At 34.7% G+C, this 115,343-nt stretch carries 109 protein-coding genes, 2 pseudogenes, 1 riboswitch and 1 other annotated feature (1 of these 113 running past the window's edge); of the genes and pseudogenes, 37 read left to right on the forward strand and 74 right to left on the reverse strand.

Features of this window, described 5'->3' with window-relative positions:
* Positions 1 to 236 precede the first annotated feature (236 nt).
* Complete coding sequence (locus QA612_RS06040; RefSeq protein ID WP_278282881.1) at positions 237 to 1,178, reverse strand: D-2-hydroxyacid dehydrogenase; 942 nt, start codon at positions 1,176 to 1,178, stop codon at positions 237 to 239.
* A gap of 289 nt (positions 1,179 to 1,467) precedes the next feature.
* Between QA612_RS06040 and QA612_RS06045 the strand changes: the two genes are divergently transcribed.
* The gene (locus QA612_RS06045; protein ID WP_278282882.1) at positions 1,468 to 1,770 is read left to right on the forward strand and encodes a hypothetical protein; all 303 of its coding nucleotides are present in this window, start codon (positions 1,468 to 1,470) and stop codon (positions 1,768 to 1,770) included.
* 226 nt (positions 1,771 to 1,996) lie between these two features.
* Here the strand turns inward: QA612_RS06045 and QA612_RS06050 are convergent, their stop codons facing one another.
* The 5 genes from QA612_RS06050 to QA612_RS06070 all read right to left on the reverse strand — a co-directional run bounded on the left by QA612_RS06050 (position 1,997) and on the right by QA612_RS06070 (position 5,224).
* On the reverse strand, positions 1,997 to 2,248 hold the full coding sequence (locus QA612_RS06050) for a hypothetical protein (RefSeq protein ID WP_278282883.1): 252 nt from the start codon (positions 2,246 to 2,248) through the stop codon (positions 1,997 to 1,999).
* A 100-nt stretch (positions 2,249 to 2,348) separates the two neighbouring features.
* A complete protein-coding gene (locus QA612_RS06055; protein WP_278282884.1) occupies positions 2,349 to 2,825 on the reverse strand; it encodes a DinB family protein in 477 nt (158 codons plus the stop codon).
* 506 nt (positions 2,826 to 3,331) lie between these two features.
* Positions 3,332 to 4,144: a hypothetical protein gene (locus QA612_RS06060; RefSeq protein WP_278282885.1), complete on the reverse strand. Its 813-nt coding sequence runs from the start codon at positions 4,142 to 4,144 to the stop codon at positions 3,332 to 3,334.
* Positions 4,141 to 4,842: an ABC transporter ATP-binding protein gene (locus QA612_RS06065; protein ID WP_278282886.1), complete on the reverse strand. Its 702-nt coding sequence runs from the start codon at positions 4,840 to 4,842 to the stop codon at positions 4,141 to 4,143. Before QA612_RS06065 ends, QA612_RS06060 begins: the two co-directional genes overlap by 4 nt.
* Positions 4,835 to 5,224 (reverse strand): GntR family transcriptional regulator, encoded by a 390-nt coding sequence (locus QA612_RS06070; RefSeq protein WP_278282887.1) that lies wholly within the window; start codon positions 5,222 to 5,224, stop codon positions 4,835 to 4,837. The genes QA612_RS06065 and QA612_RS06070 overlap by 8 nt, the downstream gene beginning before the upstream one ends.
* A gap of 703 nt (positions 5,225 to 5,927) precedes the next feature.
* Here QA612_RS06070 and QA612_RS06075 point away from each other — a divergent pair.
* Positions 5,928 to 6,656 carry a toast rack family protein gene (locus QA612_RS06075; RefSeq protein WP_278282888.1) on the forward strand — a complete coding sequence of 243 codons (729 nt, stop codon included), beginning with the start codon at positions 5,928 to 5,930 and terminating at the stop codon, positions 6,654 to 6,656.
* A gap of 189 nt (positions 6,657 to 6,845) precedes the next feature.
* Positions 6,846 to 7,415: a cupin domain-containing protein gene (locus QA612_RS06080; protein WP_278282889.1), complete on the forward strand. Its 570-nt coding sequence runs from the start codon at positions 6,846 to 6,848 to the stop codon at positions 7,413 to 7,415.
* Positions 7,416 to 7,489: 74 nt separating this feature from the next.
* Here QA612_RS06080 and QA612_RS06085 read toward each other — a convergent pair whose 3' ends face one another.
* The 4 genes from QA612_RS06085 to QA612_RS06100 form a co-directional block, all read right to left on the reverse strand.
* A complete protein-coding gene (locus QA612_RS06085) occupies positions 7,490 to 9,619 on the reverse strand; it encodes a heavy metal translocating P-type ATPase (protein WP_278282890.1) in 2,130 nt (709 codons plus the stop codon).
* The gene (locus QA612_RS06090) at positions 9,612 to 9,980 is read right to left on the reverse strand and encodes an ArsR/SmtB family transcription factor (RefSeq protein ID WP_278282891.1); all 369 of its coding nucleotides are present in this window, start codon (positions 9,978 to 9,980) and stop codon (positions 9,612 to 9,614) included. The genes QA612_RS06085 and QA612_RS06090 overlap by 8 nt, the downstream gene beginning before the upstream one ends.
* 284 nt (positions 9,981 to 10,264) lie before the next feature.
* The gene (locus tag QA612_RS06095) at positions 10,265 to 11,155 is read right to left on the reverse strand and encodes an acyl-ACP desaturase (RefSeq protein WP_278282892.1); all 891 of its coding nucleotides are present in this window, start codon (positions 11,153 to 11,155) and stop codon (positions 10,265 to 10,267) included.
* Between the two features lie 550 nt (positions 11,156 to 11,705).
* Entirely contained in the window at positions 11,706 to 11,843 is a 138-nt protein-coding gene (locus QA612_RS06100) for a hypothetical protein (protein WP_278282893.1), read from the reverse strand.
* Positions 11,844 to 12,110: 267 nt separating this feature from the next.
* On the opposite strand from QA612_RS06100, the gene QA612_RS06105 reads away from it, so the two are divergent.
* The gene (locus tag QA612_RS06105) at positions 12,111 to 15,122 is read left to right on the forward strand and encodes a fibronectin type III domain-containing protein (RefSeq protein ID WP_278282894.1); all 3,012 of its coding nucleotides are present in this window, start codon (positions 12,111 to 12,113) and stop codon (positions 15,120 to 15,122) included.
* Between the two features lie 214 nt (positions 15,123 to 15,336).
* Complete coding sequence (locus QA612_RS06110; protein WP_278282895.1) at positions 15,337 to 16,059, forward strand: polysaccharide deacetylase family protein; 723 nt, start codon at positions 15,337 to 15,339, stop codon at positions 16,057 to 16,059.
* Positions 16,060 to 16,186: 127 nt separating this feature from the next.
* Here QA612_RS06110 and QA612_RS06115 read toward each other — a convergent pair whose 3' ends face one another.
* The 6 genes from QA612_RS06115 to QA612_RS06140 form a co-directional block, all read right to left on the reverse strand.
* Positions 16,187 to 18,274 carry a transglycosylase domain-containing protein gene (locus tag QA612_RS06115; protein WP_278283097.1) on the reverse strand — a complete coding sequence of 696 codons (2,088 nt, stop codon included), beginning with the start codon at positions 18,272 to 18,274 and terminating at the stop codon, positions 16,187 to 16,189.
* A 272-nt stretch (positions 18,275 to 18,546) separates the two neighbouring features.
* Positions 18,547 to 19,554 (reverse strand): glucosaminidase domain-containing protein, encoded by a 1,008-nt coding sequence (locus QA612_RS06120; RefSeq protein WP_278282896.1) that lies wholly within the window; start codon positions 19,552 to 19,554, stop codon positions 18,547 to 18,549.
* 199 nt (positions 19,555 to 19,753) lie between these two features.
* Positions 19,754 to 20,323, reverse strand: a complete 570-nt coding sequence (locus QA612_RS06125; RefSeq protein WP_347568859.1) for a hypothetical protein — start codon at positions 20,321 to 20,323, stop codon at positions 19,754 to 19,756.
* Between the two features lie 159 nt (positions 20,324 to 20,482).
* On the reverse strand, positions 20,483 to 21,835 hold the full coding sequence (locus QA612_RS06130) for a bifunctional folylpolyglutamate synthase/dihydrofolate synthase (RefSeq protein WP_278282897.1): 1,353 nt from the start codon (positions 21,833 to 21,835) through the stop codon (positions 20,483 to 20,485).
* A gap of 328 nt (positions 21,836 to 22,163) precedes the next feature.
* On the reverse strand, positions 22,164 to 22,718 hold the full coding sequence (locus tag QA612_RS06135) for a 3-dehydroquinate synthase II domain-containing protein (RefSeq protein WP_278282898.1): 555 nt from the start codon (positions 22,716 to 22,718) through the stop codon (positions 22,164 to 22,166).
* A gap of 157 nt (positions 22,719 to 22,875) precedes the next feature.
* Positions 22,876 to 23,739, reverse strand: coding sequence for a GNAT family N-acetyltransferase (locus QA612_RS06140; protein WP_278282899.1), 864 nt, complete (start codon positions 23,737 to 23,739; stop codon positions 22,876 to 22,878).
* Between the two features lie 190 nt (positions 23,740 to 23,929).
* On the opposite strand from QA612_RS06140, the gene QA612_RS06145 reads away from it, so the two are divergent.
* The gene (locus QA612_RS06145) at positions 23,930 to 24,202 is read left to right on the forward strand and encodes a DUF1292 domain-containing protein (RefSeq protein ID WP_278283099.1); all 273 of its coding nucleotides are present in this window, start codon (positions 23,930 to 23,932) and stop codon (positions 24,200 to 24,202) included.
* Between the two features lie 228 nt (positions 24,203 to 24,430).
* Here the strand turns inward: QA612_RS06145 and ilvD are convergent, their stop codons facing one another.
* The 5 genes from ilvD to QA612_RS06170 all read right to left on the reverse strand — a co-directional run bounded on the left by ilvD (position 24,431) and on the right by QA612_RS06170 (position 31,508).
* On the reverse strand, positions 24,431 to 26,098 hold the full coding sequence (gene ilvD, locus QA612_RS06150) for a dihydroxy-acid dehydratase (RefSeq protein WP_278282900.1): 1,668 nt from the start codon (positions 26,096 to 26,098) through the stop codon (positions 24,431 to 24,433).
* 137 nt (positions 26,099 to 26,235) lie between these two features.
* Entirely contained in the window at positions 26,236 to 27,717 is a 1,482-nt protein-coding gene (locus QA612_RS06155) for a protein adenylyltransferase SelO (RefSeq protein WP_278282901.1), read from the reverse strand.
* 161 nt (positions 27,718 to 27,878) lie between these two features.
* Positions 27,879 to 28,205, reverse strand: a complete 327-nt coding sequence (gene nirD / locus QA612_RS06160; protein ID WP_278282902.1) for a nitrite reductase small subunit NirD — start codon at positions 28,203 to 28,205, stop codon at positions 27,879 to 27,881.
* A gap of 17 nt (positions 28,206 to 28,222) precedes the next feature.
* On the reverse strand, positions 28,223 to 30,646 hold the full coding sequence (nirB, locus tag QA612_RS06165) for a nitrite reductase large subunit NirB (RefSeq protein WP_278282903.1): 2,424 nt from the start codon (positions 30,644 to 30,646) through the stop codon (positions 28,223 to 28,225).
* A 28-nt stretch (positions 30,647 to 30,674) separates the two neighbouring features.
* Complete coding sequence (locus QA612_RS06170; protein ID WP_278282904.1) at positions 30,675 to 31,508, reverse strand: formate/nitrite transporter family protein; 834 nt, start codon at positions 31,506 to 31,508, stop codon at positions 30,675 to 30,677.
* Positions 31,509 to 32,137: 629 nt separating this feature from the next.
* Between QA612_RS06170 and QA612_RS06175 the strand changes: the two genes are divergently transcribed.
* Together QA612_RS06175 and QA612_RS06180 are read left to right on the forward strand one after the other, a co-directional pair.
* On the forward strand, positions 32,138 to 32,722 hold the full coding sequence (locus tag QA612_RS06175; RefSeq protein WP_278282905.1) for a hypothetical protein: 585 nt from the start codon (positions 32,138 to 32,140) through the stop codon (positions 32,720 to 32,722).
* Positions 32,723 to 32,749: 27 nt separating this feature from the next.
* Complete coding sequence (locus QA612_RS06180) at positions 32,750 to 36,280, forward strand: ankyrin repeat domain-containing protein (protein ID WP_278282906.1); 3,531 nt, start codon at positions 32,750 to 32,752, stop codon at positions 36,278 to 36,280.
* 125 nt (positions 36,281 to 36,405) lie between these two features.
* Here QA612_RS06180 and QA612_RS06185 read toward each other — a convergent pair whose 3' ends face one another.
* Positions 36,406 to 38,028, reverse strand: coding sequence for a Na/Pi cotransporter family protein (locus QA612_RS06185; protein ID WP_278282907.1), 1,623 nt, complete (start codon positions 38,026 to 38,028; stop codon positions 36,406 to 36,408).
* A 351-nt stretch (positions 38,029 to 38,379) separates the two neighbouring features.
* On the opposite strand from QA612_RS06185, the gene hprK reads away from it, so the two are divergent.
* From hprK to QA612_RS06200, 3 genes are all read left to right on the forward strand, one after another.
* Complete coding sequence (gene hprK, locus QA612_RS06190; RefSeq protein ID WP_278282908.1) at positions 38,380 to 39,315, forward strand: HPr(Ser) kinase/phosphatase; 936 nt, start codon at positions 38,380 to 38,382, stop codon at positions 39,313 to 39,315.
* Between the two features lie 257 nt (positions 39,316 to 39,572).
* The gene (locus QA612_RS06195) at positions 39,573 to 40,121 is read left to right on the forward strand and encodes a GNAT family N-acetyltransferase (protein ID WP_278282909.1); all 549 of its coding nucleotides are present in this window, start codon (positions 39,573 to 39,575) and stop codon (positions 40,119 to 40,121) included.
* Positions 40,122 to 40,349: 228 nt separating this feature from the next.
* Positions 40,350 to 41,531: an MGH1-like glycoside hydrolase domain-containing protein gene (locus tag QA612_RS06200; protein ID WP_278282910.1), complete on the forward strand. Its 1,182-nt coding sequence runs from the start codon at positions 40,350 to 40,352 to the stop codon at positions 41,529 to 41,531.
* Positions 41,532 to 41,584: 53 nt separating this feature from the next.
* Here QA612_RS06200 and QA612_RS06205 read toward each other — a convergent pair whose 3' ends face one another.
* Both QA612_RS06205 and msrA read right to left on the reverse strand, forming a co-directional pair.
* A complete protein-coding gene (locus QA612_RS06205; RefSeq protein WP_278282911.1) occupies positions 41,585 to 41,905 on the reverse strand; it encodes a hypothetical protein in 321 nt (106 codons plus the stop codon).
* A 284-nt stretch (positions 41,906 to 42,189) separates the two neighbouring features.
* Positions 42,190 to 42,654, reverse strand: a complete 465-nt coding sequence (gene msrA, locus QA612_RS06210; protein WP_278282912.1) for a peptide-methionine (S)-S-oxide reductase MsrA — start codon at positions 42,652 to 42,654, stop codon at positions 42,190 to 42,192.
* 89 nt (positions 42,655 to 42,743) lie between these two features.
* A riboswitch (SAM riboswitch) is annotated at positions 42,744 to 42,858 on the reverse strand.
* A 192-nt stretch (positions 42,859 to 43,050) separates the two neighbouring features.
* Between msrA and QA612_RS06215 the strand changes: the two genes are divergently transcribed.
* A complete protein-coding gene (locus QA612_RS06215; protein ID WP_278282913.1) occupies positions 43,051 to 44,265 on the forward strand; it encodes an EAL domain-containing protein in 1,215 nt (404 codons plus the stop codon).
* A 109-nt stretch (positions 44,266 to 44,374) separates the two neighbouring features.
* Here QA612_RS06215 and QA612_RS06220 read toward each other — a convergent pair whose 3' ends face one another.
* From QA612_RS06220 to QA612_RS06240, 5 genes are all read right to left on the reverse strand, one after another.
* Complete coding sequence (locus QA612_RS06220) at positions 44,375 to 45,283, reverse strand: ABC transporter permease (protein WP_278282914.1); 909 nt, start codon at positions 45,281 to 45,283, stop codon at positions 44,375 to 44,377.
* A 17-nt stretch (positions 45,284 to 45,300) separates the two neighbouring features.
* Positions 45,301 to 46,302, reverse strand: coding sequence for an ABC transporter permease (locus QA612_RS06225; protein ID WP_278282915.1), 1,002 nt, complete (start codon positions 46,300 to 46,302; stop codon positions 45,301 to 45,303).
* Between the two features lie 460 nt (positions 46,303 to 46,762).
* Positions 46,763 to 48,436, reverse strand: a complete 1,674-nt coding sequence (locus tag QA612_RS06230) for an ABC transporter substrate-binding protein (RefSeq protein ID WP_278282916.1) — start codon at positions 48,434 to 48,436, stop codon at positions 46,763 to 46,765.
* A 55-nt stretch (positions 48,437 to 48,491) separates the two neighbouring features.
* Positions 48,492 to 49,487: an ABC transporter ATP-binding protein gene (locus tag QA612_RS06235; RefSeq protein ID WP_278282917.1), complete on the reverse strand. Its 996-nt coding sequence runs from the start codon at positions 49,485 to 49,487 to the stop codon at positions 48,492 to 48,494.
* Entirely contained in the window at positions 49,480 to 50,493 is a 1,014-nt protein-coding gene (locus tag QA612_RS06240) for an ABC transporter ATP-binding protein (protein ID WP_278282918.1), read from the reverse strand. Before QA612_RS06240 ends, QA612_RS06235 begins: the two co-directional genes overlap by 8 nt.
* Positions 50,494 to 51,009: 516 nt before the next feature.
* On the opposite strand from QA612_RS06240, the gene QA612_RS06245 reads away from it, so the two are divergent.
* Complete coding sequence (locus tag QA612_RS06245; protein ID WP_278282919.1) at positions 51,010 to 52,857, forward strand: SLC13 family permease; 1,848 nt, start codon at positions 51,010 to 51,012, stop codon at positions 52,855 to 52,857.
* 96 nt (positions 52,858 to 52,953) lie between these two features.
* On the opposite strand, the gene QA612_RS06250 is transcribed toward QA612_RS06245, so the two are convergent.
* Complete coding sequence (locus QA612_RS06250) at positions 52,954 to 53,829, reverse strand: ion transporter (protein ID WP_278282920.1); 876 nt, start codon at positions 53,827 to 53,829, stop codon at positions 52,954 to 52,956.
* Positions 53,830 to 54,410: 581 nt separating this feature from the next.
* Here QA612_RS06250 and QA612_RS06255 point away from each other — a divergent pair.
* Positions 54,411 to 55,976: a glycoside hydrolase family 43 protein gene (locus QA612_RS06255; protein ID WP_278282921.1), complete on the forward strand. Its 1,566-nt coding sequence runs from the start codon at positions 54,411 to 54,413 to the stop codon at positions 55,974 to 55,976.
* A 166-nt stretch (positions 55,977 to 56,142) separates the two neighbouring features.
* On the opposite strand, the gene QA612_RS06260 is transcribed toward QA612_RS06255, so the two are convergent.
* The 6 genes from QA612_RS06260 to QA612_RS06285 form a co-directional block, all read right to left on the reverse strand.
* A complete protein-coding gene (locus tag QA612_RS06260) occupies positions 56,143 to 56,445 on the reverse strand; it encodes a hypothetical protein (protein ID WP_278282922.1) in 303 nt (100 codons plus the stop codon).
* Between the two features lie 221 nt (positions 56,446 to 56,666).
* Positions 56,667 to 57,512 (reverse strand): SDR family oxidoreductase, encoded by an 846-nt coding sequence (locus QA612_RS06265; protein WP_278282923.1) that lies wholly within the window; start codon positions 57,510 to 57,512, stop codon positions 56,667 to 56,669.
* A 36-nt stretch (positions 57,513 to 57,548) separates the two neighbouring features.
* Positions 57,549 to 58,625 (reverse strand): Gfo/Idh/MocA family protein, encoded by a 1,077-nt coding sequence (locus QA612_RS06270; RefSeq protein WP_278282924.1) that lies wholly within the window; start codon positions 58,623 to 58,625, stop codon positions 57,549 to 57,551.
* Positions 58,626 to 58,705: 80 nt separating this feature from the next.
* The gene (locus QA612_RS06275; protein ID WP_278282925.1) at positions 58,706 to 59,863 is read right to left on the reverse strand and encodes a Gfo/Idh/MocA family protein; all 1,158 of its coding nucleotides are present in this window, start codon (positions 59,861 to 59,863) and stop codon (positions 58,706 to 58,708) included.
* Positions 59,864 to 59,965: 102 nt separating this feature from the next.
* Positions 59,966 to 61,030: a mannonate dehydratase gene (uxuA, locus tag QA612_RS06280; RefSeq protein ID WP_278282926.1), complete on the reverse strand. Its 1,065-nt coding sequence runs from the start codon at positions 61,028 to 61,030 to the stop codon at positions 59,966 to 59,968.
* An 86-nt stretch (positions 61,031 to 61,116) separates the two neighbouring features.
* Positions 61,117 to 61,791 (reverse strand): GntR family transcriptional regulator, encoded by a 675-nt coding sequence (locus tag QA612_RS06285; RefSeq protein ID WP_278282927.1) that lies wholly within the window; start codon positions 61,789 to 61,791, stop codon positions 61,117 to 61,119.
* A 428-nt stretch (positions 61,792 to 62,219) separates the two neighbouring features.
* Here QA612_RS06285 and QA612_RS06290 point away from each other — a divergent pair, with 428 nt between their 5' ends.
* The 3 genes from QA612_RS06290 (at position 62,220) to QA612_RS06300 (ending at position 65,353) form a co-directional block, all read left to right on the forward strand.
* Positions 62,220 to 63,572 carry an ABC transporter substrate-binding protein gene (locus QA612_RS06290; protein ID WP_278282928.1) on the forward strand — a complete coding sequence of 451 codons (1,353 nt, stop codon included), beginning with the start codon at positions 62,220 to 62,222 and terminating at the stop codon, positions 63,570 to 63,572.
* Positions 63,573 to 63,765: 193 nt separating this feature from the next.
* Entirely contained in the window at positions 63,766 to 64,548 is a 783-nt protein-coding gene (locus tag QA612_RS06295; RefSeq protein ID WP_278282930.1) for a YihY/virulence factor BrkB family protein, read from the forward strand.
* Positions 64,549 to 64,864: 316 nt separating this feature from the next.
* Positions 64,865 to 65,353, forward strand: coding sequence for a CBO0543 family protein (locus QA612_RS06300; RefSeq protein ID WP_278282931.1), 489 nt, complete (start codon positions 64,865 to 64,867; stop codon positions 65,351 to 65,353).
* Between the two features lie 94 nt (positions 65,354 to 65,447).
* Here the strand turns inward: QA612_RS06300 and purU are convergent, their stop codons facing one another.
* Positions 65,448 to 66,347, reverse strand: a complete 900-nt coding sequence (purU, locus tag QA612_RS06305; RefSeq protein ID WP_278282932.1) for a formyltetrahydrofolate deformylase — start codon at positions 66,345 to 66,347, stop codon at positions 65,448 to 65,450.
* Positions 66,348 to 66,502: 155 nt separating this feature from the next.
* Here purU and QA612_RS06310 point away from each other — a divergent pair, with 155 nt between their 5' ends.
* Complete coding sequence (locus QA612_RS06310) at positions 66,503 to 67,279, forward strand: ABC transporter ATP-binding protein (protein ID WP_278282933.1); 777 nt, start codon at positions 66,503 to 66,505, stop codon at positions 67,277 to 67,279.
* A 203-nt stretch (positions 67,280 to 67,482) separates the two neighbouring features.
* Positions 67,483 to 67,782 carry a BC1872 family protein gene (locus QA612_RS06315; protein WP_278282934.1) on the forward strand — a complete coding sequence of 100 codons (300 nt, stop codon included), beginning with the start codon at positions 67,483 to 67,485 and terminating at the stop codon, positions 67,780 to 67,782.
* Positions 67,783 to 67,987: 205 nt separating this feature from the next.
* On the opposite strand, the gene QA612_RS06320 is transcribed toward QA612_RS06315, so the two are convergent.
* The 3 genes from QA612_RS06320 to QA612_RS06330 all read right to left on the reverse strand — a co-directional run bounded on the left by QA612_RS06320 (position 67,988) and on the right by QA612_RS06330 (position 69,781).
* Entirely contained in the window at positions 67,988 to 68,587 is a 600-nt protein-coding gene (locus QA612_RS06320) for a DsbA family oxidoreductase (RefSeq protein ID WP_278283100.1), read from the reverse strand.
* A 68-nt stretch (positions 68,588 to 68,655) separates the two neighbouring features.
* A complete protein-coding gene (locus QA612_RS06325; protein ID WP_278282935.1) occupies positions 68,656 to 68,985 on the reverse strand; it encodes a LexA family transcriptional regulator in 330 nt (109 codons plus the stop codon).
* Between the two features lie 130 nt (positions 68,986 to 69,115).
* A complete protein-coding gene (locus QA612_RS06330; RefSeq protein WP_278282936.1) occupies positions 69,116 to 69,781 on the reverse strand; it encodes a hypothetical protein in 666 nt (221 codons plus the stop codon).
* Between the two features lie 332 nt (positions 69,782 to 70,113).
* Here QA612_RS06330 and QA612_RS06335 point away from each other — a divergent pair, with 332 nt between their 5' ends.
* The 3 genes from QA612_RS06335 to QA612_RS06345 all read left to right on the forward strand — a co-directional run bounded on the left by QA612_RS06335 (position 70,114) and on the right by QA612_RS06345 (position 72,397).
* Complete coding sequence (locus tag QA612_RS06335) at positions 70,114 to 70,938, forward strand: uroporphyrinogen-III synthase (protein ID WP_278282937.1); 825 nt, start codon at positions 70,114 to 70,116, stop codon at positions 70,936 to 70,938.
* A gap of 443 nt (positions 70,939 to 71,381) precedes the next feature.
* Positions 71,382 to 71,825 carry a hypothetical protein gene (locus QA612_RS06340; RefSeq protein WP_278282938.1) on the forward strand — a complete coding sequence of 148 codons (444 nt, stop codon included), beginning with the start codon at positions 71,382 to 71,384 and terminating at the stop codon, positions 71,823 to 71,825.
* Positions 71,826 to 71,875: 50 nt separating this feature from the next.
* Positions 71,876 to 72,397: a DUF3189 family protein gene (locus tag QA612_RS06345; protein ID WP_278282939.1), complete on the forward strand. Its 522-nt coding sequence runs from the start codon at positions 71,876 to 71,878 to the stop codon at positions 72,395 to 72,397.
* Positions 72,398 to 72,461: 64 nt separating this feature from the next.
* Here the strand turns inward: QA612_RS06345 and QA612_RS06350 are convergent, their stop codons facing one another.
* On the reverse strand, positions 72,462 to 72,719 hold the full coding sequence (locus QA612_RS06350) for a DUF2524 family protein (RefSeq protein WP_278282940.1): 258 nt from the start codon (positions 72,717 to 72,719) through the stop codon (positions 72,462 to 72,464).
* A gap of 121 nt (positions 72,720 to 72,840) precedes the next feature.
* The gene (locus tag QA612_RS06355; protein WP_278282941.1) at positions 72,841 to 73,398 is read right to left on the reverse strand and encodes a hemerythrin domain-containing protein; all 558 of its coding nucleotides are present in this window, start codon (positions 73,396 to 73,398) and stop codon (positions 72,841 to 72,843) included.
* Between the two features lie 176 nt (positions 73,399 to 73,574).
* Between QA612_RS06355 and QA612_RS06360 the strand changes: the two genes are divergently transcribed.
* The 3 genes from QA612_RS06360 (at position 73,575) to QA612_RS06370 (ending at position 75,502) form a co-directional block, all read left to right on the forward strand.
* A complete protein-coding gene (locus QA612_RS06360; RefSeq protein ID WP_278282942.1) occupies positions 73,575 to 73,772 on the forward strand; it encodes a hypothetical protein in 198 nt (65 codons plus the stop codon).
* Between the two features lie 55 nt (positions 73,773 to 73,827).
* The gene (guaC, locus tag QA612_RS06365) at positions 73,828 to 74,811 is read left to right on the forward strand and encodes a GMP reductase (RefSeq protein ID WP_278282943.1); all 984 of its coding nucleotides are present in this window, start codon (positions 73,828 to 73,830) and stop codon (positions 74,809 to 74,811) included.
* Positions 74,812 to 75,079: 268 nt separating this feature from the next.
* A complete protein-coding gene (locus tag QA612_RS06370) occupies positions 75,080 to 75,502 on the forward strand; it encodes a hypothetical protein (RefSeq protein WP_278282944.1) in 423 nt (140 codons plus the stop codon).
* Between the two features lie 67 nt (positions 75,503 to 75,569).
* Here QA612_RS06370 and QA612_RS06375 read toward each other — a convergent pair whose 3' ends face one another.
* Together QA612_RS06375 and QA612_RS06380 are read right to left on the reverse strand one after the other, a co-directional pair.
* Positions 75,570 to 76,232, reverse strand: coding sequence for a ribonuclease H family protein (locus tag QA612_RS06375; RefSeq protein ID WP_278282945.1), 663 nt, complete (start codon positions 76,230 to 76,232; stop codon positions 75,570 to 75,572).
* A gap of 98 nt (positions 76,233 to 76,330) precedes the next feature.
* Positions 76,331 to 77,440 (reverse strand): M14 family zinc carboxypeptidase, encoded by a 1,110-nt coding sequence (locus QA612_RS06380; RefSeq protein ID WP_278282946.1) that lies wholly within the window; start codon positions 77,438 to 77,440, stop codon positions 76,331 to 76,333.
* A 215-nt stretch (positions 77,441 to 77,655) separates the two neighbouring features.
* Between QA612_RS06380 and QA612_RS06385 the strand changes: the two genes are divergently transcribed.
* A complete protein-coding gene (locus QA612_RS06385) occupies positions 77,656 to 79,854 on the forward strand; it encodes a DNA topoisomerase III (RefSeq protein WP_278282947.1) in 2,199 nt (732 codons plus the stop codon).
* Between the two features lie 100 nt (positions 79,855 to 79,954).
* On the opposite strand, the gene QA612_RS06390 is transcribed toward QA612_RS06385, so the two are convergent.
* Entirely contained in the window at positions 79,955 to 80,089 is a 135-nt protein-coding gene (locus QA612_RS06390; RefSeq protein WP_278282948.1) for a hypothetical protein, read from the reverse strand.
* Between the two features lie 765 nt (positions 80,090 to 80,854).
* Between QA612_RS06390 and thiM the strand changes: the two genes are divergently transcribed.
* A complete protein-coding gene (thiM, locus tag QA612_RS06395) occupies positions 80,855 to 81,655 on the forward strand; it encodes a hydroxyethylthiazole kinase (protein ID WP_278282949.1) in 801 nt (266 codons plus the stop codon).
* 206 nt (positions 81,656 to 81,861) lie between these two features.
* On the forward strand, positions 81,862 to 81,972 hold the full coding sequence (gene yjcZ / locus QA612_RS06400) for a sporulation protein YjcZ (protein WP_278282950.1): 111 nt from the start codon (positions 81,862 to 81,864) through the stop codon (positions 81,970 to 81,972).
* 90 nt (positions 81,973 to 82,062) lie between these two features.
* Here yjcZ and QA612_RS06405 read toward each other — a convergent pair whose 3' ends face one another.
* The 4 genes and pseudogenes from QA612_RS06405 to QA612_RS06420 all read right to left on the reverse strand — a co-directional run bounded on the left by QA612_RS06405 (position 82,063) and on the right by QA612_RS06420 (position 85,513).
* Positions 82,063 to 83,775, reverse strand: coding sequence for a 2-isopropylmalate synthase (locus QA612_RS06405; RefSeq protein WP_278282951.1), 1,713 nt, complete (start codon positions 83,773 to 83,775; stop codon positions 82,063 to 82,065).
* Positions 83,776 to 83,838: 63 nt separating this feature from the next.
* Positions 83,839 to 84,095, reverse strand: a binding site (T-box leader).
* A 150-nt stretch (positions 84,096 to 84,245) separates the two neighbouring features.
* On the reverse strand, positions 84,246 to 84,575 hold the full coding sequence (locus QA612_RS06410; RefSeq protein WP_278282952.1) for a ribonuclease M5: 330 nt from the start codon (positions 84,573 to 84,575) through the stop codon (positions 84,246 to 84,248).
* Positions 84,576 to 84,723: 148 nt separating this feature from the next.
* Positions 84,724 to 85,281: pseudogene (locus QA612_RS06415) on the reverse strand (zinc ribbon domain-containing protein); the annotation flags it as partial.
* Positions 85,282 to 85,300: 19 nt separating this feature from the next.
* A complete protein-coding gene (locus QA612_RS06420; protein WP_278282953.1) occupies positions 85,301 to 85,513 on the reverse strand; it encodes a DUF5316 domain-containing protein in 213 nt (70 codons plus the stop codon).
* A gap of 255 nt (positions 85,514 to 85,768) precedes the next feature.
* Between QA612_RS06420 and QA612_RS06425 the strand changes: the two genes are divergently transcribed.
* Positions 85,769 to 85,996 (forward strand): hypothetical protein, encoded by a 228-nt coding sequence (locus QA612_RS06425; RefSeq protein WP_278282954.1) that lies wholly within the window; start codon positions 85,769 to 85,771, stop codon positions 85,994 to 85,996.
* 25 nt (positions 85,997 to 86,021) lie between these two features.
* Here the strand turns inward: QA612_RS06425 and QA612_RS06430 are convergent, their stop codons facing one another.
* Positions 86,022 to 86,717 carry a uracil-DNA glycosylase gene (locus tag QA612_RS06430; protein ID WP_278282955.1) on the reverse strand — a complete coding sequence of 232 codons (696 nt, stop codon included), beginning with the start codon at positions 86,715 to 86,717 and terminating at the stop codon, positions 86,022 to 86,024.
* 208 nt (positions 86,718 to 86,925) lie between these two features.
* Here QA612_RS06430 and pepV point away from each other — a divergent pair, with 208 nt between their 5' ends.
* Complete coding sequence (gene pepV, locus QA612_RS06435) at positions 86,926 to 88,341, forward strand: dipeptidase PepV (protein WP_278282956.1); 1,416 nt, start codon at positions 86,926 to 86,928, stop codon at positions 88,339 to 88,341.
* Between the two features lie 181 nt (positions 88,342 to 88,522).
* Positions 88,523 to 89,014, forward strand: a complete 492-nt coding sequence (locus tag QA612_RS06440) for a hypothetical protein (RefSeq protein ID WP_278282957.1) — start codon at positions 88,523 to 88,525, stop codon at positions 89,012 to 89,014.
* 70 nt (positions 89,015 to 89,084) lie between these two features.
* On the opposite strand, the gene QA612_RS06445 is transcribed toward QA612_RS06440, so the two are convergent.
* From QA612_RS06445 to QA612_RS06460, 4 genes are all read right to left on the reverse strand, one after another.
* Positions 89,085 to 89,798 (reverse strand): gamma-glutamyl-gamma-aminobutyrate hydrolase family protein, encoded by a 714-nt coding sequence (locus tag QA612_RS06445; RefSeq protein ID WP_278282958.1) that lies wholly within the window; start codon positions 89,796 to 89,798, stop codon positions 89,085 to 89,087.
* A 181-nt stretch (positions 89,799 to 89,979) separates the two neighbouring features.
* Positions 89,980 to 91,263, reverse strand: a complete 1,284-nt coding sequence (locus QA612_RS06450; protein WP_278282959.1) for an MFS transporter — start codon at positions 91,261 to 91,263, stop codon at positions 89,980 to 89,982.
* Positions 91,264 to 91,288: 25 nt separating this feature from the next.
* The gene (locus QA612_RS06455) at positions 91,289 to 92,032 is read right to left on the reverse strand and encodes a glycerophosphodiester phosphodiesterase (protein WP_278282960.1); all 744 of its coding nucleotides are present in this window, start codon (positions 92,030 to 92,032) and stop codon (positions 91,289 to 91,291) included.
* A gap of 252 nt (positions 92,033 to 92,284) precedes the next feature.
* Positions 92,285 to 93,172, reverse strand: a complete 888-nt coding sequence (locus tag QA612_RS06460) for a fumarylacetoacetate hydrolase family protein (protein ID WP_278282961.1) — start codon at positions 93,170 to 93,172, stop codon at positions 92,285 to 92,287.
* 231 nt (positions 93,173 to 93,403) lie between these two features.
* Between QA612_RS06460 and QA612_RS06465 the strand changes: the two genes are divergently transcribed.
* Together QA612_RS06465 and QA612_RS06470 are read left to right on the forward strand one after the other, a co-directional pair.
* Positions 93,404 to 93,709, forward strand: coding sequence for a hypothetical protein (locus tag QA612_RS06465; protein WP_278282962.1), 306 nt, complete (start codon positions 93,404 to 93,406; stop codon positions 93,707 to 93,709).
* A complete protein-coding gene (locus QA612_RS06470; RefSeq protein ID WP_278282963.1) occupies positions 93,699 to 94,100 on the forward strand; it encodes a hypothetical protein in 402 nt (133 codons plus the stop codon). The genes QA612_RS06465 and QA612_RS06470 overlap by 11 nt, the downstream gene beginning before the upstream one ends.
* Before the next feature lie 176 nt (positions 94,101 to 94,276).
* Here QA612_RS06470 and QA612_RS06475 read toward each other — a convergent pair whose 3' ends face one another.
* The 8 genes from QA612_RS06475 to QA612_RS06510 all read right to left on the reverse strand — a co-directional run bounded on the left by QA612_RS06475 (position 94,277) and on the right by QA612_RS06510 (position 101,572).
* Positions 94,277 to 95,542, reverse strand: a complete 1,266-nt coding sequence (locus QA612_RS06475) for a TRAP transporter large permease (RefSeq protein ID WP_278282964.1) — start codon at positions 95,540 to 95,542, stop codon at positions 94,277 to 94,279.
* 2 nt (positions 95,543 to 95,544) lie between these two features.
* A complete protein-coding gene (locus tag QA612_RS06480; protein WP_278282965.1) occupies positions 95,545 to 96,048 on the reverse strand; it encodes a TRAP transporter small permease in 504 nt (167 codons plus the stop codon).
* Positions 96,049 to 96,116: 68 nt separating this feature from the next.
* A complete protein-coding gene (locus tag QA612_RS06485) occupies positions 96,117 to 97,190 on the reverse strand; it encodes a TRAP transporter substrate-binding protein (protein WP_278282966.1) in 1,074 nt (357 codons plus the stop codon).
* 398 nt (positions 97,191 to 97,588) lie between these two features.
* Positions 97,589 to 98,407: an AraC family transcriptional regulator gene (locus tag QA612_RS06490; RefSeq protein WP_278282967.1), complete on the reverse strand. Its 819-nt coding sequence runs from the start codon at positions 98,405 to 98,407 to the stop codon at positions 97,589 to 97,591.
* Between the two features lie 109 nt (positions 98,408 to 98,516).
* Positions 98,517 to 99,416 carry a DMT family transporter gene (locus QA612_RS06495; protein WP_278282968.1) on the reverse strand — a complete coding sequence of 300 codons (900 nt, stop codon included), beginning with the start codon at positions 99,414 to 99,416 and terminating at the stop codon, positions 98,517 to 98,519.
* A complete protein-coding gene (locus QA612_RS06500; protein ID WP_278282969.1) occupies positions 99,413 to 99,547 on the reverse strand; it encodes a hypothetical protein in 135 nt (44 codons plus the stop codon). Before QA612_RS06500 ends, QA612_RS06495 begins: the two co-directional genes overlap by 4 nt.
* 141 nt (positions 99,548 to 99,688) lie before the next feature.
* Positions 99,689 to 100,837 carry a galactonate dehydratase gene (gene dgoD, locus QA612_RS06505; protein WP_278282970.1) on the reverse strand — a complete coding sequence of 383 codons (1,149 nt, stop codon included), beginning with the start codon at positions 100,835 to 100,837 and terminating at the stop codon, positions 99,689 to 99,691.
* Between the two features lie 87 nt (positions 100,838 to 100,924).
* Positions 100,925 to 101,572: a bifunctional 4-hydroxy-2-oxoglutarate aldolase/2-dehydro-3-deoxy-phosphogluconate aldolase gene (locus QA612_RS06510; protein ID WP_347568860.1), complete on the reverse strand. Its 648-nt coding sequence runs from the start codon at positions 101,570 to 101,572 to the stop codon at positions 100,925 to 100,927.
* Between the two features lie 476 nt (positions 101,573 to 102,048).
* Between QA612_RS06510 and QA612_RS06515 the strand changes: the two genes are divergently transcribed.
* Positions 102,049 to 102,504, forward strand: a complete 456-nt coding sequence (locus tag QA612_RS06515; protein ID WP_278282971.1) for a hypothetical protein — start codon at positions 102,049 to 102,051, stop codon at positions 102,502 to 102,504.
* 75 nt (positions 102,505 to 102,579) lie between these two features.
* Here the strand turns inward: QA612_RS06515 and QA612_RS06520 are convergent, their stop codons facing one another.
* From QA612_RS06520 to QA612_RS06555, 8 genes and pseudogenes are all read right to left on the reverse strand, one after another.
* Complete coding sequence (locus tag QA612_RS06520; RefSeq protein ID WP_278282972.1) at positions 102,580 to 103,935, reverse strand: DUF4179 domain-containing protein; 1,356 nt, start codon at positions 103,933 to 103,935, stop codon at positions 102,580 to 102,582.
* The gene (locus QA612_RS06525; protein ID WP_278282973.1) at positions 103,910 to 104,452 is read right to left on the reverse strand and encodes a sigma-70 family RNA polymerase sigma factor; all 543 of its coding nucleotides are present in this window, start codon (positions 104,450 to 104,452) and stop codon (positions 103,910 to 103,912) included. The genes QA612_RS06520 and QA612_RS06525 overlap by 26 nt, the downstream gene beginning before the upstream one ends.
* A 245-nt stretch (positions 104,453 to 104,697) precedes the next feature.
* A pseudogene (locus tag QA612_RS06530) lies at positions 104,698 to 105,559 on the reverse strand (AraC family transcriptional regulator).
* Positions 105,560 to 105,702: 143 nt separating this feature from the next.
* The gene (locus tag QA612_RS06535; protein WP_278282974.1) at positions 105,703 to 105,939 is read right to left on the reverse strand and encodes a hypothetical protein; all 237 of its coding nucleotides are present in this window, start codon (positions 105,937 to 105,939) and stop codon (positions 105,703 to 105,705) included.
* 82 nt (positions 105,940 to 106,021) lie between these two features.
* Positions 106,022 to 106,282, reverse strand: coding sequence for a DUF3006 domain-containing protein (locus tag QA612_RS06540; protein WP_278282975.1), 261 nt, complete (start codon positions 106,280 to 106,282; stop codon positions 106,022 to 106,024).
* Positions 106,283 to 106,293: 11 nt separating this feature from the next.
* Positions 106,294 to 107,550 carry an MBL fold metallo-hydrolase gene (locus tag QA612_RS06545; protein ID WP_278282976.1) on the reverse strand — a complete coding sequence of 419 codons (1,257 nt, stop codon included), beginning with the start codon at positions 107,548 to 107,550 and terminating at the stop codon, positions 106,294 to 106,296.
* Between the two features lie 87 nt (positions 107,551 to 107,637).
* Positions 107,638 to 108,639, reverse strand: coding sequence for a D-cysteate sulfo-lyase (cuyA, locus tag QA612_RS06550; protein WP_278282977.1), 1,002 nt, complete (start codon positions 108,637 to 108,639; stop codon positions 107,638 to 107,640).
* 87 nt (positions 108,640 to 108,726) lie between these two features.
* Positions 108,727 to 110,145 (reverse strand): MDR family MFS transporter, encoded by a 1,419-nt coding sequence (locus QA612_RS06555; protein ID WP_278282978.1) that lies wholly within the window; start codon positions 110,143 to 110,145, stop codon positions 108,727 to 108,729.
* Positions 110,146 to 110,446: 301 nt separating this feature from the next.
* On the opposite strand from QA612_RS06555, the gene QA612_RS06560 reads away from it, so the two are divergent.
* On the forward strand, positions 110,447 to 111,142 hold the full coding sequence (locus tag QA612_RS06560; RefSeq protein WP_278282979.1) for a DUF421 domain-containing protein: 696 nt from the start codon (positions 110,447 to 110,449) through the stop codon (positions 111,140 to 111,142).
* Between the two features lie 16 nt (positions 111,143 to 111,158).
* Here the strand turns inward: QA612_RS06560 and QA612_RS06565 are convergent, their stop codons facing one another.
* Positions 111,159 to 111,623 (reverse strand): NUDIX hydrolase, encoded by a 465-nt coding sequence (locus QA612_RS06565; RefSeq protein WP_278282980.1) that lies wholly within the window; start codon positions 111,621 to 111,623, stop codon positions 111,159 to 111,161.
* Positions 111,624 to 111,891: 268 nt separating this feature from the next.
* Here QA612_RS06565 and QA612_RS06570 point away from each other — a divergent pair, with 268 nt between their 5' ends.
* Positions 111,892 to 112,206, forward strand: coding sequence for a hypothetical protein (locus tag QA612_RS06570; protein ID WP_278282981.1), 315 nt, complete (start codon positions 111,892 to 111,894; stop codon positions 112,204 to 112,206).
* Positions 112,207 to 112,511: 305 nt separating this feature from the next.
* Positions 112,512 to 112,778 carry a DUF1871 family protein gene (locus tag QA612_RS06575; RefSeq protein WP_278282982.1) on the forward strand — a complete coding sequence of 89 codons (267 nt, stop codon included), beginning with the start codon at positions 112,512 to 112,514 and terminating at the stop codon, positions 112,776 to 112,778.
* A 164-nt stretch (positions 112,779 to 112,942) separates the two neighbouring features.
* On the opposite strand, the gene QA612_RS06580 is transcribed toward QA612_RS06575, so the two are convergent.
* The 3 genes from QA612_RS06580 to QA612_RS06590 all read right to left on the reverse strand — a co-directional run.
* A complete protein-coding gene (locus tag QA612_RS06580; protein ID WP_278282983.1) occupies positions 112,943 to 114,232 on the reverse strand; it encodes an ABC transporter substrate-binding protein in 1,290 nt (429 codons plus the stop codon).
* Between the two features lie 176 nt (positions 114,233 to 114,408).
* Positions 114,409 to 115,242: a carbohydrate ABC transporter permease gene (locus tag QA612_RS06585; RefSeq protein ID WP_278282984.1), complete on the reverse strand. Its 834-nt coding sequence runs from the start codon at positions 115,240 to 115,242 to the stop codon at positions 114,409 to 114,411.
* Positions 115,242 to 115,343: the end of a carbohydrate ABC transporter permease gene (locus QA612_RS06590; protein WP_278283102.1), read on the reverse strand. 735 nt of this gene lie beyond the right edge of the window; only the last 102 of its 837 coding nucleotides appear in the window; its start codon lies beyond the right edge, outside the window; it ends in the stop codon at positions 115,242 to 115,244. The genes QA612_RS06585 and QA612_RS06590 overlap by 1 nt, the downstream gene beginning before the upstream one ends.

Genomic DNA, 115,343 nt, shown 5'->3' on the forward strand with positions numbered 1-115,343 from the left:
GCAAAAAAGCAGTCAACAAATGGATTAACCTTTGTAACTGCTTCACTAGAATTGAATGTATTCGCCACTTCACTAGCATCGTTTTTTTCATTTTGTATATCGCCTCTTCTTTGGTTCCTTTACTAAATAAAATGCACCCACAATTGTTCGTTATGTAATGTATGACTAACAATTGGGGTGCATTTTAAATATGCTCCTTGCTCTTCCACTACCAAAAAAACTCAGAAGAACCGTCCCTAAAACCCTTTTTTAAAGTCAACTACATTGGTTAGTTTTTTATTTTCTTCTATATTATTTAATGTTTGCAAAAAGCACTCTACTGCTTCTTCCGGCGTTGTTACTGCAGAAATATGCGGTGTTATCGTAACATTTGGGTGATCCCATAGAGGAGAATCCTTTGGAAGTGGCTCTTCCTCAAATACATCTAAAACTGCTGATCTAATATTCCCATTTTCTAATGCGGCTATTAAATCTTTATTATTCACGGATGCACCACGTCCTACATTAATAAAACCATCAGCTGATAATTGATCAAAAAATTCATGATTAAACATATCTACCGTATTATCCGTCAAAGGTAGTGTGTTAATAACATAATTTATTCCTTGAAAAAATTCTCCATCTAACTCTTCACGGAAAACTACTTTTTCAAAATGGTCCTTTTTTCTCCCACTTAGTGAAACCCCATACACTTTTACACCAAAGGAAGAAAAAACACGTGCCACTTCTTGCCCTATTTCCCCAGTGCCAAAAATAACGATACTGATTTCCTTTAAAAGTAGTGGTGTAATAGGGTTCCATTCTTTGTTATGTTGAAATTGATTAAATTTATTGTGATATTGTAAATCCTTTAATATATAACTTAATGAGTATTCACTTATTCTTTTACCAAAAGAGCAAATTGTCCTCGTTAAAGGTATTCCTTCCTTCCAAAAAGGTAATTGAAGAAACCTATCCACTCCAGCCCCAAGAGAATGAACCCATTTAATATTACCAAAATTAAAATTTTCCGTTGGACGAAAGGAGACATAGGCATCTGCCCATTGATAATCCTGTTCGGATACTTCCTCCTCAGCAAGAAAACGAAGCTGCTTGTTTTGTAAGTAACCCTCTCTTTTCATTATTTCTTCCACATCTTTATAAATATTCCCTGTGAACAATATTTTTGTTATCTTCAATTTGGTAACACCTCTTTGATTAATTAATAAAAAGTAAAACAAAATTAATTTCGCTTTACTCCTTCTTATAAATTCCACTTGAATTGTACCAAAATATTATATGAATAGACACTAGTTTGTTCATAACGTCCATTTCCGGAACAAAAATCATTTACCTTTTCATAAGCCAACTAAATAAAGAGATCACTCTAATCTTCTAATTTTTTTTAATCGTGACAATACACCTTATCGTGTTTTATATCATTAAATCGTTTATAATAGAAATAGATTTATGAAAGGAAAGATGATTATGATTAGTAAAGCTGATGTATTAGAAAGATTAAACACTTTAGTTGGTAAAGAACTAACTGCTACAAACTTACATAAAGCATTATTTTCTGAAGAGAAAGATCTAAAGAAGTTACGTCGTTTTGAATTAGGAAAGCAATCGTATGTTCAGTTCAAAATACATAAAGAAAGCAATGGCACTACGGGAACATTTGCTAAAATAACCGTTTTAGGAAATCCGAATACCTTTCGATTGGAACTAGAAGAGAAAGATGGGCAAATGATTATCCATTCAAAACCTAAAATAAACTTTTCTTACTTATGAAACTTGTTTTATCAAACATTAAAAAATAGTCAATCGTTTTATTGCGAGATGCAAAATTAGATAACTATTGGTGCATGCACAAGCTAGATCAAACACCTTTCACAACAAAAGTCACCGAATAATTTACATATTAGAATGGCACAAAGAACAGTTCTTCGTGCCATTATTTGATAGTTACTTATTGAACTATTGTTTACTCATTACATTATGTATCACTACAATGATATTATGGTCCCGTCCAATATAAAATTCTTACTATGAAAGGAAAAATAGCAAAAATTAATAAAATTCCATTTCCAATTAATCCTCTTTTTTTATCTCTGTCTTTTTCAGCAAATAATGCTAAGACAAATCCCATTCCAGAGGCAATAGCTCCAATTATTAACAAATGACTGATTACTAATAGATAAGCTATCATAAAAGCTATTAAACCGACAAAAAATAAAATGATAGAAACTAATCCTAATTTACTTTTCATAATTATTTCACCTCAATACTTAGAGAATTGTTGAACTTTACTTACCGATTTTGAAACATATGTCATCGACAGGCTATGCCACTATGGAACAATCGCTAGCCTAGAGTAAATTTGCAGGTAAAAACGTTCTTCCAATGAAATTAGCAGATACAGGTTTAAGCTTCAGTTCTCTTGCCCAAACAGAAAGTTGACCAATGTGGTGAATCTCATGAATGATTATATGATGCAAAATTTCATCAACAGTATATTTATCTTCGTCCCAAGTTACACTCACTACTTTTTCTTTTCGTTCATCAACGTTTTCTTTAATAAATTCAGCTATTTCAATTCGAAAAGTATTTGAAAGAGATTTGACCTTTTCAATCGTGTTATAATTTGTAAATTCTAATACTACATCTTCTTTATCTTGTATTCCACGAATCCAACTATACTCAACATCAATAATGTGAAAAAGTGTATATAATATACTTCCTGCTCCCCCAGTTCGGTTTTTTAATAACTCAGCATTGGGTAGTTGTTTGCACCATTCAAACCATTCGTCTCTTACTTGCCAGTTATATTCAAAGAAATGTATCAATTTAATCCCCCCAGATATATTGTACAAAAAATCATATGATATCTAATAACTTCTTTTCATTTAACAAAATTCCCTGTTTTCTATAAAAAATAAAACTAAGTAACACTCTTTTGAACGAACACTTACCCGTTTAAGATTTTCATCTCGTAGTTATAAAGTATTTCATCATCTAGATTAAACAATGATTTCCCTTCTTTCAGTTGTTTAAGACTTAATTATACACACATTATCCATCAAGTTTTGTATATTATTTCCATTAACTTTAACATACTTTTCCAAATAAATCTCATTTTCTATTAAATAAGCATGTGCTCATGTGCTGACAACAACAACAAAAAAACACATGTGATTCCTGCTGTGAAATCGCATGTGTTTTTGAATGTGAATGGTTTGTTTGCACCTCTGTAGTAAACCCATTCATGTGTACCACCCGTTTTTTCCTACTGATTTTTAATTTATTCTGTGTATCTAAAGTAAATCAGTTAGATAAGATGATCGACTGTTTTTTACCCTACTTGAACTTTTCGATCTAATAGCCAGGATAGAAGTACAAACATCCCAAAAAGAACCACGACACCAAAAAATATTTGCCCTATATACAGAGGATGGAGAATTTCTTGACCAACATCTATAGCTGTCTCACTTCCTCCTTGAAACATAATTTGTTCTGGAAAAGCAAAATTCCTAATGAATCCCCAGTGTGTCATTGTTGCAAAGAGATTCGTATGGATGAGCAAAATATACCCGTAGAAAAAACCACCTATTAATACTGCACCAATTACTCCACCAAATGGTCTAGTAACTTTCGACATAAGAAAAATAAAGGCAACACCTAATGCTAGTAGTACAGAAATAAATGGAATGACAAGGAGAAAATAAGGGACCATTTCAATAAAAGTAGATCTCACCGTTTCCATAGCAATAGCATGCTCTTGTCCGTTAACCCTTTGCTGAAATAGGTCAATTGCCCGATTAATAAAGATATACGTAAAGACTAATGTTATCAGTAATGAAACAACAAATTGTATAAACGTAATCAATAGTTTTGACAAAAGTAGCTGCCAACCTGGCAAAGGTAAATTCATCCAAATATAGACTGTATTCTCCTTCCACTCCTTCCTTAATGAACCTAGTAGATCGAGTCCAACTGCTAAAAGGTGAGCAAAAATTGCTGCAAACGCTAATAATAGGAGAAAGGGGGAATAATGTCCCATACCAAAATATATTAGAAGGTAAATGGTAAGTAAAGCTAGTAAGCCTATTCCAAACATTGTAGAACTAGCTTTCCATTCTTTTTTTAATAACGAAGTCCAGCTCATGCTAAAACCTCCTTCATAGATTCTACGAGACTAGTATTGCGCTTTTCTCTCAAGGAATCTACATTATCCTTTAATAATATCTTCCCATCCTTCAAAAAAATTACATAATCCAAAAATGGTTCTACTTCTGCTACTTCATGAGTTGATAAAACGACCATTTGTTTTTCTACATCCACATAAGAGACAATCATTTTTAAAATATCCTCACGTACCAGTGGATCTAAACCAGATAGTGGTTCATCCATTAATAAAATGGGAGCATTTCTTGCTAACGTTAAAACAATCTTTAGGCGTGCTCTGTTCCCCTTGGATAAACTCTTAATTTTCTTCTTATGGTCTAGTTTTAATATATCTGCCATTTCAATTGCCTTCTCTTTAGAAAAATAGGGAGTCGTTCCTTTATAAAAATGAATAGCTTCTTCCACTGTTTGAAAAGAATACAAAGAATCAATTTCTGCTAAAAATGCAATTTGATTCCCAGATCTCCTCGTAATTTTCTTATCAGATAGAAGCACCTGCCCTGCAGAAGGTTGTACTAAGCCTGCCATTAGTTTTAATAAAGTAGACTTCCCACTTCCATTTGGACCAATTAGACCTACAATTCCTGGCTGTTCCAGTTTTAAATCAACACGAGATAATGCATCTTGGTTAATAAATCGTTTTGATACATCATTCAAAGATAATATGAGATTATTCATTTTCCCTTCCTCCCTTATTGATTATGCGCAATTGTTTTTGAATTAGTTCCATAATTTCTTCCTCATTAAAACCGTTTTGTATCATTACAGTAAGAAAGGCATCGATATGCTTTTCGGCGGTCCTTTCCCTTAACTCGTTTATCATCTGTTGATCCTCCGTCACAAAGGTACCTTGCCCCCGCTTCGAAATAACTACTTTTTCTCTTTCCATCTCCATATAGGTTCGAGAAACTGTATTAGGGTTGACCCCTACTTCTACAGCAGTTTCTCGAACGGAAGGTAATTTATCTCCTGCTTCTAATTCAAATCTACATATTTTACCGTAAAAATACTCCATTAGCTGCAAATATATAGGACGATTTTGATCAAACTGTATTGTCATGAAAGGCCTCCTTTCACATTATAATATCCAATACCCTCCACCAATATTAGTGTACTAATCAAATAGTACACTAATATTGTGTGTGCTGTCAACTAACCATTGACAATAATTGAAATGCTTTATTTACCACAAATACTCATATTTCCACAATGGATCTCAATGCAAGTGAAAACTTGCACCATGGAGGATGAAAATAAGGATATTGTATTTACTTCGTCGAACTTAACTCATAGTTTCTGGATAGCTCAGGGATTTTATAGAAAGCTTCTCAACTTTGGCGTTTTATTTTTTTCCTTTCCACGGGTCAATCAACCCACAAGCAGTAAAAACGAGATTTGCAGGAACATAGAAGGGCGCCAATGAACCTGCAAATCAACAATTCGCAGGATCTCGTTCGTTCAGACGTCTTCTTCGCTTTCACACTTTAAGAATTTTTAGAATTGCCAGTTGTAGTGCACCCTTTACTTTCTACTTATGTAAAGTGTTTCTCTGTAGCTTCATCTGTCTAGATAACGGGTAGTGGATTTTAAGTTTCGTTGATTGAGTCACCGCATTCACTCCTGAACTAACGCTTTTTTTCAGAGTAGACAATCAAATTAAAATACACCTTAGGTCTTACTTCTTTTAATTCTTTCGTACATTATCAGTTCCTAATACTTCCATTAATATAAGTAATATAAGCTACAGATTTGGAGGAATAAAAATGAAAAAACTATTAATAGTTGGGGCTATTAGTATACTTTTAGTTATGATTACAGGTTGTGGATTTTTGCAGTCAATAAATGGTGTTTTTCAAAATGTAGAAAGTAATAAAATTGTTGTGAAAAAAGATGATGCTAAGGAGCTAGATATCAGGTTAGGATTCGGAGTTGGTAAATTAACGGTAGCTAGCGGATCATCAGATTGGCTTTCAGGAGAGCTTGAATATACTAGTAATTTTAAAGTGGATGTAAATTATGAATTAGATAGGGAAATGGGGAGCATTACTGTTAATCAAAAAAATAAAGGGAAATGGAAAACAATTTTTGGAGAACAAAAAAACACATGGGATATACAGCTATCAGAAAACATTCCAATGAATCTGTATATAAATACGGGAGCATCTGATACAGAATTAGACTTAAAGGATTTAAATTTATCAAGTCTTAACGTGGATGCTGGAGTAGGTAGTATTGTAGTAGACCTTAGCGGGGAGTGGGAAACTAGTTTTGATGCTACAGTTAAAACAGGTGTTGGAGAAACAACCATCATACTCCCAAAGGAAGTTGGTGTGTTAATCACTGCTTCAACAGGAATTGGTGATACAACGTTTAATGGATTCACTTCTATAGGAAAAAACGAGTATGTAAATAATGCGTACGATAATGCTGATGTGATAATTCATCTAAACGCTGAAACCGGCATAGGAAAAACAACATTTATATTAAAATAATCATACACAAAATTGATTTAAACAAAGGAAAGTAATTCTATGACTTACTATGACTTTATTTATGACTCATGTGACCTTTCTATCGTTCACCCATTGATTATACAATATAACCACAGGTGTATAGTTGTTTACCCCTAGAAGTAACTCCTATAAAACAACTTACAACAACGGATAGAGAGGATGATACGAATGAATTTAGAAGAACGTTCAATAGTACACGGAATTACTGGAGAAAAAATTACCTTTCTGGAATCCTGCCATGAAACAAATGGAGAATATTTAAAAATTAAAGTAGACCTCCCGCCTAAAGGGGAAGGACCACCTCTACATTATCATAAAGCATTTGAGGAATTATTTGAGGTTATTGAAGGTGAATTAACAATAACTGTAGAAGGGAAGAATAAATCATACTTCACTGGTGAGCAGGTCAAGGTACCTAAGCTAGTTAACCACACCTTTTACAATGCCACCGATAAGCCTGCTTCCTTTTATGTCACCTTAACACCAGGACATCACTTTGAAGAATCCATGCGTATTGCTTATGGCTTAATTGCAGATAAAAAAATAAATAAACAAGGTGTCCCAAAAAATTTAATACATACAGCCATATTACTAAAGATGCAAGATTCGAATATAGTAGAAATGCCTAAATTTGTCTCAGGTGTATTATTCAATAGCCTATATGGTTTAGGTAGATTATTTGGTGTTCAAAAATCACTAGAAAAAAAATATTTACCTAAACACCTCATTAGGAAGTAAGAGAAAAATCTATGCAAAAAAGAGGCGCTGTAAGACAAAACTATCTTCCGGCGTTTCTTTATTTATTCACTTTTTTATTTTTCTTCCTTCACCTTTACTAGTCTTAGACTATTTAACGTAACGAGTAATGTAGCACCCATATCAGCAAAAATAGCAATCCATAGTGTCAACCAACCAGGGATAACTAACAATAATGCAACTGCCTTTATAGCTAAAGAGAAGGTAATATTTTGTTTAATAATTCTCAATGCCTTCTTACTTAACTTAATCATATAGGGCAATTTGCTCAAATCATCGGACATTAATGCAATGTCAGCTGTTTCTATAGCAGTATCTGTACCTGCCCCTCCCATTGCAATTCCAACTGTTGAGGCAGCAAGTGCTGGAGCATCATTGACTCCATCTCCTACCATAGCTACACCTTTATGAGTATCCCTAAGTTCTTTAATGAAGTTCAGTTTATCTTGTGGTAGTAGATCAGCTTTTATAGTCGAAACACCTAGTTCCTTACCAATAGCAGCTCCTGTCTTTTCGTTATCTCCTGTTAGCATAACAGTTTCTACCCCAATTCGATTTAAGCTACTTATCACATCTTTTGATACTTCTCTCATTTCATCAGCTACAGCAATCAAGGCTAGAATTTCCTTTTCCGTTCCTAATATCATGACAGTCTTACCTGCTGTTTGAAGTTGTGAAATATATTGTAACGTTGAAGGTTCTATGGATGAATGTAACTCCTTGAATAAATTGGGACTCCCTACAAAAAATGTTTTATTTTCGATTTTTGCTTTAACACCCTTACCAATGATGGATTGAAAATCATCTACAGCTATTTCATTAATATTCAAACCCTTATCTTCCGCTTTCCTAATGATGGCAGTTGCCAATGGATGCTGCGATCCTTTCTCTATAGCAGCTGTAATAGTCAACCATTCTGCTTCATCACCACTTAATGTAATCATGTCTGTTACAGCAGGTATACCTTTGGTTAATGTCCCTGTTTTATCAAATGCAATAACCTTTAGAGCACCTGCTTCCTCTAAGTGAACACCACCTTTAATTAATACCCCATTCCTAGCTGCATTTCCAATTGCTGTAACTATAGCAATTGGTGTAGAAACAACCAATGCACATGGACACCCAACAACTAGCGTAGCTAAACCTAAGTAAATCCAGTTATTCCAGTCTCCTCCGAAAAACAAAGGCGGAATTATGACAATGAAGAAAGCTAATATAATGATGGCAGGTGTATAATATTTAGAGAATTTATCCACAAAAGCCTGAGATGGAGCTCTTTCTTCTTGTGCTTCTTCTACTAAATGAATGATTTTTGCGATCGTCGTATCTTCTACACGCTTTGTTACTTTTACCTCCAGTAACCCTTCCTCATTTAACGTTCCTGCAAAGACTTCATCATTAATTGCTTTTGAAAGAGGGACACTTTCTCCAGTTATTGCAGCCTGATTAATGGTTGACATTCCTTTTACAACTACGCCATCCATGGCTAATTTTTGACCAGGTTTCACAATCATAATATCCCCTACTAAAATATCCTCTACGGGTATCACCATTTCTTTATTACCTCGTCGAATTAACGCTTCTTTCGGAGCAATTTCCATCAGTGACTCGATGGATTTACGAGCTTTGTCCATCGAATAACGTTCTAGTGCTTCACTTACAGCAAATAAAATAACGACAATTGCCCCTTCCATCCATTCTCCAATGATGGCTGCACCGATAATGGCAACAGTCATCAATGTGTGCATATTAAACTTCAATTGAAACAGATTTTTTATGCCTTTAAAAAATAAGGAATAACCACCAATTACTATAGAAGCTCCTATCCCTATTGTTGATAAAACTTTTCCATCTTCATATACTTCACCAACAATAAAACTAACCATTAGCAAAATAGCTGAAATATACACCTTTACAGTCTCTTTTTGTTTCCAAAATGAGCTTCGTTCTATTGATCTATCATTCACTTCTCGTATTTTTAAATTTTCAAAAGAACCTGCCTTTTCTAGCTCTTCAATGGTCGTACTACCAACTACAGATACTTTTGACGCACCGAAGTTCACTTTCGCATCTATAACACCATCCAGGTGTTTCACGTTCGTTTCGAACGTTTTCGCACAGTCTGCTCATGTGAAACCTTGAACTCGATACGTTGTTCTTTCTTCTAAATCTTGCTGTTTAGCCATTTTCTTTTCCTTCTTTCTTGTGCTCTAATGCAATAAACATTAATTGTTTAATATGGTCATCATCTAGAGAATAAAAAGCTAATTTGCCTTCCTTTCTAAATTTCACTATTCCTTGTTTATGTAGTGTTCTTAAATGATGGGAAGTAGTTGCAACTGTTGCACCAATTATATTTGCAATATCACACACGCATAATTCATCCTCTTGACATAATGAATACGTTATTTTTGTGCGATTCTCATCTGCCAGTGCTTTAAACAAAAGGGACACACTATTCGTGTCTTCTTTTAGTAATTCTGTCTGAATACTGTTCACCTTTACTTCATCAAAACAATAAATCTCGCATGTATCTTTCTTAGTCAAAGCCCTTCACCCCATTTTTATTTCTTTGAATAACACATAGTCTCAAATGTTATTCAAACTTTCATTTGAATATATAATAACATCAAATAACATAACATTCAAACGTTCATTTGATTAATATCTTTTTTAAAATTATGTCCTATAAAAATAGAATCTGTTTATCTTTATTAGTGATTGTTGCTTCTCTATGCTCTATTACACCTTTAACACAACCTAAAAATATGGAATAAGAAAAGACCTAATCCCAATAAATATAGGATAGGCCTCGTTTATACGTGATTAAATTATTTGTTCTTGTAAAAACGATCTCTTACTTTCTTTAATCTCGCATGATGATTTAATATATCTAATCTTGCTTTTTCTGCCTCAGGAGCAATTGGTCGTAATTTATCTATTTCCCAATATTCAACGATCACGTCTAGCACTTGATCAAAATACTCAAGTGGACCATAGTTTGCTTCTTTAGCAATAATAGACATTCGATCTTCAAAGTCTGGCATGACAGCACCTGGCATTTTAAAATTCTTAATAACATGACCTAAATAATAGCAATAATTCGGCTCAAGTTGTAGGTGATGTTTGATGACATCACGATAAAAGGCATAGTGTAACGTTTCATCTTTTGCTAATCTGCGTAGTAGCGTTGATAAATCTTTATCATGGTCATTTGCCAGCTTGGCAACATTTAAATAGAAAACCATCGTAGCTAACTCTTGTAATGTTGTATATACCATCGTTTCAAATGGAGTTTCAAAGTCAGGGTTAAAACCACTTTCTACTGTCTGCTTATGTAGTTGATGTAAACGCATCGGTTCTACATTTCTAGTAATTAATAAATAGTTCTCAAGTAAATTAGAATGTTGATCTTCCTCTGCTGTCCAAGTATGAACAAAGTCCCTAACGACAGAAAGAGAACCCTTAAACGTTTGATCTAAATGTGATGTAAACCACGGAAGATTAACCTCTGTTAATAAAGCTGTTTCAACTGCTGTAATAATAGGTTTAGGTAAGGTAACCTGACTTTCATCCCATGGTACTCTTTGAAAACTCATCGCTTTATCCCATGGTAAAAACTCGTGATATCCCCAATCTATCTTTGCTGCTCGAACTTTATGGTCTTCGTACATTTCTCTTAATTTCGGTTCTAATCTAAAATCTAAGTGATTTGTTAACAAAATTATGCCTCCTCCATTTAATCAAAAAAGATTGCAAATTAATATAATTCTGAAAATACCTTCATGCTGTATTTTATTATACAGACATAAATCAACTATTACCACGTTAAATAAGTTATAAAACCACTTAATTCAATTTTTATTTAATAAGAAACTTAAAAAAAGTATCCTTCTTTTGTCATGTCTAAAACTCCTTGTTCTTACTCTCTAAGTCATATTCCCCATTTATAATGAACTTTATTTCGACAAACAATTACTAAAAATATTCTCGGCAACAATAATGAACGTAACCTTCTAGATTTTTATGTCGTTTATAGAGGTATCTGTTAGTTGACATATAGTTCTTTTAATATAGTTATTTTGTTACTTCCCTAAGTGATTTGGTTTCAACTATAATTTCCTTGTACAAACAAGTTTAGCTATTTTTACCCGTGAGAATGGGCCTGTAATTTTCTTAGAAAGTTTGTATTCTTAGCTGAAATTACTTTGAAAATTATTTCTATATATTAAACTTTAGTAAACTTGTCTTTTATCCGCTTCAAAACTCGCTTCATTTTACATCTTCGAATGTTTTATTAGAAATAATCCACCTAGATACCAACTGGTTTCCCTTCATTAACCTGACATCCAAAATATATTTTAAAAGTGCTAACACATACTCAACCGTCATAAAAAACGTTTTTTCCATAACACTCCCCTTCCTCGTATCCTATGGGGTTTAGAAGTGTGCCAAATTAAATTTTTATAACATTTACACATTCAATGTTCATTTAGAAAAGGTCGCCAAAAGAACACATGTTCCTTTTGGGGTTGTATCAACATATTGCTGAAAAGGTGGTGATTCAAATGCAAATCATTTAGCAGTTCTGTTCGTGTTTTATAGTAAAAGAAGAACATATCATCATAGCCAAACAAATTTATCCAAAAACAATACACAGAAAAGGATGGGAAAATGATGAAACAAAAAAAGAAGCTCAGTATTTTTCTAGTATTAATCATGCTTTTTAGTACATTTGCACTTAGTGGAATTGGTTTTTCACAAGTACAGTCATCAGAACTTCCTGAAGCACCTGTCAATTTACAAATACCTACTCTTGCTTATGATGAAGAAAGCATCACTCTCGTTTGGGAGAAGCCAGAGAATTATAGTGATATCGTTGATTTTAATGTTTACATGGATAATAAAAAATTAGGTAGTGCAAAAGAAGACTATAATAGTTTTCCAAGAGCCTATTTCGATAATTTCTATGAGAATATTGACGAAGACGGTTTTCACGTTGAAATACTTATACTTAATTATAAAGTGGAAGGCTTAAAGCCAAATAAATCTTATAAGTTCCACGTTACTTCCGTTAATGCTGAAGGAGTAGAATCGGCTCCTTCCAATACAATTGTGGGAACTACAACATCAATACCTGAAGTTTTCAACATTTTAGATTTTGGAGCAACTCCTGACGACGAGCAAGACGATACAGCAGCCATCCAAGCGGCCATCGACGCAGTATCACCAGGTGGAAAAGTATTAATCCCTGAAGGGAAGTTTATCTCTGGTGAACTATGGCTTAAAGGTGAAATGACGTTCCAAGTAGACGGACACCTCCAAGCTTCTTTAAATCCAGAAGTTTATACTCGAGGACATTGGCTGTATGACTTTTCTACTGATCAACGGAATTATGCTTTAATTAATATCCATACGTACGATTACTATAGTATAAAGAACGTCAGAATCGTAGGAAACGGGATCATTGATGGAAATGGTTGGAAGGAATGGCCAGGTAATGAAAAGCTTGTAGATGAAGTTGGCAATGAATGGGATCTATTCTGGCCAGGAAACAACTCTAACGTTACTGGAGGGGTTCCCGCTGTTCTACCGGATGGCACACTTGCTCCAATAGACCTAGATAATCCGAACGTACGTGGTAGATTAGCAGCTCTTCAATCGTGGCATGCTCAAGCAGAAGGAATGAATCAATCCGGTGCCTATCCAAACCGTTCAAGCCTCATTGTAGCTAGAGGTGTAGATGGCCTTTATTATGAAGGTATCACTCAGATCAATTGCTCTTATCATGGTATTGTAAATCTTCATAGTAAAAATATCGTCGTTAACAATACGATCACAGCTAACTATGACGTAAATAACGGTGATGGTTGGGAATTTGGAAACTCACAGAACATTATGGTGTTTAATAACTTTATTGATTCCGGTGATGATGCGATTAACTTTGCTTCCGGCTTAGGACAAGCTGTAGCTGATGTAGAACCAACAGGAAAAGCTTGGATATTCAATAACTACATTCGAGAAGGACATGGTGGTGTTGTTGCTGGTAGTCATACTGGAGGTTGGATTCAAGACTTCCTCATTGAAGATAATGTGATGTATAAAACGGACGTAGGACTGCGTATGAAAACAAATACACCGATGGGTGGTGGAGCACGCAACTTCCTATTCCGAGACAATGCTCTTGAAAATATCGACGGTGATGGACCATTTGTCTTTACATCTGCATACACCGACGGAAACCAGGTTATTGAATATGAACCAACAAAAACAGTTTCACGATTTAGCGATGTTGTTATTGAAAATACAACAGTACGTAATCAACTTGGAAATAATAGACGTGCCATCTACATCGTTGGTATTTTAGATCAAAACTTTGGTGAAGTGTATCATGGAGATATCACCTTTAAAGATGTGAAGTTTGATAACGTATATGCTGCAGATATTCGCTATGCAGACAATGTTCATTTTGAGAATGTGGAATGGACAAACGTTATAGGCAATGGTGGTAATCCGTATAGAATTGTAAATTCGCATGGTCTTACTTTTGAGAACTCCACAATGGATGATGTTTCCATCAATGCTTCAGAAGCACCTGTATGGAATGAAGGTGCCGAGATTACCGCTACATCGATACGCGATGCAGCTGTTACATTATCGTGGCCATCTGCAACTGACAACTTAGAAGTCGTTGGATATACCGTATATAAAAACGGAGAAAAGGTTACCCAACCATACCAAACAACTGGTGGGACAATGTATAATGTTTCAGGCCTTGCACCTGCGACAGAATATACATTCAAAGTAGAGGCGCTAGATGCTACAGGTAACCGTACTACAGACGGGCCTGAGATTACAGTAACTACCACTGGAGAAGCGGATGTTACTCCTCCTACGTCACCTGAAAATGATAAAGTTTCATCTGTTACTACAAGAATTCCAGGAACGATTACATTTAGTAGACAGACTGTTGACGTCATATACCCTGGATATACTTGGGCGACAGTTCAATGGAATGCTGCTAGTGATGAATATGGCATAGCTGGCTATAATGTGTATGCAAATGGTGAATTTAACGGTTTCTCTAAAACAAATCGTTACACCCTGACTGGCCTTGATATGGGATCAACTTATAAAGTGGAAGTAGAAGCTGTAGATACATCTGGAAACACCACTTTATATCAACATGAAGATATATTGTTTGTTAAAACAAGACCACCATATGCTACTGGAGCACCTGAATTTGAAGAAGAAGCACTAGAAGCAGTCGTCGGTGATGATAAAAAGAGTGTCACTCTTAACTGGACGCCAGCAACTTGGGATTCTTCAGTAAACCAAGATGTCTTCGGATACAGAGTTTATGTAAATGGTCAACCAGTAAAAGATGATGATGTCATCTTTAATCCAGTAAACGATGAAATGACTACTGCCGACACAACCTTTACTGTAACTGGTCTTGAAACAGGTAAGCGTTATACCTTCTCTGTTGAAGCAGGAGGTGTGACAACAAAGCTGGCTAAGAGAGAACGACTGGCTGATGTTTTACCGAACGCTTTATTAGAAGTTGAGGATTTCCGCTGGAGTGGTTTCGGACCGAGTATTGAGGTTCACGTAACACCTCGGGCGACACCATCAAATGGTAAGCCAGACACACCACCAGGAAATTCAAAAAATAGATCTGGAAACTAACGCTATTATCAACAGCCCTTGAATAAATATCAAGGGCTGTTGTTCTTTTTTCATGAGAAATAAGGACCCCTGCAATCAGTTTCCCTTTAAGCGAGAGAATGCTATGATTCTATTAGAAAATAATGAAAAAATCCTTAATAAATAATTTTTTGTATATTCCCCCCTTAGCTAAGCCGAGACAAACCGACATTCAGGAAGAGAGTGAAAAGTACAAATGAAAAAAATGATCGTCATTTTATGTATTATTATCCCTATATTTTTGCTAGTCGGATACACATTAAATGAAACTTCTAAATCTAGAAATTTTCAATTTTTCGGTGGACTAGTAACACAGGTAGAAACAAATGAAAAAGTAGTAGCATTAACATTCGATGATGGCCCCGGTATCAATACGCAAGAAATATTACATATATTGAAAAAGAACGATGTAAAAGGAACATTTTATTTAACCGGCTATGAAATCGAAACTTATGTACACGATGCCGTTGACATTGTGGAAGCTGGTCATGAAATTGGCAATCATTCTTACTCCCATCAACGAATGGTGTTTAGATCACCTTCATTTATTGAAGAAGAAATTGAAACAACAGATGAATGGATACGACACATTGGCTATGAAGGAGAGATCACTTTCAGACCACCATACGGGAGAAGATTGTTTTTATTACCCCATTACTTAGCAAAACACGACAGACAAACAGTCCTTTGGAATATTGAACCGGAGTCCTACCCAGACATCGCCAATGATTCCTCGAAAATTGTATCGCACGTTGTAGACAACATTGAACCGGGATCCATCATTTTATTGCACGTTATGTATGAAAGTCGTAGAGAATCACTAGATGCCGTTGAAGGAATCATTACTACTTTAAAAGAGGAAGGCTATTCCTTCGTCACTGTTTCTGACTTATTAAAATATAATAATGAAGAAGCCTAATTTAGCTTTTAAAATCTCCTAACCCTTGAAAATTCTCTAAAAAAATTGAAAATCCATTCTCATTTTCACTTGAGAATGGATTTTTTTGTGGGATAATCTTCGAAACTCTGTACTATGACTGTCCCCTTTACCTCCCCTGACCTCTCCCCTGTCCTGGATTGTCTTGGCCTCTTCCTTGTCCTGGGGGATTGTCTCGATCCCTATCATGTCCTGGAGGTGTCTGTTGACCTCGTTCTTTGTCTTTATTTTTCCCTTTATCTTTCTCTTTCCCCTTATCTTTTTCCTTGTCGTCCTTCTTTTTGTCATTCTTATTATTGTTTCCCTGAGACCTCTCCGGTTCCATAAAGGAAGATACTGGAACCCCAACTAACGCCTGAGACATGATCGTTTGGAAAATCCTTGCTGGATGATTACCACCTGTAGATTCCATCACAGCATCAGGCGTAATTCTATCGTAACCAACCCAAACAGCTGCTACTAATTCTGGTGTATACCCAACAAACCATGCATCCGACGTTCCTGATTTCCCTTCAAAAGCATCTGTCGCAGGTAGCTGTGTTGTTCCAGTTTTACCTGCAATTGGTCGATCTAACAATGCATTTCTTCCCGTTCCTTCCTGCACGACACTCTCAAGTAGTTTGGTCATTGCATATGCATCTTCAGACTCCATCACTTGTATCTCTTGTATGTCTCTTTCCCCTAATACCTCACCACTCTCCGTGATAATTTCATTTATTCCGTAAGCCTCATTCATTACCCCAAGGTTAGGAAACATACTAAATGCCTGTGTTAACTGAAGAGGTGAAATTCCTTCTGTCATTCCACCTAACGCAAGACTAAGCTGACGATCATTCTCATGTAGCGGAATCTGTGCCCGTTGTAGGAAATCTATCCCTGCATCCACTCCCAATTCATTTAAAAGCCATACCGCTGGAACATTAATGGAATGAATCATTGCATCATGCAACGTAACCTCTCCACGATATTGATGATCATAATTCCTTGGAGAATAGCCATCAAAATCTAATCTCTCATCTACTAGTAAAGAACTAGCAGTATAACCTCTTTCCAATGCAGGAGCAAATACAGACAGTGGTTTAATAGCTGATCCTGGCTGTCTTTTCAATTGTGTTGCACGATTAAAACCACGATATACATGCTCTTGTCGGTAACCAATAAGACCACGTACCCCACCTGTATATGGATCCAAGACTACAGATGCCCCTTGAAGAACACCATCTCCCGTACTCTCCGGAAACAATTCCTCATTCTCAAAGGTAGACTGAATCGCATCTTGGACAGTCGTATCTATTTCCGTGTAAATATGCACATCCCCTGCCCAAATTCGTTCCTCCGTTAACCCATGGACATTGATCGCCTCATCAATAATAAAGTCAACATAGCCAGGATATTTCCCCCGTAAACTATCCTCCTCTATTTCCCAATCACGTAGAACAATGTCACTCTCCGTTGTTTCTTCATATATCTTTTCATCTATAAAACCTTGCTCCATTAACAAAAACAAAACTAGATTCCGACGATCTATCGCCATCCCCTCATTTTGAAAAGGAGAATAATGAGAAGGCGCCTTCGGTAAAGCTGCTAAAAGTGCCGCCTCCTCTAAGGAAATTTCCTGTACCTCTTTACCAAAATACACATTTGAAGCATTCTGAATTCCCCATGTTCCCTCACCAAAATAAATATGATTTAAATACAATTCTAAAATCTCATCCTTACTAAACTCCCTCTCAATACGAACCGCCGTAATCACTTCCCTAAACTTTCGACCAAACGTCCGATCAGAAGTAAGAAATAAATTCTTCGCCAACTGCTGCGTAATCGTGCTACCACCCTCCACAACAGTCCCTGCCCGCAAATTCCGCCAAGCAGAACGAACAATCCCACGAACATCAACACCATTGTGGGAAAAATAACGTTGATCCTCTACTGATATAATTGCATGGATAAGGTCTTCGGGTATCTCCGATAAAGATACATGTGTGAACCTTGCCGAAGACAGCTCCGAAACAGGGTCACCATGAACATCATAAATGACAGTCGCTGCTCCAACAGGATCATCTAACTTACTAAGATCTATGCGATACGCATCAACAACAAAATATGTAAACACAATAAGAATTACGGCAATAAATGCTACAATAAACAATCTAAATTTCTTCAGTAATCTGATCAATCGAGACAACAACAATTTCATGTTCACGACGAAAGACACTCTCCTTTGGTCCAACTCATGTTGTTATTACTTTTTCAAAGCATAATTTTGAAGCAAGGTTCTTCACCAAATGAATTGCCTATATTAATTTTATACAACTTTCTTTAAACCCGTAAACATTTTCTTCTTGTCAAAATTCCTTTGATTTATACTATAAATCAAGCTTTGTTATTACAGATCAAAACAAAAAAACTACTCCCTAGTACGTAAAAAGATCCGTAATAGGGAGCAAAATTCCATTCATTCACATCTGTTTATTGTTTAAAAAACTGAACAATTTTTCTAAATACGTCCTGTAACGATTGAACGAAAGACTTCTCTGATGAATCATTTGTTTCAACAGATAAAAGATAAGATTCCTGCAATTGTAACACTCTATTTCCTCTGTTCTGTAAGATTTCAATATCTATTTCTAATTGATGAATAGTAGTCCCTTCCTCAACAAACTCCTCTTCGGATTCCGACTCTATTATTTCTTTATTAAGTAAATGAGAATCATCTTGCATTTGCTCAGACACTTGCTCATTTGTACTTGTAACGTGATAATCTAATAAATTCCAGCTATCAATTAATCTCCCAACAGATTCTTTATAGTAATCACCACCAAGATGATTGTATCCAGCGTTGGCAATGTCGTATAAATACTCTTTTGTAGCTTTTTCATCACTCCAACCGTTCTTCAATCGTTCTTTGTATGCGTCTCTTGCAAAAACATACCTTTCATTAACTAGCAACGTTCCAGTTAAGTAATCGACAGCCTCTCCAAAGCTACTAAACTTTCGATACCAATTATCCCGTCGTTCTGTTTCATCATATACAATCCGATCATCTCCGAAATTAGCAAGTACAGGAATGTCACGATCAAAGTCCTCATCTGGTTGTCCTTGAAGCTGCCATGCATTCGTGGAGTTCCCGCCCCATACTTTTATCCCAAAAAGATTATTCGCATAATGTGCAATCCTTGTTGTTCCGTAACCACTTTCAAGAGCTGCCATACCGATTATTGCAGCTGCAGGTATTCCCCACTTTTTATGACTTTCTACAGCATAATCAGAAACGGTATGAATAAATCGTTCCTGTTCTTTTGCAGTTGGATTATCTACCATTGGCAAATAAACATTTGTATTTTTTCCTACTTCCTCATTTTCATTAGGGGTTGGAAAAAAATTCGATAATATATTTTCACCATGGCTAGTAGACTGAAATGGTTGAATAATAAATAAGATTAATAGAATCATAGAAATAAAAAGCTTGTACTTCATAAAAAACCTCCTCGTCACACTACATTGTAACGTTAAGAGATTTTTGTTCAATGCAAAAAATCTTCCATGTTGTGTTAGTAAAATGTTAACGGGAAAACATGGATGAAACTCTATAACAAATAGTAGAACAGCTCTTTCAACTCTGAAAATAGCTGTTCTACTATACTTTTCCAATCGACACTATTTTATAAATCTCTTCTTAATAGCATTGGAAGGATGATATTTGCCTAAGATCTATTCCAAAATACACCCATGAAAAGCCGTTCCATCGATATCCTGCTATAGACCTTCGCCCTACATACACTGGATAAAACCAAAACTGTTGTCTGTTTATTAACCAAACATAAGTGTATCTGTACATGCATCGACGTATAGCTCCAGGATCAACTGCCATAACACCAACATTACTAGATGGTGTTGGAATAGAGGCTGGAGGTGGCGCAGTTGGAGGTCCCCCAATTGGCCCTTGACCTGGTGGACCAAACGGTGGTGCAGTTGGTGCTCCCCATGGCGGTTGTCCTGGCATTCCAGTTGGTGGTGGCATTGTTGGTAAGCCTGGTGTTCCAAACGCCCCACCTAGTCCAAAAGGAAATCCAAATAATCCAGCTCCGCCACCTAAAAATGGCCCGAAAATTGGAAGCTGTCTTTGCTGCTGATCATTTAAATTGTGTTCAGGCATTTGTCTACTGTATGTTACTCCACTCTCAGATGAATCATGGTAAACTCGATCGTCAAAAAAATGCTGTTGGTTTACTTCGTATGGATTCAACGAAAACCCTTCCTCTCGTTAGGTATTACCCCGTTTATCCATATCATCCTATGCAGGCGAATGAACAAAAAAACTTGTACTGACATAAATAGGCTTTTGATTATATCTAGTAGAACTTTCCATTTAGAAGTAGGAACTACGACTTGTTTTTCCTACGTACTACTTACCTATATCTAACAAAGAGTGTCCTAATATTCTTTTGGCATTGCCTATTAAAGTTTGAGTTCCTACAATCAAAATAATATCTTCTTTATTAAAGGTTAAGGCATAATCAAAAGCGTCCTTCAACAAAGGAATCTCCTTGCTTTTTTGATGTAATTTTTGAGCATATTCTAAAGCATCTTCTGGGAACTTTAAATGACTTATATCTGGTTTTGTTATTATAAGTTCATTAGAAATTTCGCTTAATATCTTCATTACTCCTAGATAGTCTTTATCTTTTGGTACACCAACGATAGTAATGATATTTTTATTTTCTATGTTATCAATAAGCTTTATTACGTTCTTTATATATCTTGCGGAAGATTCATTAATTGCACCGTCTAAAATTATTGTTGGTAAATGATGACTAACCTCACACCTTCCTGGCCATTTAATATTTTGGAAGCACTTTTTTACAACTTGTTCATTTAATTTTTTTCCTATAATATCCTCACAAGCCTTTATTGCAACAGCACCATTCACTCCTTGAAACTCACCTAATAATGGAACATTTATGTTTTTATAGCTTCCCTTTGTTGTTTGCACATCAAAAATAGTACCCTTTTGTTCCATTTTTATATTAGTTGCCATAAAGCTTTCATCGTAATAAAAAGTTGCTGCATGGTTTTTCATCGTAGCTTTAATTGTTTGTAAAACTTCTTGCGATTGTTTATTTATATAGGCACCAGTTGTTTTATTCTTTATAATGCCTAACTTATGAGCAACAATATCGTTAAGTTCTGGTCCAAGATTTTCTTTATGCTCTAGCATAATAGGTGTAATTACTGCCCATTCATTATTCAAAACGTTTGTGTCATCATATTTCCCACCGCGACCACACTCTATTACATTTATATCTGTTTTGTTTTCTTTAAAGTATATTGTTGCTATCGTTAAGGCTAATCCTATTGGACCTTGGTACTGATTTGAAGGTAAATATTTCTCTATTTCTTCAAATCCATCTATAATTTTATTACTGATTCTAATAAAATCCTTTTCGGATATTGCCTTCCCGTTAATTCTAATTCGTTCATTAAAGTTTACTAAGTGAGGGGATGTAAATAACCCAACTTTATAGCCATGATGTGCCAACAAAGAAGAAATAAATCTAGAAGTAGATCCTTTTCCCTTACTACCTGTAACAATAATATATTTCTCTCCCTTATCAGGAGCACCAACATAATCAAGTAGCCTTCTTGTAAGCTCAGGCTTCTTCACTTTTTCATCATTTAATTCGTTAATATTTTTTATTGCTCTTAAATAAGAGCTATATATTAAATCCTCAGCTTCTTTTTGTGATTTGATTTTCATCATGACACCTGTTTTCTTTTATATTTGGATATGTTAAAGAATAGTGTTGATTTAATAAGAATTTGATTTTTGTAGATCATGCGAGACTCCCTGCTGGAAAAGCAATAGCTGAAGCATTGCCCGCACAGCCAGGATGGCAGGATTACACCGTTTCCCACAGGACGTGGGCTGACCTTAGGTGTAATTGGAGCATCAAGGGGCAAAAATCAACAATGAAGATTAACAGAGCCTTATATTTTAATAAAACACAACATGTTCTTACCCTCTATTACTCATTGACTTAAAAGTAAAAGCCCACAATTGCAGGCTCCTTTAAGGTTAAAACCTTTTACTTTTCTATAATGATTTCATCAATTTTATCACCTAAATGTCGACCAGGAGAATCTTGAATACACTTTATTTTATCACCTTTTTTTAAGTCTAGTACAGATACTTCCCCCTTATTCTCTTCTTCCACATAAACACTAGAGGCATTTTGTAAGGTTACTGAAATAATTTCATTCTTACTTTTACAAACCACTCTTAAAAAAGGTCTTTTCTCTATTTTTACTCTACCTACACTAAGTTCTTTTTCACCCTCAGCATTGATCAATGAAATTTTATTCCCTGGGTTTACTTCATGTAAATACAACGTTTGACCATTTTGATACAAATACTGATGAAAGGCACCACAATTAATTCGAAATGGCCGAGGAGGATAGTGTTCTGACTTACGATTTTCAGATAATACTTTAATGTAGCCATGTCCTGTATTTCCTATGTACAGACCATCATCATTGTTTAACACATCCATGAAATCAATACATACTCGCATACCTTCACCAACATCTATTATATCAATTACTTCTATATATGCTGTTTTATTTAACGTTTGACTTTCCACCAAAATCACTTCCCATTTAATTTCTATATATTTGAAGCTTTTCGTCGATTTACACCTTTCTAGAAGTTTATTAAATTCTATTCAGTATATTTCCATATTGGATTGATCCTTACTCCTATCATCTGAAAACTATTCTGCTGTGATCAAATATATATTACTACTTAGTTTTTCCATATAAAACCCATGGTGTTGGAAGTTCGAAGGAGTGTTCATTAGGAAGTGAGTTTATTTCGTTCTTTTTAATATCTATCCAAATATAAGCATCCTCTTCACTTTCTTCCGTTTCCTCTAGGAGCTTTAGGTAATCCTTTGAAACGGTTTCCCATAAGCCCTGTTGTACTCCTATATCACTCCAAGGGTAAATAACGTGTAAATAATGATTCTTTTTTTGATCCTTCTTTGTTATTAGAAACCGAGTCTTGTCATGGTTTTCATAAAAGGACCATTCCATTATTTCCTCTTCCTGAAACAGAGCATTTGAAGCAGGGAAGGAATAGTACACTTCATATGGAAAAACAGCCTCTGGTTTTACATACTTCTCTCTTAACCATCGTTTTTTTCGTTCCAATGAATGAATTGGACTCCAAATTTTAGAGCCAGACTCATGTACAATCGGAACCTGTGTAACAGCACCATGTAATGTTGTATATGTATTCAGTCCAAGTTTTTCCAGGACACGACGAGCTGGTATATTATCCTCCTGCGTATTTCCACCTACCCATTGGATCCCATTCAACTGAAATGCTTCATTCATAACATGAGTTAAAATTTTAGTTGCCATATTATTTCCTCTATACCGGCGATCACTTCGCAAACGTCCTAACATAGCATAATAACCAGCAAAAACAGTATACCCCCCCATGCTGATTAATTTGTTACCTATGAATAAACCGTACAAGCGATGATTTCCTGTTGTGAGTCTCTCAAATATTCGTAAAATATAATCATCTTTTATTCCTGTATCCATTGCCTCAAAAAATGAGTAATCTCCTTTGTGTAGCTGCCTAATTTCCTTGTTCATTTTCATCACCTACTATTACTAATTACTATTGTATTCAATTATAAATGGAACAAGGAACAGATAAAACTTAAACGCTTATACAAAGGAATATTTCCTATATATAATCAAAAATTTATAGCGTATAAATCTCTTATAATCCACTAATAATAGGAGGATGATTAATAACATAAAAGTAATAGGAGATGATCAAATGGAAACGATTGAGGTTGGAGAAGTATTTACGATTAGTGATGATAACAATGAGGACCAGGAAGTGGAAGTACTAGCTTTAATGACAATGGAAAATAGGAATTATGTTGCAGTTAGCTTTGTTGAAGACTTAGAAGATCAAGGAAATGAAGACATGGATGTATTTTTCTTGAAAGTAGAGGAAGATGGTAGCTTTTCTGCTATTGAAAGTGATGAAGAATTTAATAAAGTTACTCACGCCTTTGATGAACAGATGGAAGAGGTGAATGAGTAGTAAGCTCCCTTTGACGATACCCCCCACTGCAACTGTTAAACCGCAATGGGGGATTTTTGCATTGATTTTAGAAAAACAAATCGAAGAAACGGGCCAAAAAACCTTTTTTCTTCACCTTCATCATTTGTTTCTACTTCTTCTAATTATAAACTTTATGTTTTAATGATAAATTGATTGACTGTATGAATAGATCTCAAACAATCGTGAAAATTTGTCCATTTATCACGTTTAATCTGTAATTGCACCCTTTGAAGCAGAGGCTACCGAACGAGCATATTTAGCTAGAGTCCCTCTTAAATTTTGTTCAGGAGCCGTCCAGTTTTTTGCTCTATCTTTAAATTCTTCTTCCGAAACATCGACAGTGAGTTCTTGTGTTTCACTATCGATTGTTATCATGTCCCCTTCTCTAATTAATGCAATAGGTCCGCCAGCTTGTGCTTCAGGTGAAATATGACCGACAACTAATCCATGAGTTCCACCAGAGAAACGACCATCGGTGATTAATCCAACCTTTTCTCCAAGTCCTTTCCCAACTACAATAGCGGTTATAGACAACATCTCTGCCATACCTGGGCCACCCTTTGGACCGACATACCTAATTACAATAATATCCCCTGAATTAATTTCATTATTTAATACCGCATCTGTAGCCTCCTGCTCCGAATCAAATACACGGGCAGGTCCTGTTATTGATTTTATTTTTAAGCCCGACATTTTCGCTACTGCCCCCTCTGGAGCAAGATTTCCCTTTAAGATAACTAGCGGTCCTGTTTTTCGCTTCGGATTTTCAAAGGAAATAATGCCTTGTCCTTCTTTTAAATGAGGAACTTCGGCCAGGTTTTCTTCGATTGTCTTTCCTGTTACGGTCATACAATCTCCATGTAGCAGTCCTTTTTCTAATAATAGCTTCATCACTGCTGGTACACCACCGATTTCTGATAAATCCCCCATAACATAGCGTCCACTTGGTTTTAAATCGGCAATATGAGGAACATGTTGACGAATACGTTCAAAATCGTCTATGTCCAACGGAACATCAACAGTATGTGCAATTGCTAGTAAATGGAGTACCGCATTCGTGGAACCTCCAAGTGCCATAACAACAGTAATAGCATTTTCGAATGCTTTCTTCGTCATAATATCTTTCGGAGTAATCCCTTTATTTAATAAATTCATTATCGCTTTTCCTGCCGCTTCACAATCTTCTAGCTTTTCATTTGTTTCTGCTGGATTAGATGAACTTCCAGGTAAACTCATTCCCATCGCTTCAATCGCTGAAGCCATTGTATTTGCCGTATACATTCCTCCACAAGATCCAGCGCCAGGGCATGCATTACATTCAATTTTATGAAGACCATCTCGATCAATATCATCATTGTTATATTTTCCAACTGCTTCAAAAGCAGAAACAATATCAATATCCTTACCATCTATTTTTCCAGCACGGATTGTTCCACCGTACACGAAAACGGAAGGTACATTTAATCGTCCAATTGCAATCATACAACCAGGCATATTTTTATCGCAACCGCCAATTGCTACTAGACCGTCATAATTTTGAGCTCCGATAACCGTTTCTATAGAATCAGCAATTACTTCTCGACTTGGTAGGGAAAAACGCATGCCTTCTGTTCCCATTGAGATTCCATCAGAAACAGTAATTGTATTAAATATAAATGGCGTTCCCCCTCCCTCTTTTGAACCTTTTTTTGCTTTTCTAGCTAATTCATCAATGTGCATATTACATGGTGTGACCTCACTCCACGTACTAGCAATTCCAACAAATGGCTTTTTGAAATCTTCATCACTAATTCCCATTGCTCTAATCATTGCCCGGTTCGGGGCACGATTTACATCATTAAAAACACTACTACGTTTTTTTGCATTATTTTCCATAAACAGATTCTCCTATATTAAAAATTTTGTAATTAGTAGCCTAACCAGAATAAAGATTATTTTTCTTTATTTTCCTAAAAGGCCCATGAGAGACATCTCATCCTGGGGCAATCATTGTATTAAAAATACCTTCATGATCAAGTGCCACAAAATGTTCGGTATGGACCTGCTGAAGGGTCTTGTGGTATGCAGTATTCTTCCTGTACTGCGGAATAGTTAAATGGGTCTGATAAAACATCAAGAAGTCGTTCCATCACGCTATAATCCCCTTGCTTTTCCGCTGCTTCCAGTGCTTCCTCTACCCGGTGATTACGTGGGATAACCGCAGGGTTACTATTCTTCATCAAATCATTTGATGATTCATCCGATTCTTCCTGCCTTTTTCGTCGTCCCTGCCACTTTTCATACCATTCATTAAATTCTTTCGTTTTAAAAAGCTCCATCCCCTCTAGCTTGTTTAACGTCAATGCCCGGAATGTATTTGTGTAGTCAGCTTTGTTCTTTTCCATGAGTTGTAAGAGGTCTTCAATTAAAGCTTCATCCTCCTGCTCTTCATTGAAAATCCCTAGCTTTGCTCTCATTCCTTCAAGCCATTCCTTACGATATAATTGAGAAAATTTAGATAAGGTTTCTTCTGCTATTTCAACAGCTTTTTCTTGGTCATCATGTATTAATGGTAAGAGGGTTTCTGCTAATCTTGCTAAATTCCATACACCGATTTTCGGTTGATTGCCATAGGCGTAACGGCCTTGACGATCGATGGAACTGAAGACCGTTGCAGGGTCATACGTATCCATAAATGCACAAGGACCATAATCAATCGTTTCTCCACTAATCGTCATATTGTCCGTATTCATTACTCCGTGAATAAAACCAACAAGCTGCCATTTTGCTATAAGCTGAGCCTGACGCTTTATTACTTCATTTAATAAAGAAAGATAACGATTTTCTTCTTCAACGATATCTACATTTGCAAAATGTCGATTTAGTGTATAGTCCGCTAGTGCTTTGAGGTCTTCCTTTTCACCACCTCCTGCAGCGAATTGAAATGTACCAACGCGTAAATGACTTGCAGCAACCCTAGTCAAAATAGCACCAGGTAACTCCGTTTCACGGTAAACTGGTTCGCCAGTTATAACGACTGCTAAACTGCGATTTGTTGGAATTCCTAATGCGTGCATCGCTTCACTCATAATATGCTCCCTAAGCATAGGTCCTAAAGCAGCTCGACCGTCTCCTCCTCGGGAATAAGGAGTTCTTCCTGATCCCTTCAATTGGATATCGAACCGTTCTCCTTCTGGTGTAATTTGTTCTCCAAGAAGAATCGCACGTCCGTCCCCTAGCATCGTAAAGTGGCCAAATTGATGTCCTGCATAGGCTTGGGCTAGTGGATCAGAACCTTTTGGAGTTTTGTTACCTGCAAAGATTCTTACTCCTTCCTCACTTTTTAAGTATTCTACGTCCAACCCTAATTCTTCTGCCAACGATTCATTTAAAACGATCAGTTCAGGTTCATCCACCGGGGTTGAGTCTAGCCTAGAATAAAACAATTCCGGTAGACGACCATAACTGTTATCTAAATTCCAACCTGCACTATTTACTTCTTGTTCTTTTGTCATTGTACTCCCTTTCCTTCTTCCGCTTTTTTATTTCTCTCTAGTTTTTGGATTCTGTACATGAATTATGCTTCGGAAGTTAATTTCAGGCTATACCCACAAAAACAAAAAAGAGTATAGATCTAGTTAGACCTTATACCCTTTTTTGTATATTTTACACTTATTTAATTTATTTCTATAAAAACAGTATCTTTCATTATTTCTACATGATACGTTTTTACACATCCTATGTCTGGTGCTTGCACCTGTCCATCATTCATATTAATTTTCCAATCGTGAAGGGGACAAAAGACATGCTCACCACTTACGATCCCCTCAGATAAAGGGCCTCCTTTATGAGGACAACGATTTAGTATTGCCTTAATAATTCCATCATTTTGCTTAAATAAAGCTATTTCTTTTCCAGCAATATTCACCCTTTGCCCTACTCCAACAGCTAAATCTGATACTTTAGCTACTTTTATCCTATTGATCGTACTAACTTTACTCATGATTTTCTCTCCCCTCCCTATGACAACACTTCTACTTTTTTCTTTTTAAATTCTTGCTGTAATTCTTCGTTTTCCACAATTTCCTTCCAAGGATCTTTTCCTGTTGAAAGAGCTACTTCCATTCTTTCAATTAATCCTTGACGCCCTGCTTCATCTTCAAGTACTACTTGCTTCATATGATCTAAGCCGACCCGTTCCACAAAGTGAGAAGTTCGTTCTAAATACCTCGCATTTTCCCTGTAATATTGCATGAATGCACTGATTGTATCAATAATTTCTTCCTTCGTTTTCACTTTACAGAATAGGTCTCCGCCACGAAGGTCAACACCACCATTTCCACCAACATAAAGTTCCCAACCACCATCTACTCCAACAACACCGAAGTCTTTGATACCTGACTCCGCACAGTTACGTGGACAAGCGGATACAGCCATTTTTACTTTATGAGGAGTATTAATGTACTCAAACTTTTTCTCGAGCTCAATACCAAGACCAATGGAATCCTGTGTACCAAATCGACAGAACGATTCACCTACACATGTTTTTACGGTACGAAGGGCTTTCGCGTAGGCAGAGCCAGACCTCATCCCTAGGTCACTCCATACATTTGGTAAGTCTTCCTTTTCTACTCCAAATAAATCTATTCGTTGTCCTCCTGTTACTTTTAATAGAGGAACACTGTATTTTTCCGCTACATCGGCAATCTTTCTTAATTGATCTGCATTTGTGACACCACCATACATGCGAGGCACCACTGTAAATGTACCATTATGATTGATATTTGCATGTGCACGTTCGTTAATGAAACGTGATGTTGGATCGTCTTCATTTTTGATTGGATCCACCATTTTTAAGTAGTAGTTGATTGCCGGACGACATTTAGAACAACCTTCATCGGATTCCCACCCGAGAACATTCATCACTTCACGAGGGTATGTCAGTCCTAATTCGCGAATTTCAGCTACAACTTCCTCGTGAGTTAATGTTGTACAGCTACACATTGGTTCTGGTGTATTCCCTATATCAACACCAGCAGTCACTGATAAAAGATCAGCAATGAGTGGTTTACAACCACCACAGGAACGGCCTGCTGTCATACATTGCTTCACTTCCTCAACTGATGTAAGACCTTGTTCCGTAATGGCTGAGCAAATGGCACCTTTTGTTACACCATTACAATCACAAATATTATCCTCATCCGCCATCGCTACAACTGGACTCACTTTCGCTTCTCCACTTTCAGAAGGTAACAATGCCGCTTTACTCATACCAGAAATATCTTCATCATTTTTTATCATGCTTAGTAAGCGAGTAGAATCAGATGTGTCACCAAATAGTAACGCACCAATAATCTTGTTATCTCGAATAACTACTTTTTTATAAATATTTTCGAATTCATCATGAATACGTATTGCTTTCGTATCTTTACCATCTTGGAATTGACCAGCAGAAAACACATCCACACCAGATACTTTTAATTTTGTATACACCACTGACCCTTCATAGCTATGTTCGAGTGTTCCTTTATCCGAACAAAGATTTGCTGCTAAGACTTTTCCTTGTTCATATAGAGGCGCAACAAGACCATAGGCGATTCCTCTGTGCTGTGCACATTCCCCAACAGCATAAACATTTGGAGCACTTGTATGCATATAATCATCTACTACAATAGCTCTTTCCGTTGTTAAACCAGCATCTTGAGCTAATGCCACATTTGGTTTTATTCCAACTGCCATGACAACGAGATCCGTCTCTAAGCTAGAACCATCATTAAATTCGATTCCTTGCACCCGTTTTCTACCAGTTATCTTTTTTGTATTTTTGTTTAAATGGAACTTCATCCCTTGTTTTTCTAATTCCTCTTGTAGCATTTTCCCGCCTTGCTCATCTAATTGTCTCTCCATTAGAACATTAGATATATGCACTACATCAACTTTCATATTTAAATTGAGTAAGCCTCGAGCAGCTTCCAAACCTAGTAAACCACCACCGATAACAACTGCACTTTTATATCTTTTTGAAGTTTCGATCATTGTTTCACAGTCTTTAATATTTCGAAAAGCAATAACACCTTCCTTGTCAGCCCCTGGTAATGGAAGCATATAAGCATCGGAACCAGTCGCAAAAATTAATTTATCGTACGATCGTTCTACTCCGTTTTTACTTTTAACTATTTGTCTTTCTGTATCAACGTTTGTTACTGGGTCACCCACTAATAGTTCAATATTATTTTCTTCATACCATTGATATTCATTTAGAACGATATCATCTACTGTAGAATCTCCTTGCAATACAGAAGATAACATGATTCTATTGTAATTTGGATGAGGTTCTTCACCAAATACCGTTATATCAAAACGATTCGCATCATTTTTCAAAATTTCTTCAATCGTTCTAATCCCTGCCATCCCATTACCTATAAGTACGAGTTTTTGTTTCATTGTTTACCTCTCCCTACAAAATATTTATCTATTTAGCTGATGCAATAGACTTTCTAACTGCTAGTGACGGTTTCATTTGCCCTTCTTCCTTCTTTTTATGTGGACTAATAAACCAGTACAAGCAACCTAGGAAAAGGATTCCGCCTACCATATTTCCTAATGTAACTGGAATTAGATTATTAAAATAACCTGTAAATGTAATCGTTTCTGGACTAGGGTGAATCAAAGCCAGCCCTAAAATTGCCATATTCGCAATACTATGTTCATAACCAGAAACCACAAAGGTTAACAATATCCAAAGAATAATCATAATTTTTGCTGCATCATTTTTCGTACGTAAACAACACCAAATAGCTAAACATACTAGCCAGTTACATAAAATCCCTCGAAAAAATAACTCAGATACACTTAAGCCCATTTTGTTTGCTGCTGTTACCATCAGGAAATGATCACTTCCTATATTAGAGAAAATGCCTGAGAAAAAAATTAATAGACAAAATAATGTCGCACCTAATAAATTTCCTATGTAACACCAAAACCAATTAACTATTGTGTCTCTCCATGTTGTGGCACCAGACAATGTACTCACAGTAAGAATCATGTTGTTACCTGTAAATAGTTCTGCCCCAGCAAATATAATAAGGACTAAGGCTATCCCAAAAGATAATCCAACTAATAAAGAAGCTATTGGCGAGGATAATGTAGTAAATAATCCTCCAAGAGTAAAGCTTAGAACAACAGCTAATCCTACATATGCCCCTGCTAACGATGCAGATGCGAGAAATCTCCCTTTACTATTATTTAATAGATTAACTTTTGCTATCCCCATATTCGTCAAGGTTTCCATCGTGTCTTTGTACATGAACTTCTGCCTCCAAATACCTTCTGTTTTTTTAAAGTATTACGAAAAGTAATTAATTATTTTAAAATTTAAACACTTCAATATTAAGTTAATTACTATGTTAATAGTATTTTTCTTCGTTGTGTTAGATCATGTCATTTTTTCTTACATACTATTTATCTAATAGTATTAATGATCCGAATTCTATTAATGAAGAAAATTGTTTATATTGCACAATAAGAAAGCCTCCCCTCTAAAATAGCGAGAATGGCTTTCCTTCCTTTAATCAATAAATGAAAACGATAATGTTTCATCCAAGGATAAAATCAATCCTTCAACAGATTTTTTGTTGCTATAAGATCATTGATATTAATTACTTATAACCAATGACTAGTAACTAGTATTTCTACCCAAAAAGGTTATGATGGATAAGCGTGAATATCACAATATAACCGCCCCTTCCCCATCTAATTCCCATTACACATTCTTGACTCTACTATAGGTCTGACCTTCCAATTATTTTCTGTGAATTCTTATTACAATTCAAATAAAATAAATATCTACTGTAATTTTTATATTTACTGTAAAATAAATTTATTAACTTAATTTTATTATTTTCTACTTTTCACAATACTTATGGGGGGAACAAAATGAGTTTAATAGACTTAACCTATCCACAAGCAAGTCTTTCAGAAATGTTAAAAGGTTCTTCATTACCATTAGATGGTTCCATTGCTATACCTTGGGTTGGTGATCAACTACTTATTAAAGATAAAACCGGAAATGCTATGGGGTTTGCTTTTGAAAATCAGATTGGTGGCATAAATATTACAGACCAACATATGGGAACGGAGGCCGTCACGACTGCAAATAGTATGGGTGGCCAATCCATTATGGATCAAACCTTTAATCAGCAGGCCTTTACAGTTGGTAATCCCTTTGGTGGTGCAAACTTGTATAATAGTAATTTTGGCCTAGAAGCGATTTCCTTTCAAGCACCACAAGGACATACAATGTATTCAAATGATATGGAAGTATTAGGAATTACAGAAAAATTCCAAAACTCTCTTCATTTTTCTTTTCCTAATTTCCCAGTAGCTGCACCTTCATTTCACTCATTAAACGATTATGCAACTACGAACTTTGCTGGACACAGCGATTCAATCTCATTTCTTACAGATTCTTTCCAATACAGCTTTATGGATGAAGGGCTAGGAATTTTTGATTGGTTATAATAACAGACAACGATAGGAGCAGACAACATGACTCAAGATTGGAAGAATCATTCTCATTTGCGGGATTTACCGAAACAAATCCAAGATATTCATGATGCTATTAGTACGAATTTTAAATATAATGCTTCTTTTGGCATTTTAAAGTTTTTACAAAGAAAAAATAATGAAGAAGTAGCACGCTTGGAAAAGTCTATTGAAGAAAATGTTATCTTGAAGTTAAATGATGTATTATCAAGACTCCACGATGAAGAGACCTCAAAGTCTGAACGAAATGGCCTCATGAAGGAATATTTTAGACTTATTCATCCGAAAACATTTGTTTCTCATTTAAACACTGGACTAGATGTAACTGAATTAAAAAAAGAGTATCATACCTTTCATACTAGTATGACAGAAAATTCATCTTTCCCTAGTCTTTTTACACGATACAAAGCAGCTAATGAAATATTCAATATTTATCAAGGATTATTGTATGAAAAAACGAAGGATACACTTAGAAATCTTCAGCTTCATGCAGAGCAAATGAACAGCCATTTTGTCCTACTTGAAGATCTAGGAAAGAAAAGAGGAGACAAACAGCTATTTCAGCTTGGGGCAGGATTACTTGGCTCCTTTGCAGCTGGCCCTTTAGGAGGTCTTGTTTCAAGAAACATCATTAAATCTTTTTCTAACGATGAAGCATATATTAACCATTCTTTAAATGAAGTATCTAAATCGTGGAATAAGGTTATCAATGCTTACAGAAAGCTTTTGCAGGAGCTCCGAGACTGCTATGAAGCTATCAACTCTTCCCTTTATGGTGGATTCCTTCTAAAAGTGCAAGAGGATTTAAAAAGCTTAGGATATGAGATAAGATACTTTGATGCGTTTAAAGGAAGCCTCTCTATAGGTGTAATAGATTCTGAGGAGAAACGAATTAAAAGTTGGATGGAAGATAATCGACAAGCACTTGCATTTGCACTACAACAGGAAAATTTTTTAATTGGAGATCAGCTTTTAACAGGCCTTCAGCAATATCTTGCTGCTAACGAAGCAATTAACAGCATGGAAATTGATGGCTACACAGTTAAAGAACTGGTGCAGCAAATGAGATATAACTTTTTAGTTCACTATATTGAACTAAATTTTTGGAAGGAAAGAAAGTACGAAGAGTCCCTACGTTATTATTTAAAGCTATTAAAGGAAATTCCTCAAGTAAATGTGGACAATGAAACCTTTGTTGAAGGCTTGACCATCCCCAAGCTACATACTATCTTTTTACGAATGATTCATTGTTCCGAACAGATAAAATCTACTAAAGCTAACGAAATATATAAAGCATTTTTCCATTATTATCAATTGAATAAGAATAATCAATCACTTTCCATTCAAATTGCCAAAAACTACGAACTGTTTAAAAATTTAGTAAAGATAGAAGAAAAAATAGAAAATAATGTACAGGAGAAATGCTACGACGAAATGATACAAGCATATTCAACGTTACTTTCTGACCAAGATTTAAAAAAAGATTCATTTTTGAATTATTTAGTTAGACAAAGACGAATAAAAAAGTTAAAGCTAGATCCTATTGCCACGCTATACCAACGATATAGAGAAAAATCGTATAAACATTTCTATTTGCGTTTTCGTTATGCACTTCCAATTTTACTATTATTGTTTATTAGCTGGAATGGTATGACTTTTGCCTATGCTGGTAAGCTAGCACCAGGAATTGACTCTATTTATTTTAATCATATTGAAAATAAATGGGTAAATTCGAACATAGAAAATAGTTCCTTAAAGAAGGCCCTTGATCGCCAAGATTATAAACGAGTGAAATTTCTTCTATCCATAGGTGCTGATATAAATATGGAAGGGAGTAACGGGAAAACAGTATTGGCAAATGCTATCGAAGATGATCAGTCATTGACATTCATTGAAGAACTGTTAATCATGTATAATGCAAATCCAAATGTTATTTCTGATAATAGACCTCTCCTCTTTACTGCCATTGATTTAGAAAGTGAAGAATTAGTAGAAACATTAATTCAGTTTGGAGCAGATAGCACATTAACGAGTGAGGAAGGTATGAATGCTATTGACTATGTACTCATACAACCATATGAAAATATTCATACAAGAATAATGCCCTTGCTACTACAAGGTGCTAGTGTAAAGAATGATTTTCAGTTAAGGTCAGAGTATTTACTTTGGTCCATAATAACGGAAGACGTAACGAATTTAGAGTTAATGCTACAAATGAATGGGGATGCGAATGGCACAGTTAGTGGACGACCACTTTTGTTCCATGCAATTGAACGAGGGGCTTTGTTTCCCCTTGTAGAAACTCTTTTAACACATCATGCTGATCCAAATATACCTAGTGATCAAGGGGAAAATTTACTTAGCTATACCATGCTACAGGATATTGACGTATACCACACCATACAATTGTTGCTAGACTATGGGGCAGACGCAAATGGACCAGACTTTAATGGAAGTACACCTATCATGTTTGCTGGTATACATGGAACTACCTCACTCGTTTCACTTTTACTCTCTGAAGGAGCTGATCCTGACATAGTAGATAAAAATGGTAAAACTGCTGTCATGTATGCAGCTGAAAGAGGTAGCGATTCTGTCTTCGGAAAATTATTATCGGTATCTAATATGAATAGAGATCTATTAGAAAACTGGCTTATTGATTCGGTTAGTTCTAGAAATCAAGTTCGCACAAAGGCACTTTTATCTGAAAATGTAGATCCTAATACAATTGACATAAACGGTAATCAAGCTTTATTACTCGCAGTAATGAATCAGGACTATGGGATTGTACAATCCTTAATTACTGCAGGTGCAGACCCGAACGCGATGAATAGAGATCTCGTTACTCCATTAGAATATGCAAGAGACCATCGGTTTACTGATATTGTAGAATTACTAATGAATTACGGTGGGAATTTTAAAGCTGTGGCATTAAATCAGCTTATAGGTTACTGGGTACGAGATCATGACGAAGCTGTCGTTGTGCGAATCTCTCATTCAGAGAATGGGACATTGTATGAAAGCATGCTAGAAAATCGAACTCAAACTTATCTCATTGGGAATGATTTAGAGATGATATTCCAAGGAGAATCACGCGGGGGACAGACACAGCATATTCGTTACGATCGGCAATCGGATACATTTTATAATCTAAGTGGAACATATCGTCGCTATTCAGAGGAAGAATATGATCAGCATATCCAACTTCAACAAGAGGTAAGTGATGAAAAAGTTGCACAGCAAGAAATGCTTCTTAACATGATAGGTTTGTGGGAGCCAATAGATTTTATTGAAGATAGGTCTTACATCCACATAACCCAATTCCAATCATCACCAATTATTTTAAGAACCGATATACACCGCATTCATAGTGGAAGTTATATGGTTCGAATTTCTGAATCCTCTGCTGAAATAAATGGAAATGAAATTTCAGGACTTCAAGGGGGGCGGAAGTATAGAATCATTGATCAAGATACGATTCAATACGCGGAAAAAGATACGGAATACATTACGTTGAAACGGGTGACAGAATAAATTTAGTACCTTACGTTTTACTTTATATATGAAGCAATAAATCGATAACAATCTAGAAATAAACGTAGAAAAGCCTTGTAAAGTATCTTGCAAGGCTTTTCTTACTATATATATTTCAATTAGGATTAATTTTCACTTATAACAGTCTCTGCGATATTTACTGCATGATCCCCTATTCGTTCTAAGTTACTTACAATATCCACATAAACAATCCCAGCTGAACCTGTACATTTCCTTTCGTTTAGGCGTAAAATGTGTTTTTTACGTAATTCCCGTTCCATTTTATCTATTTTATCTTCTTTTTCTAAAACTGCTCTCGCTTCTCCTGCATCATGAAGTTCTATTGCTTTTATAGATTGTTTAATGGTTGTAATGGTTAATGTAAACATCTCATCTAAATCGTTCATTGCACTTTCGGAAAATTGCACTTTATTTACTATCTGATATTCTACAAGTTCCATAATATTTTCCATATGATCACCAATACGTTCAAGGTCTCTAACATTATCCATTAATGCAGAATGTATATTTGAATCATTTACTGAAAGAGAATGGGAAGAAACTTTTACTAAGTAATCTGTAATTTTTCGATCTAAATTATTTATCGCATCCTCATATTGAGGAATCATTTCTCCGTGTTTCTTTTGATTTGTTTTTAAATACAGACTAGCTTCCTCTAATCCCTTCTCTGCTAATTCTCCCATACGTAATACTTCCTTTTGAGCTTGTCCAATGGCAATTGATGGTGATTGACGTATAAAAGCTTCATCAAGATGTACTGCTTTGTATGCAACTGCTGAATCATTACCGGGAATTAGCTTTGTTACAATCCAAGCTAATACCCCGATAAATGGCAACTGTATTAACGTGTTTGAGATGTTAAATATCCCATGTGCGAATGCAATTGTCATTTCTGGGTTAAGTTGTAACATATCTCGAAGAGTTTCGATTAAATAAGTAAATGGTCCAAGTATTATTAATACAATTGCAGTACCAATTAGATTAAATATAACATGAGTTGCTGCTGCTCTTTTTGCTGCAACGGAAGCACCTAAAGCAGCTAAAACAGCTGTAATGGTAGTACCAATATTGTCGCCAAAAAGTACTGGTAAAGCAGCATTAAGGTCCATTGCGCCTTGTCCAAACAATGTTTGTAAGAGTCCGATTGCTGCAGTAGAACTTTGAACTGCTACAGTAAAAATAGTCCCAATAAGTACACCTAATAGCGGGTTTTCACTCATAGAAACGGTTAAATCTGCAAATGCTTGGAGGTTTCTTAATGGTCGTAGTCCATCTCCCATTAAATTCAACCCAAGAAATAAAGACCCAAAGCCAAAAATAACTTGTCCATAGTTATTGATTTTACGATTTTTAAAGAAAAAGATTAATAGTGTCCCGACTGCAATAATAGGCAAGGCATATTCAGAAATTTTAATACCAATAATAAATGCTGTAACCGTTGTACCAATGTTAGCTCCTAAAATCACACCAATTGCCTGTCTTAAAGTCATAAATCCTGCATTTACTAATCCTATTGCTAAAACAGTTGTCCCTGTACTTGTTTGAAGGAAGACAGTAACAAATATACCTGCAAAAACCCCTTTTATAGGATTCGTAGTAAATCTATCTAAAAGGTCTCTAAGCCCATCACCTGCAACCTTTTGTAATCCATCTCCTAAATATTTAATACCAAATAAGAAAATTCCTAGTCCACCAATAAACATAAAAAGTAAAGTTTGTAAATCCAAGCTGTTTCACCTCTTAGTTAGTTATTATCTTATGTCGACAAAATTCAACAATCTCACTATCTATTAAACATAATAAATGTTATTAATATAAATAGAAATATAAAATACGTAAATTTTATGTAAAGGTTTTGTAAATATAATATTACAATTAGATATTCTTTAAATCTTCATCATCTCCTGTGCTCCTATAAATTGTTTTATGGTATGTTATACGTAGGTATAATTGTAAAGAAAGGACGATATAAACTTGAATTTTGTAGACACACTAAAAAATGCAGAAATGAAATTGTTACGTTTAAAAATTTTTGACTCTAAATTTCCATTTGAATTTGTTATAGGAGGTGCGTGATTGTGGAAAAAATAACAGTTAAAGATTTAGTCAATAAATTTTCATTAAAGGTATTAGCAGGAGAAAACCATTTACAGAATACTATTACGCAACCTCGCGTTCACCGACCTGGTTTAGAATTTGTTGGCTATTTTGACTTTTTCCCTATAGAACGAGTTCAAATATTAGGTCAAAAGGAAGTTACTTATTTACATAAACTAAGTAAAGAAGAACGTAAAATGCGTATCGGTAATATCGTTAATTATCATCCTCCATGCTTTATTGTAACAGCTGATGAAGATGAACTTACATATTTAAAACAGCATTGTATCGAGGAAGAAATTCCATTGTTAATTACTCAAAAGGAAGAAAGTACTTCTGAATTTATTGCTAATCTAGATGGCTATTTATCAAAAATGTTAGCTCCACAAATTTCTATTCATGGTGTTTGTGTTAATGTCTCTGGTATTGGGATATTATTACGGGGAAATTCAGGTGTTGGAAAAAGCGAAACAGCTCATACATTAATTGGTAGAGGTCACCGATTAGTTGCTGATGATATCGTTGTTTTAAAGAAAATTAGTCCACAAACCCTCCTTGGAACACATGATGAAAAAACGAGAGAATTTTTAGCTCTACGTAGTATAGGATTATTAAACGTTGTTCGTTTATATGGAAGAAAGGCATTTCAAGACGAAACCCGTATTGCTTTAGACATTAAGTTATCCAAATGGGAAAAGGATGATTTGAACAACGAATTGGATCACGACCTTCAATATACTGAGTATATGGGGGTTAGAATCCCATCTATTGAAATACAAGTTCAACCTGGTCGAGATGTAGCTGGATTGATTGAAGCAGCAGTACACAATTGGATTTTAAAGATGCAAGGCTATAGTGCAGCTGAAGAATTCATGAGTAGGATTGAGCTTGATGTTTCTGACGGAAACGCTGAATAAAAATATGAACTACTTAACTTTAAAATAATCATGGCGCAGATAGGTGGTATACTCCCCTCTTATTCTGCGTCTTGCCTCACTATCTATGAGATATAAATGATATTCAGACACATGTATCCTCCTTCCCCCTTACCTACCATCTATCATTTAATAAATCCTACGGTTAGTACTGAAAAGCAAAACGATGAAATTTTATCTTTATAATGGTAACCTTATGATTAGAAATAAAGAATGACATCATCTCAAAGGGGGATATCATGAAAATTAGACAAGCATCATCTGATGATTGGAAAGGAATTGCACGGGTACATGTTGACTGCATTCATTCAGATTATGAAGGGATTTTACCACCATCCGTTATAGAAAAGTTTACATATAAAAATCGAGAAGACCGCTGGCAAAAAGACCTTCCAAAAACGATTAGTGGTGGAACAATGAATTATGTTGTGGAAAATAATCATAATGAGATCGTGGGTTTTGCCTTAGGGGGAACAATGCGCGATCCTCGTTTAAGAATAGGATACACTGGTGAGCTATACGGAATCTATATTCATCCTGATATCCAAGGACAAGGCTTCGGTAGGAAATTATTTGAGAGTGTTGCTCAAAATATCATAGATCTTCGTCATTCTGCAATGGCCGTTTGGACCTTCAAAAATCATCCATCATGTTCTTTTTTTAACGCTTTGAATGGTAAAGAAGTGTACGAAAAGAAGACAACCATTGCTGGAAAAGAGCTAAATGAATGTGCATTTGGCTGGGATGATTTACACGTTTTTACTGATAAGTCAAAAGACTTAAACTAAAATTATATACGGTAAGTTCTGTTTCTTTATATGTATAGGATTATACAGAAACAGGAACTTCTTTATTTCCCCATAAAAAATAGGATCATTTAACATCACTCTACATCTAATAAAAACTTCAAAGGAAAATTAGCATTATATGAAGAAATAGTAATGACTAGGAGTGTTTTTATTGTCTATTTATGCATTCGTAGTAACTAAAACTAAGTATAAGGAGCATGGTATTAGATGAGTAAATTTCCAGGAAAATTAGCATGGCAACAAGTTTTACATTATACAGAACAGTTACATAAAGATTGTACATATCCACCTGAAACCCCTTTCCCATATCCGTGGGAGAATATCGGAAGTGGCTACTGTTATGGACCAGCTTTTGGACATTGGGATATTGTACACGCAACCCTTGATGCTATTCATACAAGAAAAGAGCATGCAAAAAATCAACTATTAAACAATTTTCATAATCAATCTATAGATGGCTTTCTTCCAGGTGTCATTTATAAGTCAAATAACGAAGTGAATTGGAGTAGTGTTCAAACACATCCTCCAGTTTGGCCAATTGCCGTTGAGGATTATATGAATAAATATGATGATACCTCGATCCTACTACCAAGCTATGAAGCAATAAAAAAACAAATAGCTTGGTTTGAGAATAACAGAAATGCTGAAGAAGAAGGTTTCTATTATACTGATATCCTCAATAATTTATGGGAAAGCGGAGTGGATGATGGCATTCGGTTTAAGGAAATTGCTACTGGTAAATTCCCTTGTGTGGATGCAACTTCACACGTCTATTTACTTTATTCATATGCTGAGAAATGGGCTATTAAGTTAAATGACCTAGAGAATAGTAGCATATTTGAAGGAAAAGCTAAAGCCCTCAAAGAATATATTCAAACCACCTTGTTCGATGAAGAAACTGGTTTTTTCCATGACAGCTGGGCTGTTGGAAAACCTCATCAACGACACTTAGCATTTGAAGGAATTTGGGCCATTGTTGTTGGTGCTGCAACAGATTCTCAAGCACAATTAGTGATTGATAAAAATTTGTTAAATCCGAATCGTTTTTTTACTGACCACCCCATGCCAACTGTGGCTATTAATGACCCTGATTTCGAATTACGGATGTGGCGAGGTCCAAGCTGGAATAGTATGACGTATTGGGCTGCAAGAGGATGTATGAAATATGAACGTAAGGATGCTGCAATGGCAATTTTAGAAAAAGCATTGGATGCAACTTCAGAACAGTTTGAACGAACTGGAACCATTTGGGAATTTTATCACCCATTTTTAGGCGAACAAACGGAAGTAAAACGAAAGCCATATACGGAATTTAACCAACCATGTAAGGATTATCTCGGTCACAACCCTTTAATTGCAATGGCCTACCTTTGGGAAAAGTGTAAGTAAAATTTGAATACCTGTCATCGCATTGGATGACAGGCATTCTTTTATTTATACTACTAATCGAATCGTTTTGTATCTAAACTATCTATGATCTCTTCCATTTCAATCATAAAATTTAATTGTAATGGTCCTGGCAGTAATGAATGTATCTCTTTCACTTCTTCCATTTTCTCTAATGATTCAATACTTTGAGGGGGAGCCTCTAACATATAAAACCATTCCTTAAAATCATCAATAAACAAATAGAAATGTCTTTCAAATCGTTCTGCCCATTCGGCTCCTTCGTCCCCCTCTGTTTGCTGCATCATTTTCCAATCGTCCATACAAGTTTCTAATGAACGTTTCATATTAGCCAATGCGTCTCTTTGATTAGTCATGAAAACACTCCTTTGTATAGTAAGGTCACCCTGAAAATAGACTGGTTCAGTAGTGGAATGCGGCGACTACAGTGGGATCAGCACGAGTCGAAAATCCCCTAAAAGCTTACTGTGTAAGTTTTAGGAAGTTGAGCCCGTGCCCGCGGTAAAGAAACACTGTGAAGAATGAACAGATGTCGCCCTTATTCCTGTGGTGAAAGCTGTCACCTGTTAGAAAGACTATAGAACATACAAGAAATAAAAAAGGGACAAGTTCCCTTAAACTTATCCCTATTACTTTTAAATTATATACCACAAGCCAAGGTTCCATTTTTTTGAAAGTACTTTTGGTGGTATTCTTCTGCCGGATAAAACGGTTTTGCTGGTGCAATCTCTGTAACTACTTCTTTACTTAAGCTTTTGTTCAATTCTGATTTCTTTCTACTTGCGATCTCTAGTTGGTTAAGGTTTTGAAAGAAAATGACAGAACGATACTGTGTTCCTACATCAATCCCTTGTCGATTCACGGTTGTTGGATTGTGACATTCAAAAAACTTTACCACAAGTTCTTCATAAGAAATTTTCCAAGGGTTAAACCATATTTCAATTACCTCTGCATGTCCAGTTGTACCAGTCTTCACTAATTCATAAGCAGGGTTTTCAACATGACCACCAGAATATCCTACCTTCGTTTCTTCTACCCCACGAATATTTTCAAAAAATGCTTCCACTCCCCAAAAACATCCTGCTCCAAAAACTGCTTTTTCCATTTTTTCTCGCTCCTTTTGAACGATACAGCTTCTTTCCAAAAGAAAAAACCTCTCTTTTCATTAGAGAGGTCTCGTATATACATACGATTCTCTCATCTCCCAAGGCTTTATCACCTTGCAGGAATTGGCACCGTTCAAATCAATCACTTGATTTAAGGTTGCCGGGTTTCAAAGGGCCTGTCCCTCCACCACTCTGGATAAGAAGTCTATCGCTATAGAATTTTTATTGATAAATAGTATTGTAATTGAATTCTAAATATTTTGCAAGAACTAATTTTATAAAAGCGTTAGCTAAAAACTTTATCTGGTTCAAACATTAAGTTTAGTTTAGAAACAATCATCCCTATGATATAATAAGACAATCTTCCTTGTTAAAGATGCTGGAGGTGCTTTTTTATGGATCCATTAGATATCCTATTGAATAAAGACAAAATTGTTCCTTTCTATCAACCTATTATTAGTGCAGATAAACAAATAGTAGTTGGCTATGAAGTGTTTGCAAGAATGAAAACGGAGAGTGGCCCCTTAAGTCTCGGTTCATTTTTTACAGACGATACTATTCCTGAGGAGTATCGTAATGAAATCGATGACTACGTCCAAACACTTGCACTCGAAAGATTTATAGAGACTCCTCATTTGTATTTATTTCTAAATATCAATATACATTCCATCATTAGAGATGACGCAGATCGCTTAATGGAAAAATTACAATTCTATCAAACGAAAGGTCTTTCGTTTGATCGTGTTGTTTTGGAAATAAAAGAAAAAGATTATGCTTCTAATTATTCAGATATTAAACACTTAATTACATATATTCAAAGTACCGGAGTTAAGATCGCCATTGGTGATGTTGGTATTTCTTCAAGTAACCTTGAAAGATTAGCTAATTTAAAGCCTAATATCGTAAAGGTCAATGTTGGATTTTTAGAAGGTGACATTTTTCCTGAACTGTACCGGGATGTTCTTCATTCTTTATCTTTACTAACAAGAAAACTCGGCTCAACTCTTTTATTTGAAGGAGTAGATAATTATACAAAGCTTAACTTCGCATGGCGAAATGGCAGTCGATATTATCAAGGCTTTTACTTAGGAAAACCAAATCCATCATTTGTTGATGCCGAATTTTGTAAAGATACTATAAAAAAAGAATTTCATCGGTTTGTTGAATATGAACGAAAAAAAATTAAAGGGCAACTAATGCTAACTGAAAAGCTAAGTCAAACTTTAAAAGCTACATTAAAAACGATAAAATCGTATAATGATCTTGATGAAACTGTCTTAAAAATTGCTAATGCCCTTACAACATATACTTTCCGAGTGTACATCGTGGATCATGATGGTTTTCAACAGTCTTCGAATGCAGTTAAAAGCGAAGAGGGCAATTGGGAATTAGAAAAAGATAGTCGTCAAAAAAACTGGAGCTGGCGACCTTATTTTATAGAAAACATTGTGAGAATGGATTTTGAGCAAAAAGGTATACTGTCTGATCTTTACACAGATATTGATAAGGACGAGATGATTCGTACCTACTCATTTCCACTGGAAAATGCGTTATTCTTGTTTATTGACATTCCATACTCTTACTTGTATGAACAAGACGGATTACTCTAATTATAGCTATATGTAAAGCCTAAATATTCTATTTTAGGCTTTTTGTATGGTTATAATAGTGCACCTTCCTTATATCATGATTTTTTAAAAGTGGAATAACCAACACAAATCAATTTTTCATCTTCGGATCTAGAGCATCTCGTAGACCATCACCGATCATATTAAACCCAAGTACGACAAGCATAATTGAAATACCAGGAAATAAAACTGTCCACGGTGCTGATTGGATATATTGTCTAGAGTCAGAAAGCATTTTCCCCCACTCAGCTGTCGGTTCTTGAGCACCTAGTCCCAAAAATCCTAATGCAGCTGCTTCAAGAATAGCAGTCCCAAAACTTAAGGTTGCTTGCACTATTATGGGGGCTACACTATTTGGTAGAACATGATGAAAAAGAATACGCCCTCTTTTCATCCCTAATGCTTTCGCAGCTAATATATACTCCTCTTGTCGAATAGATATAACCTTCGACCTAACTAATCTGCCAAAGATAGGAATATTAATAATTGCAATAGCAATTAATGCATTTTGTAATGATGGACCAAGAATAGCCACAATAGCTATTGCTAGTAAAATACTTGGAAATGCTAGCATCACGTCAAAGATACGAGAAATTAGCATATCTATCCATTTCCCAAAAAAACCAGCCACAATTCCTAAAAGTGTTCCGAATACTAATGCTCCAGTGACTGCAAATAACCCAACTACAAGTGAAATTCTAGCTCCGTATACGATTCTAGTAAAGGTATCTCTCCCTAAATCGTCTGTTCCAAACCAATGCTCAGGGGAAGGAGGGGTTAAACGAGGTCCAGCGCTAATTGTATTAAAAGCATATGGGGAAATAAATGGTGCAATAATGGCTATGAAAACAAATAAGGAAATAATTATGATTCCAATAATAGCTAGTTTGTTTTTTCTTAATTGCCAATAAGCTTCTGTCCACGGAGATATAGCTTTATTTTTCTTAATATTATCCTTACTTATTACTAATTCATCCTTGTTTTTCTTATTGTTTTCCATCAAACTCCTCCCCCTCTCTAGTACTTGATTCGAGGATCAATATAGCTATATAGTAAGTCTACAATTAAATTAATAATGACAAACATAAATGCAATAACGAGAATTCCAGATTGGATGACTGGATAATCACGAGACCCAATTGCGTCATAGACGTATCTTCCAATTCCAGGCCAGCTGAATATTGTTTCTGTAAGGATAGCGCCTCCTAGTAAGGTGCCAGTTTGTAATCCTACAACAGTAAGGACAGGAATAACAGCATTTTTAAAGCCGTGTCGATAAATGATCGTAAATGTTCTAGAACCTTTTGCTTCAATTGTTCGGATATAATCTGAACGTAATACCTCAAGCATACTTGATCTTGTCATCCTAGCAATAATTGCCATAGGAATTGTACCTAATGCAATTCCTGGTAATATTAGATGCTTTATGGAAGTCCAAAATTGATCCAATCTGCCATTTAAGAGAGTATCAACGAGATAGATATTTGTTATTGTTTCAACAGGATCTCGTGGGTTACCACGTCCATATGAAGGTAACCATCCTAGCTCCTGTGCGAATATCCATTGTTGCATAAGTCCAAGCCAAAAAATCGGCATGGAAACTCCAATAAGTGCAACGACCATAGCCATATAATCAAACCATGAATTTTGCTTCCATGCACTTATAATTCCAGCATTTACACCTATAACAATAGCAAATATCATGGCAAAGAAGGTTAGCTCAAGGGTTGCCGCTAAATGTGGCCAGATTTCCGAAGAAATTGCCCGATTTGTTCTTAAAGATGTCCCAAGATCCCCTTTTAGAAGATCAAACACGTAAGTAAAGTATTGAATATATGCAGGTCGATTTAAGCCTAGCTGTTCTTCTAAATTTGCTATTGCCGTAGCAGTCGCTTGATCACCTAAAATGATTCTTGCAGGATCCCCCGGAATAAAATGGATAACTGCAAAAGTTACAATAGACATTCCGATTAAGACGGGAATGACCATTAGTATTCTTCGGATTGTATAAGCAACCATACCTTTCACCTCTTGCTTCCATTAACAATAATTAAGACAAATAATAATATCTACCCTGAAAATAGCTGATATCAAAATTAATAGTATCGGCAAATAAAGGTCAGGTTAATCATTCGTTCCATCCCACTTCGCTTTCACCACAAGGGTATAAGTGCGACATCTGCTCTGCTTCACTACATTCGCAATCACAGTGTCTTCTTTACCGCGTACGATCTGCCAAGCCTCCTTGGTCGTTCTACTCCCGCAGTGCTCGTCTAGCTCGTTCTTCCGCAGGGAGTCTCGTGGGATTCCAATTGGATTAAAATTAATTTTCATTCTCCATGGCGAAAATCTTCACTTCCATAGGCGGTCTACCCTAATCAATTAAGAGAAAGGAAGGCAGGAACAGAAAAACTAACTATTTCTTTGAATTCCCTGCCTTCAATTAATTTAGATAGGAACGATTAATTCTACTATTCTCTTACTCACCTAACTCTACGAATGTTAATGGTTCACTAGTAGATAGATGAGGTACATAGTTTTTCACACGATCACTACCAGCTAAAACTGGAACAGAGTGTACTAATGTTATCATCGGTGTATCCTCATGTATGATGGCCAGTGCCTCTTCATAAAGGGCTGCTCGTTCCCCTTCATCAACAGTAGTTCTTGCTTGTGCTAATAGGGCATCTACATCAGAATTGGAATAAAAAGTAGAGTTACTATCAGGAATACCAGCAGTACTTAATAAGTTTCCTAAGAAATAGTCCGAATCTCCGTTTGTACCAGACCACCCTAGCATAAATACATCCTGTACTCCTGTTGTAATCTCATCTAGATATGTCGCCCATTCTCTAGTAGTAATGTTCGCCTCTAAACCAATATCAGCAAAGTTTGCTTGTAATACGGTTGCTGCACGTTCTGCATCAGGCATATAAGGTCGTGCCACAGGCATTGCCCATAAATCAAATGCAAAACCATCTTCATATCCTGCTTCCGCTAAAAGTTCTCTTGCCAGCTCTGGATTATATTCATAAGGATCAATAGAATCATTATAACCAAGGTATGCTGGTGGTAATGGATTTTTGGCAGGTTCCGCTAGTCCAGCATATAAAAGGTCAATAAGATTTTGCTTATCTACTGCATGATGCATGGCTTTCCTAACTAATGGATTGTCAAAGGGCTCTTTTTCAACATTAAAACCGAGATATCCAAAGTTATTTGTTTCTCTTTCAAAAGCTTGTAATCCAGTTTCGTTTTTCACTATTTCATAATCGTCTGGATTTAACCCATCCATTATATCGATATCACCAGCACGTAAGGCTGTTAATCGAGCAGAATTATCAGGAATAACCTGGAAAATTACACGATCTAGCTTTGGATAACCTTCCATCCAATAATCCTCAAATTTGTCTAAAATAATACTATCTTCTTTATCCCATCTTACAAATTTAAATGGACCAGTTCCTACCGGGTTTTCATTGATTGTAGGACCATATTCCGCAAGGGCTGTAGGGGATGTAATTGCAAAATAACTCATAGCCATATTTTGTAAAAATGCACCAAAAGGCTCTTTTAAAACAAATTGAATTTCGTAATCGTTAATGATATTAATCTCATCAATTATGTGTCCATCGTCACCTTTGAACCCGCCAAATTGGTTACCATACACGCTATATGCATAACCATCATCCGCAAAGGAAAATTCACTTTCAGGATCGGACCAACGATCGAAATTTATTTTTACAGCTTCTGCATTGAAATCCGTTCCATCATGGAATTTAACCCCTTCACGTAAATAAAAGGTGTACGTTACATCATCATCTTCTACATCCCAATCGTCGGCAAGACTTGGCTCCACTTCAAAAGAATTCTCGTTAAATTTTAATAAAGACTCATAGATTTGTAAGGTAATTCTAGATGATTCTCCATCTTGTGTACTAGCAAAATCAAGACTTTGAGAATCTCCTCCACGAGCATAAATTAACGTCTGATCCACAGCTGATGTATCGTTGGCATTATCGTTATTATCATCATTTGTATCTGCAGTATCATCTACATTATTATTATCATCGTCCTCATTGTCACCACCACACGCCGCCATCACTATTACTAATACCAATGAAAGAAAAAGCAGCAAAATCTTTTTTCCCATTTCCTTTCCCCCTTCTTTGTTTTCATTATTATTTTCATTTGTAATCCTTGCACTGTTATCGGTTACGGTTATTATCTCCTTCAACCTCATACAGATGACAGGCTACAAAATTGTTAACTGTAATTTCTTGAAGCACAGGACGAACATTTTTACAAATATCCATAGCTTCCGGACAGCGGGTATGAAAAGCACAACCAGATGGCGGGTTTGAAGGACTAGGTACATCTCCCTCTAAAAGGATTCTTTCCTGTATAAAATCTGGATCTGGATCTGGAATTGCTGAAAGTAAAGACTTTGTATATGGATGTAATGGATTATCAAACATATCTTCTGTACTAGACAACTCAACCATTCGACCTAAATACATGACTCCAATGCGATGACTAATGTGTTTTACAACACTAAGATCGTGAGCAATAAAAATATAGGTAAGCTTAAATTTCTCTTGTAAATCCTTCATTAAATTTAGAATTTGAGATTGAATAGATACATCTAATGCCGAGACAGGTTCGTCACATATAATCAGCTTAGGATTTAAAATTAGTGCACGTGCGATCCCAATTCGTTGCCTTTGTCCACCACTAAATTGATGGGGATAACGGGAAGCGTGTTCTCCTGGTAAACCGACGATTTCTAGGATATCCTTTACTTTCTTTTGTTGCTCTATTTTACTACCAATGCCGTGAATTTTTAGTGCTTCCCCTAGTATCCTTCCAATTTTATGTCGAGGATTTAAGGATGCATATGGATCCTGAAATATTATCTGCATATCCCTTCGTGTTTTTCGCATTTCTTCTTCGCTAAGTTTTGTGATTTCCATTCCATCAAAAAAAATTTTCCCATCTGTCGGTTCAATGAGACGTAATAGTACTTTTCCAGTAGTAGATTTTCCACATCCAGACTCCCCAACAATTCCAAACACCTCACCTTCAAAAACAGAAAAAGATACATCATCAACTGCCTTTATATCACCAGTCTTTCGAGAAAAAATACCACCTGTAATATCAAAGTATTTTTTTAGTCCTTGTACTTCTAAAAGTGGCTTAGACATTGAGATCATCTCCCTCCTGTCCATATAGGAAGCAGCGACAAGTATGACCATCATTTAACATATACAATTCAGGATCTTCATTAACACATCGATTAAAAACCATTGAACAACGGTCTGCAAAATGACATCCTTGTAAGACCTCTCCTGGTTTTGGTACATTACCAGGAATAGAATATAATCGTTCTTCCCGCTGGTTCATTTTCGGAAGAGATTGTATTAAGCCTTGTGTGTAGGGGTGCTTTGGAGATTTTAAAATCGTCCTTACATCCCCTTCTTCAACAACTTTCCCTGCATACATGACGACAACTCTGTTACATATTTCCGCTACAACACCTAAATCATGAGTAATCATCATTACGGACATGCTTTTTTCACGGTTTAATTTTTTCATAAGCTCTAAGATTTGTGCTTGAATGGTCACATCTAGAGCAGTTGTTGGTTCATCTGCAATTAATATTTCTGGATCACATGCCATAGCCATAGCAATCATGACACGCTGTCTCATACCTCCTGAGAGCTGGTGAGGATATTCATGAACAATTTCCTCTGGCCTTGGAATGCCTACTAACTTTAAAAGTTCCACCGCTTTATTTCTTGCAGTCTTTTTCGAAATTTTTTCATGATTTTTAATAACTTCTATAATTTGAAAACCGATGGTATACAATGGGTCTAAGGAAGTCATTGGTTCCTGAAAAATCATTGCAATTTGATTTCCCCTAATTTGCCTCATTCTTTTTTTACTAACCTTTACAAGGTTTTCCGTAGTTTCATTAACAGAATGTTGTCGAAATAATATTTCTCCTCCTACTATTTTTCCAGGAGGATTTGGTACTAGTCCCATGACAGATAAGGACGTTACACTCTTTCCACATCCAGATTCCCCAACAACACCAAGTACTTCTCCTTCATAAATATAAAAACTTACATCATCTACAGCTGGAATTACACCTCGATCAGTGAAAAAATGAGTTCGTAAATGATTAATTTCAAGGACTGGTTTTTTCATTAGGACCTCCATATCACCATTTAAATTATTTAAGGTTTATCGATTTATTTCGATACATTATGTAAAACCACACATGATTAGCAGTATAATTCAAACTATTCTGAAAACGAAAAATGTAGGGTATCAAAATAAATTTGTAATATATATGAACATCAGACAAGTAATATGTATAAAATAATATGAAAATTACTACATATTATTTATAATTGCATTTTATTTAATAGAAAAAGCAGTGGTGAATCAGAATAAGATTTAAATGACCCTTCCCTTTTCTATCAAACGTTTCCCAGATTTGAAAAACACTATAAAAAAATCTGGATTATTTGGATATTTGTGTTAATATAAAGTTGCAAAATATCTTAAAATTCTTTTACTAAACTCTTCGTAATATGAATTCTAATAATTTCTGTTTTATGCGTACAGACTAAAAATGTATAGCCATTTTTTCATTCATGCTTTATATTTTCATACATTAGTGATCTTAAGGATCATAAGGATAGAAAGGATATAATGTAAATGATTACAGATATGCAATTGGTCTTTCTGATTTTGGCAATTACTACTATTTGCTTTTTAGTACCTAGATTTAGAGCAGATCTTGTTGCAACAATAGCACTACTATCTTTACTATTAACTGGACTAATTACTGTTCCTGAAGCCTTCGCTGGTTTTTCAAATAGTGTTGTCATTATGGTTGCAGCACTATTTATTGTAGGTGAAGGAGTTTTTCAAAGTGGACTAGCTCAAAAAGCTGGTGATCTCCTCGTTAAGAAAACAAAAAACAGCGAATGGAAGCTAACGATTTTTATGCTTATTTTAGTTGCTGTCCTAAGTGGTTTTATTAGTAATACTGGAACAGTGGCCATTCTACTTCCTGTTGTGGTGAGCTTATGTCGACAAATGCAACTTCATCCAGGAAAGCTGTTAATCCCTTTAGCTTTTGCTAGTAGCATGGGCGGGGCGTTAACTTTAATTGGTACTGCCCCAAACTTAATAGCGAGCCAAAGCTTACATGATGCCGGTTACGGAGCACTTTCTTTCTTTTCATTTACATCTATTGGTTTTATCATGCTTTTAGCAGGTATCCTTTACTTATGGGTATTTGGTCGAAAGATGCTTGATAAACCTTTAGAAAATAAAACTGGCAGCTCTACTAAATTTGATGCAGCTGAGTTAGTGGATCAGTACGGGATAACAGAAAATATTTTTGCTGTAAAAGCTCCTAACGACAGTAGGATTATCGGACAGACCATTAAAGATCTTCGTTTACCTAGTACATATGAAATCACTGTTTTAGAAGTGATTAAGATTGAGACTACGTCTTCTTTATCACGTATTACTAGACGTAACCAAACCCACCGTATTACAGTCGGACCAAATTATATGGTAGAAACTGGAGATGTCTTTATTGTTTACGGAGAGGAAGGGGCCTTAACAGAGCTAATAGAGGATACCGATTTAATCCTTCAAAAAGAAAAGGATTATAAATTAGAGGAGGGTCATCTTGCAGAGGTTATCTTAACTCCTCAATCAAGGTTAATCAATCAAAGTCTTAAAGAGGTTAATTTTAGACAAAAATATGGTTTAACTGTATTGGCTTTAAAGCATCAATTTAGTGAACCGAGAAAGGGTACAGAAGAAGAGACATTACTTTATGGTGATTCAATTCTTGTACACGGTAAATGGAAGGACATCAATCTTTTATCTGCTGAAAAAAATGATACTGTCGTCTTAAAATCTGCTGCTGAAGAAACAGATTTAGCTAACCAAACAAATCGAAGTATGATTGCAGGAATTATTCTCTTAGGAATGCTTCTTGCCATGGTATTAGAAATTGTCCCTGCAGTTGTGTCCGTTGTTGTCGCCGCTGTCCTCATGATATTGACAGGCTGTGTTAGACAAACAGATCAAGCATACCAATCAATTAATTGGCAGACGGTTATTCTTATTGCTTGCATGCTACCAATGGCAACTGCCTTAGAAAATACAGGTGGCGTAACCTTCATGTCAGAAGGTCTAATTCAAAGCTTAGGAGCTGTTGGACCTATTGCTGTACTTGCAGGATTATATGCAATTACATCATTGTTCAGCCAGTTCATTAGTAATACAGCAACAGCTGTTTTACTATTCCCAGTTGCCATTTTAACTGCAGAACAAATGGGGGTAAGTCCAATTCCAATGGTTATGGCGGTTGCTTTCTCTTCAAGTATGGCTTTTGCTACACCTGTAGCCACACCACCAAACGCTATGGTTATGGCTGCTGGAAAATATACCTTCCTTGACTTTGTTCGTGTAGGTGTTCCGTTGCAAATAATCATTGCACTCATTGCAATATTATTATTACCGATGTTCTACCCATTTTAATGCTAGATACCGGCTACATGTTGTAATAAATAAAACGTAAAAATCCACCTTTCGTCTCTTTAATAAGAGAAACAAGGTGGATTTTTATATTTGTTTTTAGCTTGCATTCTCATCTTGGGATTGATTTCGTTCTGATACATTCTGCCTCTTCGAATGATTTTTTTGAAGTAGGATATCTTTAATTTCTTTTATGTCTTGCTTTAATTCTCTATTTTCATTATATAGTTGCGACATTTGCTCCTGTCGTTTTGCTTCCTCATCTTGTCCTAAATAGCTTAAAATTACGGCAACAACAAGGTTTAAAATTACCAATGCTCCAATAATAATAAATGACACAAAATATGCCCAAGCCCATGGAATTTCATTAATAATTGGTCGCGCTACTTGACTTGCCCATGATTCAAAGGTAACAACCTGCATCAATGTAAAAAGTGATGCATGAAAGCTCCCAAAAAACTCATATTCAAGGACTTCACTGAAAAAGGTTGTTCCTATAATAGCGTAAATGGAAAAAATCAACATGGATAATCCCAAAATACCTGTTAAAGCTGGTACAGATTTCATCAATGAATCAATTATTTTTCGTAATGCAGGTATTGCCGGAATCATTCTTATTAATCGTAACACTCTTACTAATCTTAGAACACTTACGAAAGGTGTTGCGTAAAAAACTAAACTTCCTATAACAATACTAAAATCAAATATATTCCATCGATCAGAGAAATAACCTCTGAAACCTAGTCCTATAAGTTTAAGTAATAATTCTAAAACAAAAATCCAAACAATTAATTTATCTAGAGCTAGTAATAATTGATTCTCATTTAAATAAGTTTCAGTTACTATTATTAGACCGTTAAAAAGAATAATCCCTATTATAATTGGTTGGAAATATTTATGTTCTATTATTTGTTTAAAGGTATTCTTTAAAGAATTTGAATTGTATATACCATTCCTAGTTTTATCTAAGCTCATTTTTTAACCCCACATCCCCTATATAACAATATACTTTGCTTTATTTGTATCTAAATAGTAATAATACCTCATTTCTTGAAAATATTATAGTAGTTTAGCGTTTACTAAATCATTTCGAGAATAAATGATAAAATACTTATCCGGTATGATGGCTTTAAATCTATATAATAGGAAGGAAATACAAACGTTGTTCTCGAATTATTAATTGTAAATAAAATTTATTGATTCAATTAATGAAATTTTTAGAAGTGAGTCAATTTCATTATTCACTATTTAATTCTAAAACACGAACATTTATACAAAGAGTTTAAATTTAATTCGATCTAACTAGTATTGCTCTGTTGTTAAGTGCGTCGAGACAACTCGTAGCTTATTCGTGAAGCATATGTTCGTCGCTAGAGTGGGTGTCTTCCTCTACACTCAAAAATAATGTTCGTCCTTTTCAACAACTATTTATGAAATTCATTAAAGTATTTCTTTTTTTAATTTTAAATGTGAATTTTTTTACCTTCCTCATTTTGAAAACGCTTTATTGATTTATCTTACCAAACTGAACCGATATTATAACAAGGAGTGATTTTATGACTTTTATTCAAAACCCCATATTACCTGGATATCATCCTGATCCTTCTATTCTAAGAGTTGGAGATGACTATTACATAGCAACATCAACTTTTGAATGGTTTCCAGGAGTGCAAATCTCACATTCAAGAGACTTAGTCCACTGGAAACTTCTAACCTATCCCTTAACAAGACAATCGCAATTAAATATGATAGGAAATATTGATTCAGGTGGAGTGTGGGCACCGTGTTTAAGTTATTCTGACGGATTATTTTACTTAATTTATACGGATGTAAAAAGTAGAAAAGGAGCTTTTAAAGATACCCATAATTATCTTACTGTAGCGGAAAATATAGAAGGTCCTTGGTCAGAGCCAATATATTTAAATAGTAGCGGCTTTGATCCCTCTCTTTTTCATGATAATGACGGTAAAAAATGGCTAGTAAATATGATTTGGGACCATCGAAAAGGTAAAAACTCATTTGGTGGCATCGTTCTTCAAGAATATTCAATGGAAGAAAAAAGATTAGTTGGTCCTATAAAAAATATCTTTAAAGGGACAGAGATTGGACTAACAGAAGCACCTCACCTTTACAAAAAAAATGGTCATTATTATTTAATGACCGCTGAAGGTGGTACAGGTTATGACCATGCGATAACTGTTGCAAGATCGAAAAATATTGATGGACCATATGAAGTAGATCCAGAAAATCCAATCTTAACTTCTCAACCGCATCATGAATTACAAAAAGCTGGTCATGGTAGTTTAGTTGAAACACAAACTGGCGAATGGTATGTCGCCCACTTATGTGGACGTCCTGTTAAAGAAAATAAATGTATATTAGGACGAGAAACAGCAATACAGAAATGTTACTGGACAACGGATGGGTGGCTAAGGATAGAAGGAGGGAATGAACCTAAAGTACAAGTTCCTGCACCTCATATAGAACAAACTCCATTTGAACCGGAACATACTATTGATCATTTTGATACAGCTAAACTAGAAAAATATTGGAATTCCTTGAGAAGACCCTTTACAGAAGATTGGATTACATTAAAGGAACGTCCAGGTTATCTTCGATTAAAAGGCCAAGAGTCTATGATTTCCACGCATCATCAAAGTTTACTTGCAAGACGTTTAGAAAGCTTTCATGTGGAAATAGAAACTTCTATTGAATTCGAACCAGAACATTTCCAACAAATGGCAGGATTAATAACGTACTATGATACAGCTGATTACGTATATTTACGTATAACCCACCATGAGGAAAAGGGGAAATGCCTAGGAATTATTCAATCAAAATATGGAGTATATGATGAATTATTAAATGAGGAAATAATATTGAAAGAGAATAATACATGTTATTTAAAAGCAACTATTCAACAGGAGTGGCTACAATATTATTACTCTTTTGATAGAAAGAACTGGAGTACCATTGGAGATAAAATAGATATTAGTCATTTATCAGATGATGACGCTAAATATATTCGTTTTACAGGTACATTTATTGGACTTTGTGTGCAGGACTTAAGTGGACAAATGAAACATGCTGATTTTGATTATTTTAAATATGAAGAAGTCTAAAAAACCAATAAATTGCACAATTCATCTACATTAATGAATTTGGGGGACTTCTTGTGCCACAGTTATAATAGTTTAGTTTAATTACACAACATAACGTATTTAGCTATTAATAGATAAAAAGATAAATCCTTACTAATAGAGGATTTATCTTTTTTGAATTATCTTTTTAATTTTTTGTAACAATCATACGATTTACTGCTGTTCCAGTATTTCCAAATCTCCACGCTATAATCTGATCGCCTACTTCGAGGTCATCAATGGTTAATTCATTTTCATCCTCATCTTGTAAAGTAATTTCATCAGTAAAAGATAATCTTAGATTTGATCCTGTCTCTATTTCAACGAAAACACCTCTTCCATGAAAACCTGTGATTTCACCTGAATAGTCTGGATCCTCTGCCTCAGTAGAATTACAAGCAGTAAGTAGTAAGAATAAAAAAGCAATAATGAAAACGAACTTAAACCGCATCAATAACCCCTCCTTTTAAATGGTTTCCGATATTTTTCTATCGGACAAAAATAAAAATAGTGCAAAAATTCTTAAAACTTATTTAAATTATACCAAATATTAATTGAATTGGAAGCAAATTTTTTTTTAGTATTTTTGTACAATAGAAATTTTAACATAACAAAAAGCATAGGGATTTCAATTTCCCTATGCCAATTAACTATTTCAATCATTTTTTTATTCTATACCCCTGCATATGCCATGAATCCACCATCAACTGGAACAACAATACCTGTTACGAAGCCTGACATACTATCATCAGCAAGCCATATTAAAGTACCTAATAAATCTTCAGGTTTTCCAAAACGCTTCATAGGAGTCTGAGACATTATCTTTTCAGATCTGTCAGTTAAGCTTCCATCTTCATTAGTTAACAATCGACGATTCTGATCTGTTAGAAAGAAGCCAGGGGCAATTGCATTCACACGGATACCAGCATCAATCATATGTACAGCTAACCATTGTGTGAAGTTATTAATTCCTGCTTTTGCTGCACTGTAAGCAGGTACCTTTGTCATTGGTGAGGGTGCACTCATGGAAGACATATTTATTATGGTTGCACCTTTTTTATTAATCATTTGCTTTGCAAACACTTGTGTTGGGATAACTGTTCCTACTAAATTTAAATTAAAAACATGCTGGAATCCTTCTGTTGTCATATCAAAAAAAGTTCTTACACTGTTGTTAAGATCCTCCATATGAAAAGTTTCCTTTTCTGTCGTTCCATCTGGATGATTTCCTCCTGCACCATTTATTAAAATATCACAACTACCTAATTCTTCCTTTACAATTTCAGAAACTTCTTTAACATTATTTTTATCAAGAACATCACAGGAAAGCGAAAGAGCAATACCACCAGCAGCAACAATTTCCTCTTCTACAATTTTACCTGTATCTTTGTTACGATTTAATATTGCAACCTTTACTCCTTGTCTACCTAGCTCTTTAGCCATCGCACCACAAAGGACACCACTTCCCCCTGTTATAACAGCAACTTTATCTTTCAAATTTTCATTGATTGGTAACATAATTTAGCCCCTTCTCTGATTATATGCTTGATTTTGTTATCCTTCTACTTGAATTGCTTTATCTTGTGCTTCAATACAAAGTGCTGCTGCTTTAAATGCATGCTCTTGTGTCATTGCATTTTCCGTTCCATTTAAACAATCTAATATAAATTGTCCGAAAAATGGATACCCTACTTTCCCACTACATTCTATATGTTTCTCTCCTTTTTGATTAACAAGGTATACGTGATCACCTGTCGAATCACGACCAATATCAATATACTTTCGCACCTCAATATAGCCTTCTGTTCCTAATATGATAACCCTTCCGTCTCCCCATGTACCAAGTCCATCTGGAGTAAACCAATCTACTCGAAAGTAAAATGTAGCACCATTATCAGCTAAAAGTGTAGCATCACCAAAATCCTCAAACGTAGGGTATTCTTTATAATTGTAGTTCGCTACTTTACTATGCAACACTTTTGCGTCTTTAGCACCTGAGTAATAGAGAAATTGTTCAATTTGGTGGCTACCTATGTCACATAAGATTCCCCCTATGAATTCTCTATCAAAGAACCAATCTGGACGTGAAGCTGGATTAGCTCGATGTGGTCCAGTCCCAATCACTTGAATAACTCTACCAATCGCCCCTTCTTCAATTAGTTGCCCAGCAAATACTGCGCTTTCTACATGTAGTCTTTCACTATAGTATATACCCCATTTTTTTCCTGTCTCTTTTGTCTTCTTTTTTGCTTTATTCATCTGTTCCATAGTTGTGAATGCAGGTTTATCCACAAAATAGTGTTTTCCATGATCCAACACTTTTAATCCTAATTCACACCGTTGAGACGGTATGCTCGCACCTGCCACTAATATAATAGAAGAATCTAATAATATATCCTCCTCACTGTTAGCTACTTTTACATGAGGAAACTTCTGTAAAAATACATCCACTTTCTTAGGATCAGGATCATAGACTTTTACTAAATCTCCACCTGCTTCAATCAACCCATTACACATTCCATATATATGTCCATGATCTAACCCCATCGCAGCAAAAGAGAATTCTCCTTCCTCTACTACACGATTTGGCTTTCCCTTTGGAGCATAGTTCATTCCATCGTTTTTACTCAAATTCAGTCCTCCTTTTAAATTTTTTAGGGTAGAATATAATAAAAATGATTTTTCATTCGTTCCTCAAATGTAAAGCCATTTTATTTTCCGAACTCTCCACCAGTTGTTATTTCATTACTTTGGAAGTTTTCTATACTCGTTGTCTTTTCATAAAAATATGTGGCATTTTTTAGAATACCCTCTCTTGTATAAAATGGACTCTTTTCACCTAATGGTAATTTAACAGTTTCCCCCAGACTAGAGGATTGGAAAATAGCAGTAATAAGTTCAAGTGTTTCCCTACCTTCATGCCCATCCACAAGGACATTCTTTTTCCCTTCTACTGCATGTAATACATCTTGTATCTGTCCTGTATGTCCTTCGAAATCCAATTCTTCTTGAGAATCGTAGGCTTTTTGTAGTGTATTTTCTAACTCATCATCCGTTTCTGGAAATCCGTTATCTTTTGATTTTGAGGCTGTTACCTTCCAAGGTACTGATACACGAGCATTTTTCCCTTGAAAAATTAATTGTTGCTCTTCACCATGATGAACAACAGAACTAGTTATTTGAGCTAAACTTCCACCTTCATAACGGCCTATAGCAATAGATATATCTTCAACCTCAGCATTGTCATGAGATACATTACTCATAACAGCAGTAATTTCAGAGGGCATTCCATTCATCCATCGAAAGATATCAATGTGGTGTACAGCATGATTCAACGTGCAACCACCGCCTTCTTTTTCCCATGTCCCTCTCCACCACAAGTCATAATAGCAATGACCTCTCCACCAGAATGAATCCACTTGTGTATGAACAATAGGACCCATTAGTTTTGTTTCTAGAACACTCTTTAACTTCATCATTGGTGTAAGAAAACGATTTTGAGCAATAACAGATAAAATCTTTCCATTTTTTCTGGCAGCTTCATTCATCGCATCACATTCCTCTAGAGAAGAAGCCATTGGTTTTTCTACTAGAACATTAATTCCTGCATTTAAGGAATCAATCGTTATATCTGCATGTGTGTAAGGTGGTGTACAAACTGAAACAAGATCTATTTTTTCATTCGCTAGCATTTCTTCATAATTATCATAAACTTTTGCATTTAAATTGAATTCCTCATTCCTTTTATCCGCCTTTTCTGGATAAATGTCACAAAGAGCAACAATTGTACAACTATCCTTAAATTCTAAATATCCTTTTATATGTGACCCGGATATTGCACCAGTCCCTATTATCGCTACGTTAATCATATATACACTCTCCCTTATATCATTTTTGAGATGACTTGCCCAAATTACAATGACTTTAACTATCCTTTATTACTTCTATAGAAGTGTTTTATATTAGAGAATCTACTCTTTTAAAAGTTTCAATGTATCCCAAATTCCCCATAAATACATAATTCCTAATGCTCTATCGTATAAGCCATAGCCCGGCCTACATGTCTCATCCCAAATGTGGCGACCGTGATCAGGTCTTGTGTATCCTACAAAATTGTTATCATGATAGGCTTTTACTATTGCATTAATATTTAATGAGCCATCATGTGAACGATGTGATGTTTCTATGAAATCACCGTTCTCATACATCTTTATATTTCGAATGTGAGCAAATGCAATTCGATCAGAAAATTCATTAATCATGGAAGGAATATTGTTGTTTGGATCTACACCTAATGCACCACTACATAAAGTGACACAATTATATGGATTATCAACTAAGTGAAGTAATCTTCTTATGTTTTCTTGTGAAGTTATTATTCTAGGTAAGCCAAAAACAGACCAAGGAGGATCATCTGGATGTATGGCCATCTTAATATTATGTTCTTCTGCGCATGGGATAATTTCTTGTAAGAAATACTTTAAATTTCCCCACAGGTCAGCAACTGAAACCTGATTATATGCTTGAAAAAGCTCTGTAATAGAATTAAGCCTATCAGGTTCCCATCCTGGCATTGTAAAATTAGGATTATCTGCTATCTTTTTTACTAAGTCATTAGGGTCTCTATTTTCTAACATACTTTTCTCATAAAATAGTGCTGTAGAGCCATCTTCTAATTCTTTATTTAAATCTGTCCTTATCCAATCAAATACAGGCATAAAGTTATAACATATGACCTTCACACCTACTTTTGATAAATTTTCTATCGTTTTTTTATAATTGTTTATATATTTCTCTCGTGTAGGAAGACCTAATTTTATATCTTCATGTACATTCACACTTTCTACCACATCAAGATGCAAGTTATATTGTGTTGCCAATTTTTTTATCCCATTGATCTTATCCATCGGCCAAACTTCTCCCACAGGAATATCATGTAAGGCCCAAACAATACCTTCTACACCTGGTATTTGTTTTATATCTTTTAAAGAAACTGTATCATTTTCATTTCCAAACCACCGAAATACCATCTTCACCAAACATTCCTCCAGTCAACTACAGATAATTCAGATTTTGAGAACGATTTAAAATTGATGTAACAGTATAACAAGTTAAAATAATTTCACTTGAAATATTCAGGATATTTAATTTTCAATTCTTCTTTTTCAACAATAACTAGCTTAATGTGTTCCTCCATTTTTACTTCTGCTAAATCAGGCTTACTCTGTGAAATGTAAGTGAAAATCTCTTTATGCTGATCAACTACAATATTCCAATTATGATTTCTTGCTAACCTTAACACTCTTAATCTGTCAAAATGACTATTCATTTTTCTAATTAGCTCCCACGTTCTTTTCTTGTTGCATACGTCAAATAAAATTTGATGAAATTCTTCGTCTAACTGAAATAAACGGCTATGGGAACCCTTTTCAATACAAAACTCTTGCATGGCAATATTAGTTTTAAGGAGAATCAATTGATTGTCATCTAGCTTTTCACATGCTTCTCTAGTAATCGCTTTCTCAATATGTTCTCTCGTAAACCTTCCTTCCTCCACTAATTCAAGATCGATTTTTGAAACAATTGTTCCGCTTTGTGGGACAATCTTTAATAACTCTTCTTGAGCTAATTGCAAAAAAGCTTCTCGAACAGGAGTCCGACTCACATTTAATTTATCTGCAATTTCCTTCTCTGAAATCTTCACCCCTGGTTTATAATCCCAATTAATTATTTGATCTTTTACTTTACGATAAACATAATCCCTTGTTGAACCTACGAATTCAATCTTACTAATCATGCTTATTCCTCCTAAAGAACTATATTAAAAGTATTAATATTTTAATATACTAGTATGGTAGTTGATACAATTATTATACGACTTGAGTTTATATTTTTCAATAGTTAAAATTTTCAGAATTGAATATGCACATAAAAAATATTTTTTTAGAATTAAAAGTGTTGATATATCAACACTTTTAAAACACTTTTATATTCTGAAAAATCGCAAAATTTAAATTTTTATGTTGTAAGCGTTTTCGGTACGTGCTATTATAATTTTGAAATTTCAACATAAGTATTCACTTCATAATTTTAGCAGGTTTGTATCTAATATTTATCTCTTTTGGAAAGGGGTGTTTGGTTGGTAAGTAACTACTTCATAATCTGATTGGCAAAGTTCATTAAGGGGACAGGAAAAATTTCGAATGCAAATAAGGGGGATTTATAATGACTGTTAAGCCAAGGATTTTCTCACTACTTTTTGTTTTTATCATACTGCTTTTCATTGTAAGCGCTTGCTCAGAAAACTCTTCTACTAGTGATAGTAACAACAACAGTAATAATAATACTACTACAACTGAGGATTCTAATACTGACGATGAAGAAGAAATTGAAATCCGTTATATGTGGTGGGGAAGCCAAACACGTCATGATAGAATATTAGAATTGATTGATGTGTACGAGGAACAAAATCCAAACATAACAATTAATTATGAATTTTTAAATTTTGATGATTTTGCAGAGAGGTTAGCCACTCAGTCAGCAGCTGGAAACGCACCTGATGTATTCTTTATTGTTGATCGGTGGTTACCACAGTATACGGATGCAGGACTTTTAGCAGATTTACAACCGTACATTGATTCAGGGGCTATAAATACGGACCATATTGAACAAGCTTCTTTAGACCCTGGTTACATCGGAGACCAGTTAGTTGGCTTAAACGCAGGTAGTAATGCATTTGCATTAGGTTATAATCCAGAAATGTTTGATGAAGCTGGTGTGCCATATCCTGAGCCAGGTTATACTTGGGATGAGTACGTTGAAATGGGGCGTCAAGTACAAGAAGCATTAAATTTACCATATGGAATTACGATTGATGCACAACATGATCGTATGTTTGGTATTTGGCTCAGACAACATGGATACTGGTTATATAATGAGGATGGAACCGGATTAGGTTGGGATGATGACCAACTTTTCCTAGATTTAGTTAACTGGAAGATGGAGTTAGTAGATGAAGGAATCGCACAACCTGCTGATGTTGCAGCAGCTGCTACTAATGTTGAAAACTGGTTACTTGTAACAGGAGACGCTCCGATGCAAATTATTCATAGTAATCAAATTGTACCTGCACAACAAGCAGCAGATAAAGAATTTGCCATTACCACATTACCATTCCATGAAAATGGTGAATCAGGACAATATATTAGAGCTGGATTGTTCTATGCGATGAATGCTACTACAGATCACCCAGATGAAGTCATCCACTTTATGGATTTTATGACAAATAGTAAAGATGCTAATGATATTTTACAAGCTGAATATGGAGTACCAATTTCCTCTGAAATTCGTGCTCACCTATACGCTGATGCTGACAGTGGTATTCAACAAACATTTGATTATATTGATCTAATGGCATCTGAAATCGCTAGTTCAGCTCCACCTCCAATGCCACCAATTGGACAGGAAATGAACGTATTTTACCGAGATGTTTTTGATGAAGTGTGGTACGGTGTATCAACAGTGGAAGAAGCACTCGAAAAATATAAACAAGGTTTACAAGATATGATTGATAGATAAATCTGCTCTAAACTTTTAGATGAGGAGTTGGTCTAGCGATGGGCCCTCCTCTTTTTTTTATCTTTATTAATCGATTATTATGAAACCAATCCTCTCTTTCTCACTATAAAAACGTTTAATTTTGACTGTCAATTGGAATAGTAGTAAGTATATATCATAGAGTAGTTAGAAGTAGAAATTGGAGGTATTCAATATGGAATTAGTACTCTCTTTAATAGTCCGTTTTAAAGAGCACAGACTGCTTGAATTAGCTGCCCAATGCTCCTATTATTTATTACTATCTATATTTCCTTTTCTCATATTTATCCTAACCCTACTTTCTTTTTTCCCTTTCACTTTTGAATCAAATTTAGAATTCATCCATGAAATTGTGCCTCAAAATATTGTAAGTGCCATAGAAAATCAGTGGTATCATATTTCTGCACAACAAAGTACAAGCTTATTGTCATTCAGTATTATCTTTACTCTATGGACAGCATCACTTGCATTAAATACCATTCTTCGCCTACTTAATAGAGCTTATGATGTTACAGACGATAGAAAAATGATCATTGGAAGACTACTCTCCATTTTGTTAACCATTGGAATGTTTGTAGTTGTCCTTGTTGCATTAATATTTCAAGTTATCGGAGCAGCATTAGAAAATATTATAGCTATTGATTTAATTATATTCGAATTTGATATTTTACGTTGGGTTTTAAGTTCCCTTCTTTTATTCATCGTTTTTTCTTTGCTTTACTTAATTGGTCCAAACATACGCCTTAAAATAAAGGAAATTTATATTGGAGCAATTTTTGCTACTATTGGTTGGCAATTAACATCATTCATTTTCTCCTTCTATTTAAATAACTTTGCAAATTACACAGCAACATACGGTACAATAGGTGCTGTGATCGCCCTTATGGTTTGGTTCCATTTATCATCTGTTATTATACTTTTTGGTGGAGAAATAAACGCAGCACTAAAGGAAGGATAAAGTTATCATTTGCTTAAAAGGATGATGGTTTTATCCTTTTATTTTCCAGTTTTTTTATAATTATTTTAGGCAAAATAATATAGATAAAAAATAAAGTAATTTGAGGAAGTGTTAAAGAATGTTCAATCAAGAAATTAAACGCATTTTATTAGGTAGTACGATAATGTCTTCACTATTAAGTTTGATTGTAATTGGGTTAACTTTATATCACCATCAACGTATAACAAAATTAGTAAAATAAAATAGAGGACTGTGAAATAACTTTCATCTCAAAACAGAAAAGTACAAGCCATAGTAAAGTATTGAGGTAATGTATATGAATAAAAAATCAAGTATGTATTTTTTATCATTAATTACGATAATTTCTTTGTTTTTATTACCATTCGCTATATACAAACGTTCATTTAAGGATTGGATTATTGTTTACCTTGTAAGTATTATTGGCAACTCTTTTGCTGATCGATATCTTGTCTCAAAGGGATATTTAAAATATAAAGTAAGACCATTCCCGAAGTATTTTTCCATCCATTTACCATTTGATATAATCCAATATCCTTTACTGCTGTTATATTATAATCAGTGGACATTAAACAGTAAACCTCATATAACACTTTTAAAACTCTTTCCTTTTATAATACCTCAAGTTATTATCGAGAAGATTGCAGAAAAAAGGACTGATCTTATTACTTGGAAAAAAGGGTGGAATTCATATTACTCTTTTATTAGTCTTGCTATCAAATTTATTTTATGTCGGATTACAATTGGATCAATAAGAAAGCTAAATAAAGGGAGAGTTTCTACTTAGCTATATTTTGTAAAAAATGTCCTAACAGAAGGAAGAATAAATCCCTTAATGTTAGGACGTTTTGTTGTCTTTTGAAGCATAATTTAACCTATTACTAAAATACAATCGTTTTATTTTTGTGCACAATAATTCTGTCTTCTAAGTGCCATTTAACGGCCCTAGCTAATACACTTCTCTCAATAGATGCTCCAATTTTTTTTAGTCTATCTACATTGTCGTGATGACCAACTCGAGCAATATCCTGTTCAATTATTGGTCCCTCATCAAGATCGTTTGTCACATAATGGGAAGTAGCTCCTATAATTTTTACCCCGCGATCATATGCTCTTTCATATGGCTTTGCACCTATGAATGCTGGTAAGAAAGAATGGTGAATATTTATAATCTTATTTGGATGTGCTTCTACAAATTCTGGTGTTAAAATTTGCATATATCTTGCTAATATAATGATATCAATATTGAAATCTTTTAAGAGCTGAAGCTGTTGTTCTTCCACCTGTTTGCGAATATCCTTGTTTGCTGGAATGTGATAAAAAGGAATATCAAGTGCTTCTACAACACCTCTTGCCTCTTCATGATTACTTATTACAAGAGCAACGTCTGCAAGCAAATCCCCGCTTTGCCACTCCCACAAAAGTTCCAATAAACAATGTAGCTCCTTTGATACGAAAATGGCAGCTTTTTTTATCTTATGTACTTGAATAAGGTTCCACTCCATGGAAAACTTTTCTCCAATTAAAGTGAATTGCTCCTCCATTGCCTTTATTTTTTCTTCAAGGGATGGACACTCAAATTCGATTCGAATAAAGAATGTTCCACCTTCAGGATTTGTAGAATACTGGCTTGATTCAATAATGTTTGCATTAAATGAAAAGAACAATTTTGAAATTGCAGATACAATTCCCGGTTGGTCAGGACAACTCACTAAAAGACGACCACGATTCTTATTCGTTTCTTGAAACGATGAAATCTTTTCTTTCATATGTATACTCATGATAAAAACCTCTCTACTCTTTGATAAAAATTATTATACATCAAACTGTATGTTTAATTAAGTATAATTTTAACTAATATCTTTGATTAAATGAAACGAAATTTATAAAATAGAGTAATAGATATACTAGCATTCAATTTTAGGGAGTGATTACAGTGGTCTTACAAGTGGAAAATGTTTCTTTGATTCGTGATGGAAATTGGATATTAAAAGATATAAATTGGGATGTAAAAAAAGGTGAGCATTGGGCACTATTAGGATTAAACGGTGCTGGAAAAACTGCATTACTACATATGCTTTATGCATTTTATTTTCCAACGAAAGGAAATGTATCTGTACTAGGAAAGCGTTATGGGAAGGATATTCTTGGTGAAGATCTACGGAGGAGAATTGGTCTCGTTTCTTCCATTTTGAAAGATAGAATTTACGAAGAGGATAGCGCATACCAAATTGTATTAAGTGGTGCTTTTGCTTCCATAGGTTTATATGGAACACCATCAGACGTGATGAGACATAAAGCACAGCAATTATTAAAGGAACTTGGGTGTTTTGAATATGCAAACCGTAGCTTTCGAACTTTATCCCAAGGGGAAAGACAGCGAGTTTTAATTGCAAGAGCATTAATGGGTAATCCTGAATTGCTTATTTTAGATGAACCAACAAACGGCTTAGATTTCCTTGCACGAGAGCAATTATTAGAAGTTATAGAAAGAATCTCAGAAAATCCAAACTTACCTACTATTATCTTTGTTACTCACCATGTGGAAGAGATTTTGCCGTGTTTTAAAAAAACACTTCTTCTTAAGGAAGGAAAAGTTTTCACCTCAGGACGAACGGAACAAGTACTGACGAATGAGGTACTAACTAATTTCTTTGATGTTCCGGTAAATGTATCATGGCAAAAAGACCGACCTATTTTAATGAAGACATAAAAAAGATCATTTATGAGAAGCTAACCACATCTAATCCCACTAGGGAAATTTAAATGTGAGACCTCATAAACCTAAAGCTTAAATGAATGGTGGTGAAAGCTTCATTTGTATTCACTAGGCATTGTAATATCCCCTTCTTCTGAAAATATGTTAAAATCATTTTAAGATTTGTTGAAATATGTTAGAAGAAAGGATTAATGAAAATGAACAAAGTAGAGGTTATTGCCCGTAGAGTACTTGGTTGGAAATTACAAAGTATAAATAAGTGGTTTAGCGTTGAAAAAAATTCCTTTATTCAAGATTTTCAGCCAAATAAAAATCATGATCATGCAATGCTCGTAGTAGATAGATTAAAGGAATTTGGTTTTACATATAAGGTAGAAGGTCAGTATAAAGTATTTTTTAATGACGTTTGTGGAACGGGTGAAACTTTAGAGGAAGCAATTACAAATGCAGCTTTCGAATTAGCTGAATATGATCCTGTATCATGGGAATGGTTTTAAAATATACACAAATTCTAAAATATCCCATCTAAGGCAAGCAGATCTCTATTTATCTGTTTACCTAGAGGGATTTTTTTCTTCTAACTTCTAATCTCATATCTTTGTGAGTTACGGTGTAGGAGCTGAGGGCAGAGATTTGAATGAACGAAATGATTAATAGAAAAAACTGTGGAGTGTTTATTACCCACAGTTTTTCATCTTAAAATTAATCGGCATTTGCCCCATACTCATTTAATATTTTCTCTAAAGCTAGAACAAATACATCTGTTGGTTGTGCACCAGTTAAAGAATACTTTCTATTTATTAAAAAAAACGGAACACTCTGTATACCAAGCTGTGTTGCTTCCCTAATATCTTCCAGGACTTCTTCTTCCATTTTATTACTATTAAGCAACTCATTCACTTCCTTACGATCTAAACCTACGTCTTCAGCTAAGCTCATTAACGATTCATGATCACCGATATGCTTTGATTCTGTAAAATAAGCCTTTAATATTCTTTCTGTCATTTCATGCATTAATCCTTTATTTTTAGCAAAGATGGTTAAGCGATGTGCATCAAAAGTATTCGTTAGAATTTGAGTATCCATCTGAAATTCTAAACCTTCAGAACGTGCCATTTGTACCATGCTTTCCACATTTCCTTTTGCCTGCTCAATACTCATTCCGTATTTTGATGCTAATTTTTCATAAATATTATAATTAACATCTTTTGCAATCGTGGGCTCCAACTGAAAGGAACGATACGTCACTTCAACTGATTGATCAATTTTTTTTAAAGCATCCTCCAGACGCCTTTTGCCAATATAGCAAAATGGTCAAGCAAAGTCTGTCCACATTTCAATTAACATAATCTAACCTCCAGCTAATTTTTTCAATTCTTTTTTTGATAAATCCATTTTGTTTTCCCGTCTACTTTTTCTTTTGTGGTCATCCTTCTAATCAAACCTATTTCTTCAATCTCTTTTAATAGTTGTTGAACGGTGGATGTATCAAGTTTCCCTAAAAATACTTTCTCAGCTAATTCTTCAGTAGTAGGATTATTCTTCCCTTTGTTTTCTCTAATATATAATAAAAGCTTTACTCTTTTCTTCTGCCTTGCGTCTTCCTTATATTTTCCTGTAATGATATTTTTCAAGGGATCTTTTACAATTATTCCAAGTACAATACCAATGACAACTAAAAATAAATCATATAAAAACACAATCAGACCTCCACCCAATAGTTTAACTAGTATAACCTTACCATTTTTTCTGATGAAAGGAAGAGTTAGTCCAATTAAATTCACATTAAAAAGACACGGTACATAGTAACGTGTCTTTTTAACATTTAGATTAATATGATACTATACCAAATATCTTCCAATTCCCCAATTCATCAGTTGATACGAGTACTTCGTCAACTACGCCAACAGTTCTATCATTTGAACGAACCATTAGGTCAATGATGACAATATAATTTTCATTTGATGTCACTAACTCCTCAAATACCAAAGGAATTCGTACATCAATAGTTATTTCATCTGCAGAACGAATGGAAAAATCTTCAATCCTCCACCCATTAAGGGTTTGACTATCTTTGTACATATTAACATAATCTCTTTTCGTAACTCCTAAGTAATCTAAATAACCAGTGTCTATAAAATGAATGGAGTCCTCAAATTCTTCAATCATTAAATGATGATAATACTCAAAGACAAGAGCTTTAATTGGATCATTCAGTTCTTCCTCATTTATTTCCTTTCCAACTGAACTTTCATTCTCTTCTTTTGAATTTTCGTTTTCATTTTCGTCGTTTGTACCTTTGTTTTCATTAGATGTATCAGTAGTCGATTTTTCTTGATTATTGTTTTGATTATCCTCATCCTCTATTACTTCATTCCTACTTTCCTCCTCGTTGTTCGTTTGATCTATATCTTCTTCGTTATCTCCAAATGTACAACCAACTACTAAGACAAGCGACATAGCAAGTATAATTATTGAAGCTATACCCTTTTTCATCCTCTTCCTCCTTTTATTTCATACTTTTAACTATATGAATGAAGAGGATTGGTCGATACTAAAAACTTAATATTTACTCGAATAAATTTTATTTGTTGATTTTGAAAATATTGAAAATAGTAGTGCATGTTACGAAGTTATGTGGAAAAGCGAATGCATTGTGAATAATGGAGAGATCGGCAAACGTTTCTCTCTAATTTATGAAGTCGTTTATGATATAATTGAAAAATAGGAACGTATACACACCAAATAGAGAATTACCTAAGTCCAACCACTCAAAAATATACTATAAGGTGTTAGAAGATGGTCTTGTAAAGAAAGGAAGCGTACATATGAGTTTAGAAAATAAACGTGTAGTTCTTGCAGCATCAAGAAAAACAAATGAAATGAGTACATTAATTGAGAGGCAAAAAGGTACACCTATCGTCCGATCTCTTCAAGGCACGGTATTTCTTAATGATGAGCAAGTACGAGAGGATTTAAAAAATATTATACAACAGGATTTTGACTGGATGATTTTCACTACAGGAATAGGTACTAATACCATACTTAATTTAGCAGAAGAAATGGACATTAAGAAGTCAATTTTGCAAAAGATAGAAGAATCAAATTTAGGAGCAAGAGGATACAAAACCGTTGCTGCATTAAAAAAGATTGGAGTAATTCCACAAGCAAAAGATAATGATGGAACGATCAAAGGGCTAGTTGAAGTATTGAAGGAATATGATTTCCATGAAAAAAATGTTTTGGTTCAACTTCATGGTGAAAATGCTCCAACACTTATTTCCTTTTTAGAGAAAGCCGGAGCTAAAGTAATAGAGATTCTTCCATATAAACATGTTGCACCTAAGGTTGAAACAGTAGAGCTTTTTTGTGAAGAGCTTTTAACAGACAAAATAGATGCAGTTTGTTTTACAGCAGCTATACAAGTAAGAGCTCTTTTTAAATATAGTAAGGAACAAGGAATCTTCCAAGAAGTCATTGATGCTTTTACAACACATACTGTAGCTGTTGCTGTTGGAAAAGTTACTGCTGAAGCACTGTACGACGAAGGTATCCAACGAATCGTTCAGCCCGAAATAGAAAGAATGGGAGCTATGGTTTTGGAATTGAGTAAGTATTACGAACGAAGCGAAAATAATTCACAAAGCAATTAAAGATTTGAATGGGTAAAGAAAGGAATATGAATTAGTTCCTCTCTTTACACCATTTTTATCCCCTGATTTTTCTAACGGATTAGAAGCTCCAATAGCAGCATCACCAATAGATTGCAATCCTCCCCCAAATTTCACCATCTGTTTAATATTATTATTCGTTGATTAGTCAATATATTTTGTTGAGCCTACCGCTGCTAACAGTAGATCTAATACTTCTATCCAACTTCCACTTATGCGAATAATTCCAGTATCAATTAAATCCACTCCAAATATTCCATAAGCAATATTATATTATGGAATTTTAAGTTTAGTTCCAGCACTACCACCTTCTTTGATTTATACAGCATATTTACTCTAATTTAAAACACATAATTTTTTCTCGTTTCTCCAACAATAATTAAACAACAGTCTTTATATTTCATAACGTTAAAGGAAGAAGAGTCATGGTATATGTTTCTTTTGTTACTTTTATATTAATTTTGATTGTTTGGTTTTTGCCTAAGAATATGCAACGTCGAGATATGTACATGCTTTGGATATCAATTGCTTTTGTAGAAATTGTTGCTGATATATTATTGGCAGCACCTATATTAGATTTATATTATTTTGCTGGTGAAAACGAAGTAACTCCAGAGGCATTTGTAATTAAGTTGATTATGGCACCACTATTTGGGATTATTTTCTTTAATTACATGCCTAAAAGCTTTAAAAGATTCATTCCATATTGGCTATTTTGGGTTGCCTTTTCAACATTTTACGAATGGACGACAGTTTTATTTGGCTATTTAACTTATTCTGGTTGGAAATTAACTTACTCTGCAATTTTTTATGTTCTTATTATACCTATAATGAGATGGCATTATTTTTACATAAAACATGATAAGTAGATTTCTATATAAAGCAGACATAATGGTAAATAGTCTTTAGGAGGATAAGAATGATTTATATATATAATTGTTATGGTGGTACTCATTCATCTGCTTTAGCATCAGCTTATCACTTAAATAAGCTTCCAAAGGATCGCAAGCCAACAAAAGAAGAAATATTAAACATTGATATTTTCAATAAACTAACAACGAAGGATATGGGTAGAATCATCTATCATGGTGAGGATGATTATGGTGATAAAGTGTATACAATGGGGCGTAGTAGTTCAAAGGTTGTTATTCCAGCAATGACTAATTTAATTGAAACGATGACTAAATTTGATAAAATGGGAGAAAGAATTATCTTTTCAAATTCCTCACCTACAGTTCCGATTGCAATGACATTTGGAGGACTCTTTTCTAGGAGACTCCATATTGATTTTATAGGAGTCCCCCTTCTCATCAAGGGCAGTCAACAAACATACAAAAACATTATAAGACTTGTGGAACGAACGATAAGCTTTGCAAATGAATCAAACTCTCATGTTGAAGTACTTAATAATAAAGAGTTTGAAGTAAATAAATTATTTTAAATATCATCAATAAACCTGTCAAATTATATGACAGGTTTAGATACAATTAGAATAGAATTAGCTTTTAAATTCCACGTTCCATGAGTTCTTGTGTATACTGAAGATACTTTTGTGCTTCTCTTAAATCAGCTTGTTGCTCATTTGTAGCATTCACTAAGTAATGATCCAATTCTTCATTTAATTGTTGTAGCTGTTGCATTAAATGACTAAATTCTGTTGGATCATTTTCCCTAATTATTTTTACCTCTGCTAATTCCTTTTGAGCCTCTAAAATTGTTCTTTTGACCTCATTTATGTATTGTTCAACCTGAGCATTAGTCAAATTAAATACCTCCTTCAGAAACTTCTACCATTAAAGTTCCTAAAGGAGGTACTTATTATTCTATGGAATTCGTAGAGGCAGAGAATTAATTAAGAATTTGCCTTACGACTTTTCTTAGTCTTTACTTCATCTCTTTAAATTTAGCTGCTAGCTCCTCTTTTTCACTAACAGATAGCATTTTTTCTGCCATCGGAAACAAAATCTGCTCTTCTTTCATGAAATGATCTGTTAAAGTCGTATAGATAATTTTCACATGATGAAAAAGTTCAAATGCTTTCTCCTTCGAAATTTCTTCGTTTATTCCCTTTATTTCAGATACTTTTGTAAAAAATTCCTTTAAGTTTTGCTTGGCAGTGTGGTGTTCATGTTCCATCACTGGAATAGGACCACCCTCTCTACCAATATGCTTCACCATCATTTCAAATAAAACGTCCTCTTCTCTGTCAGAATGTGGTTCTAATTCTGTGACAAAGACTATAAGCTTTTCATTAAGTTGTTCTATTGCTTCATTCCAGTTTAATGTATCTTCCGAATTTTCAAACTGCATAACCATTTTATTAAATTCCGCCATTTTATCTAGTAATGACGGGTGCTCATCATACAATTGTTGTAACGGTGGACAGAAGTCCATTTCTTTCGGATCTCCGAAGGCTGCAGAGCAAGGTGAATTTTCAAACATCGTAATACCCTCCTATATAAATTTTAATTTTATTAGAAAGACCGTAACTGATACTCTTTCCACTTTTTTAGTGTATCTAATATTTTCTTCTTATGATGTGATAAGAATCACAAAGCTTAACTTATATGCATGTATCCTTCATAAAAGGGAGATTGTATTAGAGAGGTGGTAAATATATGTCTACAAATGAAGAATTACGCGAAGCATTGCAACTTTCTGTAAACCAAGAGGAAGAAATGATGCGTTCATATTTAATCACAGCTGAAAAAATTGACCAGAGTGATGAACTTAAGCTCCGTCTCCGTGAATTTGCAGAAGGTAATGCTAAACGTTCTCGACAACTTCTAGATGAAATTACTCGTTTAGAAAGCTAGTATAACGTTTATTTAGAATAGTGAAACGTATGATCTATGCTCAGGAGGTCTTATCATGGAGAACGTGTTTGATTATGAAGATATACAATTGATTCCTGCAAAAAGTATCGTTAAAAGTCGTTCCGAATGTGATACTACAGTAACTTTAGGGAGACACACATTTAAGTTACCGGTAGTGCCTGCAAACATGCAAACAATAATAGATGAGAATATTGCAATATTTTTAGCTGAAAATGGATATTTTTATATCATGCATCGCTTTCAACCAGAAAAAAGAATCCCTTTTATTAAAGAAATGAAATCACGAGGTCTGTTAGCGTCTATCAGTGTTGGTGTGAAAGAAGAGGAATATACATTCATTCAACAATTAGCAGAGGATGAGCTATTTCCTGAATACATTACGATTGATATCGCACACGGTCATTCTAATGCAGTTATGGACATGATAAAGCATATTAAAAAGCTTCTACCTCAAAGCTTTGTCATTGCTGGGAATGTAGGAACTCCAGAAGCCGTGAGGGAATTGGAGCATGCTGGTGCTGATGCAACAAAGGTAGGGATTGGCCCTGGAAAGGTTTGTATTACGAAAATTAAAACGGGGTTTGGTACAGGGGGATGGCAATTAGCAGCCCTTCGATGGTGTGCAAAGGCTGCAAGTAAACCAATAATAGCTGACGGTGGTATTCGTACCCACGGTGATATTGCAAAATCTATTCGATTTGGGGCAAGTATGATCATGATTGGTTCCTTATTCGCTGGTCATGAAGAGTCTCCTGGAGAAACGATGGAAAAGGATGGAAAGATTTATAAAGAATACTTTGGATCTGCTTCTGAATACCAAAAAGGGGAAAGGAAAAATGTTGAAGGCAAGAAGATGCATGTAGAACATAAAGGTTCCTTAAAGGATACACTAATTGAAATGGAGCAAGACCTCCAATCCTCCATTTCCTACGCTGGAGGAAATAAATTAGATGCTATCCGATATGTAGATTACGTTGTTGTAAAGAACTCAATATTTAATGGAGATAAGGTGTATTAAAAAAATTTGATAACAGCATTTTAATAGTTATTGTCCGGGAACGAGAATATTCTTTATCGTTCTCGGACATTTCCATTAGTACAACCAAATTTATTACAAAATAATCCGATTCCATTCCTTAATGATATTTTCGACCCAATCATTTCATCGTCCATAGCGGATATTAGTTCAAATATATACTTTTGGATAATATGTATTTTTTTAATCATGAAATATACTGTATTGGAAACTAACATATAACTTTAACAATTTAATAAGGAGGTTTATCTTGAAATTTAATAAACTGTTTTTACTTATAAGTTTATGTTTGATGTTTCTGATAACTGGTTGTGGAGGATCCAGTGAAACAGCAGGTGATCATGATGTTGAGTTACCAAACGGTGTTGAAAAACATTTACCACTACCTTCTGAAGCACAAATAACATTCCGACATGAAGATGATAACTATACTAGTTTCATGTATCGACCTGGTATTAGCTACCCGGATGCAGTAGAATTTTTCTCTGACAATTTAGCTACCGAGGGTTGGACATTAACAAGAGAGGAAATTCCAGAAAGAACGGAAGGTGAACGAGAAGCAATGTGGGAAGCTGAAGGACATGGAGTTTCAGTAAGAGTAACATTGACGTCTTTTGGAGGGCCTGAAGGATTTAATATGACTGGATTTGTGATGGTTAGGGAATTAGACTAGATTTTATTATACCATTAAGGAGCATGTGTTTGTCCTCATGCTCCGCAAATACTTAACATGCTTATTATTAATCATTCAAAATTTCCATTTTGCTACTTATTTCAACTTTATTTAGTGCTTGAGATGCTAGCTGATCCGCTTCTTGATTTTGTTTTCTAGATACTAATGTATACTCTGCTGAAATGCCTAATTGTTGTAGCTTTTCTTCAATACGATCTGCCCAACGATTTAATGATTGTTCCATACATGCCCATTCTCCGTTTAATTGATTGATAACTACTTGAGAATCGCCTATAAAAGAAACGGTCTGATGTTGTGCACCTAATGATTCTAATTCTAAAACACCTAAATGAAAAGCTCCATACTCTGCCTCATTATTAGAGTCTAATGAATCCACATGCCTATTTTTTCTAAGACGATATGATTTTCCGTTTTGCTCATAATAAATAGCACAGCCTAAACCTGACATCTTTGATTGTAAATCAAAGCCACCGTCAAAATATACTGAAATATTGTGTGGTTCTGTTTCTATTTCCTCCAAATATTTCTGTAGCTCCTTTAATGTCCATGTACTATCATAATTATCTAAAAAGTGTATATTTTTAATTCGGCCTGTCTTTTGTAAATCTTCTGCTATTACTAGTGCTTTCTCAGCAGACATATCATCAGAGCTAAAATTTGTTTCTGTCCCTTTTTTTGACTTATATGTTGTTTCTATTCTTAGCTTCATGAAGAGCCCCCTTGCACTAAAATCATTTTATTCAATTGGTATAAAATTACTTAAGGGTAAAAACATTCGCTGACCTAGTTTTTACCCATTTGTTAAAATTAATTATCTAAAAGCTGTTTTTCTAAGAATTCAAACATGTTATTCTCAATATCACACCTATAATTATAATTCAAATAATTATGAAAAGGGAACATTGTCATTTCGTTATATATTTTAAGTCCTTCATTTGATAACATTAGTCCCGCTGATTTATGACGCTTCCATTCATCTGCAAAGACAGATAATGGAGGGTTACTTTCTTTCACATAGTAGCTCAATTCCGCAGTTAATCCTGGTTTATTAAATTCTTTTATAAACCAGTCTGAAAATCCTCCTCCAGAACTTTTTCTAACCGTATGTTTAGGGACCATTTCATATCCTGTCATATAGGAAAATTTCTTCGCAATACAATAATCTCGTTCTAAATTTTCAGGATTATTAAAGAAATACCAATAGAGTATTCTACCTGTTGTATGGTAAGCAAGTGCTATTTGTGGATCTATTTCCTTTGTAAAATCTATCACTGCTTGTACTTCTTTTGCTTGAATTGGACTTTCCCCTTTATACGATTTAAAATGAGGCTCATTTGAAACATTGGATAAATTGTCCCATTCAGCAGGATATTGTTTATTTAAATCTATTCCTTCTCCATTTGCTTTCCACCGAGTAAAGTCATCACTTCCTCCATTCATCCCAACTAATTTACTGTGGTATTTTTCTGGGAAAGCATCAAGTCCACGCTGTTGTAAAGTAACGCCATCAGGATTTACCATAGGTACAAACCAAATGGACACTTTATCTAAGATTTTTGTATCCATTCCATAAACATATTCTTCATTCTTGTAAGAATAAGCATATTCTTCTATCATTTTCATAATCAAGTTAGTTGTTATCCACTCTCTCGCATGGTGTGATCCATTAATTTTAATGTTAATCTCACCATTACCTAATTTCACAGCCCAAATATTACGATCAAATTTTGTTTTACCAATTGACTTAATTTGAATTATCTCAGGATATATTTTTTTTAACTCGTGAATGTCTCTTTCCATCATTTCATATGTGTAGACTTTTTCAGGATTAGTTACATTTTGTCTTTCAGCTATCACAAAAGTAGACATAGGAACAACTAATAATAAAATGAGAATAATAACAATCCGAATAATCAACATATCACCACCTAAAAAATAAACGACACGGAAGTTCAAAGCACAAGGGACAACATTTATTTTGTGAAATGAAATTAGAGTCTATACGAGAAATTATTTGTGGTGGTAACTGTTAAATACTAATCCAAATGAAACAATTAGGTTCAACTCAACATACGAAGCAAAAATATGATATATTTAAACCAATTGTATACATTGAAGGGATGTTTAATTTAATGAAAAAAAGTGTTGTTATTGCAGAAAAACCTTCTGTAGCTCGTGATATTGCCCGAGTATTTCATTGTCACAAAAAAGGAAATGGATTTTTAGAAGGAGATAAATATATTATTACATGGGCACTAGGTCATCTCGTTACTCTCGCTGATCCAGAAATTTATGATGAAAAATATAAAACATGGAAAATAGAAGATTTACCCATGTTACCAAATAAATTAAAACTAACTGTTATTAAGCAAACTAGCAAACAATTTTATTCAGTAAAAAGTCAGTTGAAACGTTCTGATGTTGGGGAAATAATTATTGCTACAGATGCAGGCCGTGAAGGTGAACTCGTTGCTCGTTGGATTATAGAAAAAGCTCATATTAATAAACCTATAAAACGTCTTTGGATTTCTTCTGTAACAGATAAAGCAATAAAGGAAGGCTTTCAGAGCTTAAAACACGGCAACAATTACGATAATCTCTACTATTCTGCAGTAGCACGTTCAGAAGCTGATTGGTATATTGGACTGAATGCTACACGAGCACTGACATGTAAGTTCAATGCTCAACTATCTTGTGGAAGAGTTCAGACTCCCACAATTGCAATTATCGCAAAAAGAGAAGAGGAAATTCGAAATTTCAAACCAAAACAATACTATGGAGTTAAGGCACAAACGAACACAAACTTAACACTAACCTGGCAGGATAACAAATCGAAAGAAACAAGAATATATTCAAAAGAAAAAGCTGATCAACTCCTAAATAAATTAAAAACAAAGCAAGGGAAAATAATCGATATTAATAAAAATCAGAAGAAAAACTTTGCACCACAGCTTTATGATTTAACAGAACTACAGCGTGAAGCAAACAAAGCCTTTAATTATTCCGCAAAAGAAACATTATCGATTGTTCAAAAACTTTATGAACAGCACAAAGTATTAACATATCCAAGAACAGACTCTAGACATTTATCCGCCGATATTGTAGAAACGCTAAAGGATCGTGTAAAGGCATGTAGTCATGTTAGAGATTATACGAAGGTTTCTCATAAGCTTCTACAAAAACAGATAAAGCCAAATAAATCCTTCGTAGATAATAGTAAGGTTACTGACCACCATGCAATTATCCCTACAGAAGAAACACCAATTGTTGCTAAGTTCACTGATAAAGAACGAAAAATATATGACTTAGTAGTAAAAAGATTCTTAGCAATACTTCATCCTCCATTTGAATATGAACAAACAATTATTAAGTTAGATGTTGCTAATGAAACATTTATTGCAAAAGGTAAAACTGTCCTTTCTTTAGGCTGGAAGGAAGTCTACGACAATAATACTGACTCTGAGAATGAAGAGAACAGTGATGACATGAAGGAACAGCTATTACCAAAAGTGAATATAGGGGACTCCATATTACTTACGTCCGTAACCCAAACGAATGGTGAAACAAAACCTCCTTCTCGATTTAATGAAGGAACTTTATTATCTGCAATGGAAAACCCAGTATCATTTATGACAGCTGATACGAAAGAGCTAGCTAAAACATTAGAGAAAACTGGCGGACTTGGTACTGTCGCCACCCGTGCAGACATAATTGAAAAGCTATTTAACACATTTCTTATTGAAAAGAAGGGAAAGGATATTTTCCTCACCTCTAAAGGAAAACAGCTTCTTGATCTAGTACCAAAAGAGTTAAAAACACCAGCACTTACAGCTGAATGGGAACAAAAACTTGAAGCGATTGCTAAAGGAAAATTAAATAAAAATACATTTATCAATGATATGAAAAGCTACGCCAATTCAGTTGTTTATGAAATAAAAAACAGCTCTAAAACTTACAAGCATAACAATTTAACAGGAACTAAATGTCCCGATTGTGGTAAAAACATGCTTGAAGTGAACACAAAAAAAGGGAAAATGCATGTTTGTCAGGATCGTGAATGTGGCCATCGAAAAAACATCTCAAAAGTTACGAATGCACGATGCCCTAAATGTAAGAAAAAGCTTGAACTTAGGGGACAAGGAGAAGGTCAAGTATTCGCATGTAAGTGTGGACATAAAGAAAAGCTTTCAACTTTTAATGAAAGAAAAAAGAAAGAGAAGAATAATATGTCTAAACGTGAAGTGAATAAATTTATGAAACAACAAAAGAAGGAGGATGAACCATTTAATCCGGCATTAGCAGATGCATTAGCAAAATTAAAATTAAAGTAAACGAGGACATGAATCAATGTGCACTGTATGTAACGTTAACAAAGAGGCTGTCAAAATTGACAGCCTCTTTGTTTTTTACTTCAAAATAAATTTTATACTTTTACTTTTTGCGTCTTTCTCTTGCAGCTCTTTTTCTCGCCTTTTTACTTTGTGAAACTTCTTCACCAAATTCTGTATCCCTAGCTTTACTACCTCCTGTATGAGGTTGATTTCGATTGTCATTACGATTAGTCATTTCTATCGCCACCTTTCTCTTATTAAGTAAGCATAATGTGACATGCTTAAAGAACCACTCTTACGATTTGTATGTATTAAATTAATATGTCTGATCCCCATCATATAGCGGCTACTTTTATCCTGCTTAATTATTCTTAAATTATTCCTCAAATTTTAAATTTTTCTAAAAATTAAATGACTAAACTTTTAAAATTTTTCTGCAGCATCTTCACTTTTATGTATTAATACTTTTATCCTAGACATGCTCTATTTTCTCTGAGTGTCATTTTTTATATTTTAATATTATATTTAACTACGGTACGTGAAAAATTAAATTGTTTTAGTCTCTGTTGTTATGTGCGTCCGTATTTCACCCCAGAACCCAAACTTACTTTCATGGTAGACCTCACATGCAAGTGATAACTTGCACCATGAGGAATGAAAATACTCATCTGATAGTTCATCCGTTTCAGGTGAACGCTTTCACCACAGGCATAAGTGCGACATCTGTTCATGCTTCACAGTGTCTTCTTTACCGTGGGGCACGGCCTCAACTACCAAGCACTTACTCGGTAAGTGCTTGGGGATTTTCGGACTCGTGCTGATCCCACTGGAGTAGTCACCCTTCACTACTGAACTAGTACTTATTTTCAGGGTAGACTTCCCATGCAAGCAAAACTTGCACCACAATTATATTATCGTGCAAAATTAATATTGGATATTGCATTGAAGCTTGTTAAGATAATAATGTAAGCTTCTAAAACAAAAAAGGAAGGGTGGTACGATGGAAAATTTCATCGTTGAATTACGAAAAAGAGTTAAAGAAAACTCACCTCTTGTTCATAACATAACGAACGTTGTAGTTACTAATTTCACAGCAAATGGTTTATATGCTATCGGTTCTTCCCCGGTTATGGCCTATGCAAAAGAAGAGGTAGCCGAAATGGCAAGCATTGCCCAAGCCTTAGTTTTGAACATAGGTACCCTTACTGCAACCGAAGTAGAAGGAATGATCCTTGCTGGTGAATCAGCTAATAAACATGGTGTACCTATTATTTTGGATCCTGTTGGGGTGGGAGCTACTACGTATCGAACAGAAACTGCAAAAAAACTCCTTGATAAATTGGACATTCAAGTAATTAGAGGAAACGCTGGGGAAATTGCTAATCTTATTGATGAAAAAGTAGAAATGAAAGGCGTGGATTCAAGCGTACATTTAGAAAACTTATCAGAATTAGCTAAAAAAGCGGCGAAAAACTTAAATGTAATTATTGTTATGACAGGCAAAACAGATATAATTACTGATGGTGAAACACTTTATGAAATAAATAATGGCGACGCTTTATTAACAAAAGTAACAGGTACCGGCTGTCTCCTTAGTTCTGTTGTTGCCGCATTTTGTACACAGCATGATAACTACTTAGATGCTTCAGCAGCAGCAGTCACCTTTTATGGCATAGCAGCTGAAAAAGCAGCCCAACTAAACGAGAGTAAAGGACCAGGTCACTTTCAAATCCACTTTTTAGATCAATTATTCTTACTTTCTGATGAAGAAATCATCAATAGTATTAAAGTTAATAATTGAGTCCATTTCATAATTTACTATTTCATTCATGAAATACATTCAATTAATATCTAATTTATTCTTTTTGAAAACTAATCATATTCTTATTTTAAAGTATCCTCTATTTAGGACTGACGTCCAATCAACAAGTGATTTACATCAATATAGTGTTAGTATAAAGAGAAATTTTTCTCTTTATAAATCTCCCCAAAAGGAGGTATTTGAGCATGACACACACTCATTTACCTTTAGGAGGCTTCTCGTTTATATTAGTAATATTTATATTATTAGTAATCATTGGATCCTTAGCCACTCCTACTGGTTACGGATATTTCTAAAATTTCATTATTATTATCATGAGAGGCGTCACAAATTGACGCCTCTTTTTCCGTTCATTTTATATAAATACATTTGGTAAAATCTATATGCTATGCATGCTTCGTTGTTTTTGAGGTGCTAATTCCGTTTAACTCAATCCCTTCAGAAGCAACTAATTTATTCACTGCACTAAATAATGCTTTTACAGAAGAAGTCATTATATCTACGTCAATACCACAGCCCCAATATACTGTCCCATTTTGAGATGTGACCCCTACATAGGATACAGCCTGTGACTCCGATCCTACTTCTAAAGCATGCTCCTTATAAACCAAGTTTGTATATGCTATTCCAAGTTCGGTTTGTATAGCATTACTAATGGCATCTAACCTACCCTTACCTACACCTTGAAATTCATTCATTTCTCCATTTACATTCAATGTTACGGTTGTTTCAAAATTATCATCGTTTGAAAAACTAAAACGAATAAACTCCATTGGCTCTTTAATATTAACGTATTCCTGCATAAAAATATCGTAAATTTCATTAGGAATAAGCTCTTTGTGTAGATGGTCCGAAGCATTTTTCACACTATAACCTACACTTTCACGCATGTCCTTAGGAAGGTCAAACTTAAATTTCTGCTCAAGGACGTAACCAATTCCCCCTTTTCCAGACTGACTGTTTATTCGAATAATATCTCCTTCATATTCTCTACCAATATCCTTAGGGTCAATTGGAAGATACGGAACAGTCCACTGATCACAGTCTTTTTCTTCTCGCCATTTCATCCCTTTGGCAATGGCATCTTGATGTGATCCAGAAAATGCTGTAAAGACAAGTTCCCCTGCGTACGGATGTCGTTCGTATACTTTCATTTTTGTTTGTTGTTCATACACCGAGATAATTTCTCGAATGTTATCTAATTTTAATAACGGATCAATTCCATGAGAATACATATTCAAAGCAAGTGTAACAATGTCAACATTTCCCGTTCTTTCTCCATTACCAAATAACGTACCTTCAACTCTTTCTGCCCCTGCAAGTATTCCAAGCTCAGCATCTGCCACACCTGTTCCTCTATCATTATGAGGATGAACAGATAAGATAACATTTTCACGATAGCTTAAATGATCTGACATATATTCAATTTGACTTGCGTATACGTGTGGCATTGAATAAGAGACAGTTGCTGGTAAATTAATGATTACTTTACTATCATTCGTTGGTTTCCAAACATCTAGAACACTATTACAAATGTCTAAAGCAAACTCAATTTCTGTACTTGTAAAGCTTTCTGGAGAGTATTGAAATTTAAAGTTCCCTTCCGTTTCACTAGCATATTTCTGTAAAAGGTTTGCTCCTGTCACTGCAATATCAATAATTTCTTTCTTGGATTTTTTGAATACCTGCTCTCGCTGTGCTACAGAGGTAGAATTGTATAAATGTACCACAGCATTTTTTGCACCTTTAAGTGATTCAAACGTTTTCTTTATAATGTGATCTCTCGATTGAGTCAGAACTTGAATTGTTACATCGTCAGGGATTAAATCTTCTTCGATCAACGTTCGTAAAAATGCATATTCTGTTTCAGAAGCAGCAGGAAAGCCCACTTCAATTTCTTTAAAGCCTATGGAAACAAGCATTTGAAAGTATTCTAATTTTTCTTCCAAAGTCATTGGTACAACTAATGCCTGATTTCCATCCCTCAGGTCAACACTACACCATACAGGAGCTTCTGTAATGTACTCCTTCATAGCCCATTTCATACTCTTAACTGGAGGCATAAAATATCCTCTTGCATACTTACCTACATTCTTCATACGCCAACATCCCTTCATTAATCAATCTAATGTAAAAATAAAAAAGCCTTCCATCTCTATTTTTATAGAGACGAAAGACTGTTGACATCTTACGTGGTACCACTCTGATTTCATACCAAAAACGGCATGCACTCTCACAGATACTGGATTTAAAATCCTTAATATCCTCCAATGCTAACGGTTAGGATCCGTCTTCACCTACTTCATTTCAGTGAAGCTACTTCAAGGTGAGTTCAAATTTTTGCTAACGACTGTTTCACACCAACCAACAGTTCTCTGAACGTTTCAAAAATTTTACTATTCCTTTTCAATGTATTTCAATATTTAAAACATTCTATCATACAAATTATAAGTAAGCAAGGTTGTAAACACCTAAATTTTTCACTAATATTATAATACGTATTGTAGATTTTATTTATATTAATAGGAAAAAGTTTAATAAACTATTCCCCTTCTATACTTTTTTAGCTTTATAGCCTTCCCTTTACGAAAAAGTATGCATTTAAAAGCTCTGTTAAATAATCTATCGGGGTTGTTTCCACCTGTCCATACCCCTTCAATGTATATAAATGTGTAGCATTAGGTAATTCCCTTTTCAATTGCTTTCTTAGTTTTTCTCCAGCATCATCTGCATCAACGAGGATATACACGTCCCTATCTTCAATGGACAAAATAATTGTTTCAAGCTTTTCATCACTTAAAGTCCCATTTGTACAAATGATATCTACTGGTTCATCTAATATTTGTTTCACCCGTTTACGATCATTCGTCCCTTCAACGATTAAAACCTTTTCATCCATTTTCTATTGTTCACCCTTTTTCATCAATCCCTATGATTTAACATACCATATTTACAAGCATTTCTTGAACTACCCACCACTTACCAACCTTACAGTTTACTTGAAGTGGGGGATTCCTAAGAACACCAACCTATTCGTCGGTTATTGACTAGGCTATCCCCGCAGTACCTGCGGTTAATCGTAATGCTTCATTACGAAGATTGATACTTGCGTTAATATCCCTCTGGTGATGGCTTTTGCACGTTGGACAAGTCCATTCACGTAAGGCAAGATTTTTAACGTCTTTATGTTTATGACCACAACTTGAACACAATTGACTTGATGGAAAGTTTTTTGCAACGGAAACAACTTTCCCAACATCTATTCCAATAGATGAACCCATCTTATCATGTTCTTTCATTTCTGTTTCAGCCAAAATCGAAATGAAGTATTTACCCGAAGGATTTCGTCTTATTGTTGCATTGATGATACGACCATCTACCTCTCGGCTTTTAGCAAAACGAACATGCCCTAATTTCGGTAGTTTTATATATTTATCAAGTACCTTAATATTCCCCTTCACAAATTTGGTTGTGTAGGATTGAACAAGGTTCTTTTTTGATTTAAAACGAGGTTCACCGTTTTGTTTTTTGTAGTATCGAGTATAGGCATCGTTTACGATTTTCACTGATTTTTGAAGGGCAATACTGTCGACTTCTTTCAAGAAAGGGTAGTGTCTCTATAAGTTATGCAAAAAGGAAATAAGCGATAATCGCACCAATAATATTAGGAATGGCTATTAAAGAAAATGTTACTGCCATACCTGTTCTTACTTTCCGATTTCCTTTTGTTTCCGAATGCCAATTAGCTCTATTTCTGTCACCACTATTTAGAGCACCAGTAAAAATACCTGCAAGCAATAAGCAAAGGATACTGACTATACCTGTAAAAACTAACATTATTGTAGGATCCTGTAGCAAAACTGATATTAGACTAATTTAATTAAACCCATTATTCCCAATCCAATATACAGAGCTGTTAACATGTGATCACAGACCTTTCTTCTGGAATATAAAAACTTATATGTTACATACGATTAGAGAAAAGATAAGTTTCAGAGATAAATTTTCATGTGGTGAAGGATTTTGACAAATCTTATCGAATTATTATTTTAGTTAGTACTCACTAAACTATGTACAAGGGGAGGTACATATATGGAGCATGTCAACAATATTAAAGTAAATGTTGAGTTTTTGAATAATCGCGGGGTAGAAAATGGGGAGCTAAAAGTTGAATGTAAACGGGAAGTATATCATGTTTATATCAACGAAGAATGGCACTATACGGGAAATTGGCAGCATGATAGGTTTCACATTCTCATGAACGGCGGGGTAGTGAGGATGAATAAAAGAATTAAAATCGATTTAACTGCAGAACAATAAAATCACTTAAAAGCACACGGTATTGTCACGTGTGCTTTTTCTTTTGATAACTGTTCATCATTTTTTTAACCTCAAGAAATATGTTATTCAGCATAGAACGTGTTAGTCGTTTCGTTTGTACATTATATTTAGAAGGATGGTAGGAACCTATTAGTAGGGGAAATTTATTCCCAAAATCATAACTAACCCCATGACCAAACTTTAATCCTGTCACATTAACTCCCCATTGTTTGAACAATCTTTTTGTTTGGTTAAAAGCATCGCCACCAAGACATAGAATTACTTTTAAATTCTTTAGTTGTTGTATTTCCCGTTCAAAAAATCCTCTACATGTCTGAAACTCCTTAGCTGTTGGTTTATTTTGAGGTGGAGCACATTTAACGATATTTGTTATATACACATTGTTAAGCTTTAATTGGTCATTTCGATGCTTTGACTGAAAACTATTAGAAAATCCATGGTCATACAAGGCATTCAATAAATAGCTTCCAGAGGTATCCCCAGTAAATACCCTACCTGTCCGATTGGCACCGTGTGCTGCAGGAGCTAATCCTACAATCAACAATTGTGCATTTGGGTCACCAAAGCTAGGAACTGGTAAAGACCAATAATCATCATTTTTAAATTCCTTTCTCTCTCCTTGTTGCCTTTCACACCAGTTCCTAAGTCTATGGCATTTTTTACACTGAATGATTTCTTCGTTTAATTTAGCAAATGACATAATTTCCTCTCCCCCTATTCCCATAAGGTTGTAACTAAATCCTGATTTATTCTACTGCTATTGCTTTTGTTAACCATTTGCAAATGGTTAACAGATTTAAACTATTACTTTTCATTATTCACGCTTTTCATAATTATATAAGATTTTGCTATAATGACCTTATTCATTAATTATCGTATATAAATGATTGAGTTAGGGGTTGAAACTATTGAATTTTTACGAAGAGGTTTTAAAAAGAAAAGATGATTTACTATCAGATTTGGTAAACCTACTGAAAATTGAAAGTACAAAGGATTTAGATGGTGCGACTAAAGAAATGCCGATGGGTGAAAATATTGCACAGGCATTAAGTTTTATGATCAAGCTTTCCAATCAGGAAGGATTTAAGACGAAAAACAACGAAGGCTTTTATGGAGTGGCGGAATATGTAAATAGTTTATCTGAGGAGCATATCGCTATTCTTTGCCATATTGATGTTGTTCCTGCAACAGGACAATGGACATCACCTCCCTTTGAACCTGAAATACGGAATGGAAGGTTATATGCAAGAGGAGCAATCGATGATAAAGGTCCAACAATGGCAGCCTTTTATGCAATGAAGCTACTAAAAGAACTTCAATTACCATTGAAACGAAATGTACGAATTATTTTTGGGACAGATGAAGAAAGTGGAATGAGCTGTTTAAAAAAATATAGCGAGATAGAAAATCATCCAATAGCAGGGTTTGCACCTGATGCTACCTTCCCCATTATTCATGCAGAGAAAGGGCAAATTCATGCAAAGTGTATGTTTGATGGAGAAGAAAGCTGGGAAATTGGTCATTCTGAAAAGAACCTTACATTGCTATCGTTCAATGCTGGAGAAAGGGCAAACATGGTACCTGAAACAGCAACAGCAATCTTAACCGGAAATAATCATACAATTGTAAATAAGTTTAATACATATATTGAAAATAACAAGCTTAAAGGACATGTTACAACAGAAAAGGAAAAGTTAACCCTTCATTTAAAAGGAGTCGCTGCCCATAGTATGGTTCCCTTTAAGGGTATCAATGCAGCATTAGCATTAGCTCATTTTCTTTGTACTTTACCTTTAGATGAAAAAGGGAATGCTTTCCTATCCTTTATTGATCAACTTTTTTATGAAGATTATTATGGTAATAAATTAAAAATAAATCATACAGATGAAATTACTGGTCCACTGACAGTTAATCCTGCTATTTTTAATTATGAAAAAGGAGATGGATACGTTCATCTCAACATTCGTTACCCAGTTACGGCTAAATTTGAAAGCATCAAAGAGAACTTAAACCACACTCTTAATAATTATGACTTTTTTCTAGGAGAGATACGAAATAAGAATCCACACCATGTAGACAAAGAACGTCCAATGATAAAAGCACTTCAACAGGCATATGAAGAAGAAACAAAGGAGGAGCCTACTCTTCTCTCAAGTGGGGGAAACACGTATGCTAGCCTCCTCCCCAATTGTGTAGCTTTTGGTGCTGTATTTCCTGGAAAAGAAATGACTGCTCATCAAAAGGATGAATACATTGAAGTGGAAGACTTACTAAAAGCCACATCCATTTACATGAAAGCTATATACTACTTAGCAAATATTTAAGGAAAATTATCTTTACCCTAGAATAGAATCCGATTTTTCTATTGAGTAAGGTAAATAAATTAATGATATATCCTCAAAAACAAAATGTTTAATATTTAATAATTCAGATTTTTTAACCAGGTTTTTAAAAACACCCTTTACACTTATTACTGGTTGGAAAATTAATTAAGGAGGAGATTTTTTGAAGAAAGGATTATTTATTTTCGTTTTAGCTGGTCTGATGCTTATGTCGCTGTTGATTGCTCCAATTGTTGGTGCAAAACCACATCACACAGAATTTGGTAAAGAATTAACGGAAATAAGACAAGCAACGGTTAAATATCGAGACATCAATAAAGCATTGGAAGATGGCTATGTATTTCCTGATTATTGCGTAGATCAAATGGGTTACCATTTAGTAAATAATGATCTCGCTGAGAACGGTGAAATTGATATGCTTCAACCAGAAATACTGATTTATGAACCTATGAAAAATGGGAAGTATCGTTTAGTGGCAGTGGAATGGTTAGCACCACATGCAGTATTTGATGAGACTCCAGCATTATTTGGGCGAACCTTTGATAAAGGTGTTCCATACCCTGATGTTGACACACTGCACGCATGGATTTGGCAAGCAAACCCTAACGGCATGTTCTCAGGTTCGAATCCAAATATTAGCTGTCAATACGAATAGTTTTTTACACTATAAGTTTCTTGGATGTACAAAAATCCTTTTGTACATCCTTTTTATTATCAGATTTAAATTACTCGTTATTACACCCATCAACAAAAGCCTTAAAGAGCCTCGAACTACTCTCTTCTTTATAATCAAACTCTGGATGCCATTGTACGGCTAATACAAATTTTTTATTAGGCATGTATACCCCTTCAATTAAATCGTCTTCTGCTTTTGCCATAGGAGTTAAATCCTTTGATAATGCTTTAATACCTTGGTGATGATAGCTATTCACATATAAGGAATCTTTTTGTAGGATTTCGTATAACGGACTCTCTTTATCTATGAATACACAATGTGCAGGGTGATCATACGGAGGCTTTTGTTTATGATTAACTTGTATGTTTGTTTGATATTGCGTTGGAATATCTTGATAAAGGGTTCCCCCAAGTAAAGCGTTAAACAATTGAATCCCCCGACAAATGCCAAAGGCAGGTTTATCCATTTCAACAACCATTTGAAAAAGCAATTCTTCCATTCTATCTCGTTCCCCACAAATATCACCACAAAATAACTCTTCCCTTTCTCCATACATTAGTGGATCCACATCATGTCCACCAGTGAAAAGGAATCCGGCAAAGGAATGAACGATAGATTCTATTATTTCAACATCCATCGTTAACGGTAACATCACTGGAATACCTCCTGCCAATTCTATCCCTTTCATATATCCTGGAAGCATCCAATAGCTTTCTTTTTCTTCATCGTATAGTGGCAATACACCGATCATTGGTTTGTTCATTTTGTATACTCCTTTCAGTCAAAGACCTATTCTAGAACTGTTAAATTTAAATGAAGCCATTGCCTATGGGACGTTGTGGCAATGGCTCTTTCATTTTTTTCAATGGCAAAAGCTTTCTATGGAATTACTTTCTGTATAAATATGATCTTTTTAACTAATGATTAAATACAGCTTATAATCTTTAGGAGACAATTTTTAAGTCATTTTCCCTATTCTTTATGATAATACTTCCTTTTCTTAAGAAATAGAAAGCAATGAAGAAACTAGCTGCAGCCCCGTAAAACAAGCTTGGATGACTAAACACATCCATTAATAACCCTAAAAACCCAGGTGCAACAATGGAGGAAGCCATGGAAAATAAATAATATAAGCCTGTAAAAAAGCCAATTTTATTTTTTCCACCTAAATCAGCAACTAGTGGGTACGCTTGAACATTAATTAACGCCCATGCAATTCCTCCAGTAAAAAGAACAATTTGCAATAAAAGGACTTGATTAATCCCAGGAACAATAGAACTTAGTAATGGTAGAGACGGAATACTTATAAAAATAAGTGGTAAAAGGATTAAACCGATAAGCATAATCGGTGACTTTCCTTTTTTACTCCCTAATAGTCCAGCTGGAATGGCAAAAATCACGAAGGCTAAACTAAAAAAGCCAAGGGTAAAACCAGCAGTGCTTTCTTCCATCTGTAAGTATTCAACGGCGTATACAGTAAATTGAGCCTCCACCCCAGAATAGCCGATAAAATAAAGAAATATTGCAAGAAGAATAAATAAGTGTCCTCTAAACTCTGGTTTCTTTAGCTTGTGTAGACCTTTTAAAAATGAGTTCGATGCTTGGACTTCTTCAAGTTCCTCATTTGTACTATCTACAAATGGTGGTCTTCTGTCTACAGTGAAGTAAAGAACTAAGAAAGAAAAGAAGAGGAGTAATCCTGCAACAATAAATGGATAGGAACGATCTATACCATACAATAAGGAAAGTCCAAATAAGGCAATAATTGCTCCAACACCACCCATTAAATTAATAATTCCATTTGCAGTGGAACGTTTCTCTATAGGTGTATGATCTGGCATTAATGCAATAACTGGTGCACGATAGATGGTCATTGCTAATAAGAAAATGATATCTACTACTAATAAAACCCATAATGTTACTGCAGCAGAGTATGGTAATAAGATAAAGAAAAGAGCTGCTACTGGCATTCCAACAACAATGAATGGAAGCCTGTTTCCAATTCTTGTTTCAATACGATCAGACCAAGAGCCAATTACTGGAATAAGTAGTACGGCAAGTAAATTGTCAAGACCCATAATAGCTCCACGTATTGCCCTACTTTCGATATAATCTCCAAGTATAAGTGGCATGTAAGCATTATAGAACGTCCACACAAGCATTAAAGCAAAGAATCCACTACCAATAGCAAAAATTTTGCCATACGAAAAACCATTCCCCTGATTCACGTAAACTCCTCCACCCTAGAGTTCTTTATTCAATTACAAGCGTATCTCTTATAATACTTGCTTTTTCAGGCCAATCAGTAATAATTCCCGGGCAACCTCCTTTTATTAACGTATATATATGCTTATCTTCATTTACTGTAAAAGGTCGAACTGCCATTCCTTTCTCATATGCCCCAACTAAAAGTTCTGGTACTGCTACTGGTAAAAAGCAATGTAAACTACTTGCTCCAATACTTTCCGCATAGTTCCATGGTTCATAGAGACCTTCCATAAATAAAATTGCTGTCTCTATCGTAGGATCGATTCGGTGTACTTCTACTAAACTATAATGATTAAAGGAAGAAATAATTGTTCGATCCTTCAATTTGTACTTAGAAATTAAATCAAGGACAATCTTCTCCATTCCAGGGTAACGTACAACACCATTTTTCAATTCCAAATTAAGAAGTAAAGAATTATCAGATGCCCAATCTAATAGCTCCACTAATGTTGGTATCGTTGACTGTTTGAATTCTGAAGAATACCAACTTCCTGCGTCTAATGTTTTCAGTTCATCATATGTAAAATCCTTAATCCATCCTTCACTATTCGTTGTTCTATCTACTGTTTCATCATGTATAACGACAGGAATTTGATCCTTCGTTAACTGAACATCAAACTCAATTCCATCTGCTCCAACTTGCAGCGCCGCTTCAAAAGCCTCCATCGTATTTTCCGGATGTGTCCCTGCAGAACCTCTGTGTGCAAAAATTTGTGTTTTTACATTCAACGTAGTTCACCTCATTATTAGTAAATTTCTAGTCTACTGTTTATATACTATTTTCATGTGGTAAATACCTTTAACTATTATCTTTTTTACAAAACATTTACATAAAGTAGATTCCAATAAGAGTTTTGTACTATTGCTAAAAAAAAATCAAGTTACCATAGTCAATAGATTGACCTAATAGATAACTTGACCTTTCATATTCGGATAGGACATATTCTACAAGAGTACTGATGAGCCTTGTCGAATTTCGTTTTATTTCATAATATTTTTTAACTGACCTAGCTTTTCTATTTCAATAATAACTTCGTCTCCACTTTTGAGCCACTCTCGTTGATTCTCTGGGTAGCCAAGAATAACTCCCTCTGGTGTACCCGTTAAAATAACGTCCCCTGGGTTTAATGTCATATAATTCGAAATATAGCTAACAATTTCCTTACAGTTAAAAATCATGTCCTCCGTATTGGAATCCTGCTTTACTACACCATTTACTAGCGTTTTGATTTGTAGCTTATTTGGATCACCAACCTCATCTGATGTGACAACATAAGGACCAATAGGACTAAAATCATCACAGCACTTTCCTAATAACCACTGATTCGTTCTAAATTGAAGATCTCTTGCAGACAAATCATTAGCATTGCTATATCCAACTACATAATCAAGAGCTTCTTCTTCTGTTACCTTCTTTGCTGTTTTACCAATGATGATAGCTAATTCACATTCATAATCTACTTGATCAGAATTGGTAGGAAGAGTAACTTCCTTGTCATGACCAATGAGTGTGTTATTGAATTTATTAAAAAGTATTGGATATTCTGGTATTGGCATGTTCGATTCTTCTGCATGCTTTTTGTAATTCAGACCAACACAAATTATTTTACTTGGATTATGTACAGCAGGGCCAAAGGAGATGTCCTCCTCTTTTAAAAATGAATAGCCAGATTCATTCGTAATTTGGTTAACATAATTATTAAGATTTTCAAGAGCAGATTTTCCTTTTACGAATAAATCATCCATGCTCTTTGGAATCTCTACCTGTACTGGAATTGCTTTTAAGCATTCTTGCACATCAATAATTCCATAAGATGTTTTTACTCCAAGTCTATTTTCATTTTCTTTTTGAATGTTTACTAGTTTCATTAGAATCCCCTTTCATTCTTTCCTTTCATTATGACACTATTCAAATTTTCTGACTACTATTTCATGCTGTTAATGGATCATTTCTAAAAGAATAATGCTTCCCGTACTTATTAATATACCTATCCAACACCAACACTTTTATCATTTATATTTTATATTGTTTAACCTTTACATAATGAAAGAAGCTTGATAGAATCGTAACACATTTGTTAATTAGGGAGAGTGGCAATCATGAAACGATATGCATTTTACTATTACGGTAAAACGGAATCCTTACTGGACTATTATTTTATAACCTTGCATTTTTTTGCTATGAAAGAGCTACATTTAGAGTTAAACACATGTGTTTTATACAGTGATACGGACGATTTCTATACTGGAGGGATGCAATTAGTTAACAATATACATAACTTTGATTGTCTTGTTGTACCAAGTTTAAAGCATTTTAGAGATTACGACGAAATATGTATAGCATTAAGTGATAATGGTATTGAAATCATTGAAGCTTTAAAGGAGGATACGAGTTTTGAGTACTAATATTTATTTAGGAAAATTCGATTATACGATTAACAGAATCATTGTCATGCTTATTGCCATGTGTTTTTTATTTTTATTTCTCGTATTAGAACGACTTGATGTTTATATTTCTTGGGAAATGGCACTAGCACCTGCTTTTATTGCATTCCTTTTATATATAAATCTATTAGTCAATGAAAAAACGTCATATGTTGAAATTCACTTAGAACGAAACAAACTGACATACTGTAAATCATATATATTTGGCTTGTTTCATTTAAAGAAAACATTAACCTTTTCCGGAACAAAACTTATAAATAACATTCGTTATAGTAAAAACAAAAGATTTTTTACAATTGATACTATAAACAATATAGTCGGAGCAAAAGTATTTTTTGAGGACAAAGGATAACTTGAATCAAATTATTTTATATAATTTTTATCCACTCTAAAGTTGTTACTTATTACAAGCTTTTAATTCACACTAAAAAGCTTGAGAATTAGCCCTCAAGCTTCGATATACCAAAGTATTTATTTCATCCCCTTCTTTTCATCATAAGGCATAACGCTTATTTAAACTTCACTTGATTATCCACTTAAAGAAGGTAAAAAAGTAGATAGCTGAGGTACGAATGTAATAACTAAAAGGGTAATGAGGAGAACGAAAATAAACGGAAATACTCCTTTCGTCACTTCACTCAAAGGTAAATCACTAATACCCGATGCTACAAAAAGATTTAAACCAAATGGTGGAGTTAGCATACCAATAGCTAAGTTCACAATCATTATAATTCCAAAATGAACAGGATCAATGCCCATTTCGATGGCCACTGGTAGGAACAAAGGAACTAGTATGAGAACTGCTGCACTTGGATCCATAAACATCCCAACTATTAGAAGGATCACAGTTATAGCAAGTAAGACTAGTACTGGTGTTGTTGCATACTCTAAAACGACAGATGCTACACGAGTTGGAATTTGTTCATAAGTTAAATACCAACTAAATACTTTTGCAGATGCGATTACAAGCATTACCATCGAAGCAATAACTACAGAACGCTTGGCACATGTAAACAATGCTTTTATAGATAGCTCTCGATATACGACCATACTAATAAATAAGCTATATATAATTGCTACTGCAGCCGCTTCTGTAGGTGTAAAAATACCTCGATATATTCCACCTAATACGATCACTGGCATAATAATACCCCATATAGCGTCCTTTGTAGAAATCCATACTTCTGACCAGCTTGCTCGTTGATCTGGTTGATGCCCTTCTTTTTTTGCAATAAAATAGCTCACAAGAATTAATACAAAGCCAATTAATAAGCCAGGAATAATACCTGCAATAAATAAATCACTTACTGAAACTTCTGCAATAACCCCATATACGAGCAACGTTATACTTGGAGGAATAATAATACCTAAGGAACCTGCTGCACACATGAGTCCAACGGAAAACCTTGGACTGTACTTGGCTTCTTTAAGTGACGGGATCATAATTCCACCGATTGCTGCTACAGTTGCTGGACTAGATCCGGATAATGCTGCAAAAAACATGGAAGATAGTACTCCCGCTATTGGTAGACCCCCTGTGGTCCAGCCTATCCACTTCTTTGCCATATTAATCAATCGTCTTGACATTCCACCTGAGAGCATTAAATCCCCTGCAAAAATAAAGAACGGTATGGCCATTAAAGTAAAGGAATCAATACCTGAAAACATGGTTTGTGCTGCTACAGCTAAATTTATATCAGCTAAATACATAGCAATAATACTCGTTAATCCAAGGGCTATTGCTATAGGGGTACCTATTAAAAGGAGAATAACAAATACGAAAATGATAATCATATTTATTTGGATCCTCCTTTCTCAACATGTGGTTTGCCCAATTCTTTCAAATTATAAAAAATAGCTTGAGCAAAACGAATAAACATTAAGGATGCTCCAACAGGAATTGCTAAATATGGTATATACATAGGAATACCTAATGCAGGAGTGATCGTTCCGTAATTCATGACATTTCCTATAGTGCCCCAGCTAGCATAAACAAGTAAGACACAAAAGATCATAGAAATAAAATACGCCACAATTCCAACAATCAATTTCCACTTTTGAGTTAATGCAACAATTAACAAGTCAACAGTTGCATGTGCCTTCTCTCTTACAGCAATACTACTTCCAATAAAAATAAACCATATGATTAGATATCTAGCCACCTCGTCTCCCCAATATAACGAAAAGTTAAATAAATAACGTAAAACTACTTGAATGAATACTAATAAGGATGTGAAGATAAGGAGAATTACTGCAATATATTCTTCTAAGTAATTAAACAAACGATTGATTGCTACCAAGTTAATTCCTCCTTACAAAAATAGTACAGTGAAATGGAGGCAGTGCGCCCCCATTTCACCTTCATTTATTAATTACCACGCATTTCCTCAATAATTTGTAGTAATCTATCGCTACCTTCAATTTCTGCAAACTCATCATATGCACCTATGGTAGCTTCTAAAAATGCTTCTCTATTTTCAGGAGTTAGTTCTGTTATTACAATATCTGTTTCGTTTTCTAAATAGTCCATGTATTCTTCTTCCTCTGCATTTGCAATTTCCCATTGCCATTCACTTACTTCCATGGCAACTTCATGCATAATTTCCTGCAAATCACCTGGTAAATTATTAAAAAACTCTTCGTTAATCAAAAGTACATAACCCATATACCCATGACCACTTAATGTCATGTGATCCTGCACCTCATAAAAGCTACGGCTCACAATATTGGAAAGTGGATTTTCCTGTCCATCTACTGTTTCATTTTGTAGTGCTGTGTATAATTCAGAAAAATCGATTGACACACCACCTGCATTCAATGCCTGAAACTGTGAAATAATAAGTGGACTTTGCGAAGCTCTCATCCTCAATCCATCCATATCTTCTGGCGTTTCTATTGCACGAACAGAATTCGTGAAATGCTTAAATCCACCATCCCAGTACCCTAACCCTAAAAGGCCTTGCTGTGTCAAGTAATTATTTAACTCTTCACCTAAGGCACCGTGCATTGCATCGTAGGCTTGGTCTTTATCTTCAAACAAAAATGGAAGGTCAAACACTTGGAATTGAGGTACGAAGGATGGTAAAACACCAGTAAACGGTGCATTCATATGAACTGTACCTGTCTGCATCTGCTCCGTAATTTCTCTGTCACTTCCAAGCTGTGAATCAGGATACACGTTTACTGTAATTCTTCCATCTGTTCTTTCTTCGATTAATTCAGCAAACCTTTCAGCCCCTTGACCTTTCGCAGTTGTTGGTCGAACTACATGCGCAAATACTATCTCATAAACTTCACCATCATCAACACTAGCTCCTGAATTTCCGTTTTGATTATCGTTATTACCGTTTACATTACTGTCCGCATCTTCACTACACCCAACAATAATAAATAATGAAGCAACAATTGACATGAACAAAAGAAACCCACTCTTTTTAACCAATCAAAACGCCCCCTTTAAATTTTTCACTTAAAATTGATCCCCCGTACACATTAGAGTCAAGCAACAGATGTAAGCGCTGTCACAACACCTTAAATAAGCCTCCTTTCAGCTTGAAATAAGATAACAACTTTTCTTACATAATATTCTGACTGTTCTGTAACATTTAGTCTTATGAATATGAGAAAAAAATTCTCAAATCTGGAACAGCAACTTTTCTAATAATATAGGGATTTATGGCGACAGGTGTAATTGGTTATGGAAAGAGTGTGGTTCAATTAAAAATAAATAAGTACTGTGAGTAGCTTATTAGTATAAAAAACATGGGATGGAACGTGTCTACATTTGTTCCTAGTAGATTATAATTTAATTAATTATAATCGTTTTGCTTTTTATGTGATTTAATGAACATAATTTGTAGTTCTAAATTTATGAGGAGACATTCCTACAGTGTTTTTAAAGGATCTATAGAATGTTGACAATGTTTCATATCCAACTTCAAAGCAAATAGAGACAATTTCTTTATCTGTATCTATTAATAACGATTTGGCACGATTAATTCTTACATGCTGTAGGTGCTGCATTGGGGTAACATTATAATATGATTTGAAGATATCGTTCATGTAACGTGTTGAAATACCAAATTTAGACGCTAAGGTTTCAGCATGAATATTCTCAAAATAGTGAGAGTTTATATATTCTTTAATTCGAGTAGAACGCATCTCGTTAGCATCGGAGAAATTGGTTCGTTTATTAATTCTTGCAAAGATTAATAGCATTTCCAATAAGAATAATGGCGATGCTAAATTTCTATATGGTTCCTTACTGTTGTTTTGCTCAAATAGTAGTTTTCTTAACAACTGTCTTAGTTCACTTGCTGAAAATGGATCGAGATCATAAAAAGTTGATTGAGCTTCAATATCTGAAAACAGCGTATCACTAAACTTCACCGCTAGCTTTTCCTTTGAGAAAGCAAGAACAAGTACAGTTAATTTTGCATGAGCTTCAATTGAATGTTGCGAATTGGGAACAAGTAAAACGGCTGTATCCTTTTTAAATTCATAAATAGATGAATCTACTGTAATTTTCCCACTGCCATCTAACGCATATAAGATTTGATAATCGTCGTGATAATGACCTGCAACATAATCTTCCTTTTTATGAATGTTCTCATATAGATGCACACCTTCATCAGGTATGGACAATTTTAAGTATTTCAAAGGGACACCTCCAGTTTTCAAATTCTCATTAGCTATTTCTACCATTATCATTTCTATTATACAATGAAAAAACTGGAAGTTCTATTATGTTATTATTTAATTTTTTTTCTCACAAAGAAGAAATAGATAGAATCACAATTCCTATAAAAATGAAGATTGCACTTATAATCGTAGTAGCTTTAATAGATTCTTGATCTTTCAGAAAAATATACGCTAGGATTACGGTAATAACCGGTTCAATGGCTACTATAGGAGCTGTGTATGATACTTGAGTATAAAAAGCTGAAATAAAAAAGGATAATACACCAAAGCAGGTGGCTACTCCAGCTAACAGATAAAAAATATTTAACTGCTTAAATTGTGTGGTAACAGTATCTTTCAGTCTTTTTTTCACTAGTAATGTAATATTGTATGCAATAAACGCAACATACCCACCAATTAGTGCTCCTAAAAATGGATCATGAATTTCCATCATACCAAGTTTCCGTATTGCAAAGCCTGTGCCAAAGGATACAGAAGCAAAGGTTGCCAAAAAAATTCCAACCCATGCATTATCTTTATAAGAAAAACCATTTTCCTTCCATTGTTCATAAGCAGTTAGAAATAAACCGAATAAAATAAAGGCAATTCCAAACCAGCTATACCAGCCTACTCTCTCTCCTAAAAAAAGTATCGCAATAAAGATTGTAATGACTGGATTCGTATTTTTTATGGCAGCAGCCCTAGAGGATCCAATTTTCCTAATTCCAGCAAAAAGGGTAGCCCTCCCCAAAAATGATGTACATATTCCTGCAATCATAAAAGCAATTACACCTGGAAGGGTAACGGTTATAGGTTCTGATCGAAAAAGTAGGATAAATAAATACAGAACCGTCAGGATAACTACATTTGTTAATATATTTATATAGACACCGTTATCCCCTTCACTCCGTTTCATCCCCTTTTGAATAAGAATGTAATTCGTAGCAAAACTTGTAGCACTTAATACTGCAAATAAGATACCGATCATACATTTATACCCATCTCACAATTTATTTCAACGTTAATATAATTAATAAAGACTTCTACGCAGGAAACATTGTTATGAAAAGGAACCATGACAAGAGACGATGATTCTGTTAATAGGATTTCCTTATTCATCATAAAACCTCCCTATAATAAATCTATGGTTCTATCCATTGTAAAAAATAAGGAGGTTGTTTCTCTTACACTTATCGGAAATTTGTTATTAAAATTGGAAATAATTTATTTTAACGACATTAGTGATAATGAGGTTTTGTCTTACCATTCTGCAACGGAACCATCCTTATGGCGCCAAATTGGATTTTTCCAACTATGCCCTATTTTTGCCATTTCTCGCACCTTATTTTCGTCTACTGTAATACCTAAGCCTGGACCTTCAGGAATTTTTACACTTCCATTTTCATATAAAAAAACTGATGGGTCTGTAATATAATCCAAAATATCGTTACCTTCATTATAATGAATTCCTAAGCTTTGCTCTTGAATAAACGCGTTATGGGCAGTAGCATCCACTTGGAGGCATGCTGCTAATGCAATAGGACCTAGCGGACAGTGAGGAGCTAATGCCACATCATATGCTTCTGCCATTGAGGCAATTTTTTTACATTCCGTTATACCGCCAGCATGAGATAGATCAGGTTGAATTATATCTACATATCCATCAGATAATATCTTTTTAAAATCCCACCTAGAATACATTCTTTCTCCTGTAGCAATAGGTATGTTCGTATGAGCTGCTATTTCTTTTAGTGCTTCGTTATTTTCAGGCAAAACTGGTTCTTCAATAAACATTGGTCGATAGCTTTCTAATTCTTTTGCAAGTATTTTTGCCATAGGCTTATGTACACGTCCGTGAAAATCAATCCCAATGCCCCCATAATCTCCAAGAGCCTCTCTAACAGCAGCTATCCTTGAAACAGCTTGATCTATTTTTTCATATGAGTCGATATATTGCAGTTCTTCCGTTGCATTCATTTTTACTGCAGTAAAGCCTGCCTCAACAGCCTCTTTTGCTGCATCACCAACATCACTTGGGCGATCTCCACCAATCCAAGAATAAACACGAATGCTATCCCTACATGCTCCTCCAAGAAGTTGATAAATAGGAGCATTATAATACTTCCCCTTAATATCCCAAAGTGCTTGATCAATACCAGCAATAGCACTCATAAGGATGGGACCTCCTCGATAAAAACCAGAACGATATAGCGTATTCCAATGATCTTCTATTCTCATAGGATCCTTCCCTATAAGGTAATCTGTTAGTTCCTCTACTGCTTCTTTTACTGTACTTGCCCGTCCTTCAATTACCGGTTCTCCCCATCCAACTATCCCTTCATCCGTTTCCATTTTTAAAAAACACCATCGCGGGGGAACAATAAAACATTCTATATTTGTAATTTTCATAATGACACCACCTAGTTTTTTTACTTATAAGTATTTTCAAAGGATAGATTTGAAAAATCATTCCATTCTCTTGCAATTCAGATCTTTTCACCTTCCTCCGGAGAATGTATTAACAATTTCTGAAAATTGTTTTGCACGAGACTTAATTTCTGAAAAATTCCCCTCTTGAATTAATGAATCATTAACAATAGATGAACCGATACCTAATGCAAAACTACCTGCTTCTAGAAGCTCCCGTGCATTTTGAAGGGTAACTCCTCCAACGGGTATAAAATTAATATGATGTAATAAACCTTTTAAATCTATTATATACTTGGATCCAACAGTTGATATAGGGAATACTTTGACGATGTCTATTCCATACTTACTAGCTTGTACTATCTCTGACGTAGTGAACACTCCAGGTATAGTAGAGACGTTATAAGAATTAGCAATATTTATCGTTGGCTCATGAAGATTTGGTGTTAATAAAAAGTTAGCACCTGCATCTATAGCTTTTATTGCCATGGTTTCATCCATAACGGTTCCAGCTCCGATAGTTAATTGAGGAAACTGTTTGGATAGTAGATTGATAGCATGAAAGGCATTAGGGGTATTCATCGTAATTTCTACTATGTATATCCCACCTTCCATCAATGCATTTACAGTCTTAATTATTTCATAATCGCTACATGATTGTAATCGAATGATTGAAATCAATTTTTCATCCTTTATATTTAAGAGGGACCCTTCGATAGTAAATCATTCCTTTCAAACTAAATAATATAATTGAGTCAATTTCATAATTCACAATTTCATATTAAAACACGAACATTTGTACATAAAGGTTAAATTTAGCTTATTCGTGAAGCATATACTCGTCGCTAGAGTCGCCGTCTTTCACTACAACCGAAAATAATGTTCATCTTTTTCAACAAATTTTTAATTATGAAATTCATTCAATTGTAGTTATTTTTAAAAAAATAGTAGTTTAATCATATTAATGATGATTAAATACTTCTCTATTACTATTTCACATCCTCCTTTTATATGAAATTTATATTGAAAAGCATCCTTGGAAATAAGTATCGGATCAGGAGTGAAAATACGGTGACTCCGATGAACCTCCCTTTAAGAATTAGCGCCACACCTGTACTGTTACGTTATATATAGAAAAAAATGTATTTTTAAAGTATTCTTAATACATGAATGTATTTTGGGAGGCAGGGTTGATGGATACGATGAAGAAAGTTAAAAAAACACGTTTATATGTAGGGATTGCATTAACTTTTTTTGGTTTAATAGGGATGTCTGCAGAAATAGAATCCATAAGTGAAGATGGTTTATCACAAGGGTTAATAGGAATCCTTTTTGTTGCCATTCCAATTATCGCCGTCGGTCTTTATCTGGTGTTAAAGCATTTTAAAGATGTAAAGAAAATCAAAAACGAATATTTAGAACGAACTGTACTTAGAATAGTAAAAGAGCATAATGGTATTATTACAGTGACGGACTTAGCAGCTGACAGTGATTTATCTATTACAGAGAGTGAAACTGTTTTAGAGGATTTTGCCATGAAGGGCTATGCTGTTCGTAAGCTTACTGATCAAGGAGCAACAGTATATGACTTTAAAACTGTGCTGTCTTCTGTCCAAAAAGAGCAAGCTAAGTCTATTTATGATTATTAAATTCTCTATGCAAAACGAGCTGCTTTTCTATCAAAAGACAGCTCGTTCTAAATTCTATGCTCGTATCTAACCTTACTATTTCAAACTAAATTTTTGTGTTAATTCAGGAAATACTTGATAGGTTGCATCAAACATAAATATTTCTTGTGACTTCAATTCCTCCAATTTCGGATACTTCACCTCAATAAAGTTGTCGTTAATTTTGTACGAAATTGCTTTAGTATGATCTTTACTTCCACGTTCTGCAATTCTTGGCATGACGGGTATGGAAGGATCCATAGTAATATGAACAATTGTATGCTCTTCTTCTTGAATAATAGCCAAAACCTCTACAGGTGATTCCGTTGATATAATGGCACCTTTTTCAAGAGGAACTGCTATTCTGTCCCAATTATACCCTATTCCTCCATCTGGAATAATAACCTCTCTTGCATTATAACTTGCAATATAAGGAGTGACACGATAAGTATAGGCATCCACCGATCTAGAAACTTTAACAGATTCTCCTAGAGTAAATGGAAATTCTTCTGGATGATATGGAGCTTCGTATTGATTACTCCCTCTTGAATACCAATCTTGTATAAACATTTCACCATCGTCACCAATAGCTATAACAGACATTTCATATGTGCTAAAACCTTCAAGTGGTTCCCCTTCTACAATTGTTGTTTTAGCTGTAAATTCAAGTAAAGTTGGTGATAATCTTTTTGTACCTATATAAAAGGAATTACCTATAGCATCTTCAACAGTAGTATAATCTCGATTTTCAATATATTCTTCTTCTTTTTCTAAATGAAACGAAAATCTCCAATTCCCATCTACACCATTAATATTATCAATTTCTATCGTTATTTCATCGTTCTCTTGTATATTTCTTGTTTGATCTAAAGTATATATTGTCTCGAACGTATAATCATGTTTTATACTATGGTGGCTATAGCTAAAATTACTTCTAGATATTCCATTGACGAATAATTCTCCATGCAAAGTTGGTTCGTACATATTGCTATTGCTATATAGATTCATATTTTGAGGCATATTTATCGTCATGGATAAAGCAAGCTCACTATTATCAAGATAACCTTCTTCAATCGTAACTTTTATATTTTTATCTAATGCTACAAGAGATAAATTAGTCTGTCGATCTTCTTCTACCATTCTTTGAAGACCAGCGTGTCCTTGTGCATACAAGATACTTTCTTGTTCTTGTTTATCCGCTGCACCAAGGAAATGCGTTGTCAATAACAGTGATCCCAATGCTAAAACTAACATGGAAGCTACACTTGCCCATAGTTTTTGCTTTTTATGAAACCGTACATTTTTTTGACTTTTTGCTGTTTCTATTGCTTGATTTACTGTATTATTAAGTCTATTTGTAGGAACTGAGACATTATCTATCAGATTCTTAACATCTCCCTGAAACTTCTTCATAATATTCGCCCCCTTCATTCCCCAATTTTTTTTTCACTTCACTTAATGTTCGATGTAATTGAGACTTAATAGTCCCCTCTCGTTTTTCTAAAATGTTCGCTATCTCTGGTACTGTATATCCAGAATAAAACCTTAAGATTAATAGTGTCTTTTGTTCAGGTTTTAACTCATTAAAGATCTTTTCTAAGTCCATTTTTACAATTGTTTTATTTTCCTCGTTCCTTCCCGTATCAAACCATTCTGATTCTAGCGAAATAACATCCTTTGATTTTCTTAAAAAATCTATTGATGAATTAATGACAATACGCGTCATCCAAGTTGAAAAGTAATTTTTTTCATTTAATTTATGGTACGATTTATATCCTTTTATTACAGCATCCTGAACAATATCAAGAGCATCTTGTTCGTTTTTCACATATGAATAAGCTATCTTATAGAGCTTTGCTTGTTCAGCTTTGATCAGTTCTTCAAAATTATGCTCTTCAGATAGTTTAAAAAAAGATCTTATCTTAGACATAATGAGCCTCCTTCCTTTTATAAAAGACTATTTAGAATTCTAGAATTCTTATTTGCTACTTATTTTGTTCGAACCTACTTATTAGACATTGTAAAGCTATGTATCGTTCCATAAATTCTGCTTATCTTTTAAAGGTCAGTATTAATTTTTTTACCAATATAGCTTTACAGAGCAAAAAAAAGATCTTCAAAAGCATAAGCTTCTGAAGATCTTTCTCACAACTCTTTGCTTTATTTAATTATACATTACTTTAACGGAATCCATATTTCTGAATAATAATCGGAGCTTGTTGGATCACCTGCTGAGTATACTTCTAATTCTGGGGTACCGGCACATTCATAGTTATTGGATGGAAACCATTCAGCATAAATTTCTTTCCATGCTGTTTGCATCGCATCTGGCATGGGACCATGAACTTCAAAGATTCCCCACTTAGATTGTGGAATGTGCAGGGACTCTAATCCTTCAGGTAAATCTCCAATGTAATTGGTTCCTATCCAATAATCCATTTTACTTTGAGAGTCTCCTTTAGCAACACAAACACCAAGTGCACCTTTAATCATTCCGTTGTTTAATTTAAATAATAATTCATCTGTGCCATCCTCATGAACATCCTGCCACATTTTTGGTATTCCCTTTACATTCTCATCATTTTCACAAGAAAATTCTCTTTTAACACCTACGATTTGAAAGCTTTCTTTTTTCAACAATGCGGTATTTCATCGGCTCAGCCCCTTTTAAACTCACCTGTATTACAAGGCGGTTATAAGAATTTAGTTGACCTTTTTTCTTCCTTGCTTCAGTAGGAGTGATACCATGGTGCTTTCGAAATGCTTTGGAAAAGGATTCGGGCGTATCGTAGCCATATTTATAGGCAATATCAATTATTCTAGAAGCTGAATTAGATAATTCATATGCAGCTAACGTCAATCTTCTTCGTCGAACATACTCTGCAACTGACATGTCTGTTAACAAACTAAATATTCGTTGAAAGTGAAAGACAGATGAATTTCCTTCCTTAGCTATCCTTTTAATTGACAATTCATCGTCAATTAAATGTTCCTCCATATAATCAATAGCCTGTTGCAATGATTTGATCCATCCCATCTCCCAATCACTCCTTGAATATATCGTAACAACCAATTCCTTGTTTATCCTGTCATTTTATGCTCGGTGCTGACCAATTTCTTTTTTCAGGGTAGACCTCGATGCAAGTGAAGATTTGCACCATGTGGAATGAAAATCTCTTTCTAAGGTATATTCCCTTCCCGTATTTGTGATCTTCCATCGTTTGCGGGAACAATGACGGCTTCATTCATCCCGCATTTTTGTTTTTCCATCGTTTGCGGTAACAATAGAGTCTTCTTTCGTCCCGCATTTCTGATTTTCCACCATTTGCGGTAACAATAGAGTCTTCTTTCGTCCCGCATTTCTGATTTTCCACCATTTGCGGTAACAATGGAGTCTTCTTTCGTCCCGCATTTCACTTTCTCACTCTTTGTGAGAACTTTCCTATTTTCAGGGTAGACAACTTAATCGTGAAAACTAAAAAGTGAGGAAAAGATGTAACTATTTATTGTTTCTTTTAGAACGTTGTCGTAAGCGTTCCATTTTACTTTTAATTCTCTCTTCTCTGGTTATCGTATCATCTTGATCCACTTGGATGGAGTGTATAACGTCTCCATCCAAATCAATTTTCACCCATGTTCCTTCATTAGCATTTTCAGGTAATTGGGTTACAGGTAAGAGAAGTTCCTCTTCCATTTCCCCAACTAATAACACTGCATGTTCCCCATCAACAATACGATCAATTACAGCTTTTATCCTCATAAGCCATCCTCCTATTTTACACAGGCTAATCCTTCATTCTTAATGTCATTTAACCTACCATCACCGATTCCATTAATTCGAGTTAATCCGTTAATAGATTGAAAGGGTCTTAAACGAATTAATTCATCTGCTCTCGTTTCTCCAATATGAATGATTTCCATCAACTGATCCCTAGAAACATGATTAATATCTATACAACCATTAGATTGTGGGGCTTCCTCCTTTGAATCATTCTGTGCTGGTTCATTATTATCATCTTGTGATTGTTCGTCAATTACAATTGCTCCACTTTTTTCTGTATGTACAGAATAGGAGCTTCCATCCGTCCTTACTAAAACTCGGCCATGTACATCTGTACCATAAAGTGGAATTCCTAAATTGTTAATTCTTTCAACAACCTCAGAATGAGGATGACCATAGCTATTATCCTCACCAGCACTATATATTGTGATTTCTGGATTTACTGCATTAAGAAAGGCTTCCGTATTAGAAGTACTTGAACCGTGATGGCCTAGCTGAAATATTTCTGCTTTCAAGTGATGCCCTCCATCTATCATAGCTCTCTCCGTTTGATGCTCTGCGTCTCCTGTAAAAAGAAAGGATACGTCCCCAAAGGCAGCTCTAACTGAAATACTCCCTTCGTGAAAGTCGCCAGTTAATCTATCTGGATTCACTACTTCAATTTTGATGGAACCAAACGTATAAGACTCTCCAGCTCTCGGTTCATGATAATCTGCATCACTAGCTAAAATAGCATCAAGTACACGTTCGAAGGTTTGTGTAGTATGTTCATCTCCTGACATCCACACTTCTTTTACATCAAATGCTTGAATGACTTTATCCATTTGGCCAATATGGTCTGCATGTGGATGAGTACCAATGAGCAAATCAATGGTTGAAACATTTTGATTTTGTAAATATGGGACAACATCATTGCGGTCGTGCCTTCCTGCATCAATTAAAATTGTAAAATCTGGTCCCTTTAAAAGAGTAGCATCTCCTTGTCCAACATCCATAAAATGAACCTCTAGTTCACCACTTAAGTTAGGGGGATTCACTTCCTCCTCTATTTCGTTGTTACTATTATTAGCTTCTGTATCCTTCTCATCATTTTCTTCGGTATTTGTATTGCTGCTAGTCTCTTCTTCTACCAACTCATCTTCACTAACATTTAGTAGTTGATTACTTTCACCTTGACCACACCCTGATACTAGAAGAAAAAATGCGAATAAAATAACGAAATGACGCATTGTAAATCTCTGAAACATGTATACAACTCCTTCTATAAAAGCACATACTCAGTCATGTGTAGACCTCCATGCAAGTGAAAATTTGCACCATTAAACACATGTTTTTTAATTTTTATAAAACAGTGGTGAATAAGCATACAATGCAGGAATTCCGCCAGAATGTATAAATAAAATACTATCCGTCTGTTTAAAATATCCTTGATTAATAAGATCAATAAGTCCAGCCATCGTTTTACCAGTATAAACAGGGTCTAATAAAATTGCCTCCGTACTTGCTAGTAATTTAACAGCCTCTATCATTTCATCTGTTGGCAAAGCATAGCCAGGACCTACAGATTTATCAAAGCATGTTACTACTTCTTGATTTACTATTTCCTTTATCCCCATATGAGTCGCTGCTTTTTTTGTTAAATCAAAGACCTTTTCCTCTTGTTCAGCCTTACCTCTACTTACATTCATACCTAATACCTTTGTTTCATATCCTAGCCCTAAGAATCCAGTAATGAGTCCAGCATGCATACCTCCACTACCACTAGCACATATAATATAGTCGAAATGTACACCCATTTCCGTTGATTGTTCTACAATTTCCTCTGCACATGCAGCATAGCCAGTAATTCCAGTCACATTGGATCCACCTACAGGAATAACATAAGGAGTACCACCATCCTTTTGTACATTTTCCGATATCTTCTCCATCTCCATATAAACATCTGTTCCATTCGGTACGATTTTAATAGATTCAGTACCGAGGAGCTGATAAATTAAAAAGTTCCCGTTAGTGTCTGTGTCAAATTGAGATATTTCATTTTCCTCTAAAACGAGAATACATTTTAACCTCTCCTTTACACAAGCAGCTAAAGTTAAACGACAGTGATTCGATTGAATTCCTCCAGCAGTTATGATCGTGTCAGCTCCCTTAGCTTGTGCATCTGCAATGAGAAACTCTAATTTCCTCGTTTTATTTCCACCTTGGGTTAAGCCAAGTAAATCATCTCGTTTTATAAAAACAGAAGGTCCATTTAACGCTTCTGTAAAACGGTTAAGTTTCTCGATTTCCGTCTTTGCAAAGCTATATCGATTCCTTGGAAATGAATGTATATTCATAATTTAATCCTCTCCTTTTATTATTTAGATTCTGTTCATATTCATTGTAGACTTTCACTACTGAACTGTTGTATTTTGTAATAATGATTATTTTTCCACTGTTGCGGTTGCCTTGTATTCCTCCGGTTTTTCCTTTGGAAGAAAGCTTGCAACTATCACTACAAGAAAGGCTGAGATAATAGCTAATATAATGAAGACATTGTTAAGCCCCGTGGCGAGAACTGTAGGAGCCACATCTCCACCGTTATTTAACTGACCACCGATATGTTGGTTTAATATTGTCCCTAGAACCGCAATACCAATTGTTTGTCCTAATGTTCGAAGAAATGCATTTGATGAAGCTGCTGTCCCTCGGGCACTCCAATCTACAGATGACTGAACAATAACTGTAAAAACGGTCATGGACAAGCCAAATCCCAATCCTACAAAAAACATGATAACAACTAATAGGACATTTGGAGTAGTTGCTGAAATAAACGTCAATGAAAAGGTTCCTAAAGCAATGATGACCACACCTGTTAAGGATATTGGCTTTGTTCCAAGTTTAACGATAAATCGTCCACTTAAATAAGAGCCTAACGGCCAGCCAATTGACATGGGAATCAAAGTTAATCCTGATGATGTTGCTGCTAAAAGGAGTACTACCTGTACCCATAAAGGCATGTAAGCTGTTAAGCCAATTAAGATTGCCCCTAAAAGGAGGCCACTTACATTAGCAATGAGTAGATGACGATTTTTAAATAAATAGAAGGGAAGCATTGGCTCTCGAACCTTTAATTGTACAAAAATAAATGTGATTAAAAACAAAAATGCAACACCAAACATTAGTAATATTAAAGGATCATTCCAAGGGATCTCGTTTCCACCTGACAAAAGAGCATACAGGAGAGCTCCCATTCCAATAATGAATGTAATTGCACCACCATAGTCGATGGATCTCTTTTCTTTTTTAATGGTTTCTTCTAAATATTTTCCTATCAAATACATTGCTACGAGACCAAATGGAATGTTGATATAGAAAATCCAATGCCATGTAAAAAAGTCAACAAAAAAACCGCCTACTACAGGACCAAAAATACCGGCAATTCCCCATATGGAACCAAGAATAGCCTGAACCTTTGCCCTTTGTTCATATTTAAAAACATCACCAACTATCGTAAAAGACATTGGCATTAATGCACCTGCACCAATTCCTTGAATAGCACGATAAAAGATGAGCTGCTCCATTGACTGGGAGAGCCCACAAAGAGCTGATCCGATTAAAAATAAGGTTGCACCAGTTATAAATATTTTCTTTCTTCCAAATAAATCTGCTAATTTACCAAAAATTGGAGTCGTGACAGCATAGGTCAATAAATAAATTGCAAATACCCAGCTGATTAAATCCATTCCACCTAAATCTCGAGTAATGACAGGCATTGCCGTACTAATTACAGTGACTTCAATTGCTGCTAAAAATGTTGCAATAAGGAGTGCAATCGTAATATTCCGTTGATATCGATCCATGTTTTGTTTAGTCCCTTTCTATGTATGTAGTGACTAATTGACTCATTTATAATATCCTTCTATTTTATTATTATTTATCACCCTCTTTCAATCCTGAAAGTTATGATCAACTAACATTTCCACAAGTACTTCCAAATCTCCTGTAAAAGTATATTAAAAGAATATAATTTAATTGCTTAGACAAGAATGGAAATAAATACTATTTTTTTCTGAATGCTATTTAAAGGGAAACTGGAATAGCTGGAGGTATACATACTTCCTTGTAGTCCAAAAGAAACTTAGTTAACAGGAGAGATATTCAATGGAATTAGAACCAACATATACACAAATAACAATAAAAATAGTTATAGGTTTCTTTTTGCTGTGGTTTATAACAATTGTTTTAGGAAAAACAACAATTAAGCAACTCACTCCATTTGATTTCGTTTCAGCTATCATTTTATCAGAATTATTAGGTAATGGAATTTATGAAGAAAATATAAAAATACAGTACATGATTTTTGCAATATTCTTGTGGGGTGCCTTAATGATTTTGATGGAAAAACTATTGTTAAAGTATAAAAAGCTCCGGGGTACATTAGAAGGAAACCCGTCTATTATCATTCGTGATGGTAAAATAGACAGAACTCAGCTAAAAAAAGCTCGTATGAATATTAATCAATTAATGAGTTCTCTTAGACAAAGCGATGTTTTCTCTATTCGTGAGGTAGCTTACGCAATATTAGAGGCTAACGGATCAATTAGTATATTAAAAAAACATAATTACGAAAACGTTATTAAGCAAGACTTACAATTACCTGAACAACCAACCTATTTAAGTACGATGGTCATCATTGATGGAGAGGTTTTAGAGGATAATATAAAGGAATTAGGATATAGTCGAGCCTGGCTAAACGATCAACTTATAGCTAACGGTTATGGGAGTAGTAAAGAAATTCTTTATGCAGATTGGTTAAAAAACGACGGTTTATATATTATTCCGAACAAAACTTCTTAGATAACAGAAAAGCTTATCACCGTTCATCAAATGTCTTTCCTAAAAAGTCGTCGATCATGCGTCTATGACTTTTTACAATTGTTTTTGGTAACTCGTTTCGTTTAAAATAGGAAAAACTTATGGACTCAGATTCATTCACCGAAATAACTCCTTCAACATTATCCGAATAGTAAGCGATAGTTACGGAATAAAACTCATCCCCGTTTTCAGCAACAGTAAAATACTGAGGACCAGAGTATACATTTAGTAAATTTAACTCATTTATTGTTAATCCTGTTTCTTCATAGACCTCTCTTTTTACTGTATCCTCAGTAGACTCTCCAAGCTCCATAATTCCACCAGGAAGACCCCAAGCACCAACTGGATACTTTCGTTCCTCAAGGAGAATATCACCTACTTTATCAACGATAATCGCAACTGCTCCAACAAAAATTAATGGTTGTTTACCAACTAATGCTCTTAAATCCTCTACATATCCCAATGAAAGACACCTCTATATATTTCTTTAGTTAATTCTCTTTTAAAGTGTTCATTTTTTCCATGTTTCATTATACCGTTTTAACTCTATGTAAGAAAATAGAATTATATATAATAATACAATATGGTCTTGTAGCTCTTATATTCGTTTAGAATTAGGCTTATCTTTATGGCTATGAGCTCAAGCACAACTCATTTTAGGACATAACATAACGAGAAAACTAATTTTGTTCAATAAATTAGCGCATAATATAATTTGAAGGAGTGACATAATGTTTGCACAATTAGTACCCTTACTATTACCTGGAGGTCTAATTGGAAATTATATATGGGGTAAAAACCAACAAGGAGCAGCTCAACAACAGCAAATCCCTCAACAGTGGGGACAACCATCTCCCCAACAGTGGTCTCAGCAATGGGGTTCTCCTGCCCACCAGCAACCTTGGCCACAGCAATACGGACCACCTACACAACAACCCTGGCCACAGCAACAACAATGGGGACCAAGACCAGGAATGCAACATCACGGAACACAGCAATGGGGGCATCGCCCTGGAGCACAGCAATATTGGGGGAATATACGATAAATACACTTCCATTATCTACTTTCTAACTGTCTTACATTATCACGTAGGGCGGTTTTTATTTAATGGTCTTACTTCTTCTGTACAACAAATGATTTATCTGCAAAAATAAAGATTATTTCACTTTGCAATGCATAATGATAAATAAATGTGAATGCTGTATTTGTTAGGGGATGTGTGAGAGAATACGGATACATGTTTTTATTGTTTTAGACGTAATATACCCTTATAAAACAATAATGCTATCCTTTAACATAGCCAAGCAATTAGGAAAATTAATTTTCTATGATTGGAGATTAGGTTTATTTATGAGTAATACAATATATAACATTATAGAAAAGGAATTTAATAACTGGGATCCAGAATCCTTACTTTGTAGTGGTGCAAATATCGATCCATACAAAAGTGAAATAAACGAAATTGCAAACGACTTAGAAACAATAGAAAATGTGTTCCAGTTATCAAAAAAAATCAAGTATGTTTTTGAAAAAGATTTCCATTTACAATATGAACAAAATGACTGTTTTATCGTTGCTGAAAATATTTGGGAGAATCTACATGAAAAAAATAAATAATAAATAAACAAAAATTCCTCTCAAATACTATATCCACCTTTTATCTTCAAAAATGAAATAATAACCTTGACTAAAGGTATATAAAAGAGGCGTTCTAAATGAAATATGGTTTTTAACCATTTCATTTAGACTGCCTCCTATAGAATCATTAATTTATTTATATACTATTGCAACGATTCCCATAATCGGAGAAATTCTGTCAATAATTCTTCTCGATCCGATTCTCCTGCAACATATTTTTGAAGAGCTGCTCCCAGTTCTGGAGCTAATCCATCTGGATATTTATTCCACTCAAATGCTAAACTTGGTATTTCATTTGTCTGAATATAAAGATCGTTAGAAATTTCTCCAATTGCATCTACGTTTGCCTCCATATTTGTAAAAGGAGGAATATGCATAAACTCTTCTGTTATATATCTTTCACCAGCTTCTGTTGTAGATAACCAAATTAAAAAGTCTTTTGCCTCATCAATAACATCTGATTCATTATGGATAACCCAATAGAATGGTACACTTGTGAATAATGGTTCATTTAATGCTACATCATTATTAATAGGCATTGGCATCATCCCTAAATTTAAATCAGGGTTAACTTCATATAATAATGTTTCAATTGAATTAGTACTTAATGTCATGGCCCCTTGTTCTGTAGCAAAATTAGTAACTTGCTCCGAATACCCCGTAGATAAAGGATTTTGATGAGCATTATTAATTTCTAAATCAATTAAATCTAACCACTGATTAAATATGTCATTATCGATAAAATTAGCTGTTCCATTACTGATTTGTTCCATAAACTCAGTTGGGTTTTCTTGCTTCGCAAATGGATTATTTATTGCAAAGTGACCTGGATTAAATGTTGAAGCATAAGAACTTACAAATGGTGCAATCCCTGCTGCATTTAATTTTTCCACAGCATCTTCCAATTCTGTTAATGTAACAGGTATTTCCGTTATTCCAGCTTCATCAAACAAATCTTTATTATAAATATACCCTAAACCTTCAATACCTAGAGGCATACCATATATACTTCCCTCATATGTAATGCCAGGTATTGTACTTTCATGCATCACATCAACCCAAGGCTGATCAGATAAATCAACTAAGTATTCTACCCAAGTTTCCAGACCAGAGTGACCGATCACCCTAAATATATCAGGTGTTTCACCAGCAGCAAATTTTGCTGATAGTGAAGTGTTATAATCACTTGCCATTAAGGATTCAACTTCTATTTTTACATTAGGATGAAGTTCTTCATATTCCTTTGATAATTGAAGTAAATCATCATGTATTTCGGTTTTATTATTAAATAGTTTTATTGTTACCTCTTCATTGGCTCCTTGATTTTTGTTGGATCCACCATTATTCCCCGCTTCACTTTCCGCATCAGAACATCCTGTGAAAGTAAGTAACAAAATCGAAAATAAACACAAAAATAAACCTCTTCGTAACATATATTAAAACCCCCTAGATCGTTTATAAAATCGTTTTCTTAAAGATTTAACTCTGTTAAAGCTTTATTATTAATAAAAGTACTGTAATTTTCAGTGTTGCAAAAAGTAAAATAATACCCTCTATATTAAAATAGTAAAATCGGACAATGTCAACTGTAAAATGGAAGTTTATAATACTAACCTTTAATTCCTCCACTTGCTACTCCGGCAATTATATACTTTTGTAATAAAAGAAATACAATAATTGCAGGTAAAGTCCCCATCATTAATGCAGGTAGAGCTAATTCCCACCTCATAACATGTTCTCCAAATAAGGAATTGATAGCTAATTGAATTGTATGGAGCTCTGAGCTATGCAACAGGAGTAGTTGTACTTGAAAATCATTCCAAAACCAAAATGTATTTAATATTAACACTGTACTGATGATTGGAATGAGCATTGGGAATACAATTCTCCAAAAAACTCCTATACGACTACATCCATCAATCAGTGCAGCTTCCTCTATTTCTTCAGGAATAGAACGGATAAATCCATGAAATAAGAAAGTAGAAAATGCACAGGCAAGTCCAATATATGTCAAAATTAAACCAGCATGTGTATTCATTAAACCTATATTTCTAATCACCTGAACAATTGGTATCATAATAGATTGAAAAGGTATAACCATGGAACAAACAAACATGACAAATACAATAGCAGTGAACTTTGTTCTTTTTCTCACCATCCAATAGGCTGCCATAGAAGAAATAATGATTACTCCAATATTACTGAACAATGTAATAATAGAAGTATTTAACAAAACCTTAAAAAAATCCAATTGACTCCATGCAGTTCTAAAATTTTCAAGAGTAAGTCTTTCTGGAAGGGCTGCTGTATTCCTTAGTACTTCGTCTAACCCTTTAAATGAATTTACAACCACAAAGTAAAATGGTACGAAGAAGAGAATAGCACATAGAAAGAGGATACATTCAATTGAAAATAATTTTATCTTACTTATTTTTCCAAACACTACATCCTCACTTCCTTCTTCTTCGTCATATACACTTGAATTCCAGTAATAATTGCAACGATTAATAAAAATACAATCGCCTTAGCTGAACCAATCCCGTA

Source organism: Evansella sp. AB-P1 (assembly GCF_029688925.1).
Taxonomy (GTDB): domain Bacteria; phylum Bacillota; class Bacilli; order Bacillales; family Salisediminibacteriaceae; genus Evansella.

What these genes read in the sequence shown, in the direction of transcription:
- QA612_RS06045 (WP_278282882.1), top strand. Translation starts at nt 1,468, where the DNA reads ATGATTAGTAAAGCTGATGTATTAGAAAGATTAAACACTTTAGTTGGT.
- QA612_RS06050 (WP_278282883.1), bottom strand. Translation starts at nt 2,248, where the DNA reads ATGAAAAGTAAATTAGGATTAGTTTCTATCATTTTATTTTTTGTCGGT.
- QA612_RS06060 (WP_278282885.1), bottom strand. Translation starts at nt 4,144, where the DNA reads ATGAGCTGGACTTCGTTATTAAAAAAAGAATGGAAAGCTAGTTCTACA.
- QA612_RS06065 (WP_278282886.1), bottom strand. Translation starts at nt 4,842, where the DNA reads ATGAATAATCTCATATTATCTTTGAATGATGTATCAAAACGATTTATT.
- QA612_RS06070 (WP_278282887.1), bottom strand. Translation starts at nt 5,224, where the DNA reads ATGACAATACAGTTTGATCAAAATCGTCCTATATATTTGCAGCTAATG.
- QA612_RS06075 (WP_278282888.1), top strand. Translation starts at nt 5,928, where the DNA reads ATGAAAAAACTATTAATAGTTGGGGCTATTAGTATACTTTTAGTTATG.
- QA612_RS06080 (WP_278282889.1), top strand. Translation starts at nt 6,846, where the DNA reads ATGAATTTAGAAGAACGTTCAATAGTACACGGAATTACTGGAGAAAAA.
- QA612_RS06100 (WP_278282893.1), bottom strand. Translation starts at nt 11,843, where the DNA reads ATGGAAAAAACGTTTTTTATGACGGTTGAGTATGTGTTAGCACTTTTA.
- QA612_RS06105 (WP_278282894.1), top strand. Translation starts at nt 12,111, where the DNA reads ATGAAACAAAAAAAGAAGCTCAGTATTTTTCTAGTATTAATCATGCTT.
- QA612_RS06110 (WP_278282895.1), top strand. Translation starts at nt 15,337, where the DNA reads ATGAAAAAAATGATCGTCATTTTATGTATTATTATCCCTATATTTTTG.
- QA612_RS06115 (WP_278283097.1), bottom strand. Translation starts at nt 18,274, where the DNA reads ATGAAATTGTTGTTGTCTCGATTGATCAGATTACTGAAGAAATTTAGA.
- QA612_RS06120 (WP_278282896.1), bottom strand. Translation starts at nt 19,554, where the DNA reads ATGAAGTACAAGCTTTTTATTTCTATGATTCTATTAATCTTATTTATT.
- QA612_RS06130 (WP_278282897.1), bottom strand. Translation starts at nt 21,835, where the DNA reads ATGAAAATCAAATCACAAAAAGAAGCTGAGGATTTAATATATAGCTCT.
- QA612_RS06140 (WP_278282899.1), bottom strand. Translation starts at nt 23,739, where the DNA reads ATGAACAAGGAAATTAGGCAGCTACACAAAGGAGATTACTCATTTTTT.
- QA612_RS06145 (WP_278283099.1), top strand. Translation starts at nt 23,930, where the DNA reads ATGGAAACGATTGAGGTTGGAGAAGTATTTACGATTAGTGATGATAAC.
- ilvD (WP_278282900.1), bottom strand. Translation starts at nt 26,098, where the DNA reads ATGGAAAATAATGCAAAAAAACGTAGTAGTGTTTTTAATGATGTAAAT.
- QA612_RS06155 (WP_278282901.1), bottom strand. Translation starts at nt 27,717, where the DNA reads ATGACAAAAGAACAAGAAGTAAATAGTGCAGGTTGGAATTTAGATAAC.
- nirD (WP_278282902.1), bottom strand. Translation starts at nt 28,205, where the DNA reads ATGAGTAAAGTTAGTACGATCAATAGGATAAAAGTAGCTAAAGTATCA.
- nirB (WP_278282903.1), bottom strand. Translation starts at nt 30,646, where the DNA reads ATGAAACAAAAACTCGTACTTATAGGTAATGGGATGGCAGGGATTAGA.
- QA612_RS06170 (WP_278282904.1), bottom strand. Translation starts at nt 31,508, where the DNA reads ATGTACAAAGACACGATGGAAACCTTGACGAATATGGGGATAGCAAAA.
- QA612_RS06175 (WP_278282905.1), top strand. Translation starts at nt 32,138, where the DNA reads ATGAGTTTAATAGACTTAACCTATCCACAAGCAAGTCTTTCAGAAATG.
- QA612_RS06180 (WP_278282906.1), top strand. Translation starts at nt 32,750, where the DNA reads ATGACTCAAGATTGGAAGAATCATTCTCATTTGCGGGATTTACCGAAA.
- QA612_RS06195 (WP_278282909.1), top strand. Translation starts at nt 39,573, where the DNA reads ATGAAAATTAGACAAGCATCATCTGATGATTGGAAAGGAATTGCACGG.
- QA612_RS06200 (WP_278282910.1), top strand. Translation starts at nt 40,350, where the DNA reads ATGAGTAAATTTCCAGGAAAATTAGCATGGCAACAAGTTTTACATTAT.
- QA612_RS06205 (WP_278282911.1), bottom strand. Translation starts at nt 41,905, where the DNA reads ATGACTAATCAAAGAGACGCATTGGCTAATATGAAACGTTCATTAGAA.
- msrA (WP_278282912.1), bottom strand. Translation starts at nt 42,654, where the DNA reads ATGGAAAAAGCAGTTTTTGGAGCAGGATGTTTTTGGGGAGTGGAAGCA.
- QA612_RS06215 (WP_278282913.1), top strand. Translation starts at nt 43,051, where the DNA reads ATGGATCCATTAGATATCCTATTGAATAAAGACAAAATTGTTCCTTTC.
- QA612_RS06220 (WP_278282914.1), bottom strand. Translation starts at nt 45,283, where the DNA reads ATGGAAAACAATAAGAAAAACAAGGATGAATTAGTAATAAGTAAGGAT.
- QA612_RS06225 (WP_278282915.1), bottom strand. Translation starts at nt 46,302, where the DNA reads ATGGTTGCTTATACAATCCGAAGAATACTAATGGTCATTCCCGTCTTA.
- QA612_RS06230 (WP_278282916.1), bottom strand. Translation starts at nt 48,436, where the DNA reads ATGGGAAAAAAGATTTTGCTGCTTTTTCTTTCATTGGTATTAGTAATA.
- QA612_RS06235 (WP_278282917.1), bottom strand. Translation starts at nt 49,487, where the DNA reads ATGTCTAAGCCACTTTTAGAAGTACAAGGACTAAAAAAATACTTTGAT.
- QA612_RS06240 (WP_278282918.1), bottom strand. Translation starts at nt 50,493, where the DNA reads ATGAAAAAACCAGTCCTTGAAATTAATCATTTACGAACTCATTTTTTC.
- QA612_RS06245 (WP_278282919.1), top strand. Translation starts at nt 51,010, where the DNA reads ATGATTACAGATATGCAATTGGTCTTTCTGATTTTGGCAATTACTACT.
- QA612_RS06250 (WP_278282920.1), bottom strand. Translation starts at nt 53,829, where the DNA reads ATGAGCTTAGATAAAACTAGGAATGGTATATACAATTCAAATTCTTTA.
- QA612_RS06255 (WP_278282921.1), top strand. Translation starts at nt 54,411, where the DNA reads ATGACTTTTATTCAAAACCCCATATTACCTGGATATCATCCTGATCCT.
- QA612_RS06260 (WP_278282922.1), bottom strand. Translation starts at nt 56,445, where the DNA reads ATGCGGTTTAAGTTCGTTTTCATTATTGCTTTTTTATTCTTACTACTT.
- QA612_RS06265 (WP_278282923.1), bottom strand. Translation starts at nt 57,512, where the DNA reads ATGTTACCAATCAATGAAAATTTGAAAGATAAAGTTGCTGTTATAACA.
- QA612_RS06275 (WP_278282925.1), bottom strand. Translation starts at nt 59,863, where the DNA reads ATGATTAACGTAGCGATAATAGGGACTGGTGCAATATCCGGGTCACAT.
- QA612_RS06285 (WP_278282927.1), bottom strand. Translation starts at nt 61,791, where the DNA reads ATGATTAGTAAGATTGAATTCGTAGGTTCAACAAGGGATTATGTTTAT.
- QA612_RS06290 (WP_278282928.1), top strand. Translation starts at nt 62,220, where the DNA reads ATGACTGTTAAGCCAAGGATTTTCTCACTACTTTTTGTTTTTATCATA.
- QA612_RS06295 (WP_278282930.1), top strand. Translation starts at nt 63,766, where the DNA reads ATGGAATTAGTACTCTCTTTAATAGTCCGTTTTAAAGAGCACAGACTG.
- QA612_RS06300 (WP_278282931.1), top strand. Translation starts at nt 64,865, where the DNA reads ATGAATAAAAAATCAAGTATGTATTTTTTATCATTAATTACGATAATT.
- purU (WP_278282932.1), bottom strand. Translation starts at nt 66,347, where the DNA reads ATGAGTATACATATGAAAGAAAAGATTTCATCGTTTCAAGAAACGAAT.
- QA612_RS06315 (WP_278282934.1), top strand. Translation starts at nt 67,483, where the DNA reads ATGAACAAAGTAGAGGTTATTGCCCGTAGAGTACTTGGTTGGAAATTA.
- QA612_RS06330 (WP_278282936.1), bottom strand. Translation starts at nt 69,781, where the DNA reads ATGAAAAAGGGTATAGCTTCAATAATTATACTTGCTATGTCGCTTGTC.
- QA612_RS06335 (WP_278282937.1), top strand. Translation starts at nt 70,114, where the DNA reads ATGAGTTTAGAAAATAAACGTGTAGTTCTTGCAGCATCAAGAAAAACA.
- QA612_RS06340 (WP_278282938.1), top strand. Translation starts at nt 71,382, where the DNA reads ATGGTATATGTTTCTTTTGTTACTTTTATATTAATTTTGATTGTTTGG.
- QA612_RS06345 (WP_278282939.1), top strand. Translation starts at nt 71,876, where the DNA reads ATGATTTATATATATAATTGTTATGGTGGTACTCATTCATCTGCTTTA.
- QA612_RS06355 (WP_278282941.1), bottom strand. Translation starts at nt 73,398, where the DNA reads ATGTTTGAAAATTCACCTTGCTCTGCAGCCTTCGGAGATCCGAAAGAA.
- QA612_RS06360 (WP_278282942.1), top strand. Translation starts at nt 73,575, where the DNA reads ATGTCTACAAATGAAGAATTACGCGAAGCATTGCAACTTTCTGTAAAC.
- guaC (WP_278282943.1), top strand. Translation starts at nt 73,828, where the DNA reads ATGGAGAACGTGTTTGATTATGAAGATATACAATTGATTCCTGCAAAA.
- QA612_RS06375 (WP_278282945.1), bottom strand. Translation starts at nt 76,232, where the DNA reads ATGAAGCTAAGAATAGAAACAACATATAAGTCAAAAAAAGGGACAGAA.
- QA612_RS06385 (WP_278282947.1), top strand. Translation starts at nt 77,656, where the DNA reads ATGAAAAAAAGTGTTGTTATTGCAGAAAAACCTTCTGTAGCTCGTGAT.
- QA612_RS06390 (WP_278282948.1), bottom strand. Translation starts at nt 80,089, where the DNA reads ATGACTAATCGTAATGACAATCGAAATCAACCTCATACAGGAGGTAGT.
- thiM (WP_278282949.1), top strand. Translation starts at nt 80,855, where the DNA reads ATGGAAAATTTCATCGTTGAATTACGAAAAAGAGTTAAAGAAAACTCA.
- yjcZ (WP_278282950.1), top strand. Translation starts at nt 81,862, where the DNA reads ATGACACACACTCATTTACCTTTAGGAGGCTTCTCGTTTATATTAGTA.
- QA612_RS06405 (WP_278282951.1), bottom strand. Translation starts at nt 83,775, where the DNA reads ATGAAGAATGTAGGTAAGTATGCAAGAGGATATTTTATGCCTCCAGTT.
- QA612_RS06410 (WP_278282952.1), bottom strand. Translation starts at nt 84,575, where the DNA reads ATGGATGAAAAGGTTTTAATCGTTGAAGGGACGAATGATCGTAAACGG.
- QA612_RS06420 (WP_278282953.1), bottom strand. Translation starts at nt 85,513, where the DNA reads ATGTTAGTTTTTACAGGTATAGTCAGTATCCTTTGCTTATTGCTTGCA.
- QA612_RS06425 (WP_278282954.1), top strand. Translation starts at nt 85,769, where the DNA reads ATGGAGCATGTCAACAATATTAAAGTAAATGTTGAGTTTTTGAATAAT.
- QA612_RS06430 (WP_278282955.1), bottom strand. Translation starts at nt 86,717, where the DNA reads ATGTCATTTGCTAAATTAAACGAAGAAATCATTCAGTGTAAAAAATGC.
- QA612_RS06445 (WP_278282958.1), bottom strand. Translation starts at nt 89,798, where the DNA reads ATGAACAAACCAATGATCGGTGTATTGCCACTATACGATGAAGAAAAA.
- QA612_RS06460 (WP_278282961.1), bottom strand. Translation starts at nt 93,172, where the DNA reads ATGAAACTAGTAAACATTCAAAAAGAAAATGAAAATAGACTTGGAGTA.
- QA612_RS06465 (WP_278282962.1), top strand. Translation starts at nt 93,404, where the DNA reads ATGAAACGATATGCATTTTACTATTACGGTAAAACGGAATCCTTACTG.
- QA612_RS06475 (WP_278282964.1), bottom strand. Translation starts at nt 95,542, where the DNA reads ATGATTATCATTTTCGTATTTGTTATTCTCCTTTTAATAGGTACCCCT.
- QA612_RS06495 (WP_278282968.1), bottom strand. Translation starts at nt 99,416, where the DNA reads ATGATCGGTATCTTATTTGCAGTATTAAGTGCTACAAGTTTTGCTACG.
- QA612_RS06500 (WP_278282969.1), bottom strand. Translation starts at nt 99,547, where the DNA reads ATGAATAAGGAAATCCTATTAACAGAATCATCGTCTCTTGTCATGGTT.
- dgoD (WP_278282970.1), bottom strand. Translation starts at nt 100,837, where the DNA reads ATGAAAATTACAAATATAGAATGTTTTATTGTTCCCCCGCGATGGTGT.
- QA612_RS06515 (WP_278282971.1), top strand. Translation starts at nt 102,049, where the DNA reads ATGGATACGATGAAGAAAGTTAAAAAAACACGTTTATATGTAGGGATT.
- QA612_RS06520 (WP_278282972.1), bottom strand. Translation starts at nt 103,935, where the DNA reads ATGAAGAAGTTTCAGGGAGATGTTAAGAATCTGATAGATAATGTCTCA.
- QA612_RS06525 (WP_278282973.1), bottom strand. Translation starts at nt 104,452, where the DNA reads ATGTCTAAGATAAGATCTTTTTTTAAACTATCTGAAGAGCATAATTTT.
- QA612_RS06540 (WP_278282975.1), bottom strand. Translation starts at nt 106,282, where the DNA reads ATGAGGATAAAAGCTGTAATTGATCGTATTGTTGATGGGGAACATGCA.
- QA612_RS06545 (WP_278282976.1), bottom strand. Translation starts at nt 107,550, where the DNA reads ATGTTTCAGAGATTTACAATGCGTCATTTCGTTATTTTATTCGCATTT.
- cuyA (WP_278282977.1), bottom strand. Translation starts at nt 108,639, where the DNA reads ATGAATATACATTCATTTCCAAGGAATCGATATAGCTTTGCAAAGACG.
- QA612_RS06555 (WP_278282978.1), bottom strand. Translation starts at nt 110,145, where the DNA reads ATGGATCGATATCAACGGAATATTACGATTGCACTCCTTATTGCAACA.
- QA612_RS06560 (WP_278282979.1), top strand. Translation starts at nt 110,447, where the DNA reads ATGGAATTAGAACCAACATATACACAAATAACAATAAAAATAGTTATA.
- QA612_RS06570 (WP_278282981.1), top strand. Translation starts at nt 111,892, where the DNA reads ATGTTTGCACAATTAGTACCCTTACTATTACCTGGAGGTCTAATTGGA.
- QA612_RS06575 (WP_278282982.1), top strand. Translation starts at nt 112,512, where the DNA reads ATGAGTAATACAATATATAACATTATAGAAAAGGAATTTAATAACTGG.
- QA612_RS06580 (WP_278282983.1), bottom strand. Translation starts at nt 114,232, where the DNA reads ATGTTACGAAGAGGTTTATTTTTGTGTTTATTTTCGATTTTGTTACTT.